General features: G+C 40.2%; 79 protein-coding genes (1 of these 79 only partly in view). 56 read left to right on the top strand and 23 right to left on the bottom strand.

Annotated features, from left to right (window positions below; genetic code table 11):
- The first annotated feature begins 450 nt into the window (after positions 1 to 450).
- The 12 genes from C4F40_RS19565 to C4F40_RS19510 are packed head-to-tail and all read left to right on the top strand — an operon-like array spanning position 451 to position 20,758.
- Complete coding sequence (locus tag C4F40_RS19565; protein ID WP_196941105.1) at positions 451 to 3,408, top strand: SusC/RagA family TonB-linked outer membrane protein; 2,958 nt, start codon at positions 451 to 453, stop codon at positions 3,406 to 3,408.
- A 49-nt stretch (positions 3,409 to 3,457) separates the two neighbouring features.
- Positions 3,458 to 4,966 carry a RagB/SusD family nutrient uptake outer membrane protein gene (locus C4F40_RS19560; RefSeq protein WP_231390146.1) on the top strand — a complete coding sequence of 503 codons (1,509 nt, stop codon included), beginning with the start codon at positions 3,458 to 3,460 and terminating at the stop codon, positions 4,964 to 4,966.
- A 21-nt stretch (positions 4,967 to 4,987) separates the two neighbouring features.
- Positions 4,988 to 5,650 (top strand): hypothetical protein, encoded by a 663-nt coding sequence (locus C4F40_RS19555; RefSeq protein WP_196941103.1) that lies wholly within the window; start codon positions 4,988 to 4,990, stop codon positions 5,648 to 5,650.
- Positions 5,651 to 5,658: 8 nt separating this feature from the next.
- Positions 5,659 to 6,705 (top strand): DUF5007 domain-containing protein, encoded by a 1,047-nt coding sequence (locus C4F40_RS19550; RefSeq protein WP_196941102.1) that lies wholly within the window; start codon positions 5,659 to 5,661, stop codon positions 6,703 to 6,705.
- Between the two features lie 5 nt (positions 6,706 to 6,710).
- On the top strand, positions 6,711 to 9,878 hold the full coding sequence (locus C4F40_RS19545; protein WP_196941101.1) for a SusC/RagA family TonB-linked outer membrane protein: 3,168 nt from the start codon (positions 6,711 to 6,713) through the stop codon (positions 9,876 to 9,878).
- 1 nt (position 9,879) lies between these two features.
- Positions 9,880 to 11,433 (top strand): RagB/SusD family nutrient uptake outer membrane protein, encoded by a 1,554-nt coding sequence (locus tag C4F40_RS19540; RefSeq protein WP_231390145.1) that lies wholly within the window; start codon positions 9,880 to 9,882, stop codon positions 11,431 to 11,433.
- Positions 11,434 to 11,462: 29 nt separating this feature from the next.
- The gene (locus C4F40_RS19535) at positions 11,463 to 12,164 is read left to right on the top strand and encodes a hypothetical protein (protein WP_196941100.1); all 702 of its coding nucleotides are present in this window, start codon (positions 11,463 to 11,465) and stop codon (positions 12,162 to 12,164) included.
- 31 nt (positions 12,165 to 12,195) lie between these two features.
- Positions 12,196 to 13,809: a DUF5008 domain-containing protein gene (locus tag C4F40_RS19530; protein ID WP_196941099.1), complete on the top strand. Its 1,614-nt coding sequence runs from the start codon at positions 12,196 to 12,198 to the stop codon at positions 13,807 to 13,809.
- Positions 13,810 to 13,829: 20 nt separating this feature from the next.
- Positions 13,830 to 15,557 carry a LamG-like jellyroll fold domain-containing protein gene (locus tag C4F40_RS19525; RefSeq protein WP_196941098.1) on the top strand — a complete coding sequence of 576 codons (1,728 nt, stop codon included), beginning with the start codon at positions 13,830 to 13,832 and terminating at the stop codon, positions 15,555 to 15,557.
- Between the two features lie 19 nt (positions 15,558 to 15,576).
- Positions 15,577 to 17,568, top strand: coding sequence for a M60 family metallopeptidase (locus C4F40_RS19520; protein ID WP_231390144.1), 1,992 nt, complete (start codon positions 15,577 to 15,579; stop codon positions 17,566 to 17,568).
- An 11-nt stretch (positions 17,569 to 17,579) separates the two neighbouring features.
- The gene (locus tag C4F40_RS19515; protein WP_196941097.1) at positions 17,580 to 19,382 is read left to right on the top strand and encodes a LamG-like jellyroll fold domain-containing protein; all 1,803 of its coding nucleotides are present in this window, start codon (positions 17,580 to 17,582) and stop codon (positions 19,380 to 19,382) included.
- A 2-nt stretch (positions 19,383 to 19,384) separates the two neighbouring features.
- A complete protein-coding gene (locus tag C4F40_RS19510) occupies positions 19,385 to 20,758 on the top strand; it encodes a discoidin domain-containing protein (protein ID WP_196941096.1) in 1,374 nt (457 codons plus the stop codon).
- A gap of 47 nt (positions 20,759 to 20,805) precedes the next feature.
- On the opposite strand, the gene C4F40_RS19505 is transcribed toward C4F40_RS19510, so the two are convergent.
- The 4 genes from C4F40_RS19505 to C4F40_RS19490 form a co-directional block, all read right to left on the bottom strand.
- Positions 20,806 to 21,189 (bottom strand): SRPBCC domain-containing protein, encoded by a 384-nt coding sequence (locus C4F40_RS19505; protein WP_196941095.1) that lies wholly within the window; start codon positions 21,187 to 21,189, stop codon positions 20,806 to 20,808.
- Between the two features lie 93 nt (positions 21,190 to 21,282).
- The gene (gene coaBC / locus C4F40_RS19500) at positions 21,283 to 22,488 is read right to left on the bottom strand and encodes a bifunctional phosphopantothenoylcysteine decarboxylase/phosphopantothenate--cysteine ligase CoaBC (RefSeq protein WP_196941094.1); all 1,206 of its coding nucleotides are present in this window, start codon (positions 22,486 to 22,488) and stop codon (positions 21,283 to 21,285) included.
- A gap of 12 nt (positions 22,489 to 22,500) precedes the next feature.
- Complete coding sequence (locus C4F40_RS19495; RefSeq protein WP_196941093.1) at positions 22,501 to 22,830, bottom strand: DNA-directed RNA polymerase subunit omega; 330 nt, start codon at positions 22,828 to 22,830, stop codon at positions 22,501 to 22,503.
- A gap of 27 nt (positions 22,831 to 22,857) precedes the next feature.
- The gene (locus tag C4F40_RS19490) at positions 22,858 to 23,778 is read right to left on the bottom strand and encodes an outer membrane protein assembly factor BamD (RefSeq protein WP_196941092.1); all 921 of its coding nucleotides are present in this window, start codon (positions 23,776 to 23,778) and stop codon (positions 22,858 to 22,860) included.
- 284 nt (positions 23,779 to 24,062) lie between these two features.
- Between C4F40_RS19490 and C4F40_RS19485 the strand changes: the two genes are divergently transcribed.
- Positions 24,063 to 24,338 carry a NifU family protein gene (locus C4F40_RS19485; protein WP_196941091.1) on the top strand — a complete coding sequence of 92 codons (276 nt, stop codon included), beginning with the start codon at positions 24,063 to 24,065 and terminating at the stop codon, positions 24,336 to 24,338.
- A 69-nt stretch (positions 24,339 to 24,407) separates the two neighbouring features.
- A complete protein-coding gene (locus C4F40_RS19480; protein WP_196941090.1) occupies positions 24,408 to 25,058 on the top strand; it encodes a peptidase associated/transthyretin-like domain-containing protein in 651 nt (216 codons plus the stop codon).
- Here C4F40_RS19480 and C4F40_RS19475 read toward each other — a convergent pair.
- The 12 genes from C4F40_RS19475 to polA form a co-directional block, all read right to left on the bottom strand.
- Positions 25,055 to 26,284, bottom strand: a complete 1,230-nt coding sequence (locus tag C4F40_RS19475) for an FtsX-like permease family protein (RefSeq protein ID WP_196941089.1) — start codon at positions 26,282 to 26,284, stop codon at positions 25,055 to 25,057. The two genes, C4F40_RS19480 and C4F40_RS19475, sit on opposite strands and share 4 nt — an antisense overlap.
- Positions 26,281 to 26,922: an MBL fold metallo-hydrolase gene (locus C4F40_RS19470; protein ID WP_196941088.1), complete on the bottom strand. Its 642-nt coding sequence runs from the start codon at positions 26,920 to 26,922 to the stop codon at positions 26,281 to 26,283. The genes C4F40_RS19475 and C4F40_RS19470 overlap by 4 nt, the downstream gene beginning before the upstream one ends.
- Before the next feature lie 27 nt (positions 26,923 to 26,949).
- Complete coding sequence (gldD, locus tag C4F40_RS19465; RefSeq protein WP_196941087.1) at positions 26,950 to 27,537, bottom strand: gliding motility lipoprotein GldD; 588 nt, start codon at positions 27,535 to 27,537, stop codon at positions 26,950 to 26,952.
- Positions 27,527 to 28,276, bottom strand: a complete 750-nt coding sequence (locus C4F40_RS19460) for a shikimate dehydrogenase family protein (RefSeq protein ID WP_196941086.1) — start codon at positions 28,274 to 28,276, stop codon at positions 27,527 to 27,529. The genes gldD and C4F40_RS19460 overlap by 11 nt, the downstream gene beginning before the upstream one ends.
- Positions 28,273 to 29,682, bottom strand: a complete 1,410-nt coding sequence (locus C4F40_RS19455; protein ID WP_196941085.1) for a tetratricopeptide repeat protein — start codon at positions 29,680 to 29,682, stop codon at positions 28,273 to 28,275. The genes C4F40_RS19460 and C4F40_RS19455 overlap by 4 nt, the downstream gene beginning before the upstream one ends.
- A gap of 168 nt (positions 29,683 to 29,850) precedes the next feature.
- Positions 29,851 to 31,233 (bottom strand): OmpA family protein, encoded by a 1,383-nt coding sequence (locus tag C4F40_RS19450; RefSeq protein WP_196941119.1) that lies wholly within the window; start codon positions 31,231 to 31,233, stop codon positions 29,851 to 29,853.
- Between the two features lie 229 nt (positions 31,234 to 31,462).
- Complete coding sequence (locus tag C4F40_RS19445) at positions 31,463 to 32,473, bottom strand: inorganic phosphate transporter (RefSeq protein WP_196941084.1); 1,011 nt, start codon at positions 32,471 to 32,473, stop codon at positions 31,463 to 31,465.
- Between the two features lie 27 nt (positions 32,474 to 32,500).
- Complete coding sequence (locus C4F40_RS19440) at positions 32,501 to 33,148, bottom strand: DUF47 domain-containing protein (RefSeq protein WP_196941083.1); 648 nt, start codon at positions 33,146 to 33,148, stop codon at positions 32,501 to 32,503.
- Positions 33,149 to 33,228: 80 nt separating this feature from the next.
- Positions 33,229 to 34,254 (bottom strand): sensor histidine kinase, encoded by a 1,026-nt coding sequence (locus tag C4F40_RS19435; RefSeq protein ID WP_196941082.1) that lies wholly within the window; start codon positions 34,252 to 34,254, stop codon positions 33,229 to 33,231.
- Positions 34,255 to 34,445: 191 nt separating this feature from the next.
- Positions 34,446 to 35,099, bottom strand: coding sequence for a phosphatidylserine decarboxylase family protein (locus C4F40_RS19430; protein WP_196941081.1), 654 nt, complete (start codon positions 35,097 to 35,099; stop codon positions 34,446 to 34,448).
- A gap of 128 nt (positions 35,100 to 35,227) precedes the next feature.
- The gene (locus C4F40_RS19425) at positions 35,228 to 36,367 is read right to left on the bottom strand and encodes a toxin-antitoxin system YwqK family antitoxin (protein WP_196941080.1); all 1,140 of its coding nucleotides are present in this window, start codon (positions 36,365 to 36,367) and stop codon (positions 35,228 to 35,230) included.
- A gap of 6 nt (positions 36,368 to 36,373) precedes the next feature.
- Positions 36,374 to 39,172, bottom strand: a complete 2,799-nt coding sequence (gene polA / locus C4F40_RS19420) for a DNA polymerase I (RefSeq protein ID WP_196941079.1) — start codon at positions 39,170 to 39,172, stop codon at positions 36,374 to 36,376.
- A gap of 119 nt (positions 39,173 to 39,291) precedes the next feature.
- Between polA and rsgA the strand changes: the two genes are divergently transcribed.
- The 5 genes from rsgA (at position 39,292) to C4F40_RS19395 (ending at position 47,292) form a co-directional block, all read left to right on the top strand.
- Entirely contained in the window at positions 39,292 to 40,212 is a 921-nt protein-coding gene (gene rsgA, locus C4F40_RS19415) for a ribosome small subunit-dependent GTPase A (RefSeq protein ID WP_196941078.1), read from the top strand.
- 115 nt (positions 40,213 to 40,327) lie between these two features.
- Positions 40,328 to 42,133, top strand: coding sequence for a hypothetical protein (locus tag C4F40_RS19410; RefSeq protein WP_196941077.1), 1,806 nt, complete (start codon positions 40,328 to 40,330; stop codon positions 42,131 to 42,133).
- Positions 42,134 to 42,243: 110 nt separating this feature from the next.
- Entirely contained in the window at positions 42,244 to 43,950 is a 1,707-nt protein-coding gene (locus tag C4F40_RS19405; RefSeq protein ID WP_231390148.1) for a TrkH family potassium uptake protein, read from the top strand.
- A gap of 20 nt (positions 43,951 to 43,970) precedes the next feature.
- The gene (locus tag C4F40_RS19400; protein ID WP_196941075.1) at positions 43,971 to 44,657 is read left to right on the top strand and encodes a potassium channel family protein; all 687 of its coding nucleotides are present in this window, start codon (positions 43,971 to 43,973) and stop codon (positions 44,655 to 44,657) included.
- Between the two features lie 163 nt (positions 44,658 to 44,820).
- On the top strand, positions 44,821 to 47,292 hold the full coding sequence (locus tag C4F40_RS19395) for a YfhO family protein (protein ID WP_196941074.1): 2,472 nt from the start codon (positions 44,821 to 44,823) through the stop codon (positions 47,290 to 47,292).
- A gap of 683 nt (positions 47,293 to 47,975) precedes the next feature.
- On the opposite strand, the gene C4F40_RS19390 is transcribed toward C4F40_RS19395, so the two are convergent.
- A complete protein-coding gene (locus tag C4F40_RS19390) occupies positions 47,976 to 48,572 on the bottom strand; it encodes a ribonuclease HII (RefSeq protein WP_196941073.1) in 597 nt (198 codons plus the stop codon).
- 149 nt (positions 48,573 to 48,721) lie between these two features.
- Between C4F40_RS19390 and C4F40_RS19385 the strand changes: the two genes are divergently transcribed.
- The 4 genes from C4F40_RS19385 (at position 48,722) to fabD (ending at position 54,559) form a co-directional block, all read left to right on the top strand.
- On the top strand, positions 48,722 to 49,456 hold the full coding sequence (locus C4F40_RS19385) for a hypothetical protein (protein ID WP_196941072.1): 735 nt from the start codon (positions 48,722 to 48,724) through the stop codon (positions 49,454 to 49,456).
- A 25-nt stretch (positions 49,457 to 49,481) separates the two neighbouring features.
- A complete protein-coding gene (locus C4F40_RS19380; RefSeq protein WP_196941071.1) occupies positions 49,482 to 52,289 on the top strand; it encodes an outer membrane beta-barrel protein in 2,808 nt (935 codons plus the stop codon).
- A gap of 92 nt (positions 52,290 to 52,381) precedes the next feature.
- On the top strand, positions 52,382 to 53,614 hold the full coding sequence (locus tag C4F40_RS19375; RefSeq protein ID WP_196941070.1) for a M16 family metallopeptidase: 1,233 nt from the start codon (positions 52,382 to 52,384) through the stop codon (positions 53,612 to 53,614).
- 54 nt (positions 53,615 to 53,668) lie between these two features.
- On the top strand, positions 53,669 to 54,559 hold the full coding sequence (gene fabD, locus C4F40_RS19370; protein WP_196941069.1) for an ACP S-malonyltransferase: 891 nt from the start codon (positions 53,669 to 53,671) through the stop codon (positions 54,557 to 54,559).
- A 9-nt stretch (positions 54,560 to 54,568) separates the two neighbouring features.
- On the opposite strand, the gene C4F40_RS19365 is transcribed toward fabD, so the two are convergent.
- Positions 54,569 to 55,297, bottom strand: a complete 729-nt coding sequence (locus C4F40_RS19365; RefSeq protein ID WP_196941068.1) for an RDD family protein — start codon at positions 55,295 to 55,297, stop codon at positions 54,569 to 54,571.
- A gap of 91 nt (positions 55,298 to 55,388) precedes the next feature.
- On the opposite strand from C4F40_RS19365, the gene C4F40_RS19360 reads away from it, so the two are divergent.
- The 6 genes from C4F40_RS19360 to C4F40_RS19335 are packed head-to-tail and all read left to right on the top strand — an operon-like array spanning position 55,389 to position 61,551.
- Positions 55,389 to 56,351, top strand: a complete 963-nt coding sequence (locus C4F40_RS19360) for a stage II sporulation protein M (RefSeq protein ID WP_196941067.1) — start codon at positions 55,389 to 55,391, stop codon at positions 56,349 to 56,351.
- Positions 56,342 to 57,247: an ABC transporter permease gene (locus C4F40_RS19355; protein WP_196941066.1), complete on the top strand. Its 906-nt coding sequence runs from the start codon at positions 56,342 to 56,344 to the stop codon at positions 57,245 to 57,247. The genes C4F40_RS19360 and C4F40_RS19355 overlap by 10 nt, the downstream gene beginning before the upstream one ends.
- Positions 57,240 to 58,025 carry a DUF4129 domain-containing protein gene (locus C4F40_RS19350; protein ID WP_196941065.1) on the top strand — a complete coding sequence of 262 codons (786 nt, stop codon included), beginning with the start codon at positions 57,240 to 57,242 and terminating at the stop codon, positions 58,023 to 58,025. Before C4F40_RS19355 ends, C4F40_RS19350 begins: the two co-directional genes overlap by 8 nt.
- Positions 58,022 to 59,221, top strand: coding sequence for a DUF4350 domain-containing protein (locus tag C4F40_RS19345; protein ID WP_196941064.1), 1,200 nt, complete (start codon positions 58,022 to 58,024; stop codon positions 59,219 to 59,221). The genes C4F40_RS19350 and C4F40_RS19345 overlap by 4 nt, the downstream gene beginning before the upstream one ends.
- On the top strand, positions 59,218 to 60,222 hold the full coding sequence (locus tag C4F40_RS19340; RefSeq protein ID WP_196941063.1) for an AAA family ATPase: 1,005 nt from the start codon (positions 59,218 to 59,220) through the stop codon (positions 60,220 to 60,222). Before C4F40_RS19345 ends, C4F40_RS19340 begins: the two co-directional genes overlap by 4 nt.
- The gene (locus tag C4F40_RS19335) at positions 60,223 to 61,551 is read left to right on the top strand and encodes a DUF58 domain-containing protein (RefSeq protein WP_196941062.1); all 1,329 of its coding nucleotides are present in this window, start codon (positions 60,223 to 60,225) and stop codon (positions 61,549 to 61,551) included.
- A gap of 50 nt (positions 61,552 to 61,601) precedes the next feature.
- On the opposite strand, the gene C4F40_RS19330 is transcribed toward C4F40_RS19335, so the two are convergent.
- A complete protein-coding gene (locus tag C4F40_RS19330; RefSeq protein ID WP_196941061.1) occupies positions 61,602 to 62,024 on the bottom strand; it encodes a Dabb family protein in 423 nt (140 codons plus the stop codon).
- Between the two features lie 184 nt (positions 62,025 to 62,208).
- Entirely contained in the window at positions 62,209 to 63,462 is a 1,254-nt protein-coding gene (gene metK / locus C4F40_RS19325; protein WP_196941060.1) for a methionine adenosyltransferase, read from the bottom strand.
- A gap of 272 nt (positions 63,463 to 63,734) precedes the next feature.
- Between metK and C4F40_RS19320 the strand changes: the two genes are divergently transcribed.
- The 25 genes from C4F40_RS19320 (at position 63,735) to C4F40_RS19200 (ending at position 89,663) form a co-directional block, all read left to right on the top strand.
- Entirely contained in the window at positions 63,735 to 64,610 is an 876-nt protein-coding gene (locus C4F40_RS19320; RefSeq protein ID WP_231390143.1) for a diacylglycerol/lipid kinase family protein, read from the top strand.
- Between the two features lie 12 nt (positions 64,611 to 64,622).
- Positions 64,623 to 64,970 (top strand): translation initiation factor, encoded by a 348-nt coding sequence (locus tag C4F40_RS19315; RefSeq protein WP_196941059.1) that lies wholly within the window; start codon positions 64,623 to 64,625, stop codon positions 64,968 to 64,970.
- 401 nt (positions 64,971 to 65,371) lie between these two features.
- A complete protein-coding gene (locus tag C4F40_RS19310) occupies positions 65,372 to 66,202 on the top strand; it encodes a MotA/TolQ/ExbB proton channel family protein (protein ID WP_196941058.1) in 831 nt (276 codons plus the stop codon).
- A gap of 94 nt (positions 66,203 to 66,296) precedes the next feature.
- Positions 66,297 to 66,953 carry an ExbD/TolR family protein gene (locus C4F40_RS19305; RefSeq protein ID WP_196941057.1) on the top strand — a complete coding sequence of 219 codons (657 nt, stop codon included), beginning with the start codon at positions 66,297 to 66,299 and terminating at the stop codon, positions 66,951 to 66,953.
- A gap of 12 nt (positions 66,954 to 66,965) precedes the next feature.
- Positions 66,966 to 67,523: an ExbD/TolR family protein gene (locus C4F40_RS19300; RefSeq protein ID WP_196941056.1), complete on the top strand. Its 558-nt coding sequence runs from the start codon at positions 66,966 to 66,968 to the stop codon at positions 67,521 to 67,523.
- A gap of 30 nt (positions 67,524 to 67,553) precedes the next feature.
- Positions 67,554 to 68,432: an energy transducer TonB gene (locus C4F40_RS19295; RefSeq protein WP_196941055.1), complete on the top strand. Its 879-nt coding sequence runs from the start codon at positions 67,554 to 67,556 to the stop codon at positions 68,430 to 68,432.
- Positions 68,433 to 68,889: 457 nt separating this feature from the next.
- Positions 68,890 to 69,813, top strand: coding sequence for a PstS family phosphate ABC transporter substrate-binding protein (locus tag C4F40_RS19290; RefSeq protein ID WP_196941054.1), 924 nt, complete (start codon positions 68,890 to 68,892; stop codon positions 69,811 to 69,813).
- Between the two features lie 26 nt (positions 69,814 to 69,839).
- On the top strand, positions 69,840 to 71,570 hold the full coding sequence (locus C4F40_RS19285; RefSeq protein ID WP_196941053.1) for a tetratricopeptide repeat protein: 1,731 nt from the start codon (positions 69,840 to 69,842) through the stop codon (positions 71,568 to 71,570).
- A gap of 352 nt (positions 71,571 to 71,922) precedes the next feature.
- Complete coding sequence (locus C4F40_RS19280; RefSeq protein WP_196941052.1) at positions 71,923 to 72,303, top strand: NADH-quinone oxidoreductase subunit A; 381 nt, start codon at positions 71,923 to 71,925, stop codon at positions 72,301 to 72,303.
- A 106-nt stretch (positions 72,304 to 72,409) separates the two neighbouring features.
- Positions 72,410 to 72,964 carry an NADH-quinone oxidoreductase subunit B gene (locus C4F40_RS19275; RefSeq protein ID WP_196941051.1) on the top strand — a complete coding sequence of 185 codons (555 nt, stop codon included), beginning with the start codon at positions 72,410 to 72,412 and terminating at the stop codon, positions 72,962 to 72,964.
- Positions 72,957 to 73,460 (top strand): NADH-quinone oxidoreductase subunit C, encoded by a 504-nt coding sequence (locus C4F40_RS19270; RefSeq protein ID WP_196941050.1) that lies wholly within the window; start codon positions 72,957 to 72,959, stop codon positions 73,458 to 73,460. The genes C4F40_RS19275 and C4F40_RS19270 overlap by 8 nt, the downstream gene beginning before the upstream one ends.
- A gap of 23 nt (positions 73,461 to 73,483) precedes the next feature.
- Positions 73,484 to 74,719, top strand: a complete 1,236-nt coding sequence (locus C4F40_RS19265; protein ID WP_196941049.1) for an NADH-quinone oxidoreductase subunit D — start codon at positions 73,484 to 73,486, stop codon at positions 74,717 to 74,719.
- Positions 74,712 to 75,239, top strand: coding sequence for an NADH-quinone oxidoreductase subunit NuoE family protein (locus C4F40_RS19260; RefSeq protein WP_196941048.1), 528 nt, complete (start codon positions 74,712 to 74,714; stop codon positions 75,237 to 75,239). The genes C4F40_RS19265 and C4F40_RS19260 overlap by 8 nt, the downstream gene beginning before the upstream one ends.
- Positions 75,240 to 75,244: 5 nt before the next feature.
- Positions 75,245 to 76,600: an NADH-quinone oxidoreductase subunit NuoF gene (gene nuoF / locus C4F40_RS19255; RefSeq protein ID WP_196941047.1), complete on the top strand. Its 1,356-nt coding sequence runs from the start codon at positions 75,245 to 75,247 to the stop codon at positions 76,598 to 76,600.
- A gap of 17 nt (positions 76,601 to 76,617) precedes the next feature.
- Entirely contained in the window at positions 76,618 to 77,634 is a 1,017-nt protein-coding gene (locus tag C4F40_RS19250) for an NADH-quinone oxidoreductase subunit G (protein WP_196941046.1), read from the top strand.
- Positions 77,635 to 77,647: 13 nt separating this feature from the next.
- Positions 77,648 to 78,688: an NADH-quinone oxidoreductase subunit NuoH gene (nuoH, locus tag C4F40_RS19245; RefSeq protein WP_196941045.1), complete on the top strand. Its 1,041-nt coding sequence runs from the start codon at positions 77,648 to 77,650 to the stop codon at positions 78,686 to 78,688.
- Positions 78,689 to 78,705: 17 nt separating this feature from the next.
- Positions 78,706 to 79,230 (top strand): NuoI/complex I 23 kDa subunit family protein, encoded by a 525-nt coding sequence (locus tag C4F40_RS19240; RefSeq protein ID WP_196941044.1) that lies wholly within the window; start codon positions 78,706 to 78,708, stop codon positions 79,228 to 79,230.
- Position 79,231: 1 nt separating this feature from the next.
- Positions 79,232 to 79,735 (top strand): NADH-quinone oxidoreductase subunit J family protein, encoded by a 504-nt coding sequence (locus tag C4F40_RS19235; RefSeq protein WP_196941043.1) that lies wholly within the window; start codon positions 79,232 to 79,234, stop codon positions 79,733 to 79,735.
- Positions 79,728 to 80,057: an NADH-quinone oxidoreductase subunit NuoK gene (gene nuoK, locus C4F40_RS19230; RefSeq protein WP_136901738.1), complete on the top strand. Its 330-nt coding sequence runs from the start codon at positions 79,728 to 79,730 to the stop codon at positions 80,055 to 80,057. Before C4F40_RS19235 ends, nuoK begins: the two co-directional genes overlap by 8 nt.
- Before the next feature lie 22 nt (positions 80,058 to 80,079).
- Positions 80,080 to 81,999 (top strand): NADH-quinone oxidoreductase subunit L, encoded by a 1,920-nt coding sequence (gene nuoL / locus C4F40_RS19225; protein WP_196941042.1) that lies wholly within the window; start codon positions 80,080 to 80,082, stop codon positions 81,997 to 81,999.
- Positions 82,000 to 82,021: 22 nt separating this feature from the next.
- Positions 82,022 to 83,467, top strand: coding sequence for a complex I subunit 4 family protein (locus C4F40_RS19220; protein ID WP_196941041.1), 1,446 nt, complete (start codon positions 82,022 to 82,024; stop codon positions 83,465 to 83,467).
- A gap of 29 nt (positions 83,468 to 83,496) precedes the next feature.
- Positions 83,497 to 84,882, top strand: coding sequence for an NADH-quinone oxidoreductase subunit N (locus C4F40_RS19215; RefSeq protein ID WP_196941040.1), 1,386 nt, complete (start codon positions 83,497 to 83,499; stop codon positions 84,880 to 84,882).
- 252 nt (positions 84,883 to 85,134) lie between these two features.
- On the top strand, positions 85,135 to 87,666 hold the full coding sequence (locus tag C4F40_RS19210; RefSeq protein WP_231390142.1) for a DUF5686 and carboxypeptidase-like regulatory domain-containing protein: 2,532 nt from the start codon (positions 85,135 to 85,137) through the stop codon (positions 87,664 to 87,666).
- Between the two features lie 85 nt (positions 87,667 to 87,751).
- Positions 87,752 to 88,525, top strand: a complete 774-nt coding sequence (locus C4F40_RS19205; RefSeq protein WP_196941039.1) for an enoyl-CoA hydratase/isomerase family protein — start codon at positions 87,752 to 87,754, stop codon at positions 88,523 to 88,525.
- Positions 88,526 to 88,616: 91 nt separating this feature from the next.
- Positions 88,617 to 89,663, top strand: coding sequence for an AI-2E family transporter (locus C4F40_RS19200; RefSeq protein ID WP_196941038.1), 1,047 nt, complete (start codon positions 88,617 to 88,619; stop codon positions 89,661 to 89,663).
- Here C4F40_RS19200 and C4F40_RS19195 read toward each other — a convergent pair whose 3' ends face one another.
- Positions 89,664 to 90,302, bottom strand: a complete 639-nt coding sequence (locus tag C4F40_RS19195; RefSeq protein ID WP_196941037.1) for a 4'-phosphopantetheinyl transferase family protein — start codon at positions 90,300 to 90,302, stop codon at positions 89,664 to 89,666.
- 693 nt (positions 90,303 to 90,995) lie between these two features.
- Here C4F40_RS19195 and dcd point away from each other — a divergent pair.
- Entirely contained in the window at positions 90,996 to 91,532 is a 537-nt protein-coding gene (gene dcd / locus C4F40_RS19190; RefSeq protein ID WP_196941036.1) for a dCTP deaminase, read from the top strand.
- Between the two features lie 71 nt (positions 91,533 to 91,603).
- Here dcd and prfB read toward each other — a convergent pair.
- Positions 91,604 to 92,687, bottom strand: a protein-coding gene (prfB, locus tag C4F40_RS19185) for a peptide chain release factor 2 (RefSeq protein WP_196941035.1) whose coding sequence is annotated in 2 segments (ribosomal slippage) — positions 91,604 to 92,626 and positions 92,628 to 92,687 — 1,083 coding nt in all. Because the reading frame shifts where the segments join, the coding sequence is not laid out codon by codon here.
- Between the two features lie 82 nt (positions 92,688 to 92,769).
- Here prfB and pgi point away from each other — a divergent pair.
- Positions 92,770 to 94,422 carry a glucose-6-phosphate isomerase gene (gene pgi / locus C4F40_RS19180; protein WP_196941034.1) on the top strand — a complete coding sequence of 551 codons (1,653 nt, stop codon included), beginning with the start codon at positions 92,770 to 92,772 and terminating at the stop codon, positions 94,420 to 94,422.
- Positions 94,423 to 94,574: 152 nt separating this feature from the next.
- Here the strand turns inward: pgi and C4F40_RS19175 are convergent, their stop codons facing one another.
- Positions 94,575 to 95,156, bottom strand: the 3' end of a protein-coding gene (locus C4F40_RS19175) for a carboxy terminal-processing peptidase (protein WP_196941033.1). It continues 1,536 nt past the right edge of the window; 582 of the gene's 2,118 nt are visible here — the last part of the coding sequence; its start codon lies beyond the right edge, outside the window; the stop codon is at positions 94,575 to 94,577.

Genomic DNA, 95,156 nt, shown 5'->3' with positions numbered 1-95,156 from the left:
CAGCAAGGGCTCTTTTTTTTTACATACGGTTTTTCCATTCGCCGCTTGGCGAGGATTTGTATTCGCGTCCCTATCGCTCTTGTTAAACCATCTCGTCTTTTCGAACGAGTAATGATGAAATAGCCTACAGATATAGCAAAACTCTACTATAAAAGAGCTCTTTTACACTTGTTTCCATATTATATATTGACATCAAGCGAATTCTGCTTTCCCTAGGATTAGGATGGAATAAATCATCCACACTTTTGATATACTTTTCTTGCGCGGAGCGATTGCATAGCGTGTTAACAAAATGTTAAATAGAACAATCGTTTGCGTGAAATAGCGCAAACGATTTCGTTGCGTTATCGCTTTCACGAAGCTATGAATAATGAAATCTTATCTCTATCATTGTTTAATTGTTTTAGCCTAAATATTGAAAAAAGCAATTAACCTTAAATAGCAAATTGTATGATAAGAAGCCTTTATTATGTCTTTTTCTTACTGGTAGTTCCTCTTGTTTCATGGGGTAAGAATAGCATTGATCACGTATATTTTGATTATCTACTCGAGCAAGATACATTAGGAGATGAATCTCGTGATTCCCTGGGTGTTGCAAAGATTAATACGTTAAACGCTAAAGCATTAACATCTGATAGTATAAATGTTATACCTGTAAGGAACAACCCCTATGTGCATATCGCTAGTATGCTTAAGGGTAATGCTGCTGGGGTATGGGTACAAACTCCAACTGCGGAGCCTGGTACTTACCAGAATATCGTTGTAAGAGGACTTACGAGGCCTCAGCTCTCTAATATGGATATTAATCAAAACATAGCCTGTGTCTATGTAAATGGTATTCCTATGGTTAACGAACATAATTTTTCAAATTCACTTCAACGTTATGATTTGACAAGATTGGGAGCAGCAACCGATTATTTGGCAACTATCGATATGTCAACTATTAAATCTATTGAGGTCATTAAAGATCCAGTACGTCTAGCTGAATTGGGACCATTGGCCGCCAATGGAGTAATTTGGATAACGACATATGGTGGGATATCGGGTGAACGGCAAATAGGTGTTAATAGTTACATTGGTATGAACACAAAACCTGCTGTAACCCCGTATAACGCGGATTATGAGAATAGATTCAGAAGACAGTTTTACGATAAGTATCGAACAACGAATGATACATATGAATTGCGCTATCCGGGTTATTTGTCGGACTCTACGAATATGAATTATTATGGGCCTGCGAATTGGCGTGATGGCTACTACGGTAATGCTTTACTTTATAATATTGATTTGAATGTCAAAGGAGGTACAGATCGTGCTAATTTCGCATTTTTTGCGGGTCATGTGAAGAATGCAGTTTCATCAGACGATGCAAATTTCAATCGTTATAATGTATTATTTAATGTAAATATGCTCCCGTTTGAATGGGTTAAATTGTCGACTTATATCAATGCGAGAAGAAGTGATCGTGATCGTAATAGGAATTTACGCGAGCGATTCACTGAAATGGCCTACCTACCAGATTTGTCTACGCCTATATCTCCTAATATGAACGTTTATGGAGCCAATCTAGATCTTTACAAACGGAGAACAGTAGATGATAACATTACGAATAATCTGCAAGGAAATATTAATCTTGATGTTGATATTTTAGAAAATTTGAAGTTTTCTTCCAGTTTTATGTTGGATTATAACGAAGGCAGAAGAGATTTGTTTTATCCCAAGGAGTTGATGGAGACGATCAATTATATGTCGACCTATTATGGCTATTCTCAACGCTTTATTTTTAGTAATAAACTAACGTATAATTTGATGTTAGATGAAGATAATCAACTCGATATAGTTGGGGGGACAGACTATCAAGAGGATTTATATCGCTACTATTTTGCACGTGCTTTTGACGGGCCTAATGATTATATCAAATTGAATGTAGTGGAAGGAAATCCTAATGAGGGGGATTATTTAACGCCACAGGGCGGGTTAAGAGTATTACGCTGGAATAATAAGGAACAATTCCATCTGCAATCTTTTTATGGAAATATCAATTACACCTTTCGTAACATATTTGACATACGCGCTGTGTTGCGCTGGGATGGTACATCTACTGTCCAACAAGATAGTAGATGGTTATTTACACCTGCTATATCAGCAGGATGGAATATTGCCAACCACTTTGATCAAAGTAACGAATTTCGCTTGAGGGCATCTTACGGACGTATTGCCTTACCAAACTTTGATAGCCGGTATGCAGTAGGACCGCAATATACGGGGTCACTGGGCTGGGATGGAGAGCCTACTATTTCTTCATATTACGGATATGCAGGTATTACGCGTAACTACAATAGGGGTTGGATCGGGTATGGTTTAGAATGGGCATACAGTGATAAAATGGAAATTTCGTTGGATAAGTCGTTTTTGAATAATCAATTAAGTTTCAACGTGGCAGCCTATCAAACGTATGACAGAAATCAAATTTTAGGTGTTCCTGTTCCCGCAGAATATGGGTATAGCGCAGAGTTTAAGAATGGGATGGAAGTGAAAAATACGGGTATAGATGCTGTGATATCAGCACAGATTCTAACAAGTAAAGAAAATACATTAGGGTGGACCTCTTCTTTAAACTTTAATGTAAATAGAAATGAGCTTGTCGAATTGCCGAGAGGTCTAACCGAACTCGTAGTGGGCGATCGATTGCTTAGGGTTGGAGAGGCTATTGATAGTTATTGGCTCTACAAAAACCAAGGAATTTACAACGCTATAAACGAAATTCCGACTAACAGTTCAGGAGCGTTGCTAACAATGGACGGTGTTCCTTTTTCCGTAGGAGATGCCGATTGGAAGGACCAGAACGGTGACAATGTCATTAACAGTAAAGATAAGGTCTTGGAGGGGCGTTCGACTCCAAAATTCTTTGGAGGATTTAACAATACGCTGAAATATAAAGGTATTCAGTTGGATTTTTCTATTATTTGCGCTCTTGGCCATTCTGCCTTAAATCAACGTGCAGCCAACCGATATGATTTTATCAACAATGAATCAAGTAATAGCTTGAACGCCGTACGGGAAATATTTCAGTGGCAACAAGACTTGGACATTTCGAAATATCCTATTTATAATGTTTGGAGTAACACGAATCCTTACCGAGTTGATCAGGATCTGTTTTTAGAAGACGCATCGTACCTTAAGCTGAATTCTTTATCTCTAGGCTATGATTTGTCTCGATTGGACGTGATTAAGAGCGCAATAAAGTCGGTAAGACGGGCGTATGTGTATGTAAATGCGACAAACCTATATACTATAACTTCTTTTTCTGGTAATGACCCCGAACTGATTAATTATAATGGCTTTTACGACGGATATGGTATGCCGATGACTAAGACTTTTACAGTAGGAGTGAAATTGGATTTATAAAAATAACACACAAATTATCATGTTTAAATCTACATATAGTAAGTTATTTATGACTTTAATAGCATTATTGACGGTTGTCAGTTCTTGTACAAAAAGTCTTGATGCCCCAAGCCTCGAAGTGGCTGGTGAGAAATTACATTGGCGAAGTATTTCAGACAGCAAATCTGGACTGATAGGAATATATGGTTTGATGCGGGCAGCATTGGTATCGAATAATGGACATTGGATATATGGAGATGTTCGTGGCGGAGATTTTTCAGTGTATAGTCGAGGAGAGCTGACTGCGGTAAAAGAAAATAAACTTAATGCTTCTTTTCCCGATATTGAAAGACTATCTAGTTGGCAGCGGTTTTACGCCGTGATCAATGCCGCTTCGGTATTCATAGAAAAAGCACCTCAAGTTTTGCAACATGATACTAGATATACAGAAACCAATTTGAAAATGGATATTGCACAAGCAAGGGCATTGCGTGCCTTTGCCTATTTCTATATGGTTCGCGTATGGGGCGATGTACCATTATTGACAAAGTCTTTTGACAATGGCAGTTTTGAAGAGGTGGAAATTAAAGAAGCGGAAGTCGTATTGAATTACGCAGAAAAGGAACTAACAGAGTGTTTGGAGGATTTGCCATATCGATATGGATCAATAGTGGACCGGTATTATGGAGAGACTCCTGTAAATTGGGAGAAGGTACTCTTTAACAAAATCAGCGCTTATGCGGTATTATCTCATATTGCTGCCTGGCAAGGAAAGTATATCGATGTAGCGGCATATACTAAGTTTATTTTGGATAACTACGAAAGTGCTAACATAACCAGATTGACAGAGATTGCTGCCGGCGGTAGTGGCGTGAGGGGACTAACGGGAAACTATGGTATTTTTTCTAACAACTTTGCTTTTGGACAGATTATCAACTTTAGTTCGGCGTATCTGTATGGAGAGGCAACTTCGTCGGGACATATGGAACAGTTGACGCTAGCTCAACCTGTGGTTAATAAGGAATTCCCCGATATCTATGTAGATAAAAGTTTAATTACAGATCTATTTAACGACCTAAATGATAAGCGCTTCGGGCTGGATACCATTTCGGGTTTATATAAGACCAACTACTTTCTGAATTTTAGTAATGAGATACCCATTTTTAACAAGATCCGTATTTTGAGAGACGGTGTGACAGATGGGAATTATGCAGTGTTTGGTTCTAATTTGGTGTTTACAAGATTGGAAGAAATACATCTTCTTCGTGCTGAGGCACTAGCTGTATTGGGAAATAGGGTACCAGCGATTGAACAATTAAATATTATAAAAAGTTTACGTGGAATTGAAAACTATTCTGTTTTATCAACCGAATCATTGATTGACGAAATATTCCAAGAACGCAGACGAGAGCTAATGGGAGAAGGGTGGAGATTTTATGATTTGATAAGATATCATAAAATTAAAAATGACGATCCCGAATTTTTGGATTTAATTAATAAGAAGGGCATATTCTGGCCAATAGCAACTGATGTCTTGAATAGAAATAGTAGGCTTACGCAAAATCAATACTGGAACTAACTAACTAAAGACATGAAAGGAATGAAAATACTAATTTCACTCATCAGTTCAGTTTTGCTGATCACAAGCTGTGAAAAATCGGATGATCATTATTACGATTATCAAAAGACAAATATCACCTATGATGGCACTGTGTATGATTACCTGATTCATCAGCCTGGGGTTTACGATTCCTTAGTGTTAATGTTGGAACGATTGCCGGCATTAAAATCTAAACTGAACAATCCACAGAATGATGTGACTTTTTTTGCGGTAAATAATCGCTCGTTTGAACTAGCCATCTCTAATTTAAACAGAACTAGAAGATCTGCTGGGTTATCACCTCTTTATATCGAAGACTTAAACCTTAATGTGTTAGATACATTGGCATATCGGTATATTTTTGACCAACGGATTGATATTGATGGTATAAAGAATTATAAAGATGGGCAGACATTTGCAAGTTCAAAATATGATTATACCATGCATACGCAATATCGCGTACTGACTTCCTCAGGCATAGTAGGAGGGGGCGAACAGCAGATTGTCTTTAGCGATGTAAACGAATCAATCTATAAAAGATATTGGCAAAGCACAAATACCAAATCGGTAGATCTTCAAGTAACTAACGGAATATTCCATACGCTTTCTTCTCAACATGATTTTGGTTTTGGCAAGCTAAATAAATATTTCTCAACTAATTAGTAACACGAATGAAAAAATCTAATATACCATTCAGATCGTTATTTTTAGCACTGTGTGCTAATGTGACAGTGGGATTTTTTGCTTGTCAATCATACGTTCCTGATGATTTAGACGCGTTGAGCGATGATGTACAATACAGTACAACAGAGTTCTCTCCTTATGTGGGTCGTACTATTTCATTTAACGATGTCGTAGCAACGAGTAATAAAAGTACGTTGCCCCTATCTTTTGAAATCTTGGATATCCAAAACGCAGAGGGAAAGTCTGTCGGCGAAAGCATCCTGGGGAAAAAGTATCCGGTAAAAATCTGGAAAGAAGCCTACACAGGAGAGGAAAAATCAATTGAAGAAATTGAAGCAAAGCAACAAATTGAATATAGACCAGCTATAGAGATTCAAAAGAATTCAGGCAATTTAGTTTTTTGGAATACGACCTCTTTATTGGGCCTTCAAACAGTACCTTATGATGGCTATACCATGGATGTCGCAATAGGTAATACGGGGGGTAGAAAGATTCAACGAGGACTGAAGTTGTCTCTCCTGAAGCCAAGGGCGTATGAGCCCTCTCAATATAATGCATCTACTGGACTTGCTGCTAACGCTTACCTGTGGCCTAATAGATTAGAAAATATTTATGGTACCCGCACAGGAAATTTTATATACGACGTTCGTGTGTATATTAATAAAGATGTAGAAAATACTAGGCCGGGAAGTTCACTCACGGTGAGTGTACTCGATTCTTTGAATCAAACGATCGATATCCAAATGTTTAAAGAAACAAAATGGGAGCAATTGATACATGGGTTTAATCATCGATTTGAAAACGGCAAAGTTATTTATGATGTACTATATCCTATGCCACTGGTTGCCTATCCCTCTAAATATACCGATGCGACGGGATCGATGGCCGCAATTAACCTTGCGTATAATCGGATAGGTAGAGGAGGGTATTTGACACAAGCTAACTTAGGCTTTGATTTTGCCATTTACGAGGAAGGGCATTGGGAGATACAATTTAGGTTTTACGGAGAAACGCCAAAGTTTGAAAACGAATAATAATTATGAGAAGTTTATATAGTTTAATTATTTTATTTAGTTTGCTAGTCACTCAGGCCTTCGCTCAAGAGCTGGCTATTAGCGGAAAGGTATCTGATAATGATGGTGCCGGAATCATTGGCGCATCGATCAAAGTTTTACCAGGTAATAAAGCCGTCGGTTTGTCTGATGCAAATGGAATATTCACAATTAACGTACCGGCCTCAACCAAAAGTTTGATATTTACAGCTGTAGGTTATAAAGCTAATACCGTTAAATTTGATGCCAATACCAAGAGCTATTCTGTCGTATTGCTTTCTTCTGATGAGGAAATCGAGACGGTAACCGTGAATTACGTAGCAAAGAAAAAAGAAACACTAACAGGATCGGCTGTTGTCATTAGCGCCAAAGATATCAAGGATGCACCCGCAGCTAACTTCACTGACCTGCTTCAGGGACGTGTACCGGGGATGAATGTGCAATTGAATAATGGTACTCCAGGTATGCGCGGTTCGATGTCAATTCGCGGTTTGAATTCCTCCAATGTATCAATGTCGGGAAATGGTGCATTTTTGTCTCCGACATCTCCGTTATTTGTTATAGATGGTGTGCCGATAGAAGAGGGGAGTAATTTTGAGTATGGATTTCAGACACAGGGTCCGGGTATTAGTCCTATATCAATGATTCCAGTGGAGGAAATTGAAACGATTGTTATCCTAAAGGATGCACAGGCAACTGCCTTATATGGTTCGAGGGGTGCGTATGGTGTTATCTTGGTTACAACAAAACGTGGTAATTCAAACGTGCCAATTATCAGTTATCAATCCAAATATTTTATGTCTACCGTTCCAAAGTTAAGGCCTATCATCGGAGGAATGGAGGAGAGTAGGATTCGGGTTAATCAAATCTTACAATACGATTCCACATATCGATCAGGGTTGGAACTTATTAATGATACACCTTGGCTGGCGGATTCTTTGAACGCATATTATAATAATTCTACCGATTGGCAGTCTCATTTCTATGGCAATCAATTTAATATGCAACAGAGTTTGAATTTTTCGGGAGGTAATCAAAAGTTCAATTATAAAGTTGCTCCTGGATACTTTAAGCAAAATGGTATTATTCGAAACACGGGGTTTACAAGGTATTCGGTGCAGACCAATATGCAATATAGACCGAGTGATGCATTCTTAATCAGTGGATATCTAACGGCTAATATGGCACGTAATAGCACGGGTTCGGGAAATGCTTTTGAACAGTCTGGAGTAGCGAACTCCGTAAATACATCTTCGTTATTGCCTTCCCCATCTATTTTTTCGGGTAGTTATGATGCGCTTGGAGCAACCTCTATTGTCAATGATAATAAGACAGGGAATATGATTACGCAGGTGCAATTGGAATACGAATTCATGAAAGGCTTGAGAGCGAGTACGACCTTAAAATATCAATATGACTTGTCGAATCAAGATCGTTTCACGCCAGAAATTTTGAACTCAGGAGAATCTAACATCTACATGTTCGAGAGCAGTACAAAGGATTTGTACAATCGAAACATGCTCCAATATAATACGACGTTGTTTGACAATGAAAAGCACGTGTTTAACGCATTTGCTTTTATGGAAGCTACAACGACGAGTTATAGAGCGCAAGCCATGGATTTAAATGGTACTGGATCTGATCAAATTCAAGTCGGATTAGGTTACAATACGCGTAATACACGAGGTGGTATTCTAAATAACCTATACGATAGAAGGACGGTAGGATATGCGGGACAAATGAGTTACCAATATGATTCCAAGTACATTGTGGATTTATCATACCGTTTGGACGGAACATCAACTTCGGGGGGTAAGAGCCCTTGGTCGCATAATCCTACAGCTGGTGTGCGTTGGAACTTTTCGCGCGAAGAACTTCTGCAAGATCAAGATTGGTTGAGCGAGGGTAGCTTCCGCGTTACCTGGGGTAGAAATATATTCCCAACAGGTAGTATTTTTGATGTATACGGTAAGTATACAATGGATGATAATACGTACAATAACGAGCCAACTGTATCGATTGATTTGGGTCAGATCCCAAATATTAATTTGACACCTATCACGACAACACAATGGAACTTCGCTGTAGATTTGGGTTTCTTCAACAATATGTTTACCATGACATATGAACACTACTATAAAGAAAACACGAATGAGTTGGCTGATATTGATTTGGCAAATATTAACGCATTTACGAAAGTGGTAGCAAATGATAAGGCGATTGTCAACAGAGGACATGAGTTATCATTATTCTACCGCCCCAATACTAAGAATGAAGATTGGCGATTAACCTTCTACGGAAATATGGCTTACAATAAGGATATTCAATCCCAATTGCCAAATAATGTTCGTCAAATTCTAGAGCAGCATCCCACAATGGACTATGTGACTATATTACAACGTCTTGGTAGAAATACATTTTCAAATGTGTTGTATCATTATAGAGGCGTTTTCCAATCTGATGATGATGTACCAGTGAATCCATCCACCGGCTTGCGATACCGGGCTACAAATAGCACGGGGCAAGAATATTTTTTCCGGGCAGGTGACCCCTATTTTACGGATTTGAATGGAGATTATATTCTGGATCAACGGGACCTGGTTGTTGCAGGTAACTCACGTCCGCGAATTACAGGTGGATTTGGAGCAACAATACAATACAAGGCTTGGAGCTTACAACCTAACATAGTTTTCAGCATAAAGAGGGATATTATTAATAATGCTGCTGCAGATATGTTTAGAGGTTACTATTACCCCACGAAAAATCCAGATGCAGCAAACCCGAGCGCTTTGGTACCGTTGGATAATTTTGACTATTGGACCTATGCGAATGCGGATGCTTTTTATCCGAATCCGTTTGATTTTAGAAGGGCAGGATTTATTAATCCATATCGATACAATTCTACATTATTTCAGGAAGATGGATCTTACGTAAAATTGGGTTCAACAACGCTATCATATAATGTGGATAGAGATTATGTTAAAAGGCGTTTCGGAATAACGGGACTACGACTGTATGTAAATGCAAATAATATTTATACTTGGTCTAGATATTCGGGGCCAGATCCAGAACTGGTTTCTGATTTGGGCTACGATAGTTCGGCGGGTTATCCGCGCGCAAGAGAATTTACATTTGGTGTTGATGTTCAATTTTAAGATGATGAAAAGATACTATTTATATATAGCAATGCTATTCGCCATGGGAGTGTCTTCTTGTGGTAAGGAATGGCTTAAAGTTACCCCTATTGATAATTTGTCGGGCAACAACTATTGGCAGACGGAGGAAGATGTAAAAATGTTTGTTGGAGGCTTGTATTCGGGATTTCGTACGGCTACCATGCAACAAGCCTTCTTCCCTGGTACTGGAGATTTACGTTGTGCGCCGTTAAATAGAAACAGTGGGTCTAATGCAACTGGGGCGTTTATGAATTGGTTAAGTTTTGTTCGAGATAATAATTTGAATGGAATTTTTGACCAGTACACCGATCCTGCTAGAAATTATGAACCAAATCAAGATTTTTTTGGATTTCATCAGATCAGAGATTGGAGCCATTTTTACCGTGTGATTGCCAAGGCGAATATTGCAGTTTATGAGATTGATAATATGGAGGACGGCATCTTATCCGAAAGTAAGAAGAACCAATATATAGCAGAAGCGGTATTTATGCGAAACCTGAGTTATTTCTTCTTGGTTCGTTTGTTTGGTAACGTACCTTACTATACTGAAGCATATCATGATAAATCGATTGGTCGTACGCCGATGTTGGACGTATTGCAAGCAATTGATGCAGATATGACGATGTATTATAAGGATCTACCCTGGACGCAAGAGGATCCGACCGAGGTCGGAAACCGCGCAATGCGAGGTGGAGCGATTGCATTGATGATGCATATCAATATGTGGCTTGCTGGATTTTCGGACGCTAATAAGACTACATTCTATGAGCGGACCGTATCCTTGGGTAGGGAGGTTATTGATGAGAATGAGGGATCCTACGGGTTAATGCCTCTTAAACAAACTAAAGAAATTTTCAAAGGAAGGACGAAAGAAGGATTGTTTGAGATTACGCAAAATTACAATTATGGGGAAACATTCCACCTCTCCGCAATGTATGCCGATAACGTACTCCGTGCACCTTACAAGTTCGAAACAATTAAGAATTCCTACATCCACTATGACTTGGATTTTATGGAAGAGATGTACCCGAGAGATCTAGCGGATGAACGTAAGTCTACGTGGTTTGAGGAAGATAATTTATATGCGCAAGATGGACAGTTTGTGGTATTGAAGAACGTGAATATCTTTCGTGAAGAGGGAGAGGATTTCAACCCGGACGATAATATGATTGTATTTCGCTATGCAGATGTCATCTTATTGCGTGCAGAGGCTTTAGCGGAGATAGGTGGTGCAGCGAATGAGACAGAAGCAACGAATTTAATCAATTTAATTCGCAGTAGGGCAAATGCAGCTCCATTGGCGGGAGAAGCAGGTCAGGAATTGAAGGACTTTATATGGTGGGAGCGTGTGAGAGAACTACTCGGAGAAGGTCATTTCTATTACGACCTCGTAAGAACCAAACGGGTTTTGAACTCGGAGTTTTGTGTTCCGATTCCAATTGATGCGTTTTATAGGGGCGCATGGACTTGGCCGATTGATCGTAAGGCATTGGTAAATAACCCTAGTATGACACTTAATCCTTATTGGAATTAACAGCATAAATAGTATATGAAATGAAAAATATGAATTTAATAAAATATATAATAGGAGCCTTTTCCATGCTCGTGGTGTTTTCTTCTTGTGAAAAAAGTGGATATATAGACTCTGGAACTTATCCAAATAACTACGACGGCACGATTTTACAATACCTAGACTCAAGACCAGAGTTGTTTGACTCCTTACGGAAGGTAGTAAAACTCGCGGATATGGACGCTGTTTTGAATAATGATAATATTACTTTTTTTGCCCCACCTGATGTGACGATAGAAAAATCTGTTCGTCTGCTAAATCAGGTGTTATTTATTCAGGGTAGGGACACTGTGATCGATTTGGCTCAGGTAAACCCAATTGTATGGAGAGAGTACTTATCTATGTATGTATTCGAGGAGCGAAGGTCATTAAAAGATTATCCACAATTGGATACGTTAAAGATGGAGTCTTTTCCTGGGCAAGGATTTATTGCAGTGGGTGGACAGAATATGAACATTGGCGTGTTGTATAATGATGTAGTCTCTAAGAATAATGAGGGTGTGGAGCAGCGCGTGAAATACGCTGGATATAGACAACTATACCTATCTAGCTTTGATTTTGGAATAATTCATACGCCTATCGCAACATCTGATATTCGTACCCGAAACGGGAACTTACATGTTTTGAATATCAAGAAGCACTGGTTTGGTTTCTCAAGTATAAGTTTTGCGAATAGGGCTTTCAGTTTGATGTAAAATATTCACGGGTATATGAATACGTAAAAAGATGAAAAAATATATAAATAAGACATTTATGAGCTTAGTAGCCCTTGTGGTGGCATTAGGCGTTTATTCCTGCAAGGATCCAGAAATAGGTGTCAATCCGTACGATGGAGGTGAAGCGCCTTTGGGTGTTAAGTTTCAAAATTTGAATCGTAAGTTGGATGCGGTACGACCGGGAGAAGTGTTCCAGGTTTCTATTAATGGATTGAAATCGCAAACAGGTGCTTTAAAAGCTTATATAAATGAACAAGAGACAGAGATGGTTTCGTATACAGATTCTACATTGGATTTGCGTGTACCACAACTGGTGAGCTCGGGCAGGTTGAAAGTGCTAATTGGTAATCAGGTGTTTTACGGCCCGCGCATCCCTATTGAAGGAAAGGTGAAAGTAGACACTGATTTGGCTATTGCTAATGGTTTTAACGGCACCGTGAATACAATTTTTGAAAATGGTGCAAACTATTGGATTGGAGGCTATTTTACAAATTATGAAGATGAAGCCAGTAGTACCATATTTAGAAATAACATACATAGTATTACATCATTAGGTAAAAGTGTAGAAGGAGGTTTTAAAAAAGGCGGAATGGGTGGAATCAGCTCTATCGCTAAATTACCGGATGGTAAATTTATGATTGCGGGAGGATTAAGTTCTTTTAACGGAAGATTGGTATCTGCCATTACCCGTTTGGAATCTACTGGTACATTGGATACGATGATGGTTGAGGTAATCAATCCGGATCCTGATAAACCAGAGAATAATTTAGATACGGTACCTGCTTTTAATGGTTATTTAACGTCTTCTGTGGTTTCAGGAGGAGGCGTTAATTTTAGTAGCATCACCGGTATTTACCCGTTGCCTAATAGTAGTATGATTGTCATTGGTAATTTTACCAACCATTTACGTACGGATTACATGTTTTCGTCCAAACAGCAAAAGTCTTATTTTAATACTAGGGTGAGGAATGTTGTAAGGCTGAAAAACGACGGAGCCATTGACTCAACTTTTATGTGGGGCAATACGGGGGTAAATGGTACGATAGGGGGATCTATTCAGTTAGCTGATGGAAAGATCTTGGCGGTGGGTAATTTTACCACGTTTAATAGCGAATCTGCAAATAGAATATTTGCCATAAACCCGGATGGTACCCGAGATAAATCTTTTACCGGTGCTGGAGCAAATGACTTGATATTGTCTATAACGTATAATCGGGTCCTTAAAAAGATAGCTTTAGCTGGTCGCTTTACGTCGTACAATGGAAAGGCGGCAAATGGTGTTGTCATTCTAAACGAAGACGGCAGTGTGGATGAGCAATTTGTAATGAAGGACACAGATAGTCGTATTCCAACTTATGCTTATGTAATGAATAATGGAAAAATATTGGTAACAGGGGGATTTGAAAAGTATGACGGAGTAACGCGTTCTAATCTCTTGATCCTAGAGATGGATGGTTCGGCCAAACAGGAATACAATAATATGGGGTCCTTTTCTGGATCTATATATACTGTCGTAGAGGCCACATCAAGCGAGGGATATCCAGCATTGTTAATAGGAGGGACTATATTTTCAGTAGATGGAATTAATGTAGGAAATATAGTACGTATTGAAATTAAAAATTAACTCATTTTAAGGTGTTGAATATGAGAAACATATTTATAAATGTTAAAGTCGGATTTCTGATGACTTTTTCGATCTTGGTCTTGTCGTCCTGTAATAAGGATTTCCCAAATCTATTGAAGGAAGATTACGGATCCACCGACGTTAGCATCTCCAAAAATAAAGTTTTGCTAGTAGTTGTTGATGGTTTACGTGGTGAAGTTTTAACAGATCTGGAGCCGGAGAATTTAAGAGTTATCGCCCGGAACGCATTGTATACAAATAGTTCCTTAGCAGATTATGCTACCGAAAATTTCACCCAACCGATTGGCTTGGCTAATCTTTTCACGGGCGTTCATCCAGATGTACACAAAGTGAGTAGTGACTTGAGTAGTATTGATTTGAAAGCGGCTCCTACTTTTGTAACAAGACTTAAAGCGAATGATGTTGACTTCACGAGCGAAGCTTATACGACTTCAGCTGTAGTTAGTTCTACGTTATTAAAGGATGTTGATAAGAAAGAAGTGGTAGCCAGTGATACTGAGGTCGTGAACAAAGCAAAAAATGCTATGGCTACGACAGAATCGAGTTTAGTGATAAGTCATTTGAGCAACCCCTATGTAATAGGTGAAGCTAACTCTTATGAAACTAATGATATAAAATATGTTGAAGCAATTACGCAATTGGATGTGCAGTTAGGGGAATTAATCAATGCCCTAAAATCCAGAACTAATTATGCGAATGAAAACTGGGTGGTGATTTTGACCTCGAGCATAGGAGGTGAAATTACCGCAGATCAATCAAACACAGATAATACCGTTTTCGGTAAGTCGATCCAAAATACGTTTACATATTTTTATTCTCCAAAATTCGGCCGCAAATATATTGCAAAACCTAGTACGAAGACCATTCCTTTCAGTGGAGCGGGCATGCGTTTGCTGTATAGTACTGATGGTGTTCAGGCGATGGCCGCCAGATTGGATGATGCGTCGAAATTGAATATTGCCGGAAATGAAAGTGCGACCATCACGTTCTTTTTTAAGCAAAATGTGATTGATGAGGTAAATAATTATCCGGCTATTTTTATGAAGCGACCAAAATTTGATGATGGAGCTGTTCCCGGCTGGCAGGTTTTAATGGCGGGCGGAAAAGCAGAATTGGGTCACAATGGATCAGGTAAGAAACTCGTCTCTAAATTGATTAATGATGGTAAATGGCATGTCGTGACGGCTATAATTGATCGTACTAATAATCGATCGAAAATATATACAGATGGCGAACTTTCAGATGAAACGAATGCTGGGACGAGCAACTTGACAAATACGTTTCCACTTATTTTCGGAAGACATCCCGGTTCTGAATATAATACGGGAGATTTTACAGTGTGTAATTTTCAGTTTTATAATATCGCCTTCAGTGATGACGATGTAAGAAAATATAGTGGATTGGCTATGGTTAAGCCGGACAATTCCCCATATTATAATAATTTACAGGGTTATTGGCCAATGTATAATGATAATGGGAAGGCTGTATTGACTGATGTATCTGGCAAAGCTGGAAATATGACTATAATCAACAAAAGTAGTTGGTCGACATTTGACGAATCGGTTCCATTTATTATACCAGACATCAATGAGTCTACATTTAAGTTGGTTCCGAATTTAATTGATATCCCTCTATTTATTTATCAATGGTTTGGAGTCTTACCACAGGAAAAATGGCAACTGAAAGGGCAGGCATGGACTCCTCCATATAAAGTTTTTGAATACTAATTATTATATAATTTATATTATGAACATAATTAAGAAAAGCATAATCGCAGTTATTTTACTCTTGATATTTGTATCGTGTGGTAAGTATGGCTATGATTTCGAAAATGGATTCCAATCGGGCGATACCGATGGTGAAAATCCCAATGATACCAGTTTAAATTATGTAGATAAATCTATGCTAGATCGGGCCCGTATTTATCCTGGCTTGGTCGGGGCAAGTGCTAAACGCATACAGGATACACTCGTCTCCTTGGATTTGGATTTTCGATATATCAAGAATTCGGATTTGAAAATTTCGGTGACGCCAAGACCGATCTTTAGTACTGGCCTATATGCCCCGGCAGGTGAGAATGTAAAAATTGTGGTACCAACAGGGGTGACGGGCTTGACAGTCCAAGTGGGTGCACACACCGTGAATTTAACAGGGGAAGAGCCATTGCGTAGAGATCCCGTTATTTACACAGTGAAAGAATTATTTCCCGGTACCAACTATGTGCGTAATCCGTATGGTGGTATTATTTGGATTCATGCGGCTATTGCGATCAGCCAACCCGTGGGCTTGAAATTCAGCAATGTTGCACGTACATCGGATTTTATTTTGGGTAAGAGTAATCAAGAGCAGTGGTTACAGGATGTTGCGAATAACGATGTACCTTGGCTTGAACTTCGCTCAGGACGCGCTATTTTTACAGTTCCGCGTTCAATGGTCCTTCAATATAGAAACGAACTTAAAGTTGCAGAGACCCTGATAGCGTGGAATGATATTTATGAGAAGGATTATTACGCTTGGATGGGGCTAACTAAAGGAAATCCAGATCCAAAAAATGCGTGGCCTGAATTACCAGAACGCGGTGTGCTTGATATTCAATTGCGAAAGCCAGCTTATGCGCACGCAGGACAGCCTTGGATGGCCACGCAAGATAAGCATTGGTTTATGCAGTTCTCCAATGCCGATTATATTTTTAGTGGAACGATCGATGGGGCATGGGGAACCTATCACGAAATAGGTCACAACTATCAGATGGGATCGACGTGGAGCTGGTCTGCGCTGGGCGAAACTACAAATAACTTGTTTGTATTTCGTGGAGCACACCGCTTAGGCAATCCAGGGATTGCGGCACATGGTGCCGTGAGCAGGGATATTCCAAGAGGATTGGAATTTGCTGCCAAGAATGCTGCGAAGGACTTTAATACAGGAGAAGAACCATTTCTAAGATTGACGCCGTTTTTACAAATATTCAATAAAGTGCAGGGTAAGAATGGCGAATCAGGGTGGGATTTTTGGACTTTCATTTATACGAAGGCCAGAAACTCGGGCTACGTATTCTCATTAAATGAAGCAAAAATGGACTTTTTTTATAGGACGCTCTGTGAATTTACAGGGAATGATTATGCGCGCTTTATGGATGCGTGGGGTATCCGGGTGAGCAGCGCGGCAAAACGGGATATGCGTAATACCTATCCTGGTATGACTACTAAAATATGGACGTATAATCCGTTGACAAACACTGGCGGAAATGATGAACTGGACCCTAAATATGATATTATTGGATCAGATTTCGTCTGGAGCTCGAATATGGCAAGTGCAGCGGAGGGCGGAGGCTTCCCGAGCTTGAGTGATGGAAAACTGGATACCTATTGGCATACTTGTTATGGTACTTGTACCCCAAATACGACGGCTTCTGTGGCGAGTCCCACATTTCTTGATTTGGACATGAAAAGTCCGCAAGCAATACGTGGCGTTTATTACCAAAACAGACAAAATAATACGTTCAGAAGGGCAACACGAATATTTACAAAAATTTCTGAGAATGCTCCATGGATAGATCGTGGGGAATTAATAATCTCTACAGCGAATACTGATGCCGGCGGTCGTAAAAATAGGGCGGAGATGAAGTTCGATGCTGTGGAGGAAATTCGCTATATACGATTCGCATTCACGGAAAATAATTGGGGAGGAGAGGCCCATACGGCTATTGCAGAGGCGGGTGCTTTTTATGAATCGAATTAAAGGACTTTTGTATGAAATATATGATCAAACTTAATAGAACGTTCTTCTTGTTAACTGTTACTGGACTTGCTCTGGCTTCTTCCTGTACGAAGTTTGCGAATCCGGAACCACAATTCGAAGAATATACGGCTGAAGTAGATACAGCAATGAAGCGGAAAGTGTTAGTGATTGCTGTGGATGGGCTGGTCGGATCACAGATTAAAGAATATAAGCCTACCACAATCGGAAAATTGATGGAGCATAGTAAATATTCTTATGAGGCGAAAGCGGATCAAAATACGGACAGTCCGGCAAGTTGGGCATCTCTCCTTACGGGTTATCCTTCCTCTCAACATAAAATCATACAGGAGTCTTATATGCCTTCAATTGATTTGGAAGATGATCATGCACCATTGGAGTTTACGCCATCGCTAATAAATCGTATTGAGGGGACAAACAAGCGACTTAAAACGGCGACAGTGGTGCAAAACCTAACTATGAGCAATATGTTATTGGCCGATGCGGATTTTAATAACGTGGAGTCATCGGATAAGGGTGTGGAGCAAAAAGCAATAGCACTATTAACGGACCAAAAGCCGGATCTATCTATCGTACAATTTAATGGATTGCTGGATGCGGGTAAGGATGGTGGTTTTGTGGTGCAAAATGTAAAATATAAAGCGGCCCTAGATCAGATTGATGCCTATATTGGTAGCATAGTAGCTGCAATTGAGGCGGGCGATAATTTTGAAAAGGAAAGTTGGCTTATTGTAATCACTTCGCCACATGGTGGAAGTACAGAGGGGAGCATCGGAGGAGTCAGTGATAACGAAATCAACACATTTAGTCTGTATTATAACAAGGGTTTTAAGCCGCTGGAATTAAAAGCAGAGTCAATGACTTACTTTCATGCCAATGGCTATTTGCCAGGAACATACAATTACTATAGCTCGACCGACAGACCTCGAAGGATTGAAAAAATGGGAGTACGAGCGCAGTCCCCAGCAGGGACGGGAAGTGACGTTTTTAATGCATCGACGTTGTCTTCAAAATCAATAACCTATGATTATAAAATAAAATTAGAACCGGAAGGGTTCTGGAATATGCAGTACAACTTCACGTATAACATGATTCTTGGCAAAGATGCGGATGAACGTAGTAGCACAAAAGGGTGGAATCTTTACAGTGGGGGCTATGGTACTGATTTTATGTATAATTTTAGTAATGGAGCTACGTCTATTTCAGTTCCTTTTCCCAGAGGTACGGATGGTGAGTGGCATCATTATGCTCTTTCTTATAAAGAATTAAGTAACTCGTCTACTATGGTTGATGTATACGTTGACGGTGTCAAAGCTGCCTCTCAAACAATAGCGATGGGTTTGGTCGCGTTTGAAAATCAAGAGCCTCTTACAATTGGTTTTACAAACATATCTAATTTCTTTGCAATACCTAATTATTTAATTTCTGATTTGCGTGTCTGGAATAAATCGTTAACTGAATCAGAAGTTAGACAAATTGCATGTTTAAGTAGAGTTGGCGAAGAGAATGAACTATATAGTAATTTATTAGCACATTACTCAAATTTTGGTGGTAATAATTGGATAAACGAGGTGGATAATAGTAGTTATCCTAATTTAGCGTTATCAGGAAATCCGAGTATTATTTTTATTAAAAACTATAGTATATGTACGGCGTCGGATGATGCGGTCTATCTTCAAAATATAGATTTATTTACAGAGATTTTCTACTGGCTACAATTGGAGATAAATGATGACTGGAAAATGCCAGGAACTGAGTTTTTAAATAATTTCTTAGGTGAGTTTTTTGAACAATAATCATGAAAAGATTAAATAATATAGGTTTGTTTCTAATTTGTTCATTCCTATGGATGGGATGCACGAAACAGGATCTGCTGCTGCCTGTCGTGGAGCAAGGCGAAGAGCAGGGAAATATTGATGTGATAGCTAAACCTACTGATGTAACGTTGGTAGGAGGATACGATTATAAATATGTAGTCAAATGGCCTGAAATGAGCGATAAGACGGTGAAAGTCGTCATATCATTTAAAGATCAAGACGTGGAGAAATCCGTAGAGTTTACCGATTTTACCGAGGACGGGGTCTTTGTAACCAAGGAGCAGGGTAATCATGATTTTGTCTTAATATCCTACGCATCAAATGCCGTAGTATCTAAAATGGCAAAGACGAGTGTAAGTAATAAAGGGTATATTATCGAAGAAGTAATTGCAAATGCAGAAAGCCCGTTTCTGTATGAAGGACAAATGCGTATAAATCTATATAACCCCAATCTAGCTGATATTACAGTGACGGTTACCTATCCAAAAATATTGGGGGGAACTGCTGATTTGCTTTTGCAGAGTGCAGAAGAAAATATTTCTGGATTATTTGAAGCAAAGGACGGAACAAATAGCGTCAATATAGAGCTGGAAGATAACGTAGGCCGTAAAGTGTCGAAACAACTACAGTACGTTTATAGTTACCAACTTGAAGGTACAACAGTCACTCCTTTTTTGGGTATTGTAACTTTGAATGCACTCACCAATTCAAATATTGGAGTAAAGAAAATTAAAGTGACTTATCCTACCGCTAGCGGAACCGCTATTGAAGAGGTTGTTGGAAACACTTTGGTCACTTTTCCCGCAGTAGTGGGCAGTTCTACCAAAAATATTGAGGTGGAATACGAGGATGTTTATGGAAGAATACTTTTAAACACGCTTAATTATGTCTACAATCCTTCCTTGACGACTTTTAATACTGCTGCTTCTAAAACAGGATGGTCAGTTGTTGTGAGTGCCAACCATGAGGGGGACGGCGGTGGTGGACCTGCATTGATTGACGGAAATACAGAGACTTTCTGGCATACACCTTGGTCTGGAGCAATCCCACCTTGGCCCCATGAAGCGACTATTACGTTTAATCAGGAGTTGCTGCTAACCAAGTTAATTTTGAATATACGCCATAACAACGGTAGCGGGGCACCTAAAGAGTTTGATTTGCAGACAAGCTCGGATGGGAAGACATTTACGACGCATCAATCTTTTACGAATACCTCAAATGTAGCAAGGGCGGTGGTTAGCTTTGACTTGGCCACAGCTCTGCAAACAAAATATGTGAGGGTTTCTTTTAAAAATGGATTTAACGCACAGTTTATGAGCTTAGGAGAAATTAGCTTTGAGGGGTATAAAGAGTAAAAAAATAATAGCAGAAAGAGGAAGATATTAGCTCCCTTTTTCTGCTATTACTCCTCCGTATAAAAATCAATTAAACTTTCTACATATTCCGACTCCCAGCCTGCTGCAATTTCGTCATACGCATCATCGGGAATGTTAATATGGTTTACTTCGAAGGAGGTGCCTTTCTTATGTTCATGGAGTTTTATGGTTACGATAGAAGGCTCTTCCTGCTCGCCGAAATACCATTGCTGCACGATCTTTTTACCGGGTTCTAATTCGAGGAAGCGCCCCGTGATAGCGCCATCCCATAAGGAAAATTCTCCCCCAACCTGAGGATCTATTTCTACAGTATCCCCCGTCCAGAGACGAATGGTAATTTCGGTGGTAAGCGCAAGGTAGATCTCCGCAGGACTCGACGGAATAACAAAATATTGCTTGAAATTCTTCATAGACAAACTTAGAAATTTTTTTTTGCTTTTGGTTTTTTACTTCACTGGATAGTGGCATCGATGTAAAGGAGACGATTCGGGCGTCGCCTTAATTTATACGGCATTCTGGTGCTCGATAATACGCGCACAAATATCTTTTGCAACGTCTTCTTTTGATTTTAGATCGTAGCTTTCAATGTCTCCAGCACGATTGATAATGGTAATTTTATTGGTGTCTGTGGCAAAGCCAGCGCCTTTATCTTGCATGGAGTTTAATACGATCAGATCTAGATTCTTGCGCTGTAATTTATCAATTGCATGTTCGAGTTCGTTGTTCGTTTCGAGTGCAAATCCAACCAACGTTTGATCGGTTCTCTTTTCTCTACCCAATGTAGCAAGTATGTCCGTCGTTTTTTTCAACGCTATGCTAAAGTCTTCTGCCTTTTTTTTAATTTTTTGATCGGCTACTTCTGTCGGAGTGTAATCTGCTACTGCGGCACTCATTACAATGATATCAGCATGTTCAAATTCAGCTTTACAGGCAGCAAACATCTCTGCTGCGGATTGCACGGCTAACTTCGTTACGTTATGAGGGGGGAGCAGGTTTGTAGGACCGCTCACCAAGATAACATGAGCACCTAGGCGCTCCAAGGTGGTAGCGATCGCGTAACCCATTTTACCGCTGGAATGATTACCGATAAATCGGACGGGATCGATAGCTTCGTGAGTAGGGCCGGCTGTTACAAGGGCTCGTTTGCCTTTTAACGGAAGCGCTGTCGCGGTATCTTCCAATAAAAAAGACAGTATTTCTTCGGGTTCGGCGAGACGGCCTTCTCCAACTAATCCACTGGCTAATTCTCCATTTCCCGGAGGGATAACGACATTTCCATAGGATTCGAGAAGAGCAATATTACGTTGCGTAGAAGCGTGTTTCCACATATCTAGATCCATTGCGGGGGCTAAATATACCGGACATTTGGCCGAGAGATAGATTGCCGTCAATAAATTGTCGCAGAGTCCATTGGCCAGCTTTCCGATGGTATTGGCCGAGGCGGGTGCTATGATAATTAAATCGGATTGTAGACCCAAATGAACGTGATTATTCCATTCACCTGTTTTGGGGTTAAAATAATCTACTAAAACGGGATTATTGGAGAGGGTAGAAAGTGTTAGGGGTGTAATAAATTGCGTGGCATCAGGAGTCATTACTACCTGGATACGCGCTTCGGCTTTTACAAGGAGTCGTATTAGGGAAGCTATTTTGTATGCGGCAATACTGCCGCATACACCCAGCAAAATATTTTTGTCTTTCAAAGACATGGTGCCCTTAGCTTATTCTTGTTCTGTAGCGGGGTTTCTGAAATACACTTTGTCGTTCAAAAACTCATCGATAGCGACTAAAGAAGGTTTTGGTAAACGCTCGTAATGTTTTGATATTTCAATTTGCTCGCGATTTTCAAATACCTCCTCTAAGTTGTCATTGCTACTTGCAAATTCAGCTAACTTCGATGTTAATTCTTCTTTAACCTCTACCCCAATTTGATTTGCTCTTTTACTGATTACAACGATAGACTCATAGAGGTTATCAGTCGTTTTATCAAACTCTCTTAAATCCCGTGTGACAGTGGAATTAGGAACAGCGTTATTCTTTAATTGACTCATATTGTTAATATATTATGAAAATTCTTACTAATTAGTGGTACTGTTTGCTTCTGAAAGTTCTTGTAAAGGTGTGATTCCAAGTTCTTTTTCCCGCTCTTCAATTTGTTTATTTATTTCGTCCAATCGGCGAATGGCAATTAAAATCTTTTTGTCAGCGCTTGCTTTTAAGCCGTCCAATTCGGATCTGTGTTTGCTCTCCGGATAATTGTTTATGAATAGATTGTAGTAGTCTATTGCCTCGTTAAACCGTTTTTCCTGACGATTAACATAACTGTTGTCCGCAAACAGGTATTGCGATTTCACCATTAAATATTCAATTTCCTCCGCGTATTTGGTATCTGGATATTCTTTTAAGACATTCTCTAATGCAATTACTGCTGCGCGGTAGTCATCTGCTAAACCCATATTGAAATATAGCTTGGCATTATCGAAGGCTTTTTTCTCCAGTTTATCCCGTAGATCCTGAATTAAATCACCCGCTTCTTTTGCTTTTTCGGCTTCCGGATATCTAAATATGAAGAGCTGCAATTCGTCGATCGCTTTTCTTGTATTCTCTTGGTCTAAATTTGACCGGGGAGATTCTACATAGTAACAATATGCAGACATGAATAGACATTCTTCTGCTCTTGCACTGCCTGGATAGGTTTCTGCAAATCGCTTAAAGTGAAAGCGCGCAGACGTGTAATCTCTCAGTCTGTAGTTGGTATAAGCCATGAAATAATACAAATCTTCCGCTTCGGAACGGCCACGGTATTTTTGGATCAAATCATCAAATAGAATCAAAGCCTTCGAATACTTCCCTTTTTCATATAATTTAACGGCTTCTTGGTACTTCATCGCAATATTATTACTATTGCGTAATTTTTCAAATTTACTTTTACAGCCAGTAAAAAAGAAAATGGTGACCAGAAAGACAGTTAATACTCCTATTCGCTTATTTAAAAACATTTTACAAAGATACGTCAATTAACACTAATATTCAATTAATTTTTGAAGCGCAATTTACTTGATTTTAATGGATTACTATTGCCGTCTCGAAGGAGTTTAACAAAGTTTAACCAATTGGGCTATATGTTTTAGGCCGACCTAATTGTTAGGTGAATATGCATTGGTTCCGAACAGGGCAGCGGGATTATTTTGCATGTCATGGTATTGCCAATAAATTGATTCAACATTGAGTATGAAAATAAAAATGCGTATGTTTACACTTAATAATAGTAATTGGAATAAGAATGACCTTAACAGAACGAGTCGAACAAGCATTAGATACCATTAGACCTTATCTCGAAACGGATGGGGGTAACGTTAGTATTGAAGAAATAACAGCAGACAATGTGGTGAGGCTGAAATTATTGGGGGCCTGCGCGAGTTGTTCTATGAGTATCATGACATTTAAAGCGGGGCTTGAACAGGCGATTAAGAAGGCTGTTCCGGAAATAGTGGCCGTAGAAGCGATCAATATCACCGATATCAATGATCCTAACGCTACTTTACCGAATGAATTGTAATAGAATTGTTGTGTAGTGATTAACACATTTTAACAACGGTGACAAACTTATTTCTTTAGTTTTGTTAAGATGCCAAATAACTTTAGACATAGCTTAATCCTTTTCTTGACATTCGGCCTGTTTTTAACAGTCCACGCGCAGGAGCGGAAAATAGTACAATTTAGTGGCTTGATTACCTCCGTTGGATCTGAGCTTCCTGTAGCATATGTGTCCATTACAAATACCTCCTTTAAAAATCAGATTTTCGTCTCTAACAATGATGGTTACTTTTCTTTTGTAGCGCACGTAGGTGATACGATTCGGTTTAGCTCCGTGGGATATGATCCTGTCGTGTTTGTTATTCCAGCGACCGATCTAGATAAACATACGGCTCATATTAATATGCAAAGCTTGGTCATTGAGCTGCCGGCTATAACACCCTTTCCTTGGGCAAGTTATGAACAATATCTTTCTGAATTTATGGCGTTGAATCTGGGAGACGACAACATTGCAGCGGCACGAAAAAACCTTACTCCCGAGGCTTTGGCCGCCTTGGCAAGAATAGTACCTCGAAGTGCGGAAGAAATCCAGAGTTATAACTCGTTGCAAAGACACAGCATAATGAACAATAAGAACATCAATCAACGGTTTAATAATCCATTATTGAATCCATTTGCCTGGGGGGAATTGATCCAACAAATAAAAAGGGGTGACTGGAGCCGCGAAAAATTGAAATATTAAGCACTGCCAATTTCTCTTACACTCAATTTAGAGGAGAAGTAAGCTACAATTAACGATAAGGTAGCTACCGTCACAAATACCAGCACGAAATCTTCCGAACGAATATCTACGGGATACACATCGATTAGTGAACCATCCATTTCTCCGGTGCGTATAAATCCGTAGGTTTCTTGTAATTTACAGAATACGTACCCGACTATTATGCCTACGACGCCACCAATGAGGGAGATAAGGATTCCTTCAATAAAGAATATACGCTCTATCATGGACTGCTCGGCGCCTAAGCTTTGAAGCACCTTCATGTCGTCTTTCTTATCTATCACGAGCATCGTCAATGATCCTACGATATTGAATATCGCGATGATCCCAATAAAGGTAAGGATAAAGAATACAATCCATTTCTCGGATTTTATGGTTTTATACAATGTGGGGTTTTGCTCTTCTCTACTTTTTACCCTAAAGTCTGGCCCCAAAGTATGTTGGATTTCACGCTGCACAGCTTTAGCATGTAGGGAATCGGTCAAAAAGATCTCCACCGCTGTGATTTTATCCGTTTCGCCGAGCAAGTCGCGCGCAAATTCCAGCGGCACAATCACGAGATTATCGAATTCGGGTTGATAGGTCAAGACGCCACTCAGGCTAATTTTACGTGAATTGAAATCATCCAACGGATTTACGCTACTCACGGAAGTTCCTTTGCGGGGAGAAAACAATTCAATGGTATTATAGATCCCGGATACGGGCACTTTGAGGTTGGCCTGTACCTGTGCACCAATAAGGGCATGGTATGTGGTGTCCGTTTGAAGGGTATAATTCCCGGTATGGAGAACGTTCTCTGTCCCTTGTTTGGATAATTCTTCAGGATCCACCCCTTTTAATTGCCCGATAAACTGCTGATTGTCGTATTGGAGCAGTATCTTGTCTTCGAGCACTTCGCAATAGCTTTTTATGCGTGCATCTACAGCTATTTTTTTAAACTCGGGACTATCGGTAGAAAAAACTTTGCCCTTTGTGGGTTCGATACGTAACTCGGGCGTAAATGTGCTGTACATGGAAAGTATAAAGCTTTCCATTCCATTGTAAAAGGAAAGCACAATAACCAATGCCGCGGTGCTGACGAAAACACCCACCACGCTGATCAGCGAAATAATATTAATGGCATTCACTGATTTCTTCGAAAAAAGATACCTAAATGCAAATAGTAAAGGAACTCTTATCTGCCTCATCCCCTAATATATGGATTGGTGTTTTTTTCAACTTCGATAGTTGTGGTAGGGCCATGCCCCGGATAGATGATCGTATCGTTCGGGAGCGTATAGATCTTGGTCGAAATACTGCTCAATAGTGTATCGTGGTCTCCTCCCGGCAGATCTGTGCGTCCGATGCTACTTCTAAATAAGACATCGCCTCCGATTAAAAATCCGAATGCTGCTGAATAAAAGCACAAGTGTGCGGGAGAATGCCCCGGAGCAAAAATAATACGCAGTTCGTGTTTCCCCAGTTGTATCGTATCATGCTCGGTTAAAAAGGTGTCTGGAATTGGAGAAACCTCGTACCGGATTCCCATTTGAGGGGCATAATTCTGTACGGCTACCAATACGGGTACTTCGCCCTCATGCAATTGAGGCTTTAACCCCCACTCATCAAATACAAACCTGTTACCCAATACATGATCTATGTGGCAGTGGGTGTTTAATAGTAAAATTGGGGAGAGTGCATTCGATTCGATAAAAGATTTGATTTTCTGCTCCTCGGTAGGATTGTGCATACCGGGGTCGACGATGATGCAGTTTTGCTGTTCGTCATATAGTATATACGTGTTTTCCTGATAAGGGTTAAAGACGAAAGTTTCAATTTTTATCATACCTCAAACTTAGATAAATTTAGGGAATTATTTCCACCTAATAGTAGAAATGATGTGGCGAATATCTTCTTTCAGAAAATCTAAAACGGGCTGAATAGAATCTAGATGCGGCTTTTCGTTGAAGTATAAAGCGCCTCTTAGGTAATGTGTGGTACTGTCCGAAATGTAAAATTGATAATTGGAAGCCGTATTGCCGCGGATTGCATACTCCACGCCATAGATCTGACGATGGGGATCTTGAATGCGTTTTTGATCAATGGAGGTCGCTTTAGAGGTATGTTTGAATACAAACGTACGCGCATCTTCGGTAAGGTAATCAAATGGTGCAGATGCACTGATACGGTAATAGCTGAGATGCAGACGTGCATTGAATTGCGGAAAATCCAGGTTTTTCCAACAGTCTTGTGTATTTTGGGAGGGGTCTTTACCAAGTATGGAATAAGCGGGTATTTCTATGTAAAATGGACAACCGGTACGCGCTTCTATATACGCTCTTTCTGGAAAATCAACCTTAAAAAAGCCTCTGGGCTTTGGGGTGTAAGTTGTCTGCTGGCAACCGATAAACACAAGAGCGACAAAAAGAGATGCAACACTTATCCGCATGTTATTCTTCATTGTTCCAAATCTCCCAGTTCTTTTCTGCTTGGAGAATAAGCATGTCATATCCATTTTTAATTAAAGCACCTTTTTCTTTTCCCTTTTGTAGGAAACGTGTTTCGACAGGATTATAAATCAGATCGTACAACAGATGATCTGCTGATAATTGTTCGTAGTTTATATCGGGAGCATCCTCCACATGGGGGAAGGTGCCAACCGGCGAACAATTGATAATGACTTGATAATCTTTTAAATCGACCTTCTTTAGTTCGCCGTAAGTCATGTCGCCATTTTCCTTGGTACGGCTGATGATCAGGTATGGAATGTTTAATTTTTTAAGCGTATATATTATGGCCTTTGCGGCTCCTCCGTTACCCAATACGAGAGCCTGTTTATGTGCGGGCGTTAGCAACGGCTTGAGGGATTCTTCAAAACCAAACGCGTCGGTATTAAAGCCTTTTAGGTATATGTTATCTCCTTCTCTTTGAATTTTAATGCAATTGACCGCGTTGATTTCCTGCGCTTCGGCAGAAAGCTCGTTGATAAACTGCATCACGGTGAGTTTATGGGGGATGGTTACATTAAAGCCATAAAAACCAGCGTCATTGCTGTACAGGTTTTGGAATTCCTGAATATCTTCTATGGCATATAGATCGTAATTAATACCTTCAATATGTTCCTTGTCAAATTTTTCGAGGTAATATTTTTTAGAAAATGAATGTCCAAGTGGATATCCAATCAAACCAAATTTCTTCATTTATCGGATGAATATTTTTTAATGATGTCGACGATTATTTGATTCCCTTGTAATTGAGGTAGATAATCAAATAGGATATAATGCTTGTCGGGCGATATGGCTAAACCTAACTCCAGGAAATTAAGGGCATCGTTATATTGGCCATTGGCAAAGAGATAGGCCACCAGCCGATAGTATAGCTCCGCTGATTCGGGATTGCATTTTATGGCTTCCGACATGGTTTCGATCGCTTCCTGGTATTTCTTCTGTTCGAAGTAAATGGATGAAAAATCAAGCCAAGCCTCTATATCGGTAGGGTTTAACTCTACAACTTTGCCATACGCTATTTCGGATTCCTCGATTTGTCCCAATTTGTATCGCGCATCGGCTATTGCAAACCAATAATCTGGATTTTCGTCATCTATTTCCAAGGCTTTTTTATAGAAGTGCAGCGATTCAAAATAGCGTTCTTCAAAATCAAGCGTGACACCTATTCCGAACCAGGCATCTGCCATGGTGTTATCCAATTTTACCGCCTTTTTATAGTAATCGCGTGCGGTATCCATTTGCTCTAGTTTTTCGTAGCATTCGCCCATGGCACAATAGGTATCGGCATTAGGGGGCTCGTATTCAAAAGTCTGTTTGTAGACAAGGATTGCTTCTGAATATTTATCTAAATTTACGAGGGCGTTACCTTTATTAAAGTATGCCGAAGCAAAATTTTCTTTGATCAATATTGCATAGTCATATGCATCTATGGCTTCTTCAAACCGGCTTAGCTTATGATAGGCGTTTCCAAGATTATACCATGCGGCATAGGAATAGGGTTCATTGTCGATATATTGCGAATAGAATAGGATACTTTCTTCCTGTTTGTCTAAGATGTCATAACAGAAGGCCAATTCATATAACGCATCTTGATTTTCCATGTTGATCTCCAGGCTCTTTTTCAAAAAAGTAATTGCTTTGTTGTAATCACCCTGTATTTGGTAAAGGCCTGCGAGTTGATAATAGACGTCCTCTCTGTTTTCGGCATGCGAGAGTGCGTAGAAGAATGCTTCTTCGGCTTCCTTGTAGCTTCCTAAAGAAGCTAAAATTGATCCTTTGATCAAATGGATGTCTCCTTCTGAAGGTTCTAAGAGTTCTGCTTTTTCGAGCGATGATAAAGCTGCGTCGAACTGCTGAATACTTGCTAAAAGCTGGGCTTTCTTAAGTAAAAAGGAGGTGGCATAAGGATGTTGGTTGATCGCATAATCGACAACCTGTAAGGCCTTAATGGGATCATTTTTATCTGTATAGTATTCAATAATCCCTTCAAACGCGGTAGAATCGAAAAAATACTGATCATCATTACGAATCATTTCTTCATAACGGTCCACAGATTGTTTCTGTTCTTCCGGAGATCCAAATTCAAATTCCTCTTCCATATTATACTATTTAGTGAAAAATACACTTTTCGCTGTAAAGTTACTACAAATTATTTTCCACATCCTAACATAGGAATGTAATAAAAGGCGAAGGTTTAACATGAAAAAAGCCGTTACTCATTGAGTAACGGCTTTCTTGTGTCAATCTTACGTTATATAACAGTAAGATTATTTTTTGATGTCAACACGACGGTTTTGAACACGACCTTCCTCAGTTGCATTAGATGCTACTGGATTAGCTTCACCGTAACCGTTAGCATTGATGCTTGAAGCAGCTACACCAGCGTTAACTAAGTATTGTTTTACTGCGTTAGCGCGGTCTTTAGACAAGTTCAAGTTGTAATCTTCTGTACCTTCTGCAGAAGCGTAACCGTCTAATGTAACAGATGAATTCGCGTCACGTAATTCTTTAGCTAATTTATCTAAAGTTGAATACGATTCAGTTTTTAATACAGAGCTATCAAATTCGAATTGAATTGGAGCATAGTAAGCACCTTGACCAAGGTTGTTTTGTACAACAGGCTCTGGGAATTTGATAGGACATCCTGAACCATCAACTACAGTACCTGCAGGCGTGTTAGGACATTTGTCAAATTTATCAGATACACCGTCTCCGTCAGAATCTTTACCTAATTGATCAACAGTACCTTCTAATGTAGAAACACGTTGTTTTAATGCTTCAACTTCATTACGTAATGATGGATCTTTTAATTCATCATATAATGTAGCCACTGGATTTGTGAATGTTAAGTTTTCTTTATCACGTGATCCTAAAGTGAATTCTAAACCACCGTATACGTTGGAGAATTTACCTTTAACATCTGAACGACCAGGTCCGTATAAACGGTTATCGTCAGTGAAGTTCATGGTGTAACCTAAGTTCAACGCAACTACTTCAGATAATTTGAATTTAACACCTACACCTACTGGTACATAAGCTGCTAATTTGAAATCTCTGTCTCCAACAGGCTCGCGATCTCCGAAAATTTCTTCACCCCAGTTACCTTTTTCATTGTAAACCTCAGTTCCAGAGAAGTCATTGTCTGCGTATTGTACAGGATTGTTCGCTAACACACCTAAACCTACTTTAGCATAGAAATTAACCGCATTTTCTCTTCTTAAGAAGTCTACTGTACCCAATTGGAATACACCATTCAAGCTACCAGCCCAGTTAACTTCTGTTTTTGCCGATTGAGCACCTAAAGAGTTCTCTGAAGCAGGACCAGATACATCGTGGTTATATGTTTTGATGTTACCACGGTTACCTTCTAATTCTAAACCGAATAAAGGAGAGAATTGTTTACGGATAGTTAAACCGTAGTATTCAGCTACTTTATTTTGGAAAAGACCAACTTTCTGACCGAAGTTGTTTGATCCACCGATTAATACGTTAGGAGTAGTGATACCACCTTGTACACCGATTGACCAAGTTCTGTATTGTGATCTACCGCCAAATACAGTAGGAGTTTGAGCTTGTGCAGTCTCAGCAAAGCCTAAAGCGGCTACTAGAGAAGCTGCAACAGCTGTTTTTTTAATTGTAGAATAGTTCATACTCTTTTGTTTAAAGGTTATTAAAATTTTAATTGTTCTCAATTTAACATAACTTAACAATAACGATGCCAAAAATAATGCGGGCGTCATATTGTTGTATTAAAGCGCTTAACACCAAAATATTGGCTAAAATTACTGATTACAATGATATCATACAAATTTTTTCAACTCTTTTTCATTGAAAATCAATAATTCATTCTTATTGTAGTAATAAAACGACAGTAAAAGACTATAAAATGTAGTGAATGATCACTAACGTGACCCCACCTAATACCGCGCTAACCGGAATGGTAAGCACCCAGGCCCACAACAAACTTATCGTGACACCCCAGCGTACCGCTGATACACGCTTCACCACGCCGACCCCTATAATCGAACCGGTAATGGTATGCGTAGTAGATGCTGGGATACCAAAGTGTTCGGTGATCCCCAACGTAATTGCCCCCGCTGTTTCGGCACTTACGCCTTCCAACGGTGTTACTTTGGTGATTTTAGTACCCATCGTTTTTACGATCTTCCATCCGCCGCTCATTGTACCCGCGGCGATAGCCACATAACAGGATAAAGGTACCCAAGCTGGCATAGACTCAAAATTCGGGATCACTTGCTGGGCAATTAAAGCGGTAGCTATAATACCCATAACTTTTTGTGCATCGTTTCCTCCATGTGCAAAACTTAATGCCGCAGAGGAGATAAGCTGACCGATTTTAAACCACTTCTCCGCAATAGAAGGACGTGATTTTTTGGCCAGATTAATAATGATTAATGTAATGATGATGGATATCACCATCCCGATCACCGGCGCGAGGACGATGAAGGAGATAATTTTTAATGTTGCACTGATATTGATCGCTTCAAGCGGATTTGCACCTAGAATTAACGCATATGTCATGCCCGATCCCGCAAATCCTCCAATTAAGGTGTGTGATGAACTGGACGGAATGCCATAATACCAAGTAAATAGATTCCAGGAAATCGCGGCTACGAGTCCAGCAAAAATAACTTCTAGCGTGATGTATTGTTCAAGGACTGTCTTGGCAATTGTATTGGCTACTTTGTGATCTGTAAAATAAAAATAAGCGGCAAAATTGAATAATGCTGCCCAAAGAACGGCCATAAAAGGGGTGAGCACTTTGGTCGAAACTACCGTCGCAATAGAATTGGCTGCGTCATGAAAACCGTTAATGTAATCAAATGCAATAGCCAAAACGATAACGACAACTAATAATGTTGTTATCATAATATATTATGCTTTAATAAAATGAGGTTATGCATTTTTAACCAAAATGCTTTCTAATACATTCGCCACATCCTCGCATTTATCAGTAGCATCCTCCATCGCTGATAATACCTCTTTATATTTGATAAGCGTAATGGCATCTTTTTCGTATTCGAAAAGATCAGCTACCGCTTTGTCAAATATATAATCTGCTTTGTTCTCTACGCTATTAATCCGTACGCAAGAATCCGTTATATTTCGGATGTTTTTGAGGTCTTTCAGTTCGTATAATGCCGTAGCGACATGTTCGGTAGCTTCCAGTATCAAGTCTGATATTTCAATCATAGCTTGACTCGGTTTCTCCACTTTGTACAATTCCATTCTATTTGAAGCGCCGTGGATAAAATCTGCAACATCATCCAGTGAACTGGCTAAGGCATGAATATCTTCGCGATCAAAAGGAGTGATGAAATTTCTACCTAATTCTAAGTGGATCTGGTGGGTAATGTTATCGCCGGTATGTTCAAGGTCTTCTAACGTTTTGGATATTTCTTTTCTGATCTCTAAGTCTGTGCTGTTGACACTTTCTTTCAACAACTTCGCCATTTCGATCAAATTGGCTCCGGCCTGTTCAAATAGGGGAAAGAACTTTTTGTCCTTTGGGACAAAATACTGAAAAATGCTATTTAAAGACATAATGATAAATATTTGCTACAAAAGTATAACCTTAATGTTAAGTTAATGTTAAGTTTAACGGGTTTAATGTCTTATTTGTTTCAACTTTTTGCCAACGTAAATCCAAACGTGGTGCCGACTCCTTCTGTACTTCTTACGTTCACCGTTTGTTGGTGGGCTTCTAATATATGCTTAACAATGGAAAGCCCTAGACCGGAGCCCCCAATATCCCGCGATCGACTTTTGTCTGTGCGATAGAATCGTTCAAAAACCCGGGATAAATTTTTTTCTTCAATTCCATAGCCGTTGTCGGTTACTTCCACGAGAATTTGATCGATAAGTGGAAACACACTGATCGTAGTTTTGCCATTTATTTTGCCGTATTTCAGTGAATTATCAATTAAATTGATTAATACCTGCTGTATTTTTAAACGATCGGCTTTTACAAATATGGCGTTGTTATTTTTTAGATTGGTGGTGAGGCTAATGTTGTTCTTTTTCGCCTTGTCGATTAATTGTTCTGCGGTCTCTGTAATAAGGGAAACAATATCAAACTTTTGAATATTTAGCGAAATTTTCCCTGATTCCAATTTGGAGATTTCGTCCAAATCATTGATCAGGTAGGTGAGTCGATCGATGTTTTTTGCTGCTTTATCCAAAAAGATAAGCGCCATCTCTTGATCTTCTTCTATCATACCATCTTGCATGGTCTCGATATAGCCCTGTATCGAAAATAAGGGTGTTTTGAATTCGTGCGAAATATTGGACAGGAATTCTCTCCGGAACTTCTCCTGCTCTTTGAGCTTGTCAATTTCGGAGACTTTCTGTGTTGCCCAATCGCGTACTTTTTGCTCTGCATCTTTAATGGGATCGTCGCTGGAATGTTGTGCTAATACATTTTGGATATCTTTACCCAGTTTCAGGTTATTTATTAGTTTGTAAATATTACTAATCCTTTTATTGATATAGGTCTGGAAAATATTGTCCAATGCGATGTAACTCACCACAAGCGAGACGAAAAATATGAGTACAAAGTGAGTCCAGTTATTTTCGTAAAATAGACTTGTAAAAGCCAGCGATCCCGCGAATACGAGAGATAAGCTGAAGACCAATGCTCTAAAGTTCATAAAAACCTTCATGTTTAATAGTAACATCAACTGCTATGAACCGATCTTGGGAGCCTTGAACACCATAGATAGCTAAACAAATGGTGAAAAATGTTCCATGACGGTTCTTAATGGCCGTTGATAGACACTTTCGAAAAAAAAAGCTTCAAAAAATGAAGCCTAAAATTAGTGATATATATGTTAAGATAATATTAAAATCTCGCTATTATCGTTTTTCCGCCCACAACCTTATCGTTTATGTTAACATCAATCTGGGTGCCCAACGGTAAAAAGAGATCCACGCGGGAGCCAAATTTTATAAAACCGAACTCACTTCCTTGTGTTACAGTATCCCCTGCTTTTACATACCACACGATTCGACGGGCCAGTGCGCCAGCGATCTGACGGAATAATACTTCTGTATTGTTCTGATGCTTTACGACCACTGTTGTACGCTCGTTAGCGGTAGAAGATTTGGGATGCCAGGCCACCAAAAACTTGCCGGGATGATATTTAAAGTAGGATACAATACCTGAAATGGGATTTCTATTCACATGGACGTTGACCGGTGACATGAAAATCGATACCTGGATTCTCTTATCCTTAAAATACTCCGTCTCTTCCGTTTCTTCAATTACAACCACTTTGCCATCGGCCGGACACAAGATGATGTTGTCTTCCACTGAAATTTTTTTTGTAGGACTCCTAAAAAATTGAACGATGGTAATAAAAAGAAAGGCCGAAAAAATATATAATATCCATTTGACCGAAGCAGGTGCATCATAATAATCTGCTACTGCATTTATGATGAATATGAATAAAATGGTAATCGCAAGGCTTGTGTAGCCTTCTTTGTGAAATTTCATATGTATTTATTCTGTTTTTTAGTTGTCATATGGAATATCCACACCCTAATCATTCCTGTTTGTGCAGTCTGTGCTACATGGATATTTCATACTGCTATTTTTTTACAAACTTAGAAAATTTATTTTAACTATTCTCCATTTTCCCGGTTGATGCGCACGGAGTGAAAAATCAGTTCTTCAGGGCTGTTTACAATGTTAAATGTAACGGTTAATACATCATCTATTTCCTGTCCATCCTTATACGAAGGAAGGTAATAAGGTACATCCTTAATGAGAGTTTCCAATGCTTCTTTGTTGTTGGAAGGAATGGAATCGGGAAATTTAATGTCAATTACTTTGGGGTCTTCTTTAGGGGAAACAGCGACTTTATAGTGGATGGTCGCTTGGAAATCACCGTTTATTTTAAGATTTAAAGATCTTCTCGCTGTCTCGAAGCGTTTAACTAGGTAAATCGAGAAGCCAGAAAAATCATCAAAAGAGCAATTCTTGCTGAGAAGCAGCTCGGCGAGTCCAAAGTAATCGTTGGGGAGGATGCTGAATTCGTTCAGATTCGTGAGGCTGGCGCTATAATAGTTGAAAAAGTCACGATCAACATGAACGCGATGACGAGCGCCATTTTCATAGTATTCTTCGCCGATGTAATAGTTCGTCTTTTGATGGTCGCCTAGCATCACTTGCCATAGACCATCCGGCTTCCCTTTTTTTATTGTACCTTTTCTATTGTAAAAAGTAAATCCATGTTCTGTAAATCCAATGATGGGCATCGTAAAATCATATCTTCCTTCTCCATCGGTTACGATTTGCTTGGCTTTCTGATTCCACATTTGTTTGATGGCATAGTCTGCAGTGTCAAACTCCAAAAATAATAGGGGTTTGCCATCGGGGTAATAGAAGTTCCATTCCCCGAGGTATTCGCCATCTTTAAACGTTGTTTCCCATTTCAAATTCCCGTTGGGATGGTATGCTTTAAAAGTTCCGTCTTTTTTTCCATTCACATAGTTGCCCGTCAAAAGAACGCGGCCATTGGGTCCAAAATCTTTAAACTCGCCATTAAATTGGTTTGTGGACGGGATAAAACCCACGACCCGTTCAATATATTTGAATGGACAATTTTTGTCAACTAAATAATAATTTTGGTCAAAGAAAAATCGCGTCAGACCTTGAGGTGCCCGCTCAAAGAAAATCGGTTTATGCACAGAATCTTGTTGTGCCCAACAGAGGTTTCCATATAGGATAACGTATATTAAAAGTTGAACGGATCTTCTCATAAAATTCTAATGTGCTTCCAACCAATTTGAACCTGTCCCGATTTCGACCTCTATTGGTACGCGCATCGGGATCGCTGATTTCATTCTATCAAATATAATACTTTTAAATTCTTCTATCTCATGTTTAGGGATATCAAATACCAACTCATCGTGCACCTGCATAATCATCTTGCCCGATAATTTTTTATCCTGGATGTCTTTTTGAATGTTGATCATAGCCACTTTGATCATATCGGCGGCAGATCCTTGAATTGGTGCATTTACTGCATTTCGCTCTGCAAAGCCCCTCACCGTCATATTTGCTGAATTGATATCACGAAGGTACCTACGACGTTTTAGAATCGTCTCGACATAACCATTTTCTTTGGCAAATTCTATTGCTTTAGACATGTAGGTGCGGATACCGTGGTACTGTCCAAAATATTGATCGATTATTTCAGCAGCCTCTCGACGGGGGATACCTAAGCTTTGGGAAAGCCCAAAAGCAGACTGCCCATAGATGATTCCAAAATTGACTGCTTTGGCATTACGTCGCTGGTCGGAGGTAACTTCATCCAGATCTATTCCATATACTCTGGCTGCCGTTGCACGATGGATATCATGCCCCTGTATAAACGCTTCGAGCATGTTTTCGTCTTGACTCAATTCTGCCATAATGCGGAGCTCGATCTGCGAATAATCGGCAGATAGGATCACGTGATCGTCAGCTCTAGGGATAAATGCCTTGCGTACCTCGCGTCCTTTTTCTGTTCGGATCGGGATGTTCTGTAAGTTAGGGTTTGTCGAACTCAAACGTCCTGTAGCGGCTACAGCTTGATTGTAGGATGTATGAATGAGGCCGGTGTCTGGGTTGATCAAACTAGGCAGGGCATCCACGTAGGTGGATTTAAGCTTCTGCAATTGTCGAAAGTCCAATATGTCCTTCACAATATCTGATTTGTGCGCGAGTGCAGATAACACGTCTTCCCCGGTTTTATATTGTCCTGTTTTTGTTTTCTTTGCCTTCGGATCTAATTGAAGCTTATCAAACAAGATTTCCCCAAGTTGTTTTGGAGATGCAATATTAAACGTTACGCCCGTTTTTTCATATATCGTGCGCTCAAGTACTGCGATGTCGCACGCTAAGGATTTGGAAAAAGTCCGGAGTGTGTCGATATCTATTTTTACACCTGTTTTTTCCATTTCGGCTAAGACATAGACCAAAGGAAACTCTACTTGGTTAGCAAGGTCTCTGGTAAATGTATTTTCCAACAGGGGTTTGAATTTTTCATGAAGTTGCCAGGTAATATCTGCATCTTCGCTTGCATATTCTTTTATTTTTTCGATTTCCACATCGCGCATGTTGCCTTGATTTTTACCTTTTGCGCCGATTAGTTCTGTAATGGATACTGGACTGTAGCCAAGATAGGTTTCCGAAAGGATATCCATGCCGTGGCGTGTATCGGGATCAATAAGGTAATGGGCCAGCATAGTGTCAAATAATGGGCCACGTATGCTTACGTTGTACCTGGACAGAAGAAGTAAATCGTATTTGACATTCTGTCCGATTTTTTGAACCGCGGGATTTTCGAAAACAGGTTTGAAGGTATCGACAACGGCTTGTGCTTCTTCTTTGTCGCGCGGTGTAGGAACGTAATAGGCCTTGCCCGCCTCAAATGCAAAGGATAAGCCGACAATCTCTGCCTGCAGTGCATCCAGGCTAGTGGATTCCGTATCGAAACAGAAACCGGGCTGGGCAGCGAGAAGGCTAGCTAGTTTTTCTATTTCCTGAGGGGTATCGACTAAGATGTAATCGTGAACGGTATTTGAAATGTTAAATGAAGGAGATACCGGTGTTGGTATTTGTATGCTGCTATCCACTGGTGTCTCACTGATCGCTGCAAACAGATCCATCTGTCCGTTAGTAGATTTGGAGGGAGAATCAACGATGGTAAAATCGTCCCCGAATACACGTTTGCCGAGTGTTCTAAATTCCAGCTCTGCAAACAGCGGTTCCAAAAGTTCCTTATTCGGTTGATCTAATGCCAGGGCTTCCTCATCTAAATCGACGGGAACATCAAGCAGTATCGTAGCTAGTTTTTTAGAAATTAATCCTTGCTGCGCAAAATTTTCAACATTTTCTTTCTGCTTTCCTTTAAGTAGACCTGAATTGGCAATCAATCCCTCTACAGAGCCAAACTCTTGGACTAATTTTTTTGCGGTTTTTTCACCAATTCCAGGTATTCCCGGAATATTATCCACAGCGTCGCCCCAGAGGCCTAGAATGTCTATAACTTGGCTCACATCCGTTATTTCCCATTTTTCAAGTATTTCGGGAACACCTAGTACCTCAGCTCCATTGCCCATGCGTGCGGGTTTAAGAATGAAAATCGATTCTGAGACCAGTTGTCCAAAATCTTTATCGGGCGTCATACAGTACACGGTAAACCCTTCTTTTTCTGCTTTTTTTGCCAAAGTGCCGATGATATCGTCTGCCTCGTAGCCATCCATCGTAATAATCGGAATGTTAAAACCCTCGATGAGACGAAAGATATAGGGTATTGAGGTTGCCAGATCTTCGGGCATTTCCTGACGGTGTGCTTTATAGGCTTCAAATTCTAAATGACGGTTAGTGGGAGCAGCAGTGTCAAACACAACCGCAATGTGCGAAGGCTGATGATTTTTTAATACTTCCAATAGGGTATTGGTGAATCCCATTATTGCACCGGTGTTCAGACCGTAACTTGTCAATCTCGGCACCTTATTTAATGCAAAGTATGCTCTATAAATCAGAGCCATCCCGTCTAATAGAAATAATTTTTTCATTAAAACTGTTATTTATCCGTGTTGACACAAAGGTAATAAAATAGGTGCTAGCTTGATATTAATAATTTTTTGCGACTTTTGTATTAGGATATGATGGATAAATCGGTAAGTTTAAAAGTATGAGAGGACTAGTTACAAAATCTACCGGAAGTTGGTATCAGGTTTTGGGAGAAGACGGGGAGCAATACGATTGTCGCATCAAGGGAAAATTTAGAACCAAAGGGATCAAGACTACAAACCCTATTGCCGTGGGCGATTGGGTGCATTTTGATTTAGAACCCGATCAGGCAAGTGGTGTCATCAACGTATTAGAACCGCGTAAAAACTATATAATCCGTAAATCTGTAAACCTTTCTAAGCAAACACAAATCATCGGGGCGAACCTAGACCAGGCTATTTTAGTGGTAACATTGGCCTCTCCCCCCACTTCCCTGGGGTTTATTGATCGTTTTTTAGTGACTGCGGAGGCCTACGATATCCCTGCTATTTTGGTATTTAATAAATTGGATTTGTTCAGCGACGAAGGTTTGGAAATATTGCGGGAATACAAATCGATATATGAGAATATTGGATATCCGTGTTATGAGGTGTCGGCCATGGAGGGAACGAATATAGATGCAATTCGTTATCTGTTGAAAGATAAGGTAACCTTGGTATCTGGACACTCTGGTGTTGGTAAGTCTACCTTGGTAAACAGGATTGTACCCGGGGTGGAATTGAGAACGGGCAACATCTCTGATTGGTCGGACCAAGGTAAGCACACGACAACATTTGCCGAAATGATCGATCTGCCATTTGGCGGTAAATTGATTGATACGCCCGGAATTCGTGAATTGGGAATAGTGGATATCGAAAAGCGGGAACTATCCCACTTTTTTCCTGAGATGCGGCAATTGATGAACAAATGCAAATTTAATAACTGCCGACACTTAAATGAACCGGGCTGTGTGGTATTGGAAGCCGTGGAAGAAGGTGATATAGAATCTTCTCGTTACGATAGCTACATTAGTATATATAATAATGAGGATACGCGACGATAAGCATACCTTTAATTAAAACAAAAGATATTTTTTTTTGTTTAATGAAAAGTTGGGTGAATCGAGCCGGATTATGAAATATCCATGATGCCAACAGAAAAAAGCAAGTTATATACATATGAAACCAATCTGGAAATGGATACTCATCATTCTGGCACTCCTGCTTTTGACAGTAGGTGGCGTGCTATGGTACTACGGGAGAAATTGGAAACCTATCCTAGAAACCAAGCTTAAGGAAGTGGTGCACAAGTCCTCAAATGGACTGTATACATTAACCTACGACGATTTGGATCTCAACATCGGATTGGGAAATGTTACGCTTCGTCAGGTCGAATTGATTCCCGATTCTGCGATTTATCAGCAAATGATAACGAATCAATCTGCGCCTGATAATCGTTTTCATATCAAACTTAAGGCCTTGAAGATTAGGAGATTTAGTTTGTGGGATGTGCTAAGAAGCAGGCAGTTGTATATTAAAAGCATCTTTCTTGAAGAACCGGAAATTCATTTAATGTCGGAACAGCACGCTTTCAACGACACCCTATCCACCGAACCCAAAAAGACGCTTTACGAAAGCATAGAAAACATCTTCACTTCCGTGAACGTGCGCGATGTGCAATTGGATAATGTTAAGTTTACGTATTCAAAGCTCAACGCTGGAAAATCCACTGGAGTCGAACTTAATAAGGTTACGGTTAAAATACATGACGTTTTAGTCGACAAAACGTCGATTGGTGATTCTAGCCGTCTTTTCTACACTAAAATGATCGATGTACACGTCCCGGGATTTGAATACGATCTTTCCGATGGTTTCTATAAGTTGAAGTTTGACGACTTAAGCATTAATACAAAAGACCAGAATCTCTTATTGACCAAGTTTGCTTATGAGCCCAAAATGGCTAAATCTGCTTTTTTTAAGCAGAAGAACAGAAATATCACGATGACGATTCTGAAGTTTGATACGCTACGTCTTGAACATTTGGATTTCAAGCAATTGTTAGAAGATCGAAAAACGATTGCCAGTAGCGTAGAATTAAAAAATGGAATCGTTGACTTATCAAACGATAAGCGATACCCCAAATATCCCAAGAATAAAATAGGGCGTTCTCCTCACCAACAGCTAATGAAGCTGAATAGCCTGATTCGGTTGGATACTGTTTTTGTAGATAACGTGACCATTACGTATCATGAATTTAGTGCTAAATATGGGAAAGAGGGTTCTATTAGCTTTAATAATGCGAAAGGTAATTTGACGAATGTAACGAATGATACGTCGGTACTTAAAAAGGACAAGTTTATGCGGGCGGACCTCTCGGCAAAAATCATGAATTCGGGAAGCTTACACGCGAAATTTGGTTTTGACATGTTGAGTAAGAATGGTTACCATACCTATAAGGGTAGTGTCGGAGCGATGAATGCCACAGCATTCAATCGTATTTTGAAACCGCTGCTAAATGTCGAATTGGCTTCAGGAAATATGAAGAAAGTGACTTTTGATATGGAGGGCACTGATCATAGGAATTGGGGTGATTTTAGATTCGATTACAACAATTTAAAAATTAATCTCCTTAATGAACAAGAAAAAGGTAAAGCGCAGACGTCTAAAAAGATAATTTCCTTCTTGGTGAATCAAATTATCATCAACGATAGCAATCCCGATGCAAATGAAATCTACCACGTAGGCAAGATTAACTACAAGCGTGACCCGGAGCATACCTTCTTTAAAACGCTATGGCAAAGCTTGCTGGACGGTATAAAGCAAACAGCGGGCATAAGCCCCGAACGGGAAGCGAGATTAACGGGGACTGCAGCTAAGGCTCAGGAAGCGGTAAAAGAATCCAATTCGGCAGTCAATAAAACAAAAGGTTTTATAAGAGGTATATTTAAGAAAAAAGACAAGCCAAAGAACGATGACGAAAAGTAAACACAGTTTAATATTCCTATGTTTGTGTTATGGAGGTTCTCGTTAGCTTTTTAAAGTTTGTATTCACATATCGAAAAAAAGTAGTTGATCAAATCATGCTCTATGTGAGCATGATTTGCGCATTTACAGTCATTGTGCACGTGGGATACATTACGGACGCTGGCATAGCGTTGAAAACGGGAACGGCAATTCTGTACATGTTCTACGGTTTGTTTGTGTTAGAACTTATCCGTATTGCATCTTCGATTTTTGTGTTAAAAAAAATAAACGTTTCCAATTATTCCGGGATTCTCGTTATTTTTTACTTTTTTTTTATCATGGTTTCCCGGATTTCGACTGAGCCTATCCTATCCTTTTTTGCGAAAGATGAGTGGTTGTACGTGGGAATCGCTGTCGTGTTTTTATCTGAGTTATCTAAAAGTAGCCTCTTCTTCGACAATTTTTATTTTAATCCGACGATATTATTCGTCATCAGTTTTCTGGGCCTTATTCTGATAGGTACTGTTTTACTCATGCTTCCAAGAACGACTTTAATTGCGCCCCTGAGTTTTGTAGATGCTTTTTTTATGGCGACAAGTGCAGTATGTATCACCGGGTTGACAGTGACCGATATCTCTGCCAACTTTTCGCTATTTGGACAGGGGATCATTATGCTACTGATACAGGTTGGCGGTCTGGGGATCATGACATTCACCGGTTTTTTTGGCTATTTTTTTTCTGGCGGATTTTCGTTTAAAAATCAGCTGATGTTTGGAGAAATATTAGGAGAGAAGAAATTGAATGCAGTCATATCGACCTTGCTAACCATTATATTCATCACGCTACTCTTCGAGTTTATCGGAGGGATATTTATTTTTATTTCACTCGACAATGTGGCGTTCAGTAGTTTAGGAGAAAAGGTTTTTTTCTGTGCTTTCCATGCGATCTCTTCTTTTTGTAACTCGGGTTTTACCGTTATCAAGGACGGGGTAATGAATGATACCTATAGATACAATTACGGTTTTCAGATTGCGCTTTCTGCTATCTTTGTTTTTGGTAGCCTGGGATTCGGTACGGTATTCAACTTTTACACTTATTTTAAGGCTAAGTTTAAAGGACTTGTGGATACGGTAATCTTTAATAAAAAATATATTCATAAACCGCAGGCTTTTACCTTTAACTCTAAATTCATACTTACCTGTAATTTGATCGTAATGGTGCTGGCGACTGTTTCGTATTTTGTCATGGAACAGCATCATACCCTGATCGAAGATCGTACGGCTATAGGAGAATGGATAACGTCTTTTTTCATGGCAAATGCTTCGCGATCTGCAGGATTTAATAGCGTAAATCTAAATTTGGTGAGTGCTCCTACCCTGATTATGATGACGACATTGATGTGGATAGGCACTGCGCCTGGTTCTACTGGCGGTGGAGTAAAAGTAACTACGGTGGCTATTGCATTGATGAATATATTGTCCTTGGCGAGGGGAAAAGATTCTCTGGAGATTTATAAAAGAAGGATTGCCCCTGAATCTGTCAACAAGGCTTTCGCTATTATTATCCTTTCGGTAGTTACCATCACGTTCTCTTTTGTGTTACTGAGTTTTACAGAGCCAGAAAAGGAAATGAAAATGCTCCTCTTTGAGACGATATCGGCGTATACGACCTGTGGCCTAAGTCTCGGTGCCACACCTTCGCTAAGTAGCTCGGGTAAGATAATCTTGGCGTTCACGATGTTCGTGGGGCGGGTGGGTACATTAACATTACTCGTGGCATTTATAAAGAATATTAAGAACAAGAGTTATATTTATCCATCTGAAAAGATATTATTTTGATGGTTTAGAGGAGAATTTTGATGAAATACATTGTTTTAGGCCTAGGGCATTTTGGGAGATCATTGGCGATTCATTTGACCGAATTAGGGCACGAGGTGATTGCTGCAGATAAAAGTCTCAGCATTGTTGAACAGTTGAAGGACCGGATTACCCATACCGTATGTATGGACACAACGGACAAGGAGGCGGTAGGTGCATTGCCGCTGAAAGATAGCGATGCGGTGATAATAGCGATAGGCGAAGATGAGGGAGCCTCTTTGCTTACCACAGCACTGATTAAGCAGTTTAATGTAAAGCGGATCATTGGAAGAGTTGTCTCTGATTTGCAGAAGACCGTATTGGAAGCCATGCAGATTGATGAATATATTATGCCGGAGGAAGAAGCGGCCGAGCGCCTGGCACTTCGCTTAGATAATATTGATATCGTGGATTCTTTCAAGATCTCGGACAAATACAGTATTATAGAGACCAAAGTCCCCGCTAAGTATATCGGACTCACGTTAAAAGAGGCAGATTTGACGAATAAGTATAAGGTGATTGTTTTGACCACCTTACATCTATCAGAGAATACACAGAAAGGAAAGAACGCTGTGAGCAAAAAAGCTTCTGGAATCGCTAAATCGGATACGATATTACGTGAAAGCGATTTGTTGGTATTATTCGGTGAGCTTTCTGATATAAAAAAAATGATTGAAAAAGGAAACTAGCTTTTTATAGTTAGGGAATATTAAAATCATTTATCTATTTTTGGCCATACGGAAAAAGCATAACCATTAAATTATACATGAACCATCGTAAAGATAGCAGTTGCACACGGCAAAGTAATATGCTTACGATAGCTTCATCACTTTTAAAAAGAAAATGTATCTGATGAAAAACTGGTTTAAGGAGAACTCGACACATCTTATTATAGTTGCCATATTTATATTATTGGTAATTTTTTATTTTACGCCGTTATGGCAGGGTAAGGCCTTGGCCCAACATGACGTTGTACAGGCTTTAGGCAGTCAGAAAGAGCTCTTCGACTATAAGGCGAAAGACGGGCATGCTCCCGAATGGACAAACTCCATGTTTGGCGGTATGCCTACTTACCAAATATGGTATGAACACGCGTCAAACGTAACGACTTATATCAATAGGGCGATTAAATTAGTGTTCCCATTGCCGGCTGATGTAATATTAATTTACCTTTTGGGTGCATATTTTTTGCTTAGTGTACTGCGTGTAAAACCGTGGTTAGCGGCCGTAGGTGCCATTGCGATTACATTTTCATCCTATAATTTTATTTATATTGAAGCAGGGCATGTGAATAAGGCATATGCCATAGCGTATATGGCACCCATAATAGGAGCTATTATCCTATGTTATAGAGGCAATCGATTATGGGGATCTGTTTTATTGGCGGTTTTCTTGTCTTTGGAGATTCGAACCAACCATATTCAGATGACGTACTATTTGTTTATTGCTATGTTGGTTTTGGTTGGTTTTGAGTTGTATTATGCTATTCGTGATAAGAAGCTGCCCAAATTTGCACAAGCAACTGCAGTGCAGTTGGCCGCAGCGGTAATCGCGGTGTTGGTGAATGCTTCGGTGCTATTCCCGACTTATGAATACAGTAAACTGACCACCCGAGGTAAAGCGAATATTGTGAAGGTTGAAGAAGGTGCGAAAGATGGTGGTCTGGATAGGGAATATGCCTATGCCTGGAGCCAGGGAATCGGTGAAAACATGACCTTTCTTATTCCAAACGCATACGGAGGTAAATCACAGGGTGTTCTCGGTAAAGAGTCGAATGCCGTTAAGTTTCTTACGGGCCTTGGTGTCCCCGAAGGACAAGCGGTACAGTTTGCGCAATATATGCCAACATATTGGGGTGAGAAACACTTGGGTACTTCGGGACCGTGGTACTTTGGAGCTGGGATTTTCTTTCTATTTGTATTGGGAATTATAATTGTTAAGGATCGCTTGAAGTGGTGGATCCTTGCTGCCTCTGCTCTCGTTGTTTTATTGGCTTTGGGGCGCCATTTTCCATTGGTATCTGATCTCTTCTTCGACTATGTGCCTTTATATAATAAGTTTAGGGCAGTAGAATCTATTTTGGTCATTGTTTCTATTCTTATTCCGCTCCTAGCTATTTTGGCGGTACAGGAGCTGATGGATCGGACACAGGAGATACCGAAGTTGGACAAGAAAATCTTGTATACGTTTATAGGCGTGGGGGGATTTTGTTTGCTCATAGCTCTTTTACCTGATCTGTTTTTGAATTTTAAATCGTCCAATCACAGCGAACTTGTAGCGGGATTAGGCCAACAGCTTGGTGATGCGAATATGGGACAGCAATTGGGCAGTGCATTAGTAAAGGATCGTTCAGCGCTGGCCTCCGCGGATGCGTGGCGCTCCCTATTCATTGTGACTTTAGTCTTCGCATCAGTATGGGGATTGTACAAGAAGAAGATTACGTCTACGGTGTTTGTGGCTATTTTAGGTGTAGTAACATTGGTAGACTTATGGTCGGTGGATAAACGATACTTGAACGAGAATTCGTTTATGGAAGAAAGGCTGACGAAAAGGCCAATCGATGAGAAGGAAGTGGATCAGTTGATTCGAATGGATAAAGACCCAAGTTACCGGGTGTTGGATTTAACAACAAACCCGTTCTCAGATGCACATGCATCCTATTTTCATAAGAATTTAGGGGGTTACCACGCTGCGAAATTGATGCGTTTTCAAGAGATCTTGGAACATCAATTTAATGGTGCCATCAATGAAGATGTATTGGATATGTTCAACGTACGGTATATAATGACGAAAGATGCTTCTAATGGTGCCGAACGTATCCAAAGGAGAAGTACTGCCGCGGGGAATGCTTGGTTCGTAGATAAGGTGACTTTCGTAAAGGATAATGCGCAGGAAATGCAGGCCATCAGTAGCTTTAACCCATTAAAAGAGGCGTTTGTGCATGAAGAGTTTAAAAATAAAATTAACGCGGGTCGTTTGGGACAGCCTGGGAATGCAGCGATAAAGTTGGTGAGCTACCACCCCGATACGTTGAAATATGAATATTCCTCGCCTCATGATGCTTTTGCAGTATTCTCTGAAGTATATTATGAAAAAGGATGGAAAGCGTATATTGATGGTGAAGAAGTGCCTATTTTGCGAGCGGATTACATATTGAGAGCATTACAACTCCCAGGAGGAAATCATAAGGTTGAATTTATTTTTGCTCCTTCGACGATGCGCATTAGTAATTTAGTTTCTTTAATCGCTTCTATTGTTTTAGTTGTTGGACTGATTGCTGTCGTATGGTATACGAACAGAAAGCGACAGCCTAAAAAGGCATAAGGAGGGATTCGATAGAGATATTAAGGAAAAGAGATTTTTGAATACGGAAGAAATATGTCTTTTCGGTTTTCTGTGGTGTATTATTGGGGTTAAAAGGAGGTATTAATTTAAACAGTTTGTCGCTCGCCGCGACAGGGCCTTCATTTTTTCTTTGATAAAAAACGAAGCAAAAAATCAAGGCTGATACCGTATTTGTCGTTTCGGCGACGCGATGATGCAGTGCACAGCTCTTAGGCCGCCACCGCTCTGCCCCACGGCAAGGGCTGAGATCTGCTTGGCTGAGTGCTAATTGTAAGCTTCTGCAACGCATCATCTGCTGCCTGCACGTCCAAATCCGCTAAGGCCGTCTTTTTTCAATTCAGCTGAAGTATTATAATAATCATATAACAATGCACTATCCTTACATGCCCGACAAATGTCGCCTTAGCCATTTGCCTTTTGCAGGAGGAGGCACTAGCCAACGTGGCAAATGGGTACAGCGACGACTTTTGCTTCTTTTGAGAGAAAAGAAGGAAGCCCTGCCATGGCCAATGGCGGACAGGTGGAGCGAGGGACAAAAGACACCGATTAAATTATACCTTCCTTTTTATTACCCCCAAAAGTTGTATCCAAACCAATCTGCAATCCTTCCTTCCTTCCTTCCTTCCTTCCTTCGATTTGTAAGGTGGATGATATCGTGTTTTTTAAAAGAGTTTTAACTGTGGATCGGTAACACGGAATGTCTTGCGGTGATGGGGTGTGAAACCATGCTGCAATACGGCATTACGGTGCGCTATGGTAGGGTACCCTTTATTTGATTTCCAATTGTAGGACGGATACTCTCTCGCTAGGCCGGTCATGAAATCATCCCGATAGGTTTTTGCTAAAATAGAAGCTGCAGCTATCGAAAGGTATTTTCCGTCTCCTTTTATAATGCACTCATGTGTTATATCCTGATAGGGAATAAACCTATTGCCATCGACAATAATGAATTCTGCTTTTACGGCTAATGCATCTAGTGCTAAGTGCATGGCCTTGTATGAGGCATTATGAATGTTGATTTTATCTATATCCTGTGGTGAGACGCTGGCTACGGCAAATGCCAGTGCTTCATTCTCAATGATGGGACGTAACTCCATGCGTTTTTTTTCCGACAGTTTCTTAGAATCGTTCAATATGGGGTTACGGTAGCCGGATGGGAATATTACGGCGGCGGCAAAAACAGGTCCTGCAAGACAGCCACGTCCTGCTTCATCACAGCCGGCTTCGATATATGTATGTTGAAAATGAGATAGTAACATCGTATTATTGTGCAAAGTGTAACTTATCTGTGATATAATGTCGTTAACATTAATTTACGTTACTTATTTGTTCTTTTGTACAAAGATATGGACTTGTTTAAAATAAGTTCCACAGTTTTTGTTATTTAAAAATACAGATAAATTCAACGATGAATAAATTTTGGGCATTATTAGTTGTAGGGTGCTTACCATTTGCGTCTTTTTCACAAAAGAAAAAGTCGGAAGTGTATACTTTTCAATCGATACCCAATATCACGGTGGATGGTGCGCTAGACGAATGGAAAGATCAACTAGTTCCTGTAGAAGGTGACGCTTGGTCATTCGGTGTCGTGAAGGAGGAAAATAAATTGTTGGTTGCAGTGCATGTCCAAGATCCTATGTTGAGGCAGGAAGCCATCCGAAATGGCATCATTGTGAACATTAGTTATACGGGTAAAAAGAAAGATGGAGCTCAACTGATATACCCTTTTCCAGATAGGGAGCGTTTGCGTGCATTGGCTCAGATCGAAGACCTAAATGTTTCCGCATTTCGGCAGGAGCTATTAACTAGTTCCAGGGGGTACTATGTAACGGGCTTTTCAAAGGTGGTTGACGGGCTTCTTTCTTTTGAAAATAGCTATGGTGTCAAAAGTGTTGTAAAACTGGATAGCAATGAGAATCTCGTGTATGAGTCGGTGATTCCCTTAGATCTTATTCAGTTTAAGGAAGATGAGATTGCGATCCAGCTTGTGGTCAACAATAGCTTTGCCCGATTACAGAAAATGGCAAAAAATAGGTCTATCAATACGTCTTACCCCATGTATGGTAGAGTCCAGCCCACGACATCCGTCCGTAATCCCTATAAATTCAAAACGGATGTGTGGATCTTTGGTAAAGTGAAATAGTAAAATGAAGAGAAAATCAAATAATATGAGTCGTTTATTAAAATCCTTAATTCTTATCTTCTTGTTAACGGGTACGGGTTCTATACGTGCGCAGACGGGAAAGATAGTGCAGGGTATGCTGAGAGATTCGCTTTCACGTATAGTGGCTGGAGCTTCGGTGTTATTGGTGTCGGATCAAGATTCGTTAGGGACAAGTTCTTCCCAAGCGGGTATATATACATTTAATAATGTAAAGGGTAATCAGTTTAAAATCCGTATTGTAAGTTTGGGATTCGAGGCTTTCGAAAAAGAATTTACCTTTCCGATAGGTGAACAGAAAATGATTATCCCGTCTTTTGAGCTTAAAGGGATTCCAAACATGCTTGAGGAGGTCGTCGTCAGTGGGGTTCTTACGGTACAGGTAAAAGGTGATACAGTGGAATATGGAACCAAAGATTTAAAATTAAGAGAGGGTTCTGTCGCAGAAGATGCGCTGAAAAAATTGCAGGGGGTAGAAGTCGATAAGGACGGAAACGTCACCGCGCAAGGTGAAGCAATTACAAGAGTACGCATCAATGGGAAAGATTTCTTTGGTGGAGATGTAAAAACAGCTACTCAAAACCTGCCTGCAAATATTATTGATAAAATCCAAGTCGTGGACGATTACGGGGATATGGCTAATATTACTGGAAATAAATCAGGAGAGTCAACGAAGGTACTGAATATCCAAATCGACCCGCAATATAATAACGGGTATGCAACTACCCTGCGCGTTGGCGGAGGCACCGAAGAACGTTACCAAGCCACAGGAATGGTCATGGGTTTTAGAGATAAGACACAAGTTTCTTTTTTAGGTAATCTGAATAATATGAACGCTAATCTTTTCGACTTCAATTCCATGGGTGGTGGTGCGCGTGGTCGTCAGGGTGGTGGCGGTGGCCGTGGTGGTAGCGGAATGTTCGGTGGATCCGAAGGTATTACCAACACCGGATCGCTCGGGTTGAATATCCGTCACGATTTTAGCGACAAATTAAAAGTCTACGGAAGTTATTCTTTCGGGCGGGACGATAATAATACCCTTTCTAATTCATTTACTGAATACATAGGCCAAAACCTGACGGAAGAATCCGATCAAGATAATAATAGTATTCGCGCTAACCATCGTTTTGAAGGAAATTTGGAATGGAATATTTCGGATAGGGATTATATTAAATTGACACCTCAAATTGGGTTTAATAAAAATAGTGCCGATAATCAATCTAATTCAACTTTTTATCAGGACGGTTTGTTGGATAATATTCAGGAGCAAACGTCAGTTAGCGATGTGAATTCTCCGCGATACAACTTTTCGGGATTGTATAATCGGAAGTTAAATGATAAGGGGAGAAATTTGTTTTTCAACTTTAACTACGATAATGCGGTAACCAAAAATGAATTAGACCAAGTTTTGGATCGTTTGGTTTATGATCCTGCTAATCAGGATGCACCTATTAACGATATTTATGAACAGACATTACGTGAAGTAGAAAATAAAAGTTGGAATGCGGGGGCTACTTTATCCTACCTAGAGCCATTAACGGATAAAAGTAAATTAGAAATATCATATGATTTAAATACAAATGATTATGACAACTCCAATCATCAAAGAGGAGTGGATGAGGAGGGCAATCCATTAACTACACCTGGTTTAAACTATGCGTACGATTACGACTATAAGTTTACAACGCATCGTGTAGGCGCAAGCTATATGTTTGAAAGCGATAAGATCAAATACTCTTTAGGCGCATCTGTACAACCCTCACAGTTGAAAGGTGACGCGTTCTCGGCAACCGAAACGGCACGAATTGATCGCTCTAATTTTAATGTTATTCCGATCGCTAGATTTGAATATAAGTTCTCTAGGCAGTCTAACTTGACGTTGAATTATTCTGGTCGTTCGTCAGAGCCAGGAGTTTCACAAATTCTCCCCTTTGAGGTGTCGACTAACCGAACAAATATTACTATAGGTAATCCAGAGTTAGATCCAGAATTTAGGCATTCGATGAATTTGCGTTTCCGCTCTGGTGATTTTCAACAAGGGAAAACATTTTTTGCCATGCTCCGGGCAGAGCTAACACAAGATAAGATCGTATCATTGAATAGACGCTATACTGTTGATGGCGATGGTTTATACCAACAGGTAGGTTATAAAAATGAATCCGATCCGATTTATTCAATTAACTCTTTCTATCACTATGGTAGATCGTTAAAAGAGAAAACATACAATATTATGTATGGAGGTGGGGTAAGCTTTAACAAGGGCATTTCTTATTTGAATACCAACGTTACCGGAGGCGAATTTCTAAAAGCTGTAACAAATAATACCGTATTTAACCAAATGTTGTTTTTCCGTTACAATCCCTCAGAAAATTTAGAAATTAATCCTGGGATACGTTATGCTTACAATATCACGAATTCTACATTGCAAGATTTTGAATCACCAAATACGTCTAAGTTGACGCCATCTATCATTGGTTCTGTAAATATTACCCCCACTACAATCTTTGGAGCTGACTTGTCTAAGGAGTTTAATAAAGGATACCGTACGGATGTAAATCCTTTTATAATCAATACGTATATAGAACAACGGTTTATGAAGGATCAACGTGCCACGATACGTTTGCAGGGGTTTGATTTATTAAACCAACAAACAAATATTAATCGCTCGGTTGGCGAAATCTTAACAGATAGCAGAACGAATCGATTAGCACGGTACTTCATGCTTACCTTTACCTTCAAACTACAGAAGTTTTCAGGTATGGCTCCTGATACGGGCAATTCATTCCCGGGAGGAATGCGCCGGCCTAGAATGTAATTATGCTTGCAATAGCACGAACGGCCGAAGGATACTTCGGCCGTTTTGTATTTAATTACGTAGCTTTGCGAACATTTTAATTTCATTTTTCCATGCAGGAATTAAATCTTATCCGATTGGATAACGGAATACGCATATTATTACACCAACAAGATTCTTCGATTACCCACACGTGTATGATCGTGAATGCGGGGTCGCGTCATGAATTGGAGGGAAAGTATGGTGTTGCCCATTTTATTGAACATTTATTGTTTAAACGTACAGAACGGCGTTCTACCAATCAGATCTTAAATCGTTTGGAACAGGTAGGCGGTGATCTGAATGCGTATACGACCAAAGAATATACCTGCATCCATGCATCGTTTTTGAATCCCTATTTGGAGAGAGCGTTAGATTTATTTGAAGACGTACTTTTCCATTCCACTTTTCCCGAACATGAAATGGAAAAAGAAAAAAGCGTGATATTGGATGAAATAGCCTCTTACCTGGATAGCCCGGAAGAGTCTATTATGGACGATTTCGAAGATCTACTTTTTGCAAACTCTGGTTTAGGGCATAATATCTTGGGATTGGAATCAGATCTGAAGGCCATTGCCAAAAAGGACGTCTATGATTTCATGCTTTCCAATTACGATACCGAGGAAATAATCATCGCGGTAGCAGGTCGTTATACCAAAACGCAAATGGAGCGCGTCGCCAACAAAATATTTGGTAAAATTACGAGAAACGTACCGGCCAAGAAAAATGATCTGGTTGGGAGGAGCGAATCGAATACGATCATTGTGCATAAACCAATTAATCAGGCTCATTATATGCTTGGTAAGCAGACGTTCGGCATTTACGACGACCGCAAGACGGCCATGTTATTGCTCAACAATATGCTTGGCGGTATCGGAATGAGTTCGATCTTGAATCTGGGAATTCGTGAAAAGCACGGCATTGCCTACACCATTGAATCAAATTTAACGCTTTATAGTGATGCCGGTAATTTTAGTATTTATCTGGGTACAGATGAGGAGAAATTAAATAAGGCCGTACGTTTGGTTAAAAAAGAACTTGATACCCTGAAAAGTCAACCCATCTCGCCCTACCAGTTGCAACGTGCCAAGCATAAGTTTAAAGGACAGATCGCGCTGGCCGAAGAAAATCGCATGAGTATGATCATTGCGGAGGCGAAAAACATGATCGACTACAATAGGGTTATATCGCTTGAAGAGGTATTTCTAAAGATAGATGAAGTGCGCGCAGCGGATATTCTGGCCCTATCGCAAGAGTTTTTAGACGAGTCAACGATGGTATCTCTGGCTTTTGTACCTGAAGATTGATAGATTGCACCGTTATGACTTTTATTTTTTAATTTTGACTTTTTAATTTTTTGGATGAAAACAGCATATATTTTTCCAGGTCAAGGTGCTCAGTTTGTAGGGATGGGGCAAGACCTATACACTTCGAACGAAGAATCAAAAGCTTTATTTGAGCAAGCGAATGGAATATTAGGATTTCGCATTACGGATATCATGTTTAGTGGTACTGATGAGGACCTGAAGCAGACTAATGTTACACAGCCCGCGATATTTTTACATTCGGTTATCCTGGCCAAAGCTCTGGGAGCGTCTTTCAAACCTTCAATGGTGGCAGGACACTCATTAGGAGAGTTCTCTGCATTGGTCGCTGCAGGTGCATTGTCTTTCGAGGATGGCCTAAAACTAGTGTCGAAACGTGCTAATGCGATGCAGAAAGCATGTGAGTTAGAACCTTCGACCATGGCGGCAATATTAGGCCTAGACGATGAGACGGTAGAAAAGATCTGCGCGCAGATTGAAGATATCGTTGTAGCAGCGAATTATAATTGTCCGGGACAGCTGGTAATTTCGGGATCAATAGCTGGTGTTGACAAGGCTTGTGCATTATTGACAGAGGCTGGTGCCAAGAGGGCCTTGAAATTAAATGTCGGTGGTGCTTTCCACTCTCCTTTAATGGAGCCAGCGAAAGTCGAGTTGCAGGCTGCAATTGAAGGTACAGAAATCAAAGCGCCTGCTTGCCCAATTTATCAAAATGTAGATGCTAAGCCATATACAGATCCGGCACAGATAAAAGCTAATTTGATCGCTCAACTGACCGGGGCAGTACGATGGACACAAACTGTTCAGCATATGTTGACAGATGGAGCGGAAGCTTTTGTAGAAGTTGGTCCGGGTAACGTACTACAGGGATTGGTAAAGAAAGTAGATAGACAGGTGCAGACATCGTCGGCGTCGACCTCTTTATAATAGATTAGGTTATTTGTCTCTATATATGTAATAGTGATCTTGTATAACAAGTGGTATAAAATCTTCGGGCGCAAGCTGTGATTTTATACCCAACAGGATCTCAACACGTGTAGCAAGTGCTAAAACAATACTGTAGTTTTTTCGACTTTTTGCGGTTTCAAAAATATCTTTGATCTGGTTGACATCCTGGTCTGTTAGCCTGACTACCTCTGGGTAGGTGACCCGGTGTTCCGCTGTTAGCTCTTCAAACAGCGTTACCTGTAAGTTTAAATCTTCTTTAACACTAATTACAGTCGTATCAGCGGCTAAGTCGCCAAGTCGTTGGCTATTCTTCGTGAGAATGATGCTGAGTATTCCTAATCCGCCCATACTAAAGAAGATATCAACAGTATTGCTGATCCAACGGATAAAATATTGATAGAACGTGGCGCGTGTTCCATCAATCTTTACGACTTTTACCTTCATTAGGCGCTTACCCACGGTCTGGCCTTCCATAGCCGTTTCCAGAATGAGTGTGTAAAAAATAGCCGGAAGAGAGGATAAGGATACGATACCCATTATCAGCCAATTGTCTTTGCTGTCACGAAGTCCGGAGAAAGTAAGCAGAAGGAATGTAAATATAAAATACGCCATGATAATACCATAATCAACAGCAAAAGCCAGCACCCTCGCCCCCAAGGAAGCTAATTTGTATTCAAATTTTACGTTTTGTGGGGTGTTAATGTACAGCTTGTTCATATCACATAAACTTAGCTAAATTAGCTTTTATATGCAACTTGTAAATGCAAAGCATTTTATCTAAGTTTGAATAGGTACTTAAATTTAAATTATGCGGGAAGCATCCTTTATCGAACGAAATAAAGAAAAATGGGTGTCAATTGAGAATAATTTGGCAAATAAATCTGAGGTTGATCCCGATATTCTTGCAACAAATTATATTGAACTCACCAATGACCTAGCGTATGCACAAACATTTTATCCGAAAAGTAAGACCAATATATATTTGAATGAGTTGGCAATTCGTTCGCACCAAATCATTTATAAGGATCAAAAATCCTCCAATAATAAACTAGCTCATTTCTTTCAATACGAAATATACGAAGCAATTTGGCAAATTCGGCGACCGATGATCTATTCATTGTTGCTCTTCTTGTTAGCGAATACGATAGGATTTGTTTCATCCCGGTACGACGAGCATTTTGTTCGTTTGATAATGGGAGATACCTATGTTAATATGACTATCGACAATATAAAAGCGGGTAACCCTGCTGCCGTATATCAACAGGGCGATAGCTTTGGGGGTGCACTTTTTATCACCATCAATAATATTAAAGTAGCATTCTTAGCTTTTATCTACGGTATTTTTCTAAGCATAGGAACGGGCTTTATTCTTTTTAGCAATGGAATAATGGTTGGGTCGTTCCATTATTTATTTTATAAATATGGTGTGTTCCAGGAAGCATTGACCGCTATCTGGATACATGGCACGATAGAACTGTCTGTTATCGTCGTCGCAGGTGGCTGTGGACTAGCGATAGGAAACAGTATTTTGTTTCCGAAATCATATACGCGGTTAGACTCGTTCAAAAGAACGACCAAACGAGCGGCTAAGGTGTTGATTAGCACGATTCCTTTTTTCATAGTTGCTGGGACTTTAGAGGGCTTCGTGACGCGATATTACCAGGTTTCGGTGTGGCTAAGCATCTTCATTATCACCTTATCGCTGTTGGCGATCGTATATACTTATATTATCAAACCGAGGCAAATGGCAAAAAAACACGAATGGATTTAATGGATTTTGAATTTAAACGGGAACGCAAGCTCGGAGAGTTTGTTCAAGATTTCATTAATCTGCTTAAAATTATTTTGGGGCACTGTGCTAAAGTAATGATTCGGCTTTTATTCGTCCCTGTTTGTCTCATGGTATTGGTTTCCTATTATATTTCTACGAAATACAATCTATCTGCGGAATTCTCTGTTGATCTGTTTTTTAATATTGGATTTGCGTTTATCATACTTTCGATTACGGCGCTGGTCGCTTTTGGATTTGCAATAGAGTACTTTCTATTGATCCGCGATACGCGTACACTCGAATTTGACGAAAGGGATGTGTGGAGAAATTTTAAAGAAAATATAGCAAAGTACATACGGTTTTTATCTGCGGCATTTATTGTCTCCATTATTGCTGTTATTCCGATCGGAATCGTAACTTTTTTAAGTGTCTTTATTCCATTGGTAGGATCTGTAGGATTGGGTATATTTTACGCGATGATCGGCTTGTGGTACTTTTGTGCGTTTTTACTCTATAGAGAGGGATACGACGATTTAACAGATTGTTTCCTGTCATCTTTTTCGGCGTTAAGAAAGAGGGTTTTTGAATACGGAATAGCGTCTTATGTGGTGAGCTTTTTGTTCCAATCGTTGCTCAGCTTAGTCGTCCTGATCCCTTCTCTTCTTATTGGTTTGATTGCTTATAATTCACTGGAATTTAATTCCGATTTTTTTAATACATTCTATGGTAGAATACTGGTGTCATGTGGAGGAAGCTTGTTGACGCTATTTAGTATTGTATATGCCATGCTAGCAGTTATGAGCTACGGAATCATTTATGAGACAGCGAAAGAGCTGAAGTATGGAGAGGATATCTTTGAGAAAATTTCTAAAATCGGAAGGAGTAATCATGGATAGATTATTGCTGTTGCTGTTGCTCTGTTTAACCCATTTCCAGTCTTTTTCTCAACAGTTTGAGATTCTCGAAGATGACGAATCTGCCGATACGGTAGAGGTACGCGAGTATTGGCGAAGCAGATATTACGATTCCATACCGTCTGCGCCTTATTTGGCGAATACGAATACACAAACCTTTGAACAATTGATTGCTAAATATCAGGAAGAAGATTTTGTGTATTCTGAGAGCGTAGCACAGAAGATGACCTTTATAGATACGATCTGGAATCGTGTTGTAAAGTTGTTGGAAGATTTATTCCCGAAATCTAAAACCACTGTCAACAGGACCTTTTTTTATATACTGGGTGCGATAGGTGCTGTAATATTTTTATTTTTGATGTATAAGCTCATCTTCAATAAAAATAAATTGATCGCCTATTTGGAGGATGAAGAAGTTGGCGACGGGAAGCAAGTCCAGTTTGTCGAGCGGAACTTAATGCATATTAATGTGCAGGATTATATTCATGATGCATTAAAAAATGGAAATTTCCCGTTGGCCATTCGATACCAACAACTACTCAATATTCAAATACTCTCGCGAAAAGGTGTTATCGATTGGAAGCATACCAAGACGAATATGGAGTTGCAGGAAGAAATAGATAATGCGGAATTGAAAAGGGAGTTTCGAGCGTGTGTTGCGATCTTTGACCATGTTTGGTTCGGAGAATTTCCGATCGGGGAAAAAGAGTACGAGCATTATGTGCAGATATTTCAACAATTTCAAAAGAGGTGGGCATGAACAAGGGGATAATTATTGCCTTTATTATTATTGTATTGGGAGGAATAGCGCTCATTGATGCTGGAACAAGACGACCGATAAATTGGACGCCAACCTTCGATCAGCGCGACAAAGTACCGTTTGGATTGTATGTGCTACATCAGGAACTGTCGTCTATTTTTGGCGCTGAAAGGAAAATCAATGATACTGAAGATGCCACTTACGAAGAGATTGAACGACTTGACAGCCTCAAAGCGTATAATACTGCGTTAATCGATATTCTTGATTACGGTACTTATGGTGATACGAAGATGGAGCCGCTCTTAAAATTTGTGCATGGGGGCGGTGAAGCATTTATCTCTACGCTGTATGTTGACGAATGGCTATTGGATACATTGGGAGTAGCTCAGGAAGAGTTGCGTTACTCGATTTTTTTTCCTTCGGATAAAAATGTAATGTATTCATTGGCGGGTGATACGGCACGCATCCGATTGGAAAAAGTAACGGATTTTACGGTATTCACTAAGTTGAACAGTAAGAACTGTACTATTCTGGGGAATTTGCACGCGCGGGGCAGGGTGATGCCTAATTTTATTAAAGTATCCTTTGGTAAAGGATACTTCTTTTTGCATACTTCTCCTTCGGTATTTACGAATTATAATATGTTGACCGAATCAGGTTACCACTATTCGAGTAAAGCGTTACAGGTGGTCACCCATAAAAATATACGCTGGATCGACAACTATTACGATAGCAGCGTGTCGCGGTCGCCACTTCGTGTCGTACTCTCTCAATCCGGTTTTCGACAGGCATGGTATCTATTATTGGTAGGATTACTATTGCTGCTGATTTTTAAAAGCAAGCGCGAACAACGCGCTGTAAAGATTTTCAGGCCAGAACCGAATCTTTCAAGAGACTTTGCCAAGACCATCGGCACACTATATTATGAAAATGGAAAGCCCGGAAATATTGTTCTCAAAAAGATTGATTACTTTCTGTATGCAATTCGGAACAGCTATCAGTTGGAAACATTGGAGCTGATGAACCCGGAGTTCATTAGACAGCTTTCACGTAAATCAGGAGTGGAGATAGCGGAAACACAATCTTTGCTAACACATATCGATCAATATAGGCGTCGGGAAACTTTTACCGTGGAAGATGTTAAATTGATTAACTACATTATAGAAAACTTTAAAAGTAAAGCGAATATCATATGAACGAATTAGAAAATATACCGGAGAAATATACACCAGCTTTCGAGAATCGAATAGATGTAGCGCTGTTGCAGTCCAAATTTGACGAAGTACGCCGAGAAGTGAAGAAGGTGATTATCGGACAGGACAAGGTGATCAATATGTTGTTGGTTTCTATTCTTGCCGGAGGACATTCGTTAATAGAAGGTTTGCCTGGAGTGGCCAAAACACTCATCGCCAAACTGATTGCGAAAACAATTAGCAGTGAATTTAAACGCATCCAATTTACACCCGACTTGATGCCTTCCGATGTTACCGGGTCTGCGATTTTAGACTTGAAGACAAATGAATTCGAATTTAAGAAAGGTCCTATTTTCGGGAATATTGTACTTATCGACGAAATTAACAGGGCTCCTGCTAAGACACAGTCGGCGTTATTTGAATGCATGAGCGAAAATCAGGTCACAGTGGATGGACATACCTATCTTTTGACTCCACCTTTTCTTGTTTTTGCTACACAAAATCCAATTGAGCACGAAGGGACTTACCGGTTGCCGGAAGCTCAATTGGATCGGTTTTTATTTAAAATTGATGTACATTACCCGGCATATGAACAGGAGCTCGTAATATTAAGGGAGCACCACGCGCAGAAGACAAAAAATAAAGAAGATCTTGTACAGCCGGTACTTTCGATTGATGAGCTTATTCATTTCCAGCATCTGGTAAAATTGATTTATGTGCATGAAGACATTCTCCAATATATCGCGCAAACGATACAACAAACACGTGTAGATCAGAACTTAACTTTAGGTGCGTCTCCTAGGGCATCTATTGCTATTTTGGAATCTTCTAAGGCTTTTGCAGCGTTACAGGGGCGCGATTTTATCACGCCTGATGACGTGAAGTATGTAGCACCCGCTGTGCTTGGACATCGCGTACAGCTCACGCCGGAGAAGGAGATGGAGGGATTTTCCGCGGAATATATTGTCCGTCAGATCATTGAAAGTGTAGAGATTCCTCGGTAAATGAAGATTTTTAAGAGGTTATATATCACGAATCTGTTTTTCTATATTCTGTTGGGTATTGTGGTTCTATATGTTATTTCGGCCTATATACCGGGATTTCGCTTTGTGGTGGATATACTCCTGTGGGGTTGGTTTGGAGTTTGTGCGTGGGATCTCCTTATTTTATATTTCCCCAGAAATAGGATAATATTGCAAAGGAGGTACCCGGAGAAATTGTCAAATGGAGATGCGAATCCCTTTTCCCTTTTAATTACGAGCTCCTTTCCATTAATGGTACGGGTTAACGTACTGGAAGAGTTTCCGGAACAATTGCAACTTCGGGATAATGAATTCTATATTTCAATCAAAGCACTCGGCACAAAAGAAATTCAGTTTGAGTTGACACCTGTAACACGTGGAACATATCAATTTGGTGTCTGCAATGCATTAGTAAAATACATAGGATTATTTAAACGTAAGTTTGTACTGGACGAAAACCGGGTTATTCCTTGCTACCCGTCTTTTATTCAGATGCGGAAATATCAATTATTAGCGACGACCGACCGTCTTGTAGAATTGGGAATAAAACGCATTCGCAAGATTGGATCCACACTGGAATTTGATCATGTACGGGAATATGTGCGCGGCGATGAATATAAGCATATGAATTGGAAAGCGTCGGCCAAGCACAGTAAGCTAATGGTAAATCAATTTCAGGAAGAGAAATCCCAACCGATTTATTCTTTTATCGATACAGGGAGAGCTATGCGGATGCCCTTTAGTGAAATGACCTTGTTGGATTATGCAATCAATGCTACGCTGGTGCTGTCAAATGCAGCGATATTAAAGCAGGACCGGGCCGGTATGCTTACCTTTTCAAAACACATCTATAATCACGTGCCTGCGGAGAAGAGAAACAACCAGATTCGAAAGATATCCGATGTGCTATATGGTGTTTCTACGCTATTCGAAGAGTCCGAATTTGGAAATCTCTATGCTTTTGCGCGACAGCGCATCAATAAGCGTTCCCTGATATTCATATACACCAATTTTGAAACCTTAGACTCTTTACGCCGACAGCTAACTTATCTCAGGATGCTCCGAAAAAGCCATATTGTCGTTGTCGTGGTATTTAAGAATACAGAACTGGTAGATATGGCGAGGGAACCGGTTTCCAAAGTGAGTGATATTTACAATAAAATTATTGCCGAAAAATTTGTCTACGAAAAGCAATTAATTGTTCAGGAACTCAATAGGAATGGTTTACAAACCATCTATACAAATCCAGCGGATTTGAGTATTAACTCAATAAATAAATACTTAGAATTAAAGGCACGAGGCCTGATTTAAGCTTTCGCTATAGATTAACTATACACGTAATCTGACATCTATATACTAGCTTAAGCTACTAACATCGTGTCCGATACCTTTACTTTTGTCCATAGATGACTATACTTTTCAATTGCTTTAAGATGAAAAGGATGTGTTTCGTATACATTGATATCATCGATATTTGCGAACGTTACAATCAGGTTATAGGAAAAGGAATTGTCGACTACTTCGCGCGGGGTGGTGAGGGCCGGTTTCCCATAGTGTAGGCTTTGTACAGTAGGTACTTTGCGGAGTTCTTCAAAAAAGCCTGTAAAATTTTGAATATCCTGTTCCGCTAAACCTTCCTTCAACCAGAAGAACACGGTATGGACGATTGTTCCGGGTATGGAGTCCTTTTTTTCTGTAGCAATATTGGCTTTTGCAGCTACGCTGGTTAGCGTAAGAGCGGCTATACTTGCCGTAGATTTGTTTATAAAGTGTCTTCTTTTCAAAACAGTTTGTTTAGGATTCAGCAACGAATATAAACAAAATTGATTTTATTTAAAAATATTCATGGGTTGAAATGAACGTGTTAGAAAAACGCGTCATGCTCCCCTATGAGGTTTGCAATGACGCAGTTCAGATTTTTGAGAACTTTTTAAAACAGTCTCTATAATAATTTGGTAGAATGAGCTATCAAATGTTAAAAGCTTCTTTTACCCGATCAACATAATCAAGTCGCTCCCAAGTGAAGAGATCGACTTCGATGGTTTTCGTTTCTCCATTCGAGTTTTCAAAAGTTTTGGTGACGCGTTTCGGCGTGCGACCCATATGACCATATGCCGCTGTCTCCGAATAAATTGGATTTCGTAGTCCTAGACGTGTTTCGATTCCATACGGTGTCATATCGAATATTTCCGATATTTTTTTTGCGATTTCGCTATCGGATAATCCTATCTTGCTTGTGCCATAGGTATTCACATAGATACCCATTGGATCCTTTACACCAATTGCATAGGAAATTTGTACCAGTAATTCATCGGCAACTCCTGCTGCTACCAGATTTTTCGCAATATGTCTTGTCGCGTAAGCCGCCGATCGGTCTACTTTTGAAGGATCCTTTCCAGAAAAGGCTCCGCCGCCGTGGGCTCCTTTACCTCCGTATGTATCTACGATGATCTTCCTGCCTGTAAGACCTGAATCTCCGTGCGGACCACCGATGACAAATTTTCCCGTCGGGTTAATATGAAATTTGATGTCATCGTTAAACAAAGCTTGCAACTCAGGTTTTAATTGTGCTTTCACACGAGGAAGCAAGATTGATATGATATCAGCTTTGATTTTTTGTTGCATTTCGTGTTCTGATGCAAAATCATCATGCTGTGTGGAGATTACGATCGTATCGATGCGTTGGGGTTTGTGCTCGTCACTATACTCCAGCGTTACTTGGGATTTGGCATCTGGGCGTAAATAGGTTATTTCCTTATTTTCGCGTCTCAATGCCGCTAATTCATACAGAAGACGATGCGACAGATCTAACGCTAGGGGCATCAGATTATCGGTTTCATTGTTGGCATATCCAAACATGATCCCTTGGTCGCCTGCCCCTTGTTCCTGTCTCGTAATACGGTCTACGCCCTGATTTATATCTGCAGATTGTTCATGGATGGCCGAAAGTACACCACATGAATTTGCTTCAAACATATATTCTGATTTGGTGTATCCGATACGCTCGATCACCGAACGTGTTATTTTTTGCACGTCTAGGTAAATTTTTGATTTCACCTCACCTGCCAATACAACTTGTCCAGTCGTTACCAATGTCTCTATAGCGACACGAGCATCTTCGTCCCATGCCAAGAAATTGTCGATTAACGCATCTGAAATTTGGTCTGCAATTTTATCAGGGTGTCCTTCAGATACCGACTCGGAAGTAAATAAATACGCCATATTTAAATCTTTGAAATTATGATTTGCAGAAGATGCTTCTAGAATAAGAAGTGGAAAAACTTTTAGTTTTGAAAGGCTTTAGCACTTTTTTTCTGTGGTTGCAATCTCCCATTTACATCGAGATGTAAAATGCAAATCAGTCCACATTTTTTGTCGGTGCAAAGCTACAACTCTTTGGGTATTATAAAAAGATATTTTATATTTATTACCTTTTTTTGATATGACGTTAATCACATTCAATGCTTATCTTTACAACAGAACAGTGTTAAATAATGGATCGGAAAAAAATATTATTTGTTATAAATCCAATTTCAGGAGGTAAAAAGAAAACTTCTTTTAATAAACAGGTCCTAGAAGTGCTTGATCTGCAAAAATTTAACCCTACCTTCCAACAGACGACGAAACCCAATCATGCTTTTGAGTTGGGAAAAACTGCAGTAGCCGAGAATTTTGATGCGGTGATAGCAGTTGGAGGGGATGGCACGATCAATGAACTCGGATCCGCTTTAGTGGGTACTGATGTGCCGCTAGGGATTATCCCGGAAGGTTCTGGAAATGGTTTGGCGCTGTATTTGGGCATCCCCCTAAACGAGACTTCTGCAATTCGTCGTATCAATCGATTCGATGTAGTAGAAGTAGACAGTGGTATGATTAACGAACGACCTTTTTTTAATATTGCCGGACTTGGTTTTGATGCATCAGTAAGCGATCGCTTTGCGAATGATCCGACACGGGGCCCTATAGGATATATGCGATCCGTCATCAATGTACTGAGTAATTATAAACCTTGTAGGTATACACTTACCATTGACGACGTGGTGTATGAGAGGGAGGCTTTTATGATTAGTGTGGCCAATTCGCCGCAATATGGTAATAACGCTTACATCGCACCAAATGCTTCCGTAAATGACGGTTTATTAGATGTGTGTATTGTGCACAAGTTCCCGATGTATATCCTGCCAATGATGATCTATCATCTATTTAGTAAGACAGCAGACCAATCCGAATATGTTGAAATTATTCCTGGCAGAAAGATTCAAATCGATCGCGATACTAAGGGACCTGTACACGTGGATGGAGAACCTATTCATATGGAAGGGACGCTAAACATTAGTATCAAACCCAGTTCATTAAAAATTATTTGTTAATATAGATTAGATATGGCAAAGCAAAAAAAGCAGCGCTACGATGGGGTTGTGTATTCAACCGCCGATGATTTCGATTATAGGAATTCTGAAGAGACACTTGACCAAGAAACATTGCCTAATGAAAAGCAACGTTTGCGTGTACTATTAGACAAAAAGGCCAGAAAAGGGAAGGTTGTTACCTTGGTGGAAGGTTTTAGCGGTAAAGAGGAGGACTTAGCGGATTTGGCTAAGACGTTAAAGCAAAAGTGTGGGGTCGGCGGAAGTGCGAAAGATGGAGAAATTTTGATACAAGGGGATTTTAAGCAGAAAATATTTGATATCCTTCTTCAGATGGGTTATAAGGCCAAATGCATTGGATAATGTGGGATTATATCCTTGGATAAATGTATTATAACTAATGTTTTATATAATATATTTTTGGTTGCAACGTTATTAACACGGATACGTTTTGATGAGTGAACACTTACTTATTTTTCGCAGTTAACAATTTAATAATTTGCATATCATAAAAAAAATGATTTTTATTGTAAAATATTCACCGTAAGGCACCGTTAGTATATAGAATTTGAGATATGATTGCTGCTGATGATCATCTCAAGCCTCGGGGTTAACAGGGATATAATTTAAATGCAAATAAAATTTGACTTTTGTAACAAAATAGTATATTTGTTTTGACGAACGTCGGAATGACGCATATTCGTGCTTAAAAATTGAATTGAACATAAATAATTAAACAACAGTAAAATCTAAAAATTAGTAAAATGGCAAACGCACCAAAAACTACTAGCCCAGCAAAACAAGAAAGCGGCAACTCAGGAAATGTATTTGCAAGCTTATCTATTATCATTTGTTTTATACTTGGTTACCTTGTATGGAAATTTGTGATGGGTGATGCTTCAAACTTTATAGACAACAATCCAGAAAATCAACCTAAGCAAGGAAATTATTTAGGTATGGTTTATCACGCTGGTGTTGTCGTTCCGATCCTTATTGGATTATTCCTAATGGTATGGGTTTTCTCTATTGAACGCTTCATCGTAATCGGAAAAGCTTCAGGTACTGGAAATGTAGGAAACTTTGTAAGAAAAATCCAAGGGTTTTTGAAAAGCCAAAACATCGACGCTGCGGTTGCTGAATGTGACAAACAAAAAGGTTCCGTTGCTAACGTAATCAAAGCGGGATTGTTGAAATACAAAGATGTAGAAGCTAATCCAGGTTTGGATGCAGAGAAATCCTCACTAGCAATCCAAAAAGAAATTGAAGAGACAACTGCATTGGAGATGCCGATGTTAGAGAAAAACCTAAATGTTATCGCTACATTAGTATCTATCGGTACATTGACAGGTCTATTAGGTACGGTAACGGGTATGATCAAGGCCTTCTCAGCCTTAGCAACAGGTGGAGCTCCAGATTCAGCTAAACTGGCAAATGGTATTTCTGAGGCCTTAATTAATACGGCGACAGGTATCGCGACTTCAACTTTTGCAATCGTAATGTACAATATCTTGACGGCAAAAATTGATAAATTAACATACTCTATTGATGAAGCTGGTTTCTCTATCGTACAAACGTACGCTGCGAACCACAAATAGGTTATATTGAAATTTTCATTTTTATTTATGGAAAATGAAAAACTATAGCATCATTAAATAAAGACAGAGTTGTTAATTAAATAAAACTAAAGAAATGGGTAAAGCAAAAGTAAAAAGATCCAGTACTGCGATCGATATGACCGCAATGTGTGACGTGTCTTTCTTGCTACTTACGTTCTTCGTTCTAACAGCAACAGCCAGGACGCCTGAGACATTAATCGTTGATACGGCCCCATCTTATTCTCAAGCAAAATTGCCAGATGGTAATTTGAGTATAATTACAGTAGGTGATGAAGGAAAAGTGTTCTACAGTATGAGTGATCCTAATGTACGGGAAGAGACATTGAAAAATATGTCGCAGCTCTACAATATCGCGTTCACCGCCGAAGAATACGAACAATTCAAGCTGAGCGAGGATTTTGGGGTTCCAATGAAAAACATGAAACAGCTATTGGCATTGGAAGCAGGACAGCGAACGGCAGAACTTCAGTCAGGTGTGCCTATAGATTCTACGATGAATCTAACAAATGAGTTGCACAATTGGGTAAAGCAAGCACGTATTGCCTCCGCGAAGATACTGAAAGATAGAGCTATCGCAGATCGTAGGGATCCAGATGATATCGAACTAATGACAGTAGCGATCAAGGCGGATGCCGATGAGAAGTTTCCTAGCTTGAATTTAATAATTGAAACGTTACGTAATCAGAAGCAAAATAAGTTCAGTTTTGTAACCGGACTTAAAGCGGAATAACATTAAAGAAATATGGCAGAATTAAATCAAGATTCCGGCGGCGGTAAAAAGGGTGGAAAAGTAAGATCCAAGAAGAACGGTGGTAAGGTCGACTTAACTGCGATGGTAGATTTAGCGTTCTTACTGATCACATTCTTCATGTTGACGACTTCATTAAACAAACCTCAGGCAATGGATGTAGCTATGCCCGATAAAAACGTTGAAACGGATAGGAATACCGATGTAAACGTGGACGAACACCGTAGTGTGACGTTGATATTGGGCTCTGACGACAAGATTGTATGGTATAATGGTTCTATTACGAGTCCAATTTATCCACCCGCTGTAATCGATTATAGCAAAGACGGAATTCGTGCTGTGTTAGCGCGCATGAAGGCAGAAGTGCCGAAAAAGGCGGGAGGAAAGGATGTAATCGTTGTCATTCGGCCGAGTGAACAATCTGTAACACGCAATATTATCGATGCGCTAGACGAGATGAAGATCGCTGACATCAAACGTTATATGATTTCAAATCGTATAATGGCAGAAGAGATCGCGCTGTTGGAAGAAGAAGGAATCTATAACGACTAGTTGAAGATTCCAACATAAAATCAAAAAGTTATGTTTGAAAAATTAAATATATTCAAAAGCGAGTGGCTCGATGTTGTTTTCGAAGGTAGAAACAAGGCCTATGGAGCATATGAGCTTCGTAAGCTAGGTCCTAAGGCGACTAATATCGCTTTGGTTATCGTAGCAGGTGTGGTTGCTGTATTTAGTGCCACACAGGTTTTCGATATTGCCCTATTCCCGAAGAGCGAAGCTCCGCAGGAGGAAATTGCTTTTACCGAAGAGGTAACATTGGAAGACCTTGTAGAGGAATTACCCCCGGAGGAAGAACCTCCAGTGGAAGAAGAAGCTCCTAAGATTGCGGAATCTAAACCAGCTTTAGATGTTGTCGCATTACCAGAGATCAAGCCGGTACCTAAAGAGAAAGCTGTTGAAGAAGAAGTAGCAACTGTAGAAGAAGCTACAGACAAGAAAAAGCTTATCGGTCCCACGGCAATGAAAGGTATGAAAGGCGGTGCAGTTACGACAGAAGGTAAATGGGGTACGAAAGATGTCGCTGGTGCGGCAACAGGTAGTACGAAAGGAGTTGAAGGTGGTACAGGCACGGGCGATGAAATTTTCACTGCGGTAGAGGTACAGCCAGAGCCACCAGGTGGCATGGCCGCTTTCCGTAAATGGATTGCTGATAACTATCAGTACCCTAGTGGAGCTATCGATGCCGGTGTGAAAGGTACAGTACAAGTGTCTTTCGTTGTTGAGCGAGATGGTAGCTTAACCGATGTCAAAGTGGCGCGTGACTTGTCGTATGGTACGGGTCAAGCTGCAATTTCGATGTTGAAAAAAGCTAAAAAATGGAGTCCTGGTATTCAAAATGGACGTCCGGTACGTGTAGCTTACACGCTACCAATTCGATTGGATTTAACCAATATGTAATTAGTGTGAAAATTCAATAAATGAATAATAATACAAAGTTTAGACAGAAATCGCCGACACAGCGATTTCTGTCTATTTTAGGCCTTTTTATGTTTCTAGTGTATTTCACTTTAGGCCTATTGATTATATTTTGGGATAAGTTCCCCTTAGAAATAGACGCGCGGTATAGGAATATGTTTGGCATATTACTCATTGTATATTCGTTTATGCGTTTTATCCGACTATTTCAAAATAACTTCTCCCGTTAAACCCCTCATGATTGGTGGTATCACCCACAACCATGAACGTTATTGATGGGCATTGGACGGAGTAAGTGAATTTATTGAGGCCGTTGAAAGTGAAAAATCATCAATAGCACTAACAATTTTTTGCAAAAAAAACGTTAAGAGTTAATCTTTTTCCATTTTTACTAATCCTATTGATGAGAACGATTAATACATCAATAACAAATAATTAGATGAAAATATTTAATTGGACATATCTATTCATTCTTTTTTCCCTGTGTTGGAGCGGTTGCAGCAATAGCGGTAGTCCACAGAATGGCGCAAAGGGAGATCAAGAGGACGTATTAAAAGGGAGTATGCGTGTGGGAGTGGACGAAACCGTATTACCATTATTTTTGGAAAATAAAGAGGTCTTTGAAAGTTCGTACTATAATGCGACAATAGTTCCTCAACCGGCGGCTGAAGTACATGCTATCAATTCGTTGATAAAAGGTGAGACCAGTTTTGCGGTTTTGGCTCGCGAGCTCACTCCCGAGGAAAGCAAATCATTTGAACAGCGTTCGATTAAGCCGTTCATCTATCCAATCGCCTACGACGGCATCGTTTTGGTAACGAATAATGCGAGTGCAGATACTAGTTTTGCTATTGCAGACGTTATAGCGTTGTTAAAAGGGGAACAGGTCAAGGACGTTAAGCTCGTGTTTGACAATGTAAACTCAAGTGTGCTGCGTTATTTCAAGGACTTAGGCGCCATCGACAAGATAGCGGGTAATTACATCGAAATACAGACTTCGTCGGAAGCGGTGTTAAATGAAGTGGCTAATAGTGTGGAGAAAATAGGTTTTGTAAGTTTTAATCAATATTTATTTTTGAAAAGTTCTTTCAAAGAACTAGATAAAATTCGTATCTTAAGCGTCTTAAACGACAAGGGAGGGAAGCGCAGATACGTTAAACCTTCGCAAGCGAGTTTGTCCACCGATGAATATCCTCTGAAAAGAGAGATCTTCGCGTTAAACTATCAACCTAATTTTGGATTAGGGGTAGGTTTTTCGGCTTTTTTAACGGGAGATAGAGGCCAACGTATCGTTTTGAAGTCAGGTTTACTTCCTGTTACGATGCCCGGGCGTGAAATTATAATAAGAGATAGAATAAATTAGAAACAATAAAGAACACAAATAAAGTTATGACAAAAAGCAAATTATTTTTGAGTCTTTTAATGACCGGGGCAGTGGTTGGTTCAGCAAGTGCTCAAAGTTTAAAAGATGCTCAAGCAGCAATGGAAGCAGAGCAATACGATAAAGCTAAAGGTATTTTGCAAAATCTTGTGCAAAAGAAAGCCAAAGATGGCGAAAATTACTTTTACCTAGGTCAGGTGCATTTAATCAACGATAAAGTAGATTCAGCTGCAATTGTCTTCCAAGAAGGATTAACAAACAGCCCGAAGGAACAGTTGAATACAGTAGGTCTTGGTATTGTTGATTTAGAAAAAGGAGATGTTGCAGCAGCTGAGCAGAAGTTCACGACAGCGACATCGGATTTAAAAAAGAAAGATTATTTACCCTTATATTTCGTTGGCCGTGCTTACATCGATGCACCGAAACCGGATTATACCAAGGCGATTGAATATTTGACTCAAGCAAAAGCAAAGAATGCGAAGGACGCACTGATTCCGGTGGCATTAGGTGATGCATATGTAGGGTTGAATGAAAATAGTCAAGCTTATGTTAATTACCGGGATGCGTTAAATATTGACGAAAATTTGATTAAAGCAAAGGTAGCCCAAGCAGTGATAACGCGTCGTGCGCAAGCGTATGACGTAGCGCTAGAACAACTGACAAGCTTAGCCGGGGAATATCCAACTTTTGGTCCTATCTATCGTGAACTAGCAGAAACGCAATTGCAATTCGCCAAACGACTTCCAAATGAAACGGATGAGCAGAAGGCAACATACGAAACTGAAATCGCCAAAGCGGTTGATAGTTACAAAAAATATTTAGAAGTAACGGGCGATAACTCTATCGATGCTCGTGTACGCTATGCCGACTTTTTAGTATTCGGCCAAGAGTATTCGGAATTAAAAAGTGTAGCCCAACAATTGGAAAACGCACCAGGGGTAGACGCCAAAGTATATCGCTATTTGGGATATATTGCATTCAACCAAGATGAGGATTACCAAAAAGCTGTAGGCTATTTTGATAAATTGTTTGCAGAATCAGACACTAGTCGTTTGATTGACTATGACTATTTATTCTCAGGATTGTCTTATATCCAAACTGGAAATGTAGAGAAGGGATTGGCAAACCTGAAAACTGCGTTAGCGAAAAACCCTGAGATGATGCCAGAAATTGGAACTGCGGGTATGATCGCTTACGGAGAAGGTAAATACGATGTGGCGTCGGGTATCTTCAATATCCCGGCAAGTCAAAAAGGTACAGATTATTTCTATGAAGCTAACTTCTTCTTAGGTGATTCAAATTTCCGTGCCGGCGTAGCAAAAAAGGAAAAAGGTGAAGATCCTGCAAAAGAGTTTGATGTCGCGTTGAAAGCATTTGATGTGATTATCAAATCGAATGATCAAAAAGTTAATGAAGAATACTTAGCGCGGGCATTGTACCTCACTGGATATGTGAATATTTCTTTGGATAATGTTAATCCTGAAGAAGCAGACCAATGTAAAGGTTTGTTTGTTCCAGCATTTACCCAATTGATTCAAGTCCTTAAGGATAAAGAAGCCGGCGGTACAGCCATTACGGATGTCGAAAAATCATATCTTGTAGATGCGCATAATTACATCGGGTACTACCAAATTACGCAGGAGCAATATGAAGCAGCAATGGAATCTTTCAAAAATACGGTAAAATTATCACCAGAAGATGAATTTGCGAACGCTTACATCGAATATCTAGAAAGTTAGTAATTGTATAATATTGCGTTACGACCCTTAAAAGTCGAATTGCAGATATAAAGATTTTTGGCAAAAAAAAGGGACTGGACCAGTCCCTTTTTTTTGCCAAAAATCTTTATATTTTTTCTATAAATAGGTTCTTAATGGCGGAAGAGAACCGAGTTTGCTCACCGAAGATAAACCAATATACCCTGCAGCACCCATTAAAGCCATTAAAATGGGTATTGGTGAATAGTTGCTTTTATATGCAATTATAATTGCATACAAAAGCAAATTACGAATCGTATTTTTTTCTATTAGGTATTCGTGAATGCAAAGCATTTTATTTAAGTTTGTTAAGATAACAACAAATTAGAAAACTATGGAAAACCTACAAGGAGAAAGCCTTCCAGTCGATTATATTCCAATACTTATACAGCTCGGAGTCGCTGTAGCATTTGGTGTATTTGCTATCGTAAGTACACATTTGCTCGGGCCAAAGGTTCGTACGGAAAGTAAGCTTGAATCTTTTGAGTCGGGGGTTAAAGTAATTGGGAATGCCCGTCAGCCTTTTTCTATTAAATATTTTTTAGTTGCCCTCTTATTTGTCGTATTTGATGTAGAGGTCATATTTATGTATCCATGGGCTGTTAATTTCAGAGAATTTGGAGTAGAAGGTCTTATTGAGATGTTTATTTTTATGGGAATGCTTCTACTGGGATTTATCTATGTCATCAAGAAAAAGGCACTAGATTGGGATTAGAATCGTTATAAATAAAGAATAATCTTCTTTAAAAAAAACTAAAAATACTATTTTGTGACTGATTCGATCAGTAAGAAAGACGAGTAAACCGAATAATAATAACACCATGAGTAACATAAAGTTAGGAGAAACTCCTCCGGGAGTAGAGGGGTCAGGATTTTTTGCGACATCACTGGATAAAGCTGTAGGCTTGGCGAGGGCTAATTCCCTGTGGCCTTTGCCTTTTGCAACCTCTTGTTGTGGAATAGAATTTATGGCTACTATGGGTTCGACGTATGATTTGGCTCGTTTTGGAGCAGAACGACCAAGTTTCTCCCCGAGACAAGCAGATATGTTGCTCGTAATGGGCACGATCGCTAAGAAGATGGCTCCCGTTTTGAAGCAGGTGTACATTCAAATGGCAGAGCCTCGTTGGGTGATCGCTGTTGGGGCTTGTGCTTCCAGCGGAGGTATTTTTGATACCTATTCTGTATTGCAAGGGATAGATGAAATTATTCCCGTAGATGTTTACGTCCCGGGCTGTCCTCCTCGACCTGAAGCAATTTTAGACGGTGTACTGCGGCTTCAGGATATCGTAAAAAGCGAAACACTTAATCGAAGAAATACACCAGAGTATAAAGCATTGTTGGAAAAATACGGAATCGTTACGCATAATGGATAAGTTGGATAATCAAAACGTTTTAAATCGATTGAAGGATAAATTTGGAGACCAGATTCAAAACCCATTAGAACCTCACGGCCTTTTAACCATAGAGACATCAACCGAAAGTATTATCGATGTATTGCAGTTTGTGAAATCGGACGATGTACTCCAGTTTAGTTATTTGACAGATATTACGGCTGTACATTACCCGAATCAGAAAAATTCTTTTTCAGTAGTCTACCATGTGCATAATCTTTATCAAAATATACGTTTGCGCATTAAAGTATATATTGATGGACAAAATCCTGTTATTCCAACAGCTACTATAGTTTGGAACGGAGCCAATTGGATGGAGAGAGAGACATATGATTTCTTCGGAGTGGTTTTCGAAGGGCACCCTGATTTACGTCGTATTTTAAATATGGACGACTTAGGTGTTTTCCCGATGCGGAAGGAATACCCGTTAGAAGATCCGAACCGGGTAGATAAAAAGGATTTTTATTTCGGACGTTAAATCCGAGTTAATTAACAGAAGAGATGAGTGTACCTAGCACCAAAATAACAAATAATAAAAGTGTTTTTGTTGATAACGATCCGCAGGAAGATTTGATTACCTTAAATCTAGGACCAACACATCCAGCGACTCACGGTGTCTTTCAGAATGTCCTTCAGATTGATGGCGAGCGTATAGTAAGTGGTATTTCGACGATTGGCTATATCCACCGTGCATTTGAAAAAATTGCGGAACACCGGCCGTTCTATCAAATCACACCATTAACGGACCGTCTGAATTACTGTTCATCCCCCATTAATAATATGGGTTGGCACATGACAGTAGAGAAGCTCCTACGTATTGAAATTCCGAAACGCGTGCAGTATATGCGCGTAATTGTCATGGAGCTGGCGCGTATTGCCGATCATATTATTTGTAACGGTATTTTAGGCGTAGATACGGGGGCCTTTTCTGGATTCTTATATGTGATGCAAGAGCGGGAGTTTATCTATGAGATCTTTGAGGAGATCTGTGGCGCACGTTTGACAACAAATATTGGCCGTATAGGTGGATTTGAACGAGATTTTAATCAAATCGCGTTTTCTAAAATAGAAGAATTTATCAAGCGATTCCCTGCAGTGTTAACAGAATTTGAGGAATTGTTTGTGCGTAATAGAATATTCATAGAGCGTACTTCGGGGGTGGCTGCGGTTACTCCGGAAGAAGCATTAAGCTATAGTTGGTCGGGGCCTATTCTTCGTGCAACGGGTGTCGATTACGATGTACGTGTTGTTGATCCTTATTGTTCGTACGAGGAGTTTGATTTTGATGTGCCTGTAGGTACTAACGGAGATGTGTACGACCGATTCATGGTGCGTAACGAGGAGATGTGGCAATCAATGCGCATTATCGAGCAGGCATTAGAGAAGATTTCCAAAGAACCCTCAGGTGTTTTCCATGCGGATGTGCCGGAGTTTTACCTGCCTCCAAAAGAGCAAGTATATACCAATATGGAGGCGCTAATCTATCATTTCAAAATTGTGATGGGAGAATGGGATACACCGCAATCCGAAGTGTATCATGCTGTAGAGGGGGGGAATGGAGAATTAGGTTTTTATCTAATTCATGACGGTGGTCGCACACCGTATCGCCTTCACTTTAGAAGGCCTTCCTTCATCAATTATCAGATGTTCGCACCTATGAGTAGCGGAATGTTAATTTCCGACGCGATTATTAACATGAGTAGTTTAAATGTTATTGCAGGAGAATTAGATGCTTAATGTAAAAGAAAATCACCCCATAGAATTTTCTGCCGAACTGTTAACGAAGTTTGCAGAAATCGCAAGTCGATACCCTCAGGGTAAAGAAAAATCCGCGCTTTTACCACTTTTACATTTGGTGCAGGCCGAGTATGGTTGGTTGCGCACGGAGGCAATGGATAAGGTTGCTCATTTTCTTCAGATAGAACCGATTGAAGTGTATGAAGTAGCGACCTTTTACACGATGTATTTTTTGCGTCCTCAAGGGAAATATAACCTGGAAGTATGCCGTACAGGCCCATGTTGTTTGGTTGGAGCTGAGCGTATCATGCAATATATTGAAAATACCCTTGGCATAAAAGAGGGTGAAGTCACACAGGACGGGCTGTTCTCTTGGCGTGGCGTCGAATGCCTTGCCGCGTGTGGTTATGGCCCGGTATTACAAATCGGTCCAGACTACACTTTTTACGAAAACTTAACAGAACAAAGTGTCGCTCAATTGATTGAAACTTTGAAAAATAAAGCACAAACGGAAGCGTAATCATTATGGGTCGTAAGTTATTATTAGAACATATAGACGTTCCAGGCATCAATACCTTTGACGTGTATCGGCAGCAGGGAGGATATCGTGCTGTTGAGAAAGCGTTGAAAACCATGTCGCCCGAGGATGTAGTGGAAGAAGTGAAAAAATCGGGTTTACGTGGAAGGGGTGGCGCGGGCTTCCCAACAGGTATGAAATGGGGATTTCTAGCCAAACCCGAAGGTGTCGCACGTTATCTGGTGTGCAATGGGGACGAGTCAGAACCAGGGACATTCAAAGATCGCTATTTGATGACGCACATACCGCATGCGTTAATAGAAGGTATGATCGTATCGAGTTTTGCTTTAGGGGCGAATACATCGTATATATACATTCGCGGCGAAATGATGCCGCAAATCCGTATTGTAGAGAAAGCAATTGCGGAAGCTAAAGCGGCCGGATTTCTAGGAAAAAATATTTTAGGTACGGGATATGATTTGGAGATCTATGTGCAGCCGGGTGGTGGGGCATATATCTGCGGTGAAGAAACGGCGCTGCTGGAATCCCTTGAAGGTAAGCGTGGTAATCCACGGATCAAGCCTCCTTTTCCGGCGATAGCGGGATTGTACGGCTGCCCTACAGTAGTAAACAATGTAGAATCCATTGCAGCTACTGTTCCGATCATCAACGACGGAGGAGAAGAATACGCCAAGATTGGCATTGAACGAAGTACAGGAACAAAACTAATATCAGCTAGTGGTAATATTGTGCGCCCCGGAGTGTATGAGATAGACTTGGGGCTTCCAGTGGAAGAATTTATCTATTCAGACGAATACTGTGGTGGGATTGCGAATGGTAAAAAGCTGAAAGCTTTAGTTCCGGGAGGATCGTCGGTTCCGATCTTGCCAGCAAACTTAGTTTCAAAAACAATAAATGGAAACGCACGACTGATGACGTATGAGTCGTTGGCCGACGGCGGTTTTGCAACAGGTAGTTCGATGGGGTCTGGCGGATTTATTGTTTTTGATGAAGATCAATGTATCGTTCGAAATACCTGGAATTTTGCCCGCTTTTATCATCACGAAAGCTGCGGGCAGTGTTCACCCTGTAGAGAAGGAACAGGTTGGATGGAAAAGATCTTGCACAAGATCGAAATAGGAAGAGGTAGCATAGAAGATATTGATTTGTTATGGGATGTTCAACGCCGTATCGAAGGTAATACGATTTGTCCTTTAGGAGACGCAGCGGCATGGCCTGTCGCTGCGGCTATTCGTCATTTTAGAGATGAATTTGAATGGCATATTACTCATCCAAAAGAAGCACTAAGTAGAAATTATGGATTAGCACGTTATGCGGATCCAATTGCACCCGTAGTACAATAATATTAATAGCAGATACGATGGCTGAAGAAGAAGTAAAATTTAGAGTAACAATTGATGGTATTCCGGTGGATGTAGCACCGGGTACTTCTATTCTGAATGCCGCACGTCAGATTGGTGGGGATATTGTTCCTCCTGCGATGTGTTATTATTCCAAGTTGGAAGATTCGGGGGGGAAATGCCGAACATGTCTTGTAAAAGTTTCCAAAGGATCGGAGAAAGACCCTAGACCAATGCCAAAGTTGGTAGCTTCCTGTCGTACAACGGTAATGGATGGTATGGAGGTGCAAAATATTACCTCACCCGAAGTGGTAGATGCGCGCAAGGGTGTTGTAGAGTTTTTATTGATCAACCATCCCCTAGATTGTCCGGTGTGTGATCAGGCCGGAGAATGCAAGCTACAGGATTTAGGCTATGAACATGGGGCCGACCAAACGCGTTATGAATTCGGACGTCGTACTTTCGAACGTATTGACATCGGAGATAAGATACAACTGCACATGAATAGATGCATTTTGTGTTATCGTTGTGTGTATGTAGCCAATCAATTAACCAATAAACGTGAGCATGGCATCATGTATAGAGGTGATCACTCCGAAATCTCCACCTACATTGAAGAAGCATTAGACAACGACTTTATTGGGAATGTGATTGACGTATGTCCTGTGGGAGCGCTTACGGACAAAACATTTCGATTCAAAAATCGGGTATGGTTCACTAAACCTGTGGACGCGCATCGGGATTGTCCGTCGTGTTCGGGAAAGGTGACGTTATGGTATAAAGGCGCAGATGTACTGCGCGTAACAGGACGTAAAGACGAATTCGGAGAAGTGGAAGACTTTATTTGTAATACTTGTCGTTTTGAGACCAAGCAGACTAGCGATTGGATAGTGGAGGAACCTACGCAAGTGGATAAGGAATCTGTAATTAATTCGAATCATTATTACAACTTTAATCCACCCGCTGTCATCAAAGAAAATCCAGCATTGCAAGAAGCCAATGCCGAGCAATTAGCAAGAACTGAAAAATTAAAATAAGTACAGGCACGACATGGAAGGAGCTTTTATTTTAGAAAAATTAATATTGGTAGTCATCATTTTTACCATTTCTTTGGTAATAGCGATGTATTCCACCTTGGCCGAGCGTAAGATCGCAGGATTCATGCAAGATCGTTATGGACCCGATCGTGCTGGCTTGTTCGGCCTTTTGCAGCCGCTCTGTGATGGAGGAAAGTTCTTTTTCAAAGAAGAAATTATTCCGGCAGGCGCCCATAAACCTTTGTTTATCATTGGTCCGACACTTGCTATTATCACCGCCTGTATCAGTTCTGCTGTGATACCATGGGGACAAAATCTCACGATTGGCGATCGCGTGGTAACCCTACAGGTAGCCGACATCAATGTAGGTGTATTGTACATTTTTGGTGTAATCGCATTAGGTGTCTACGGCGTAATGATTGGCGGTTGGGCATCAAATAATAAGTTCTCCTTGATGGGAGCTATTCGTGCAGCCTCCCAAAGTATCAGTTACGAAATCGGAATGGGATTATCCCTCATAGCCTTGTTGATGGTGACAGGATCTTTATCTATTGGCGATATCGTATCCCAACAGTCTGGTTTTGTAAATTGGAACATCTGGGTACAACCACTAGGATTTCTTATTTTTATGACCTGCGCATTTGCAGAATGTAATCGGGTTCCTTTTGACCTGCCAGAATGTGAAACGGAATTGATCGGTGGGTACCATACCGAATACTCATCCATGAAATTAGGTCTTTACATGTTCTCTGAATATATCAATATGTTTGTTTCATCCGCGCTGATGGCTGCCTTATATTTTGGAGGATATAATTTCCCATTCATGTATGACTTGGGATTGTCAGAAAATTGGATCACTATTATAGGTGTACTGGTATTTTTCGCTAAAATATTCGCTTTTATCTTCTTTTTCATGTGGATTCGCTGGACATTACCGCGTTTTCGTTATGACCAGTTGATGAAATTAGGTTGGAAAATGCTGATTCCGCTTGCGATAGCCAATATTGTGTTAACGGGAATAATTACTATTGTAAAGGATACTTATTTTAACTAGTTTAAGGAGGGAGCAAGATGCAATCGTTATCAAATCGAAAAAAAGTACTAGAACAAAAGCCGATGAACTTTTGGGAGCGGATATACTTACCTGCTATCGCGAAAGGGCTTAGTATCACCTTGAAACATTTTTTTAAGAAAATTCCTACGATAAAATATCCGGAACAAATCCGACCTTATTCAAAAAATTTCCGTGGCCAGCACTCGCTCAAAAGAGATGAGGAAGGCCGGGAACGTTGTACAGCCTGCGGGTTATGCGCGTTGTCGTGTCCTGCAGAGGCCATTACGATGACAGCCGCAGAACGTCAAAAAGGCGAAGAGGATCTTTACCGCGAGGAGAAGTATGCTTCTGTTTATGAAATTAATATGTTGCGCTGTATCTTCTGCGGATTGTGTGAAGAAGCTTGTCCTAAGGAAGCGATTTACTTGGATGGACCGCATGTTACAGCAGATTATTTACGTAAGGATTTTATTTACGGTAAGGACAAGTTGGTCGAACCAAAAATAGATTTGGTACAGTTAACACAGCAAAAATCATTATAAGATGTCCATATTTTACTTTGTTGCATTTTTGTCTATATTCTTTGCATTGATGACTATCTTCGCAAAGAATCCTGTACATAGTGTGCTATATCTCGTTATTACATTTTTTACATTTACGGTTCATTACATTCTGTTAAATGCGCAGTTTTTGGCTGTCGTAAATTTTATCGTTTATATGGGGGCTATCATGGTACTTTTCCTTTTTGTGCTCATGCTTCTGAATCTCAATAAAGAATCCGAGCCGATGAAATCCACCGTGGTCAAAATCATGGGTACCGTTGCCGGCATGTGTCTATTGGTGACGGTGTTAGGTGCCTTTCGCGTGCTTGAGGTGAATAACGAGTATGTCACGGGCAATACCGATGTCGGTTTAGTGCAGAATTTAGGAAAGGTCCTATTCGATGAGTTTTTATTGCCATTCGAATTATCATCGCTATTACTGCTAACGGCGATGATTGGAGCTGTTTTACTAGCTAAAAAAGAAACAAAAGAGTCTAATGGATAGTGTCATTCAAAATATACAAGGAATACCTTTAAATCATTATTTGATTTTTTGTAGTGTTATCTTTTCTATAGGTGTAATCGGCGTGTTAATTCGTCGAAACGTCATTATCATTATGATGTGTGTTGAGTTGATGTTAAATTCCGTAAACCTACTGTTAGCGGCGTTTTCTGCTTATCGAGGCGATGCAAGCGGTCAGGTGTTTGTCTTCTTCGTCATGGCACTCGCTGCAGCCGAAGTCGCGGTAGGTCTTGCCATAGTGATTATGGTATACCGTAATACAAAATCTGTAGATATAGAATCGTTAAGTAAACTACGTTGGTAATAATTAAGCACACCCGTATAATATGATAGAATTAGTTTGGTTAGTGCCGTTAAGCGCTTTAGTAGGATTTATAATAAACGGCTTAGGACAGAACCTATTACCTAAACCCTTGATCGGGATAATCGGTAGCGGCGCTGTCCTGGTTTCATTTGTGATTAGCTGTGCTTTATTTAGCGAAGTAAATGCAGCCCGTCAAGCAGGAGAAACAGGGGTATTCACATACCATCTGTTCGACTGGATCAGCGTGGGCTCACTTAACTTTTCCCTTTCTTTCCTCGTTGACCCCCTTAGTGCAATTATGCTACTTATCGTCACAGGGATAGGATTCCTAATCCACCTGTACTCGATAAGTTATATGGCACATGATCCCGGATTTGGAAAGTTTTTCGCCTACTTGAATCTATTTATCTTTTTCATGCTGTTGCTGGTGCTTGGATCCAACTACCTGGTCATGTTTATTGGATGGGAAGGCGTAGGATTGTGTTCGTATCTTCTTATCGGCTTTTGGTATAAAAATTCAAGTTATGCTTCCGCTGCGAAGAAAGCTTTCGTAATGAACCGGATAGGAGATCTAGGTTTTCTTATTGCGGTATTCTTTATTATTTCCACGTTTGGTTCGTTAGAATTCGGGACGGTGTTAGGGCAGGCGGCTCAAATGTCATCTGGCGATTCGACCTTATTAGTGATTACGCTATTGTTATTTATAGCAGCCACCGGAAAATCTGCACAGATTCCGCTATTTACCTGGCTGCCCGATGCGATGGCGGGTCCGACTCCTGTTTCGGCATTGATTCACGCCGCTACGATGGTCACAGCGGGGATATACATGATCGCACGGTCGAACATCATGTTTACCTTATCTCCTGTTACAATGCAGATAATTGCTGTTATAGGTGTCTGTACTGCATTATTGGCCGCATTGATTGCCATTACACAAAATGATATTAAAAAGGTATTGGCTTATTCGACCGTCTCCCAATTGGGATACATGTTTTTAGGGTTGGGAGTGGGGGCATTTACGGGTGCTTTTTTTCATGTCCTGACACATGCGTTTTTTAAAGCATTATTGTTCTTAGGCGCAGGTTCTGTAATCCATGCTATGAGCAACGAACAGGACATGCGTAAGATGGGGGGATTAAAAAAATCGCTGCCTATCACTTACAGTACAATGCTGATCGGTACGATTGCTATAGCCGGTATGCCTCCATTATCAGGATTCTTTTCTAAAGACGAAATATTGGCCTATGCCTTTGTTCACAATCCTATATTTTGGGGAGTAGGACTTTTCGCAGCACTTTGCACGGCTTTCTACATGTTTAGATTACTGTATTTAACCTTCTTCGGAAAATTCAGAGGAACAGAAGAACAGCGTCATCACCTGCATGAGTCGCCTTGGCAAATGACCGTCCCGTTAATTATTCTTGCTTTGCTAGCGGTGTTAGGTGGCTTGTTGAATGTTCCAGAGGCGTTGCACGGGAATCATTGGCTGGCAAACTTCCTGACTCCAGTATTTGCAGATAGCCAAGCCATAGCACAGCCGTTCCATTTGGATCACACAACAGAATATATCTTAATGGGTGTTTCGTCCCTAGCGGCTCTTATCATGGCTTTCGTAGCCTATTCAAAGTATGTGAAACGAGCTGATATACCTCGAGAAGATGGACAGAAGCAAAGCCCACTGTACAACTTGTCTTACCATAAATTTTATATCGATGAAATCTACGATGTAATCATTGTACGGCCATTGGACGCCTTATCCAAATTCTTCTATAAGATCGTTGATCGAGAAGCAATTGATGGTTTTGTAAATGGCATAGGGAATTTCTTTATTATTTCCGGTAGAGGTATAAGACAATTGCAGAGTGGTCATGTCGGATTTTATATTTTCATGATGGTAATCGGTGTGATCGCTATTATGTTGTATGGATTTTTAAACCTATAGTTTATAATAATTAAAGTAATCAATGGATAACCTTTTTATACTACTGATATTACCTATAATTAGCGCACTGATTTTAGCCTTTATGAAGTCCTCAACGATTTCAAAATGGACAGCGCTTGGTTTATCATTATTACAGTTCCTATTGACAATACCTTTTTTATGCCAGTTTGTCCCGGATGCTGCTCTCCAGTTTGAGCAATCTCTTCCGTGGATAATGAGCTTGGGTATTCATTTTCATATCGGAATAGACGGCATTAGTTTACCGCTTGTTTTATTGACAAACGGCTTGATACCGTTAATCGTACTTTCGACCTTTAGTAAATCCTTAAAAGGCAATTTCTATGCCTTGGTAGCCTTTATGCAGGCTGGACTGCTACTGGTGTTTACGGCTTTGGATGCGTTTACATTTTATGTCGGTTGGGAAATAGCACTGATTCCCATCTATTTTATTTGTGCATTATGGGGAGAGGGTGACCGTATCAAGGTTAATCTTAAGTTTTTTGTATATACTTTTTTGGGAAGTATATTTATGCTGGTAGCTATAATCTATTTATACCATCAAACACCAAATAATGATTTTGAATGGACGTCTTTCACCGGATTGACGTTATCCGATCCTACCCAGAGATGGATATTTTGGGCCTTTTTCTTAGCTTTCGCGATTAAGATTCCCCTTTTTCCATTCCATACTTGGCAACCGGATACTTATACTAATGCGCCCGCAGCGGGCACAATGCTCTTGGCTGGTATTATGCTGAAAATGGGGGTTTATGGATTGATCCGTTGGTTGATTCCGATTGCGCCTCTTGGGGTAGCGGCATACGGTCAGCTCGCGTTAGTTTTGTGTGTAATCGGTATTATATACGCATCTGTCATTGCATTCAAACAACAAGATGCCAAACGACTTATAGCCTACTCGTCTATCGCACATGTCGGGCTTATTAGTGCCGGTGTTTTTGCATGGAATCAAGAAGGTCTCCAAGGTGCGATGATGCAAATGGTAAATCACGGTATCAGTGTTATCGGGTTGTTTTTTGTAATTGATATTATAGAAAGGAAGACGCAAACCCGTTCATTGCATGATCTAGGCGGTCTAGCAAGTAAGATGCCCAAATTAGCCGTTTTTTTCCTGATTATAATAATGGGTGCGGTAGGATTACCATTGACAAATGGTTTTGTGGGAGAGTTTTTATTACTCAAAGGTATTTTTGACTACGGTGCGTGGTTTGCCGTCTTTGGAGGGCTCACGTTGATATTGGGGGCCGTCTATATGTTACGTTTGTATCAACGTACTATGTTGGGTGAGGTGGCTGAGCAACAGGCGAATATAGTTGACGTAGAGGGTTATGAGCTTGTGGTGCTCACGATTATATCAATCCTTATTGTCTATTTGGGTATATTCCCGAACGGGTTGTTGAGCTTGTCGGAAGCCTCCGTTTTTCAGATATTACAAGAGGTAAAATTTTAATATAGCGAATATTATATACGAAAAGAATTATGGGTGCGATTATAACGCTGTCTTTATTAGGAATATTAGTATTGTATTTAGGGCTTTATAAAGCCAAGAATGCTTTATTGCCCGTGACGTTGATCGGGCTAGTGGTGGCGCTCGGTTTTGAAATAACGGCTTGGGACAAAGGCACCACGCCTATATACCATGGAATGGTAGTGTTTGATAACCTTGCACTGTCATTCTCTATTCTCTGTATTGTCATTACCGGATTGATATTACTGCTTTCCAAGGAATATTTTAGGGCAATTAGTAGCAACGTTGCAGAGTATTATACATTAATGCTTTTCTCGCTGACGGGTGCGTTGTTGGTCAATTCCTACCATAATTTTGCGATGCTTTTCGTCGGAATAGAAGTTATGTCGGTTGCGCTCTATATATTAGTCGGTATACGAAAGAGCGATTTCAACTCGAATGAAGCAGCCTTGAAATACTTCTTGATGGGGGCGTTTTCTACGGGCTTTTTACTGTTCGGAATTACCCTGTTATACGGCGCTACCGGTACATTCGATATCACAGGAGTGAAGGAATATGTGATCAGTAATCCTCAGACGATCTCTCCACTGTTCTATGGCGGTATATTACTAGTCTTGGTCGGGTTGTGTTTTAAAATCGGTGCTGCACCGTTTCATTTTTGGACACCGGATGTATACGACGGAGCCCCCATATTGATTACAAGCTATATGAGTACGGTTGTGAAAGTGGCTTCCTTTGCTGGTTTTTTGCGTTTATTCAGTTATGTATTTGTTCCATTGCATGATTATTGGACTCCGGTTTTGCTCGTTATTGTAATCATTACCCTATTCATGGGTAATATCAGCGCATTGATGCAAACCAGCTTTAAGCGTATGCTAGCCTATTCGAGTATTGCACATGCTGGTTATATGCTGTTTGCCATTGTCGCAATAGGCGTAGATTCCGCCTCAGGGATCCTTACCTACGCGATTGCTTATTCTTTGGCTTCGGTGATTGCTTTTGGAGGGTTAATATTGGTAAAGAGAGCACATGGGTCTGATCAGTTTATTGCCTTTAATGAATTGGGAAAAACGAATCCATTGTTGGCCGTTACGATTACCATAGCGATGCTATCGTTAGCAGGTATTCCGTTGACAGCAGGGTTTATTGGAAAGTTTATGATGTTCCATGTCGTGATGCAGGATTATAAAATTGTATTGTTGGTACTTGCTGCGATCAATGCGGCAATAGGTGTTTTCTATTATTTGCGGGTAGTCGTCCACATGTATTTCAAATCTGCGGATGAGGGAGCTGTGAAGGTAAGTGTACCACTGAATTTTAAAATCGTTTTTATTATTGCGACCTTAGTTACTCTTTTAATAGGGTTGTATCCGGATTGTATCCTGAGCATATTGTAGAGATACAAAAGCACTTAGCAACCATCTGATACGCGATAAGCACGTAAAATATAATTGTATTCCGGGGGTCTGAGCATATGGATTTTATGCCTCATATAATCAGACCCATTCGGCCTCATTCCATTTCGCTCAGGGGGACACTATCGTGTGCCTTTATTGTAGCCAGTGTTACCAATAAACATGAAGGTTTTTCTGGTATTAAATTTTGAACTTTCTCTACAAATTGTATCTTTATAACTGACCAAAGTTGTTATGGGCAGAGAAGGAAAATTGTTGCTATTACGTATGCTTCTTATAGGAGTCATTGTGAATTTCACAATCCTCTGCACATTGGCACAATCTACTCTTAAGGGGCAGGTGATAGATGGAGAATCACACAAGCCGATTTCGGGAGTAAGTATTTTAGTGAAAGGAAGTGCCATTGGCACATCTACCGATGCTTCGGGACAGTTTTCGATCCCCTATGAGTCCTCTTCTACGCTGACAGTATTAATCAAGGCGATTGGCTATTTACCATTAGAAGCTTCCATCTACCCGCAGGACTCTTTATCGACGTTGTACTTAAAACCCGATCAAAATGAAATTGAAACGGTTGATATATTCCGAAAAAGGAAATATTCCAATAGTAATAATCCCGCTGTCGAGCTCATCGACCTCGTAATCCGGAATAAAGGAAAAAACCGTCTTTCGGGTAAGGATAGCTTATATTTTAAACAGTATGAAAAAATAAAATTCGGATTGGTTGATCCGCCGAGCAGCGCTAAAAACCGTCTAGGTAATTTAAGCTTTTTCTTTCGGAATGTAGACACTTCGGTCGTAGCAGGTAAAGAACTGCTTACGCTATATATGGAAGAAAATATCTCCGACAACTATTCTAGACAAAGCCCTTCCCGTCAAAAGAAAATTATTCGGGCTCAGGAGAAAACAGAATTTGATGCACGATATATCAATAATCCAAATGTGGAGTCGTACATAAACTACCTGTTCCAACCGGTAGATATCTATGACGAAAGCATATTCTTCCTAAATAAGCTCTTTCTAAGCCCGATCGCAGATAACGGTAAGGTTTACTATAAGTATTATATCCTTGATACGGTTCGCACGACCAAAGAGTTATATGTGCGTCTAGCTTTCGAACCTCGTAATAGCAACGACCTATTACTGAGAGGAGAATTACAGGTTTCTCTGGATGGCAGATACGCCGTGAAGCAAGCGATTATGCAGGTTGGTCAAAACACCAATATCAACTGGGTAAATGAATTTGATATCCGCTTGGCATATTCACCAGATCAGGATGGTATTATGCTTCAAGACACGGCGCTAGTAAGGGTGCTATTTGGTAGAGGTAAGACCGATGCCGTATTCGGAGAGCGATTGAGTGTTAATCAAGATTATAATTTACGAATGCCCATTCCTGAGGGGGTATTTGCTGGAGCACCGATTGAAACTAAGTTGGATACGTATTCGCATATTGACCACAACCGACCTATTGCGTTAAATCATGTGGAGCAGCGCACCTACGACTATGTAGACAGCATCAACAGTTTGAAGTCGTTTAAAAATTTACTCGCTGTGGGATACCTACTTTCACAAAGTTACTATTCCTTGGGAAAAGTTGAATTAGGTCCATTGGAATACGCATATCACCAGAATAATCTAGAAGGCAATCGCTTTAGATTAGGCGGGCGTACTACCGAAGCGTTTTCAGACAAAGTGTATTTGGAGGGATATCTGGCTTACGGAACACGAGACGATGCTTGGAAGTATTTTTTAAGATCGGCGGTATCGGTAAATGGAAAATCAATCACAACTTTTCCGGCTCACTATATCGAAGGTACGATCCAACACGATGTATTTGACCCCGGTAGAGGGTTAGGCTTTTTAAAGGGCGATAGCTTCTTTCAGGGTTTTCGAACCAATAGACCTCTAAAGTGGTTGGCCTCTGATGCATACCGATTGGGGCATGTAGTAGAGTTTGGAAATCATTTTAGCCTTTCCACGAACCTAACCCACCAACGGCGGGTACCCGTAGGCGATTTGCGTTTCCCGTTAGCAATAGACACGAACCAACTTTTAGATCGAATCAATACCAATGATGTGCAGCTTACACTCCGATGGGCACCTTTCGAAAAGTTTTATTACCGTAATCTGCGAAGGACCACAGTGGTTGAAAAATATCCAATTTTCAGCTTGCAATACAACAAGGGCTTGGAAGGTTTTTGGACTGGATCGTATAACTACGATGCATTAAGGTTTTTTGTGTCTAAAAGATGGTTTCTAAATCAACTCGGCTTCGGAGATATGACCTTCTCGGTAGGTAAGATTTGGGGTGATTTGCCTTATCCCCTTTTAGAAATGCCTAATGTACAAGAAATCAAAGACCGCCATACTATATCCTACGAATTAACGAATAACATGGAATTTGTAGCCGATCAATTTTTTAAATTTTCCTACGATCACGAGCTTCAAGGATTTATTTTTAATAAACTTCCACTGATCAAGAGATTAAAACTACGTGAAGTTTTTGGCGCAAAAATGTTCTATGGCAACTTGTCGACTTCAAATAACCCTTATAAGGGAGTAGGAGGAGTTCATTTTGATAATGATAAAGATGGGAATACCATAACACATGTACTTGGTAAGGACCCATACTGGGAAGGGTATGTTGGCATCGACAATATCCTTAGAATACTGAAAGTAGAATACATCAAGAGGCTCAATTACCTTGATCATGCGAGCATAAATAAAGATCGGTTTCGGGTCTCACTCCATTTTGATTTCTAAGAGGGGATCATGTGCTTGAACGATTATATAGAAAATTTGAGAGCAGCAATAGCACGTAGCGAATTCATGAAATAAAAACGTAGATATGAAATCATTTAACAACTTACTTCTACAAGTAACTGATCAAATCGCAGTTTTGACCGTAAATAGAGTACACAGATTAAATGCCTTAAATCGGGAAACCGTGCTCGAACTTACTGAGGCATTCCGTTTCTTGGAACAGCACACCGATGTAAAAGGTGTGATCCTAACAGGAGCTGGAGAGAAGGCATTTGTCGCAGGCGCAGATATTAGCGAATTTAAATCGTTAGATAGTGCCGGTGCACGGGGTCTAGCCAAGCAGGGGCACAGCCTTATGGATAGGATTTATAATTTCCCCAAACCGGTAATTGCAGCGGTAAATGGCTTTGCACTTGGCGGAGGCTTAGAGTTGGCCTTGGCCTGTCATATTAGGATAGCATCTACGAATGCGCAATTTGGATTACCGGAGGTTTCGCTCGGTATCATACCAGGCTATGGGGGCACGCAACGTCTCACACAATTGGTAGGGAGAGGAAAAGCGCTTGAAATGATCATGACCGCGGATAGGATAGACGCAAACGAGGCTCATACCTGGGGATTGGTTAATCATGTTGTTGATCCGGCAGCGATAATTGATTTTAGCGGACAGTTACTTCACAAGATATTCGGTAGATCACCAAATGCTGTTTCTCAGTCTATTGAAGCGGTAAATGCTGGAATATTATCACCTCAAGAAGGATTTGAAAAAGAAATCGAGTTATTTGGTCAAAGCTTTGCGTCTAAGGAAGCAAAAGAAGGTATAGCTGCCTTTATAGAAAAACGAAAACCAAATTTCTAAAATATTGTTATAATAACATTATCAGGCCCATTTTTCCGAATAAGAACCATAGGTCCACCCACAAAGAGGGCTATGAAATAACTATCTGTATATGAACAATGCTGTTTTTTCGCAAAAGGAAAGGAATATCATCATCCTCATTATTGTCGTTTTTCTTGGTGCTATACTCCTATATGCATTAAAGGGGATTTTTAGTGCTATCCTCGGAACGTTGGTGATGTATACCCTATTTCGTAACCTTAATCGGTTTTTAATAGAAAAATGGCGCTGGCCGAAATCGCTATCCTCGGTCTTCATCATCCTTGTTTCCCTTTTTATCATCGTCCTTCCGTTTGTAGGTATTGGCTCGATGCTCGTGAATAAAGCGAAGGAATTACAAAGTAACCCCGAGTGGATCAACAGTATTATTGACGCCATCAATAGATTCGTCGGGGATAAATTGGGGAAGCCTGATTTTCTAAAGGAGCAGATCGAGGCTAGTGCAGCTTATGCCGGAGGTTTGTTAACTGCTGTTTTGGGTATGGCGGCCAATATATTTTTAGAAGTGACGGTTATGTATTTTATCCTGTACTTTCTATTTGTTAATTATAAGGGTTTCGAGAGTGGTATTGTTCATTATTTACCGTTTGACGATGAGAATGCGGTTGTATTTGGCGAAGAGCTCAAGAACATTACCTATTCTAATATTATCGGACAAACGTTTATTGCTATTGTGCAGGGAGGATGTCTTTCTTTGGGATTTTGGATGTTTGGTGTTTCTGATCCGCTATTTTGGGGGGTTATCTGCGCAATCATGTCATTTATTCCACTTATCGGCCCGCCATTGATTTTTGTTCCCGCTTCGTTGATCTTGTTTACAGAAGGGCAAAGTTGGCAGGCGGCAGGGTTACTACTGTGGGGATTCGGACTCGTTATCAATATTGATAACGTATTGCGGTTAGTCATCGCAAGAAGAATAGGCGATATTCATCCGCTTATCACTGTAGTGGGAGTTATTATTGGTCTCCCCCTGTTTGGAATCATGGGCCTAGTATATGGCCCACTTCTTTTAGCATACTTTTTAATCGCGGTAAAGATTTATAAAGCGAATAAACGTTTGGCATTAAAACGAGAGCAGCTGGAACAAAATCAGCACTAGTTATTCCACTACATACCCCAACATATAGGCATTAAATTTTTCATAATGCACATGAAAGCTATATTCGCCATTTCCTTTTTTCAATACCAACGTCATCACCCCCTGCGCCTTATAATTAAAGGGTTGTATGGTCATATCATGCAAAAAGGAGATCCCTTTATTTCCCTGTAACTTGTAAACAGCTTCTTTAGCACACCAACAGGCATACAGCTGTTCGATTTCGAATTCGCTCGAAATGAAGTTAAGTTCTTCTGGTTTAAGAAATTTTTCTTTGATCCGTAATACCTTGTCTTTTACAATTTCCAGGTCTATTCCGCACTCCCCATTGGTACTCAACATCACACCAGCATAATCGAAGGAATGGGTCAGGGAAATCTTATACGGATAATCTGGAAGGTAAGGTTTTCCATTAGAGTCAGACGGGCAATTGATATATTCATTCGTTTGCAACAAATAACGCAACAGCACCCGGGTAGCCAGCCAATGCAGCGTTCGCTTGCCTTTGCTCAGCTGTTGGAGTTTTGCTTTTTCACGTTCATCCAATTGAAGTTTTGTCAAAAGCTCCTGCACATTTTCTTCAATTTTCCAAATTGCAAATTTGGTCGTGCTGTCTAATTCTCTTAAATATACCAGTGCCATGGATAAATGTAAACAGTAAAAAGCGAAATGGCAACATTAAATTTAAAACATGTTATACATGAATTGTGGGCTTTTGTTTATTTAAGGTTAATTGTTGGGATGAAAGGAAGGTTTATTTTATACTAATTTTTTTTACTAATTCTAGGCTGCATCTGCATGCATTAATATGTAAATTTCTATTCTTGTCCTCATCGGCGGACAGCCTCCTTCTTTTCTCCCAAAAGAAGCAAAAAAGTCGTCGCTGTACCCATTCGCTACATTGGCTAGTGCTTCCTCCTGCTATTGGCAAATGGCTAAGGCGACATCTTCGAATTTGTTAGGATAGTGCTTTATTCTTAAATATTAGTTTAAACTTTAGCTGAATTTAAAAGTACGACCTAGGTCGATGTAGCGTTAAAAAAGCTTTTGGATTTGCGTTAAGAACAGATTCCCCAAGTGAAACGGCTCGGAGCTGTTTAGTAAATCCAAAAGCTTTTAGCGTAACATTGACCAAGTCTTTTTTTGCTTCGTTTTTTTTGTCAAGCAAAAAAATGAAGGCCGTGTCGCGGCAGCGACGGAAAGGCAATGCGGTGAACCAGACTCAAAAAATATCGAATTTATTAAAACCCTTTATTAATTTTAAAAGTTGCTTGGATTCAAGTAATAACGTATTTTTGAAAACTTATTGGCGCGGCTAGTTCTTAAATTACCCATATGATCTTATCAGATAAACGAATATTAGAAGAAATAGAAAACGGAACGATTGTTATTGAGCCATTTGATCGAAAGGGATTAGGTACAAATTCCTACGATGTACACCTAGGGAAATATCTAGCAACGTACAGAGATCGCATTTTGGATGCTAAAAAGCACAACGAAATCGATCATTTTGAAATCCCGGAAGAAGGCTTCGTATTGCAACCAAATACGTTGTATTTAGGTGTAACATTGGAATACACCGAAACCCACGCACACGTTCCGTTTTTAGAAGGAAAGTCCAGTACAGGTCGATTAGGTATTGATATTCATGCCACAGCAGGTAAGGGAGATGTGGGCTTTTGTAATACCTGGACACTGGAAATCTCAGTAGCACAACCCGTACGTATATATGCAGGTATGCCTGTTGGTCAATTGATTTATTTTGCTGTGGAGGGAGAGATTGAAACCTTATATAACACCAAAGGCAATGCCAAGTACAATAATAAAACCGTTCGGCCGGTAGAAAGTATGATGTGGAAAAATTCATTTTAAAGAAGAAAGACTAAGGAACAAAGAGCGAAAGACCACGCCCCTTGTTCCTTAGTCTTTTTTCTTGCTCGATTTTAACCGCCAAACTCCATGAGATAGGATTTCAGGAATTCATCTAGATCCCCGTCCAGTACGCCTTGGGTATTGGAAGTTTCGGTTCCTGTTCGTAAATCTTTGATTAATTTATACGGATGCAGTACATAATTGCGTATCTGCGAACCCCATTCGATTTTCTTTTTCGACCCCTCGACTAAGGCGCTTGCCTCCTCACGTTTTCGCATTTCAATTTCATACAACTGAGATTTTAGCAACCTAAGTGCATTCTCTTTATTCTGAAGCTGTGATCGCGATTCTTGGTTTTTGATGATAATACCAGTCGGTTTATGATGAAGACGTACTGCCGTTTCCACTTTATTTACATTTTGTCCTCCAGCTCCCCCAGCACGAAATGTATCCCATTCGATTTCAGAATCTTTGATATCGATCTCGATATTGTCGTCTACTAATGGGTAAACATACACCGATGCAAAGGAAGTATGTCTTTTGGCGTTTGAGTCAAAAGGAGAGATACGCACAAGGCGGTGTACCCCGTTTTCACCTTTTAGGTAGCCATATGCAAAATCGCCTGATAGTTGTAAAGTAACTGACTTTATGCCTGCTACATCACCCTCTTGGTGATCCTGTTCGGTTACTTTACAGCCATGCTTTTCTCCCCACATGATATACATACGCATGAGCATTGCCGCCCAATCACAGCTCTCCGTGCCTCCAGCACCTGCGGTGATTTGTAAGATCGCATCCAATTGGTCTTCCTCCGCACTGAGCATGTTCTTAAATTCGAGTTCCTCGACATGCGTCACTGCGATTTGGTATTGTTCTTCAAGTTCCTTCTCTGTCGCATCATCCGCTTGGTAAAATTCGTACAGCACGGAGGTGTCTTCCACGGCAGAAGAGACCTCGTCGTATTGATCTGTCCATACTTTTGTGATTTGGATAGACCTTAAGATGCTCTCTGCAGCTTTAGAATCGTCCCAGAAGTGGGGTTGTAAGGTGATAGCGGTTTGTTCTTCTATCTCTGCTTTTTTCGCATCTATGTCAAAGATGCCTCCTCAGGGCTGTTACTCTGTCCCTCAAGTCTTGAATATGTTCTTTTGTCATAAAACAAAAGTAAACAGTAAAAAGGAGAAACAAGCATAAATCACACAGAATTCTTATCTTTGAATTAAACACAAATTTAAATATGTTACCATCCATTAATTTTACAGAAACCCCTGCCTATCGGTATCTGGCGGATCATTATATCGCCATCAACGAGAAATCGATACGTCAGCTTTTTCAAGAGGATCCACAGCGTTTCGAAAACTTCTCGGTACAGTTGAATGATATTCTACTAGATTATTCCAAGAACAGAATCAATGCTGAAACATTTGCATTACTCATCCAACTGGCTCGCGAATGCCAATTGGAAAAGGCAATTCATGCGATGTTTTCAGGTGAAAAAATAAATGTTACCGAGGGTCGGCAGGTTTTGCATACCGCTTTGCGTAATCAATCAGGTAAACCAGTTATTGTAGATAACGAAGATGTAATCCCAAAAGTTAAAGCAGTGAAAGAGCAAATGAAGGCCTTTTGCCAGCAGGTACATTCTGGAGCGTGGAAAGGTTATACCGAAAAAACCATTACAGATGTTGTTAATATCGGTATTGGCGGTTCGGATTTAGGTCCTGTAATGGTTACGGAAGCATTAAAAGCCTATAAAACACATCTCAATGTTCACTTTGTGTCCAATGTTGATGGAACCCATATCGCGGAAACATTGAAAAGCCTTAATCCGGAAACAACGTTATTCTTAGTGGCATCAAAGACATTTACGACCCAAGAAACTATGGCAAATGCACAATCGGCGAAGGATTGGTTCTTGAAATCCGGAGCGGTGGAAGCCGACGTAGCCAAGCATTTTGCCGCTTTGAGTACAAATGAAAAGGGTGTTTCGGCATTCGGTATCGATCCGAAGAATATGTTTGAGTTTTGGGATTGGGTAGGCGGTCGCTATTCCCTGTGGTCTGCTATCGGTCTTTCTATTGCACTTTCTATCGGGTTCGACAATTTTGAAGAAGTATTGCAAGGTGCGTACGAAGCAGATGTACATTTTCAAGAAGCTGTTTTTGAGGAAAATATACCTGTGATATTGGCGATGCTAGGAATATGGTATAATAATTACTTCGGGGCTGAAAGTCATGCCATATTGCCGTATGATCAATATTTACACCGTTTTGCGGCTTACTTCCAACAAGGAGATATGGAAAGCAATGGCAAGTATATAGACCGAAATGGTAATCGTGTAGATTATGAAACAGGTCCTATTATCTGGGGAGAGCCAGGAACCAATGGCCAGCACGCATTCTATCAATTGATTCATCAGGGGACCAAATTGATCCCTTGCGATTTCATTGCGCCTGCCATTTCGCATAATCCGATAGGCAATCACCATCAATTGCTACTGTCCAACTTTTTTGCACAGACCGAAGCATTAATGAATGGCAAAAGCGAAGAAGAAGTCGTTGCAGAACTCAAACAAGCTGGTAAGTCAGAGACTGAAATTGAAAAGTTAAAAAACTATAAAGTTTTTGAGGGTAATCGTCCAAGTAATTCCTTTCTGATCAAGAAAATTACACCCAGAAGCCTTGGAACACTGATCGCGTTTTATGAGCATAAAATTTTTGTGCAAGGCATCATCTGGAATATCTTCAGCTTCGACCAATGGGGAGTAGAACTGGGTAAGCAACTGGCCAATAAAATATTGCCCGAATTGGCAGATAGTGTTGCGATTTCAAGTCATGATAGCTCTACCAATGGGTTGATCAATCAATATAAAGCTTGGCGAGAGGCATAATACAATACTATCATCTTAAGAAGTATGAAAATTGTGAGGTCATAAGGGCTTAAACAACAACCGCGATGTATAGCGTTTTACGAACTTTCAACCATACAAAAAAACCTTCAATTTAACGTTGAAGGTTTTTTACTTTTAGGGGTTTAACAGCACTATTTGTTGAGATTTGCCAACGGAATAAAGTCGGACATCACATTCAAACTCTCATCAAGTACGAAATCGAATTCCGTTTTAGGTTGAGGTTCTCCTTCTTTCCAAAGAGGAAGCCCTCGCAATTCCAGAACTTTGTTAATACGTGTTCTGTTTTTGGCGACGCTGTTATCACGTTCCTTTTTCAGTTTAGTTTCGTTTAAGCTAATCTGTGGCACCGATTCATTCTTATTGAACTCTTCAATATCTTCCAACAAGAATTTATATTCTGGTGATTTTGCCATCCTTGTCTGATGAGATGCATTCAGTTTTTGAATTGTTGTTGTAAGATCACCTACTTTAGCGTATGTTGTTGTTTTAATTTGATCCCAAGGTAAAGCTGAAGGTTCCGAGCTTTCGCCAAATTTCTCTGCCGAATACTGCGTTGGGAAGACGACATCTGCATCTACTCCTCTGTGTTGAGTACTGCTACCGTTTACGCGGTAAAATTTACCCATCGTGATGTTAATCTGTCCAAACTCAGGTGCACCGTTAGGGGTATCTGGGTCACCGCCGGCCGCCTTCAATAATAATCTGTTGGTCGG

It is taken from the genome of Sphingobacterium pedocola (assembly GCF_015209965.1).
GTDB classification, from domain to species: Bacteria; Bacteroidota; Bacteroidia; order Sphingobacteriales; family Sphingobacteriaceae; genus Sphingobacterium; species Sphingobacterium pedocola.
This window is presented reverse-complemented; position numbering and strand designations above follow the sequence as displayed.

What these genes read in the sequence shown, in the direction of transcription:
- C4F40_RS19270 (WP_196941050.1), top strand. Translation starts at nt 72,957, where the DNA reads ATGGATAAGTTGGATAATCAAAACGTTTTAAATCGATTGAAGGATAAA.
- C4F40_RS19445 (WP_196941084.1), bottom strand. Translation starts at nt 32,473, where the DNA reads ATGATAACAACATTATTAGTTGTCGTTATCGTTTTGGCTATTGCATTT.
- C4F40_RS19430 (WP_196941081.1), bottom strand. Translation starts at nt 35,099, where the DNA reads ATGAAATTTCACAAAGAAGGCTACACAAGCCTTGCGATTACCATTTTA.
- C4F40_RS19280 (WP_196941052.1), top strand. Translation starts at nt 71,923, where the DNA reads ATGGAAAACCTACAAGGAGAAAGCCTTCCAGTCGATTATATTCCAATA.
- C4F40_RS19490 (WP_196941092.1), bottom strand. Translation starts at nt 23,778, where the DNA reads ATGTTTTTAAATAAGCGAATAGGAGTATTAACTGTCTTTCTGGTCACC.
- gldD (WP_196941087.1), bottom strand. Translation starts at nt 27,537, where the DNA reads ATGAAGAATAACATGCGGATAAGTGTTGCATCTCTTTTTGTCGCTCTT.
- C4F40_RS19410 (WP_196941077.1), top strand. Translation starts at nt 40,328, where the DNA reads ATGAAACCAATCTGGAAATGGATACTCATCATTCTGGCACTCCTGCTT.
- C4F40_RS19275 (WP_196941051.1), top strand. Translation starts at nt 72,410, where the DNA reads ATGAGTAACATAAAGTTAGGAGAAACTCCTCCGGGAGTAGAGGGGTCA.
- C4F40_RS19295 (WP_196941055.1), top strand. Translation starts at nt 67,554, where the DNA reads ATGTTTGAAAAATTAAATATATTCAAAAGCGAGTGGCTCGATGTTGTT.
- C4F40_RS19380 (WP_196941071.1), top strand. Translation starts at nt 49,482, where the DNA reads ATGAGTCGTTTATTAAAATCCTTAATTCTTATCTTCTTGTTAACGGGT.
- C4F40_RS19315 (WP_196941059.1), top strand. Translation starts at nt 64,623, where the DNA reads ATGGCAAAGCAAAAAAAGCAGCGCTACGATGGGGTTGTGTATTCAACC.
- C4F40_RS19375 (WP_196941070.1), top strand. Translation starts at nt 52,382, where the DNA reads ATGCAGGAATTAAATCTTATCCGATTGGATAACGGAATACGCATATTA.
- C4F40_RS19550 (WP_196941102.1), top strand. Translation starts at nt 5,659, where the DNA reads ATGAAAAAATCTAATATACCATTCAGATCGTTATTTTTAGCACTGTGT.
- C4F40_RS19360 (WP_196941067.1), top strand. Translation starts at nt 55,389, where the DNA reads ATGCGGGAAGCATCCTTTATCGAACGAAATAAAGAAAAATGGGTGTCA.
- C4F40_RS19485 (WP_196941091.1), top strand. Translation starts at nt 24,063, where the DNA reads ATGACCTTAACAGAACGAGTCGAACAAGCATTAGATACCATTAGACCT.
- C4F40_RS19300 (WP_196941056.1), top strand. Translation starts at nt 66,966, where the DNA reads ATGGCAGAATTAAATCAAGATTCCGGCGGCGGTAAAAAGGGTGGAAAA.
- C4F40_RS19345 (WP_196941064.1), top strand. Translation starts at nt 58,022, where the DNA reads ATGAACAAGGGGATAATTATTGCCTTTATTATTATTGTATTGGGAGGA.
- C4F40_RS19470 (WP_196941088.1), bottom strand. Translation starts at nt 26,922, where the DNA reads ATGATAAAAATTGAAACTTTCGTCTTTAACCCTTATCAGGAAAACACG.
- C4F40_RS19260 (WP_196941048.1), top strand. Translation starts at nt 74,712, where the DNA reads ATGCTTAATGTAAAAGAAAATCACCCCATAGAATTTTCTGCCGAACTG.
- C4F40_RS19290 (WP_196941054.1), top strand. Translation starts at nt 68,890, where the DNA reads ATGAAAATATTTAATTGGACATATCTATTCATTCTTTTTTCCCTGTGT.
- C4F40_RS19565 (WP_196941105.1), top strand. Translation starts at nt 451, where the DNA reads ATGATAAGAAGCCTTTATTATGTCTTTTTCTTACTGGTAGTTCCTCTT.
- C4F40_RS19385 (WP_196941072.1), top strand. Translation starts at nt 48,722, where the DNA reads ATGAATAAATTTTGGGCATTATTAGTTGTAGGGTGCTTACCATTTGCG.
- C4F40_RS19365 (WP_196941068.1), bottom strand. Translation starts at nt 55,297, where the DNA reads ATGAACAAGCTGTACATTAACACCCCACAAAACGTAAAATTTGAATAC.
- C4F40_RS19510 (WP_196941096.1), top strand. Translation starts at nt 19,385, where the DNA reads ATGAAAAGATTAAATAATATAGGTTTGTTTCTAATTTGTTCATTCCTA.
- C4F40_RS19440 (WP_196941083.1), bottom strand. Translation starts at nt 33,148, where the DNA reads ATGTCTTTAAATAGCATTTTTCAGTATTTTGTCCCAAAGGACAAAAAG.
- C4F40_RS19425 (WP_196941080.1), bottom strand. Translation starts at nt 36,367, where the DNA reads ATGAGAAGATCCGTTCAACTTTTAATATACGTTATCCTATATGGAAAC.
- C4F40_RS19515 (WP_196941097.1), top strand. Translation starts at nt 17,580, where the DNA reads ATGAAATATATGATCAAACTTAATAGAACGTTCTTCTTGTTAACTGTT.
- C4F40_RS19435 (WP_196941082.1), bottom strand. Translation starts at nt 34,254, where the DNA reads ATGAACTTTAGAGCATTGGTCTTCAGCTTATCTCTCGTATTCGCGGGA.
- C4F40_RS19340 (WP_196941063.1), top strand. Translation starts at nt 59,218, where the DNA reads ATGAACGAATTAGAAAATATACCGGAGAAATATACACCAGCTTTCGAG.
- C4F40_RS19405 (WP_231390148.1), top strand. Translation starts at nt 42,244, where the DNA reads ATGATTTGCGCATTTACAGTCATTGTGCACGTGGGATACATTACGGAC.
- C4F40_RS19475 (WP_196941089.1), bottom strand. Translation starts at nt 26,284, where the DNA reads ATGAGGCAGATAAGAGTTCCTTTACTATTTGCATTTAGGTATCTTTTT.
- rsgA (WP_196941078.1), top strand. Translation starts at nt 39,292, where the DNA reads ATGAGAGGACTAGTTACAAAATCTACCGGAAGTTGGTATCAGGTTTTG.
- C4F40_RS19265 (WP_196941049.1), top strand. Translation starts at nt 73,484, where the DNA reads ATGAGTGTACCTAGCACCAAAATAACAAATAATAAAAGTGTTTTTGTT.
- C4F40_RS19505 (WP_196941095.1), bottom strand. Translation starts at nt 21,189, where the DNA reads ATGAAGAATTTCAAGCAATATTTTGTTATTCCGTCGAGTCCTGCGGAG.
- C4F40_RS19535 (WP_196941100.1), top strand. Translation starts at nt 11,463, where the DNA reads ATGAATTTAATAAAATATATAATAGGAGCCTTTTCCATGCTCGTGGTG.
- pgi (WP_196941034.1), top strand. Translation starts at nt 92,770, where the DNA reads ATGTTACCATCCATTAATTTTACAGAAACCCCTGCCTATCGGTATCTG.
- C4F40_RS19390 (WP_196941073.1), bottom strand. Translation starts at nt 48,572, where the DNA reads ATGTTACTATCTCATTTTCAACATACATATATCGAAGCCGGCTGTGAT.
- C4F40_RS19460 (WP_196941086.1), bottom strand. Translation starts at nt 28,276, where the DNA reads ATGAAGAAATTTGGTTTGATTGGATATCCACTTGGACATTCATTTTCT.
- C4F40_RS19525 (WP_196941098.1), top strand. Translation starts at nt 13,830, where the DNA reads ATGAGAAACATATTTATAAATGTTAAAGTCGGATTTCTGATGACTTTT.
- C4F40_RS19450 (WP_196941119.1), bottom strand. Translation starts at nt 31,233, where the DNA reads ATGAACTATTCTACAATTAAAAAAACAGCTGTTGCAGCTTCTCTAGTA.
- C4F40_RS19320 (WP_231390143.1), top strand. Translation starts at nt 63,735, where the DNA reads ATGGATCGGAAAAAAATATTATTTGTTATAAATCCAATTTCAGGAGGT.
- C4F40_RS19310 (WP_196941058.1), top strand. Translation starts at nt 65,372, where the DNA reads ATGGCAAACGCACCAAAAACTACTAGCCCAGCAAAACAAGAAAGCGGC.
- metK (WP_196941060.1), bottom strand. Translation starts at nt 63,462, where the DNA reads ATGGCGTATTTATTTACTTCCGAGTCGGTATCTGAAGGACACCCTGAT.
- nuoH (WP_196941045.1), top strand. Translation starts at nt 77,648, where the DNA reads ATGGAAGGAGCTTTTATTTTAGAAAAATTAATATTGGTAGTCATCATT.
- polA (WP_196941079.1), bottom strand. Translation starts at nt 39,172, where the DNA reads ATGAAAAAATTATTTCTATTAGACGGGATGGCTCTGATTTATAGAGCA.
- C4F40_RS19285 (WP_196941053.1), top strand. Translation starts at nt 69,840, where the DNA reads ATGACAAAAAGCAAATTATTTTTGAGTCTTTTAATGACCGGGGCAGTG.
- C4F40_RS19545 (WP_196941101.1), top strand. Translation starts at nt 6,711, where the DNA reads ATGAGAAGTTTATATAGTTTAATTATTTTATTTAGTTTGCTAGTCACT.
- C4F40_RS19350 (WP_196941065.1), top strand. Translation starts at nt 57,240, where the DNA reads ATGGATAGATTATTGCTGTTGCTGTTGCTCTGTTTAACCCATTTCCAG.
- C4F40_RS19560 (WP_231390146.1), top strand. Translation starts at nt 3,458, where the DNA reads ATGACTTTAATAGCATTATTGACGGTTGTCAGTTCTTGTACAAAAAGT.
- C4F40_RS19540 (WP_231390145.1), top strand. Translation starts at nt 9,880, where the DNA reads ATGATGAAAAGATACTATTTATATATAGCAATGCTATTCGCCATGGGA.
- C4F40_RS19400 (WP_196941075.1), top strand. Translation starts at nt 43,971, where the DNA reads ATGAAATACATTGTTTTAGGCCTAGGGCATTTTGGGAGATCATTGGCG.
- fabD (WP_196941069.1), top strand. Translation starts at nt 53,669, where the DNA reads ATGAAAACAGCATATATTTTTCCAGGTCAAGGTGCTCAGTTTGTAGGG.
- C4F40_RS19195 (WP_196941037.1), bottom strand. Translation starts at nt 90,302, where the DNA reads ATGGCACTGGTATATTTAAGAGAATTAGACAGCACGACCAAATTTGCA.
- C4F40_RS19305 (WP_196941057.1), top strand. Translation starts at nt 66,297, where the DNA reads ATGGGTAAAGCAAAAGTAAAAAGATCCAGTACTGCGATCGATATGACC.
- C4F40_RS19200 (WP_196941038.1), top strand. Translation starts at nt 88,617, where the DNA reads ATGAACAATGCTGTTTTTTCGCAAAAGGAAAGGAATATCATCATCCTC.
- C4F40_RS19250 (WP_196941046.1), top strand. Translation starts at nt 76,618, where the DNA reads ATGGCTGAAGAAGAAGTAAAATTTAGAGTAACAATTGATGGTATTCCG.
- C4F40_RS19220 (WP_196941041.1), top strand. Translation starts at nt 82,022, where the DNA reads ATGGATAACCTTTTTATACTACTGATATTACCTATAATTAGCGCACTG.
- nuoL (WP_196941042.1), top strand. Translation starts at nt 80,080, where the DNA reads ATGATAGAATTAGTTTGGTTAGTGCCGTTAAGCGCTTTAGTAGGATTT.
- C4F40_RS19455 (WP_196941085.1), bottom strand. Translation starts at nt 29,682, where the DNA reads ATGGAAGAGGAATTTGAATTTGGATCTCCGGAAGAACAGAAACAATCT.
- C4F40_RS19240 (WP_196941044.1), top strand. Translation starts at nt 78,706, where the DNA reads ATGCAATCGTTATCAAATCGAAAAAAAGTACTAGAACAAAAGCCGATG.
- C4F40_RS19495 (WP_196941093.1), bottom strand. Translation starts at nt 22,830, where the DNA reads ATGAGTCAATTAAAGAATAACGCTGTTCCTAATTCCACTGTCACACGG.
- C4F40_RS19210 (WP_231390142.1), top strand. Translation starts at nt 85,135, where the DNA reads ATGGGCAGAGAAGGAAAATTGTTGCTATTACGTATGCTTCTTATAGGA.
- coaBC (WP_196941094.1), bottom strand. Translation starts at nt 22,488, where the DNA reads ATGTCTTTGAAAGACAAAAATATTTTGCTGGGTGTATGCGGCAGTATT.
- C4F40_RS19355 (WP_196941066.1), top strand. Translation starts at nt 56,342, where the DNA reads ATGGATTTAATGGATTTTGAATTTAAACGGGAACGCAAGCTCGGAGAG.
- nuoK (WP_136901738.1), top strand. Translation starts at nt 79,728, where the DNA reads ATGGATAGTGTCATTCAAAATATACAAGGAATACCTTTAAATCATTAT.
- C4F40_RS19480 (WP_196941090.1), top strand. Translation starts at nt 24,408, where the DNA reads ATGCCAAATAACTTTAGACATAGCTTAATCCTTTTCTTGACATTCGGC.
- C4F40_RS19215 (WP_196941040.1), top strand. Translation starts at nt 83,497, where the DNA reads ATGGGTGCGATTATAACGCTGTCTTTATTAGGAATATTAGTATTGTAT.
- C4F40_RS19235 (WP_196941043.1), top strand. Translation starts at nt 79,232, where the DNA reads ATGTCCATATTTTACTTTGTTGCATTTTTGTCTATATTCTTTGCATTG.
- C4F40_RS19520 (WP_231390144.1), top strand. Translation starts at nt 15,577, where the DNA reads ATGAACATAATTAAGAAAAGCATAATCGCAGTTATTTTACTCTTGATA.
- C4F40_RS19205 (WP_196941039.1), top strand. Translation starts at nt 87,752, where the DNA reads ATGAAATCATTTAACAACTTACTTCTACAAGTAACTGATCAAATCGCA.
- dcd (WP_196941036.1), top strand. Translation starts at nt 90,996, where the DNA reads ATGATCTTATCAGATAAACGAATATTAGAAGAAATAGAAAACGGAACG.
- nuoF (WP_196941047.1), top strand. Translation starts at nt 75,245, where the DNA reads ATGGGTCGTAAGTTATTATTAGAACATATAGACGTTCCAGGCATCAAT.
- C4F40_RS19395 (WP_196941074.1), top strand. Translation starts at nt 44,821, where the DNA reads ATGAAAAACTGGTTTAAGGAGAACTCGACACATCTTATTATAGTTGCC.
- C4F40_RS19335 (WP_196941062.1), top strand. Translation starts at nt 60,223, where the DNA reads ATGAAGATTTTTAAGAGGTTATATATCACGAATCTGTTTTTCTATATT.
- C4F40_RS19530 (WP_196941099.1), top strand. Translation starts at nt 12,196, where the DNA reads ATGAAAAAATATATAAATAAGACATTTATGAGCTTAGTAGCCCTTGTG.
- C4F40_RS19555 (WP_196941103.1), top strand. Translation starts at nt 4,988, where the DNA reads ATGAAAATACTAATTTCACTCATCAGTTCAGTTTTGCTGATCACAAGC.